We start from the raw sequence: 115343 nt of genomic DNA, 5'->3' as shown, positions 1-115343 counted from the left end.
TCCGGAGCTGGCGAATGCTTCAACGCTGAAACCTGAAGTGGTGTCCGGTCTGGATATCATGATCGTGCGCGAGCTGACTGGCGACGTGTATTTCGGCCAGCCACGCGGGATCACGACTTTGCCCAACGGTGAGCGTGAGGGCATCAATACCATGCGCTATACCGAATCCGAGATTCGCCGCATCGGCCATGTCGCTTTCGGCATCGCGATGAAGCGCAACAAAAAGGTCTGCTCGGTGGACAAGGCCAACGTGCTGGAAACCACCGAACTGTGGCGCCAAGTGATGACCGAGCTTTCCAGGGATTACCCGGAGGTCACATTGAGCCATATGTACGTGGATAACGCCGCGATGCAACTGGTGCGTGCGCCCAAGCAGTTCGACGTCGTGGTCACAGGCAACATCTTCGGCGACATCCTGTCGGACGAAGCATCGATGCTGACGGGCTCCATCGGTATGCTGCCTTCGGCATCACTGGATTCGAACAACAAAGGACTGTACGAACCCAGCCACGGTTCCGCGCCGGATATCGCGGGCAAGGATCTGGCCAATCCGCTGGCGACCATCCTGTCGGTGGCGATGATGTTGCGTTACACCTTCGGCGACGAAGAGAATGCACAGCGCATCGAAGGCGCTGTGCGCAAGGTATTGCAGCAAGGGCTGCGCACCGGCGACATCCATGAGGACGGCATGCAGAGGGTGGGCTGTGCGGCGATGGGCGATGCGGTGGTCGCAGCCCTTTAGGAATTCAAGATGCGGAGAACGAAAAGATGAGCAATCAATACGATGTGTGTATCCTTGGTGCGACCGGTGCAGTGGGCGAAGCGATGCTGTCGATACTGGAACAACGCAAGTTTCCGGTGCGCAATATCTATCCGTTGGCCTCCAGCCGTTCGGCCGGTTCCACCGTGCAATTCAACGGCAAAGAGATCACCGTCATCAATGTGGATGACTTCGATTTTTCCAAGGCGCAGATCGGCCTGTTCTCGGCAGGCGGCAGCGTATCCGAAAAATATGCGCCGATCGCGGCAGCGGCAGGGTGCGTGGTGATCGACAATACCGCGCACTTCCGTTACGACCGTGACATTCCGCTGGTGGTGCCGGAAGTGAATCCGCATGCGATCGCGCAATACAGGAATCGCGGCATCATCGCCAATCCGAATTGCTCAACCATCCAGATGCTGGTGGCGCTGAAACCGATCAAGGATGCCGTAGGCATCGCGCGCATCAATGTGGCAACCTATCAGGCGGTGTCCGGCACCGGCAAGGAGGCGATCGACGAACTGGCCGACCAGACCCGTGCGTTGTTCAACCAGCAGGACGTGAAGGTGGAGGTGTATCCGAAGCGCATCGCGTTCAACGTGCTGCCGCATATCGACGTGTTCCTGGAGAACGGCTATACCAAGGAAGAAATGAAGATGGTATGGGAGACGCAGAAGATCATGGAAGACGATTCCATCCTGGTCAATCCGACCGCAGTACGCGTCCCGGTGTTCTATGGCCATTCAGAGGCAGTACATATCGAGACTCGCAAGAAGATCACTGCGGATGAGGCGAGAGCCCTGCTGGAGAAAGCGCCCGGCATAGTGGTGATGGATCGGCGTGAACCGGGCGGTTATCCGACGCCGATCGAGGCGGCCGGTAACGACGCGACCTATGTGGGCCGGATTCGAGAGGACGTTTCGCATCCGCTGGGCTTGAATCTGTGGGTGGTAAGCGATAATGTGCGCAAGGGCGCGGCATTGAATAGCGTGCAAATCGCAGAAATCCTGATCGAAAAACACCTCAATTAGGATTCAGTTTGAATATTGATTATTAGCTTGTGCTGATAACTCTATGATGTTATTTTATTTGTCCAGTAAATAAAGTGAGGGTGATAGCGTGCGAACATCACTGGTGAAACGATTGATTATTCGGCTGAGCCGTCCAGAAACCCCAACCCGATCACTGGCTATATTGAAGCTGCTGGGGGGCGTAGCTGCCTTGACGTTGTCTACATACGTTTCTGCAGTGGGTATGGGCGGCATCAATGTGGTTTCCTCATTGGGGCAACCGCTCAAAGCCGATATCGAGCTGGTGGCAGTGAACAGAGCCGAGAAGGTCAGCTTGGTTGCGCGCCTTGCTTCCCCGGATGCCTATAAGAGGGTGGGGTTGCAATATCCCTATGGCAACAAATTCCAATTCCAGATCGAGAATCGCGCGAACGGAGAGTCGTCCCTCAAGGTGACCAGCGCACAACCGATCAACGATCCCTTTGTGAGCATGCTGGTCGAACTGACATGGTCATCCGGAAAACTGTTGCGCGAATACACTTTCCTGCTCGATCCCCCGGGTTATGTCGCCGAACAACCGGCGCCAGTCGAAGTTCAGGCAGTCGCACCGGTCGTTGTCGAACCCGAGCCGGTAGTTGAGCAGACTGCCGTGACTGCGCCTGCGATGGTCGAAAGCAAACCCGTTGAGCGTGTCGAAGAAGCGAGGACAACTGCCGCCCCAATAGAGCAGGCACCTGCCCCATCGACGGCAAGGAATGTCGTTACCGGTAACATCACCGTCAGACGCGGGGATACGTTGACCGGGATCGCGTTGCAGAACAAACCTGCCGATGTGTCTCTGGAGCGCATGCTGGTCGCGCTGTATCGCGCCAATGCCGATCAGTTCGATGGAGATAACATGAACCGCATCAGGGCCGGCAAGATATTACGCTTGCCCGATCAGGACGAACTGATGAGCGTTGCGCAAACCGATGCGGCAAAAGAGATACGCGCTCAGGCTGCGGATTGGAACGCTTACCGGCAAAGACTGGCCAGCGCAGCGGAAGTTGGCAGCCAGACCGAGGAAACCCAGCAAGCCGTCAGCGGCAAGATCACCAGTTCGGTGGAAGACAAGGCACCGGTCGCCGGAGAATCCGCCAAGGAGGTGCTGAGACTCTCCAAAGGTGAGGCACCCGGAGACGAGGTCGCTGCAGCCGGCAAGGCCATGACGGCAGCGGACAAGAAGAATGCCGCACAGGAAGAGGCGATCGCCAGAGGCAAGGCTGCCGAGGAAGAGCGAACCCGTGCAGCGCTGCTGGAAAGCAACCTCAAGGAAATGGAGCGACTGGCTGAATTGAAGACGGAAGCGGCAGCGTTGGCGCAATCTGCAGAAATCGCAGTATCTGGTGTTGTTGCAAGTGATGCAGCTTCGGCCGTAGCCGCAGCCAGCGAAGTCCAGCCTGCGCCGGTTGCCAAACCCAAGCCCAAGGTAAAAGTGGTGGAGGCTCCTCCTCCTCCTTCCATGTTAGATCAGATTCTGGAAGAGCCGCTCTATCTGGCCGGCGGTGCCATCGCCCTGCTTGGCCTGGGGGGGGCGGGTTTCATGTTGACCCGCCGCAGGAAAGAGGAATCTGCGGCTACGGCTACAACCGGGCATCAGATAGTTGAAGAAGGCAATGATGCCGATGTGGGCACGATAACCGGTCGGATTGCCGCACCGGTCGTGCCTTCTCCGGATACGGGAGACTTTACCGCGACAGGCGGCGAGCATCATGCCGAAGCGGCACATCAGACGGAAGATGTCGATCCGCTCAGCGAAGCCGATCTGTTCCTGAACTTCGGGCGTGACGCGCAGGCGGAAGAGATTCTGAAAGAGGCCTTGCAGAACAACCCGAACAATCACCAGATACATCTCAAGTTGTTGGGTATCTATGCCAACCGCAAGGATGCGAACGCATTTGCGGCCATCGCACGCCAGTTGCAGGATTCCGGCGATGATGAGGCGTGGCAGCAGGCGGCCGCGATGGGAAGCAGGCTGGAACCGAACAATCCGATGTACGGTGGCGCTGGGGATATCGAGGATACAGGCAGCGCGACCACTCAAACGGCTGCGATGGATGTGACGCCCGATTTCCTTCTGGACGATACTGCCGCATCGCAGGAGTCAGCGGCACCGGATGTGGACTTCGATCTGGGTGGTGCAGGATCGTCGACTGCGGATGTTTCAAGCACAGAAGAAACAGTGGTGTTCGGATCGGGTGATCTCGCTGCGGCAGCACAGGAGCCGGATTTCGATATAACTTCAGGCAGCCCTTCCTCGGCATCTACTGAAGAAACAGTGGTGTTCGGATCGGACGATCTGTCTGCTGCGCAGGGCATGGATTTCGACATTACTTCGACCACTTCTTCGACACCCGTGGAGAGTGAGCCGGCGGAAGCCGAAGCGCTCAATCTGGACGAGTTGATCTTCGACGTGACATCGACCAAACCACCGGCCGCGGCAGAAGAGCCTGAAGCAGCCAAGCCTGCGGCAGCGTCGGCGGATGACGGCGGTATGGAATTCATACTGGATTTCCCGACTGAGAAAAACGAGCCTGAAGCGCCTGCTGCGGCACCTTCTGCATCTGCCGGTTTCGGGGGGATCAGCCTGAATCTGGATGATGACGATCATGCAGGAGCTGATGCACTGGAAAGCACGATCCTGCTGGATCGCTCGGATCAGGGAACGCCCGCTTCCGGCGGCAGGGACGAGCACTGGCAGGAAGTCGCTACGAAGCTCGATCTGGCCAAGGCCTATCAGGAGATGGGTGACGCTTCCGGTGCGCGCGAGATACTCGATGAGGTGATGCGCGAAGGCGACGAGGAGCAGCGTGCGAGCGCACAATCCATGCTCGACCAACTCGGTTAGTCATGTGCATGACCTTGACGGCAGCTCAGTGTTGGGCTGCCGTTTTCTTTTGGAGCGACCTTTGGCATTTCACCCCGCCGCACAAATACTGACCTGGTGTCTGCTGGTAGCGGCCTTGCAGGTGCTGGCGCTCGATACCCTGTTGCTGGTGGCCGGCGCCATCCTGCTGTGCGCCTTGGTGCTTTCCGGGCATAAACTGGTGCAACTGGTGCGCCGCACCCGCTGGATACTGCTGTCGTTGCTGCTGATCTATGCATACAGCACGCCCGGTAGCGCGTTGCTGGAAGAGTTGGGTGCGTTCAGCCCGAGCGTGGAAGGGCTGGCCGACGGTGTTGTGCAGTTGGCCAGACTGCTGGCCGCGCTGGCCGGGCTGGCGATATTGCTGGACAGGTTGCACAGGCATAAATTGATCGCCGGGTTGTACACCCTGTTTGCGCCATTGTGCTGGATGGGCATGTCGCGCGAGCGGCTGGCGGTGCGCCTGGCGTTGACGCTGCACTATGCCGAGGTTGCGATGTTGCGCGCGCAAACCTGGCAGCAGACCTTGCACAGTCTGTCCGAGTCGCATGACGAAGCAGTCAGGGAGCTGGAATTGCCGATATATCGCTTCACACTTGCTGATGGGTTGTTGTTGGGTATCGCGTTGCTGGTTCTGGGTCTGGCGGTGTCATGAGGATCGCGATCGGGCTCGAGTACGATGGCCGTCCGTATTTCGGCTGGCAAAGCCAGCCGGACGGGCGAACGGTGCAGGATACTCTGCAACTCGCGCTGGGTCGGATCGCCGACGAAGCGATTTCCGTTATTGCGGCAGGGCGTACCGATACGGGCGTGCATGCCTTGGAGCAGGTGGTGCATTTCGATACGCATGCCGAGCGCCCTCTGTCCGCATGGGTGCGCGGCGTGAATGCCTTACTGCCGGACAGCATCGCGGTACGCTGGGCGCATGCAGTGCCCGATGAATTCCATGCACGTTTTTCCGCACACGGACGCAGCTACCGCTATCTGTTGCTCAATCGCGCGGTGCGTCCGGCGATACAGGCCGGCAAAGCGGGATGGTTCCATGCGCCGCTGGATGTGGCTGCGATGCAGGCTGCTACACGCCACCTGCTGGGTGAGCACGATTTCAGCGCCTTCCGCGCGGCCGAATGTCAGGCCAGATCTCCGCTCAAGACCCTGCGCCGGCTGGATATTTCCAGGCAGGGTGACCTGCTGGTGTTCGATCTGGATGCGAATGCCTTCCTGCACCACATGGTACGCAACATCGTCGGTTGCCTGGTGTATGTCGGCAAGGGCAAGCATCCGCCGGAATGGCTGGCGCAAGTGCTGGCTGGCCGCGAGCGCAGTCTGGCCGCGCCGACCTTTGCGCCGGATGGCTTATACTTGCGCCGGATCGAGTACGAAGCAAAGTGGGGATTGCCGCAAATGGAACAGGACGGGGTATCGGGAGAGTCGTCGTGACGCGCATCAAGATTTGCGGTATCACGCGTGTGGAGGATGTTCGGGCCGTTGCCGACTCTGGGGCGGATGCCATCGGACTGGTGTTCTACTCGCGCAGTCCGCGCCATGTCGATATCGCACAAGCCGCGCAACTGGCTGCCGTGTTGCCGCCGTTCGTTTCGGCCGTCGGGCTGTTCGTCGATGCCGAGCCTGCGTTCGTGCGCGAGGTGACGGCGAACGTTCCGCTGGATATCCTGCAATTCCACGGCGACGAGAGCCCGGAATACTGCGCGCAATTTTCCAGGCCCTATCTCAAGGCGATCCGCGTCAAAGCCGGGGTGGATTTGCTACAATGCGCGTCCGATTTCCGGGCCGCCAGAGGCTTGTTGCTGGACGCGCATGTGGAGGGTATTCCGGGTGGAACCGGCGCGACTTTCGACTGGACCCTGATCCCGCGGCGATTGTCGTTGCCGGTGATCCTTTCGGGTGGTCTGGATGCGGAAAATGTCGCCGATGCGATCAGGCGGGTGCGTCCTTATGCGGTGGATGTGTCCAGCGGCGTAGAGGCGGGCAAAGGCATCAATACCCTAAAGGGCATAAAGGATGCGGTGAAGATCGCCGCGTTCATCAACGAGGTCAAACAGATTGACGTACAACTTTCCTGATCCATCCGGCCACTTCGGCCAATACGGCGGCATCTACATGGCCGAGACGCTGATTCCCGCTGTAGAGGAATTGCGCGAACAATACCTGCGCTTCCGCGACGATCCCGAATTCAAGGCCGAGTTCGCTTACGAACTGAAGCATTACGTGGGACGTCCCAGCCCCATTTATCACGCCAAACGCCTATCGGACGATCTTGGTGGCGCGCAGATCTACCTCAAGCGCGAAGACCTGAACCACACCGGCGCGCACAAGATCAATAACGCCATCGGTCAAGCCCTGCTTGCCAAGCGCATGGGCAAGAAACGCGTGATCGCCGAAACCGGCGCGGGCATGCACGGCGTGGCGACTGCCACCGTGGCGGCGCGCTTCGGAATGGAGTGCATCGTGTATATGGGTGCTGAAGACATCCAGCGCCAGGCACCGAACGTGTTCCGCATGAAGCTGCTGGGGGCGAAGGTCGTCCCGGTGGAGAGCGGCTCGAGGACGCTCAAGGATGCCTGCAACGAAGCGATCCGCGACTGGGTCACCAATGTCGAGAGTACGTTCTACATCTTCGGTACGGCGGCGGGCCCGCATCCTTATCCGATGATGGTGCGCGACTTCCAGTGCGTGATCGGCAACGAGGCCAGGATGCAGATGCCGGAAATGATCGGGCGCCAGCCGGATGCGGTGATCGCCTGCGTCGGCGGAGGATCCAACGCCATCGGCCTGTTTTATCCCTACATCGAGGAACAGGACGTGAAGATCATCGGGGTGGAAGCGGGTGGCTACGGCATCGCCTCGGGCCATCATGCCGCGCCGCTGACCGCGAACAGCAAAGTCGGCGTGCTGCACGGCAACAAGGTCTACCTGATACAGGACGAGAACGGCCAGATCGTCGAGACACATTCCATTTCCGCCGGGCTGGATTATCCCGGCGTCGGTCCCGAACATTGCCTGCTGAAAGACACCGGGCGCGCGCAATATGTGGCGATCAACGACGACGAGGCCATCGCTGCTTTCGATGCGCTGTGCCGTTTCGAGGGTATCATCCCCGCGCTGGAATCCAGCCATGCCTTGGCGCATGCGATGAAGATCGCGCCGGCAATGGGCAAGGACAAAGTACTGCTGGTCAATCTGTCGGGTCGCGGCGACAAGGACATGAATACCGTGGCCAAGTTGAAAGGCATCACGCTATGAGCCGCATAAACTCATTTTTCGGGCGAACTGCTGTGTCGCGTGCTCGTTCATTTCTCGCCTGCCAGACTTGGTATGTCTCGTCATTCGCTGCGCGGCACCTTGCATTTCATCCCGCAAAAGTGAGTTTCTGTGGGGGGCAGTCATGAGTCGTATTGAGACAGTATTTGAAAAACTCAGGCAACAGCAACGCAAGGCGCTGATCCCTTTCATCACTGCGGGCGATCCGTCACGGGCGCTGACCGTGCCGCTGATGCATGCACTGGTGGAGGCGGGTGCGGATGTGCTGGAACTGGGCGTACCGTTCTCCGACCCGATGGCGGATGGCCCGACCATTCAGCGCGCATCCGAGCGCGCGCTCAAGAACGGCATGTCGCTGCGCGGAGTGCTGGACATGGTGGCGGAATTCCGCAAGCAGGATATGAACACGCCGGTGGTGCTGATGGGTTACGGCAATCCCATCGAGGCGATGGGCTGGGAAGCGTTCGCCCAGCGCTGTGCAGAAGCCGGTGTGGACGGTGCGCTGACCGTAGACTTTCCGCCTGAAGAGAGCCACGAGGCATTCGAGCATCTTCAGGCGCATGGCATCGCGCCCATCTTCCTGCTGGCACCGACCACCAACGAGGCGCGTATCGAACAGGTCGCCAAACTGGCGCGGGGTTATGTGTATTACGTCTCGCTCAAGGGAGTGACCGGTGCAGGTAATCTGGATCTGACTGCCATCGCTGAAAAGCTGCCGCAACTGCGCAAGCACATCAAGCTGCCCATCGGTGTCGGTTTCGGCATCCGTGATGCCGAAACCGCCCTGGCTGTCGCAAAGCTGTGCGACGGGGTGGTGGTTGGCAGCCGCATCGTGCAGGAAATCGAGAACTCCAGCGAACAGGATGTCGTTGCCAATGTGGGCAAGCTGGTCAAAGAATTGAGACAGGCCGTCAACAAGGCCTAAGGAGGAAATGCCATGAGCTGGTTCCAGAAATTACTGCCGCCCAAGATCAAGCGCCGCGAAGGCGATATCAAAAAGAACGTTCCGGAGGGGTTGTGGAGCAAGTGCCCATCCTGTCAGGCGGTGCTGTACCACTCCGATCTGGAAAAGAACCAGAGCGTCTGCCCCAAGTGCAATCACCATCACCGCATCACTGCGCGCGTTCGTTTGGATGCGTTGCTGGACAGCGAAGGGCGTTTCGAGATCGGCGCGGAAGTGTTGCCGATCGACACGTTGAAATTCAAGGACCAGAAAAAGTATTCCGAACGGCTGGTCGTGGCCAAAAAGAACACCGGCGAGGACGATGCGCTGATCGTGATGCAGGGAAGCATCCATGCCGTTCCGGTGGTTGTCGCGGTATTCGAGTTCAGTTTCATGGGCGGCTCGATGGGCTCGGTGGTGGGCGAGCGTTTCGTGCGCGGCGTACAGGTCGCGCTGGAGCAAAAGTGCCCGTTCATCTGCTTCGCCGCAAGCGGCGGCGCGCGCATGCAGGAAGGTCTGCTGTCGCTGATGCAGATGGCCAAGACCTGCGCCGCGCTGACGCAATTGAGCGAAGAAAAGCTGCCGTTCATCTCGGTGCTGACCGACCCGACCATGGGCGGCGTGTCCGCCAGTTTCGCCTTCATGGGCGACGTAGTGATCGCCGAACCCGGTGCGCTGATCGGCTTTGCCGGCGCGCGCGTGATCCAGCAGACCGTGCGCGAGACGCTGCCGGAAGGTTTCCAGCGCGCCGAGTTCCTGCTCGAACATGGCGCGGTGGACATGATCATCGACCGCCGCGAGATGAAGAACCAGCTCGCGACGCTGATCACCATGCTGACCAAACAGCCGGCGGTCGCGGAGATCGAGGCCGCCTGAACGGGATGTTCTACTACGCGCTAAAAGTCGGCGTTGCCGCAATCGTCATCGTGGCGATCACCGAGATCGCCAAGCGTAGTATCGGCTTTGCCGCGTTGATTGCCGCATTGCCGTTGACTTCGTTGCTGGCGTTCGTGTGGCTGCATTTTGAGGGCGCGGGGTCTGCGCGTATCGCCGAACTTTCTGGCCAGATATTCTGGCTGGTGCTGCCTTCGCTGGTGCTGTTCCTGTTGTTGCCGCTGCTAATCAAACAGGGGTTCGGTTTCTGGTTCAGCCTGACCGTCTCAATCTCGGCTACTGTGGTGTGTTTCTTCGCGCTGATACCTCTGCTGCGCAAATTCGGCGTGCAACTGTAATCGCTGCACTAACCAACGGGCATTGCACCGGATGTGTAGGTTTTCGGCGCAATGCGCTTCGCTTATTGACGCCTTACAAAATAATATGCCCGATACCCTGGCCGACTGGCTTACTTACCTCGAATCCCTGCACCCCAAAACCATCGCGCTCGGCCTCGATCGCGTCGCGCAAGTCAAACAACGGCTGAACCTCAATCCTGGTTTTCCCATCATCATCGTCGGTGGTACCAACGGCAAAGGCTCGGTATGCGCGATGCTGGAATCCATCCTGCATGCTGCGGGCTACAAGGTCGGCTGCTACACCTCACCGCATCTGCTGCACTACAACGAGCGGGTGCGCATCGCCAAGCAGCAGGCGAGCGATGCGGAGTTGTGTGCGTCGTTCGAGCAGATCGAACGGGTGCGCGGCGATATTGCGTTAACCTATTTTGAATTCGGCACACTGGCGGCGGTGCAGTGCTTCATCGGACACAAGGTGGATGTGGCGATACTGGAGGTTGGGCTGGGCGGCAGGCTGGATGCGGTGAATGTGTTCGACGCGGATGTCGCGGTGGTGACCAGCGTGGACATCGACCATACCGATTATCTTGGCGAGTCGCGCGAACAGATCGCTTTAGAGAAGGCGGGTATCTTCCGTTCGGGTCGCGTGGCGATCTGCACCGACAGCGATGTGCCGCAAGCATTGCTGCGGCACGCGCAGGAGATCGGTGCGGAGTTGTGGCGCATCGGCAGCGAGTTTGGCTTTACGATGCACCAGGGGCAGTGGGACTACCGCAGCAAAGCAGGTTCGCGTAGCGCGTTGCCTGTTCCCGCGTTGCGCGGGGCGTTCCAGTTACACAATGCGAGTGCGGTACTGGCGGCGCTGGATGCGCTCAAGGGCAGGTTTCCGGTGAGCATGGAAGCGGTGCGGCGCGGCCTGGTGGATGTGCAACTGGCCGGGCGCTTCCAGTTCGTGCCGGGCAGGCCGCAATTGATCCTGGATGTGGCGCACAATCCGCATGCGGCACGTTCGCTGGCGCAGAACCTCGCCGGTCTGCCGCCGGCGAGGACTTTTGCGGTGTTCGCGATGCTCCGTGACAAGGATATGGCCGGGGTGGCGCGTGCGCTGGATGAGCAGGTCGATGTGTGGCTGGTTGCCGGGCTGGATGTACCGCGTGGCTCGACCGCACCGGAACTGGCACAAGTGTTGCGTGAAACGGGTGTACGCGGCGAAATACTGGCCTTGGAGGATGTCGCCGGAGCATTGCGGCATGCCTATAATGCGGCAGGCGAAAATGATAGAATCGCAGCCTTCGGATCGTTCTATACGGTGACCGAGACGATGCAGGCGCGGGGGCTGTCCGTCGCTTGACGGGAATTCAATACGGGCGGGATCACGGAATGGCGAAACAGCAGACGGAAGAAGAACTGAACCTCAGGCGCAAGGCACGCCGCCGGTTGATCGGCGCGGTCGCGCTGACGCTGGCGGTGGTGGTGATCCTGCCGATGGTGCTGGATAGCGAACCCAGGCCGGCCGGGCAGGATATCGATCTGCGCATTCCTGATCCGGACAAGGTCGGGGAATTCATTCCGGGCGAGATCGTTTCCGAAGTCGCCAATATTCCGCAACCGGCAGCTTCAGCCGTCGTTTCGCCGCCTGTTGCCATGTCTGCGGTTGTCGCTCAGGTCGAACCGGACCAGAAACCGCAGGATCAGGCGGCGAACAAATCTGACGCCACGGCTGCCGACAGTTATGCTGTACAGATCGGAGCCTATTCTAATGCCGGGACCGCGAAACAGGAATTGGAACAACTGAAGAAATGGGGTTTCAAGGCTTATACCGAGAAAGCGGGCAGCGTAGTGCGTGTGCGCGTCGGGCCGTATACGGATCGAGAAAAAGTGGAGAAGGTGCGCCAGTTGCTGGAGAAGCATGGGCTGCACCCCAGCATCGTCAGTATCAAATGACCGGGTTCGATTTTGCGCTGATCGCGATATTGCTGGTTTCGTCATTGCTAGGTTTGTGGCGAGGTCTGGTGTACGAGGTGTTGTCGCTGGCCGGTTGGCCGGTCGCGTTCCTGCTGAGCAGGCTGTTTGCCGCCGACGTGGCGCCGCTGGTGCCGGCATCTCGGGAGACGATGCGTATCATGCTGGCCTATGCGGCGGTGTTTGTTTCCGCGCTGGTCGTATGGGGTGTGCTGGTATGGTTGCTTTCCAAGCTGGTGAAGGCGGTCGGGCTGGGGTGGCTGGATGGTGCGCTGGGTGGGTTGTTCGGGGTGGCGCGCGGTGCGCTGGCGATCCTTGCGCTGGTATGGCTGGCCGGTTTGACGCATATTCCCGAGCAGCCGTTCTGGCGCGATGCGAAAACGAGCGGGGTGGTGGAAGATGCCGCCCTGATGACCAAGGCGTGGTTGCCGGATAACTTCGCGCAGCGCATCCGTTACGGGACTCGCAATTAATTTCTGTGTGGCATTTTTTGGGAAAAGATCATGTGTGGCATTCTCGGAGTGGTTTCTCAAACGCCGGCCAATCAGTTGCTGTATGACGGTTTGCAGGTATTACAGCATCGCGGCCAGGATGCTGCCGGTATTGCGACGCTGGACGGACATACTTTCCATCTGCACAAGGATAACGGGCTGGTGCGTGATGTGTTCCGCACCCGCAACATGCGCGCATTGGCTGGAAACGCGGGCATCGCGCACGTGCGTTACCCGACGGCCGGTTCAGCAGTGGACCATAACGAGGCCCAGCCGTTCTACGTGAATTCCCCGTTCGGCATCATGCTCGGACATAACGGCAACCTGACCAATGCTGATGAACTGAAGAAACAGTTGTTCATCGAGGATCGCCGCCACGTCAACACCAATTCAGATTCCGAAGTGCTACTGAACGTGCTGGCGCACCAGTTGCAATCACAGTCCAAGGGGATGCGTCTGGATGTCCAGACCATCTTCGCGGCGGTATCGAATGTGTATCAACGCTGTCGCGGCGCTTATGCGGTGGTGGCGATGATCGCCGGATACGGGCTGCTGGCATTCCGCGATATTTACGGCATCCGCCCGCTGGTGGTGGGGGTGAACGAGACCGCGCTGGGACCGGAATATCTGGTTGCGTCCGAAAGCGTGGCGCTGGATACGCTGGGTTTCGAGTTCCTGCGTGACGTGGCGCCGGGCGAGGCGATATTCATCGATTTCGACGGCAAGATGCACAGCCAGGTATGCAGCGACAAGGCCCGGCTGAATTCCTGCATCTTCGAGTATGTCTATTTTGCGCGTCCCGATTCGGTGATCGATGGCGTCTCGGTGTATGAGACGCGCCTGTATATGGGCGAGTATCTTGCCGACAAACTGAAACGCCAGTGGCCCGACGTGCAGATCGATGTCGTCATCCCGATCCCGGATTCCAGCCGCCCCAGTGCGCTGCAACTGGCGAACCGGCTCGGCATCCCGTTCCGCGAAGGCTTCGTGAAGAACCGTTACATCGGGCGCACTTTCATCATGCCGGGACAGGCGATGCGCAAGAAGTCGGTGCGCCAGAAACTGAACGCCATCGGCGTCGAGTTCAAGGGCAAGAACGTACTGCTGGTGGACGATTCCATCGTACGTGGTACCACCAGCCGAGAGATCGTTCAGATGGCTCGCGATGCCGGTGCGCTGAAAGTGTATTTCGCTTCCGCCGCGCCGCCGGTGCGTTTCCCGAATGTATATGGCATCGACATGCCGAGCCGTACCGAACTGATCGCTACCGGTCACAGCGATGCGGAGATCTGTTTCGAGATCGGCGCGGATGGCCTGATCTATCAGGATCTGGCTGACCTCAAGGCGTCGGTGAGCAAGGCCAACCCTGCCATCACCGATTTCGACGCTTCCTGTTTCGACGGTAACTACGTCACGGGTGATATCACGCCTCAATATCTGGACGATGTCGAGGTGCGGCGCGGCGGCGATAAGGCCAACAAGCCCCCGGAGGAAGACCAGATGGCGCTGAATCTGTCGGTACGCGTGCCTGCGTAGATTGACGCGCCGTGGGCGGGGTGGTACTTTCAGCTTGCGCCGATTTGAGGAACAGCTTGCGGGCGCGTTATAAATACAGCTAAAGCGGGGGAGAACCCGGTTTGGCGTCAAGCTTTCCGGGTTTTTTGTTTTTGCAGGGGGCATCATGTCGGAAAATAATTCCTATCAGCCAGAGACACTGGCGGTACGCGCGGGAACCGAGCGCAGCCAGTTCCATGAGCACAGCGAAGCGCTGTTCCTCACATCCAGCTTCGTGTTCGACAATGCGGAGCAGGCCGCGAAACGTTTCATCGGCGAGGAGCCGGGCAATATCTATTCGCGCTTCACCAATCCCACCGTCACCATGTTCGAGGAGCGCCTTGCCGCGCTGGAAGGCGCTGAGCAATGTGTGGCGACATCCTCGGGCATGTCCGCCATCCTGGCGACCTGCATGGGCCTGCTCAAGGCGGGTGACCATGTGATCGCTTCGCAGAGCATCTTCGGTTCGACGGTGAACCTGTTCAGCAACGTACTGAAAAAGTTCGGTGTGGAGACGACCTTCGTTTCCGCTACCGATGTCGCGGCATGGGCTGGCGCGGTGCGTCCCGACACCAAACTGTTCTTCCTGGAAACGCCATCCAATCCGCTGACCGAAATCTCCGATATCGCCGGCATCGCTGCCGTGGCGAAAGGTTGTGGCGCCCTGCTGGTGGTGGACAACTGTTTCTGCACACCGATCCTGCAACGCCCGTTCGAGATGGGTGCGGACATCGTGATCCATTCGGCGACCAAGTATCTGGACGGGCAGGGCAGGGTACTCGGCGGCGCGGTACTGGGTAGCAGGAAACTGATGGAGCCGGTGTACGGCTTCCTGCGTACCACCGGCCCGACCATGAGCGCATTCAATGCGTGGGTGTTCCTCAAGGGACTGGAAACGCTCAAGTTGCGCATGGAGGCGCACTCGGCTTCCGCGCTGCAACTGGCGCAATGGCTGGAACAGCAGCCGAAAGTGTCGCGCGTGTTCTATCCCGGATTGCCCTCGCATCCGCAACACGAGTTGGCGATGAAGCAGCAGAAAACCGGTGGCGGCATCGTGGCGTTCGAGGTGAAGGGCGGCAAGGAAGCGGCTTGGCGCGTGATCGATAACACCAGGATGCTTTCCATCACGGCGAACCTTGGCGACACGCGTACCACCATCACGCATCCGGCGACCACCACGCATGCGCGCATCTCGCCCGAGGCGCGTGCCGCAGCCGGCATCAGCGATAGTCTGATTCGCATCGCGGTAGGCCTGGAGGCGGTTGTCGACATCCAGAATGACCTGGCGCGCGGGCTGTAAGAATTGACAGTTCGGGCGCAGCGGGAATCTATTAAGATTCCTCACCTCGCTCCTGCAGGGTATCTTCGCCGTAATGGATCTATCGGGTGAAAATGGACATTCTCGCCGCACAAGTTGGAGAGCTGCTTAAATCACACGGCCTGATGCTGGCGACAGCAGAGTCTTGCACCGGGGGCGGCGTGGCGCAGGCGGTCACCGAGGTGGCGGGCAGTTCGGCATGGTTCGAGCGCGGCTTCGTCACCTATTCGAATCCGTCCAAACAGCAGATGCTGGGCGTGGAGGAGGAGACGCTCATCCGGAATGGTGCGGTCAGCGAGCCGGTGGTGCGCGAGATGGTGGCGGGCGTGCTGGCCAACAGTCCGGCGCAGGTGGCGCTGGCGGTCAGCGGCATCGCCGGGCCTGACGGTGGCACGGTGGACAAGCCGGTCGGAACGGTATGGTTCGCGTGGGGTGTCAGGGACGGCCAGACCTGTGCGCAGCGGTACCAGCTTGCCGGTAACCGCGCCGAGGTGCGTGAGCAGGCAGTAGAGATAGCCTTGCAGGGAGTGATGGACTTGTTGGTTCGATTGACAGAAGCCGCTTAGGGATAGCGAAAAGAACGAACGTTCTATACAAGCGCGAGTTGTTATGCAACAATCCCGCACCAATTTTGAAAGGGGTATCGCAATGGATGAGAACAAGAGCAAGGCGCTCGCAGCAGCGTTGAGCCAGATCGAAAAACAGTTCGGCAAGGGTTCGATCATGCGCCTGGGCGAGAGCGATGTGGCCAAGGATATCCAGGTGGTATCCACCGGCTCGCTCGGTCTGGATATCGCGCTGGGCGTCGGCGGTTTGCCACGCGGACGGGTGGTGGAGATATACGGGCCGGAGTCTTCCGGCAAGACCACGCTGACCCTGCAGGTCATCGCCGAGATGCAGAAGCTGGGCGGCACGGCGGCGTTCATCGATGCGGAACATGCGCTTGACCCGCAGTACGCGCAAAAGCTGGGTGTGAAAGTGGAAGACCTGCTGATCTCGCAGCCGGACAACGGCGAACAGGCGCTGGAGATCGCCGACATGCTGGTGCGCTCCGCATCGGTGGACGTGGTGGTGATCGACTCGGTCGCCGCGCTGACGCCCAAGGCCGAGATCGAGGGCGAGATGGGCGACGCGCAGATGGGGTTGCATGCGCGTCTGATGTCGCAGGCGCTGCGCAAGCTGACGGCCAACATCAAGCGTTCCAACACGCTGGTGATCTTCATCAACCAGATCCGCATGAAGATCGGCGTGATGTTCGGCAACCCGGAAACCACCACCGGCGGCAATGCGCTCAAGTTCTATGCTTCGGTGCGACTGGATATCCGCCGCATCGGCGCGATCAAGAAGGGCGACGAAGTGGTCGGCAACGAGACGCGCGTGAAAGTGGTGAAGAACAAGGTCGCGCCGCCGTTCCGCGAGGCGTTCTTCGACATCCTGTACGGCGAGGGCATCTCGCGCGAAGGCGAGATCATCGATCTTGGCGTGCAGCACAAGCTGGTCGAAAAATCCGGCGCCTGGTACAGCTATCAGGGCAACAAGATCGGACAGGGCAAGGACAACGTGCGCGAATATTTGCGCAGCAATCCGGAGATTGCTCGCGAGATCGAAAATCGCGTCCGCGAGGCGGTCGGTGTTGCCGCAATGGTTGCGCCGAACAAGGAATGAGGGTGCGTGCGGATGTCGGCGTGACGGCACTCGGCGGAAGTGGGGAAAAAACCTGAACCCGGTCTGAGAACGCGGGCGCTGAAACTTCTGGCGCGCCGCGAATACAGCCGCGCCGAACTGCGCGACAGGCTGTCGCATGCGCAAACTGATGAGGACTCAGGTCCGCCGTCTCCGGAACAAGTCGATGCGTTGCTGGACGACCTTGTCGAGCGCGGCTGGCTGTCGGATGCGCGTGCCGCGGCGCAACTGGTGCATGCCAGACGCGACCGCTTCGGCACCCGGCGCATCGCGCATGAGTTGCGCCAGAAGGGCATCGCCGAGAACCTGATCGCCGATACGTTGCCGGAACTGAAGGAATCCGAACTGGAGGCGGCGCAAGAGGTTTGGCAGAAGAAGTTCGGCGTCGCGCCGCATGAAGCAAAAGAAAAAGCCCGGCAGGTGCGTTTCCTGCAATCGCGCGGTTTTTCCATGGATGTGATCTTCAGGGTGATACGCGGCGCAGGGGATGCCGGGGACGAATAGCGCCTTGTCGCCATGTGAGCGGCGACGTGCCGCATGGTATGATGCGCGCCTTGTTTATAAAGCGTATTTGATACTCAGGGTGCATCGATGAAAAGCAGTGAGATCCGCCAGAAGTTCCTCGATTATTTTGCCTCCAAAGGCCACGCCGTGGTCGCCTCCAGTTCGCTGGTTCCGCACGAAGACCCGACGCTGTTGTTCACCAATGCCGGGATGAACCAGTTCAAGGATGTGTTCCTCGGTTTCGACAAGCGCCCCTATACCCGCGCCGCGTCGTCGCAGAAATGCGTGCGCGCCGGCGGCAAGCACAACGATCTCGAGAACGTCGGCTACACCGCGCGCCACCACACTTTCTTCGAGATGCTGGGCAACTTCAGTTTCGGCGACTACTTCAAGCAGGATGCGATCAAGTACGCTTGGGAACTGCTGACCGATGTATTCAAGCTGCCCAAGGACAAGCTCTACGTCACCGTGTATGCCGAGGACGATGAAGCCTACGACATCTGGACCAAGGAGATCGGTCTGGAGGCTTCCCGTGTGATCCGCATCGGCGACAACAAGGGCGCGCGTTACGCATCCGACAATTTCTGGATGATGGGCGACACCGGCCCCTGCGGTCCCTGCACCGAGATCTTCTACGACCACGGTGCGCACATCCCCGGCGGGCTGCCCGGCACGCCCGAGGAAGACGGCGACCGCTACATCGAGATATGGAACAACGTGTTCATGCAGTTCAACCGTGACGAGCAGGGCGTGATGCATCCGTTGCCCAAGCCGTCGGTGGATACCGGCATGGGGCTGGAGCGCATCTCGGCGGTGCTGCAACACGTCCATTCCAATTACGAGATCGATCTGTTCCAGGCGCTGATCAAGGCGGCGGCGCGCGAAACGCACTGCGCCGACCTGGATTCGCCATCGCTCAAGGTGCTGGCCGACCACATTCGCGCTTGCTCGTTCCTGATCGCCGACGGCGTGATCCCCGGCAACGAAGGTCGCGGCTATGTGCTGCGCCGCATCATCCGCCGCGCGATCCGTCACGGCTACAAGCTGGGTGCGCGCGAAGCATTCTTCTGCAACATGGTGTCCGACCTGGTCGAACAGATGGGCGCAGCCTATCCAGAACTGGCCGCCGAACAGGTGCGGGTGAAAGGCATACTCAAGCAGGAAGAAGAGCGCTTCTTTGCGACCATCGAACACGGCATGGCCATCCTCGAAGCGGATCTGGCCGAGATGGACAAAGCGGATGTGACGGTATTCAACGGCGAGACCGCGTTCAAGCTGCACGATACGTTCGGCTTTCCGCTTGATCTTACAGCCGACATCTGCCGCGAGCGCAATGTTTCTGTGGATGTCGCGGGCTTTAACGCTGCGATGGCGCACCAGAAGGAACAGGCTCGCGCGGCCGGAAAATTCAAGATGGCGGCCAACCTTGAATACTCCGGCCCCGCGACCACCTTCCACGGCTATGAAATGCTGGAACACAAGGGCAACGTGCTGGCCTTGTACAAGGACGGCGTGGAAGTGAACGAGCTGAATGAGGGCGAAATGGGCGTGGTGGTGCTGGATGACACCCCGTTCTACGCCGAGTCCGGCGGACAGGTGGGCGACCGCGGCGAACTGCGCAGCGTGCACGGCATCTTCGCGGTCGAGGACACGCAGAAGATCCAGGCGACCGTGTTCGGCCACCACGGCGTGGTGAAGACCGGAAAACTCACCGTGGGCAATGGCGTCAATGCGCGTGTGGATATGCAGGCGCGCGCGCGCACCGAGCGCAACCATTCTGTGACGCACCTGATGCACAAGGCTTTGCGCGAAGTGCTGGGCCCGCATGTGCAGCAGAAGGGTTCGCAAGTCGATCCGGACAAAACGCGTTTTGACTTCGTGCAGAACCAGCCGATGACGGATGCGGAGATACGTCGCGTGGAATCCATCGTCAACGCCGAGATCCTCGCCAACAGTGCGACCGATGCCAGCGTGATGGGCATTGAGGACGCGCAGAAGACCGGCGCGATGATGCTGTTCGGCGAGAAGTACGGCGACGAAGTGCGCGTGCTGTCCATCGGCAGCTCCAAGGAGCTGTGCGGCGGTACGCACGTCAAGCGTACCGGTGATATCGGCCTGTTCAAGATCGTGGCCGAGAGCGGCGTGGCGGCAGGCGTGCGCCGCGTCGAAGCGGTGACCGGTGAAGGCGCACTTGCGCTGGTGCAGCAGCAGGAAGACCAGTTGCAACAAGTGGCCGATGCGGTGAAGTCGCAGCCGCAGGAAGCCGCCGCGCGCGTCGCCCAGATCATGGACAATGTGAAGGTACTGGAAAAAGAATTGGCCGCGCTGAAATCGAAACTCGCTTCCGCGCAGGGCGATGAACTGGCGGTGCAGGCACAGGACTTCAACGGCGTGAAAGTGCTGGCCGCGAAGCTGGAGGGCGCCGATGTCGCCACGCTGCGCGAGACCATGGACAAGCTGAAGGACAAGCTCAAATCAGCCGCCATCGTGCTGGCTGCGGTGAACGACGGCAAGGTCAGTCTGATCGCTGGCGTGACCCAGGATGCGACCGCGAAGGTGAAGGCGGGTGAGTTGGTGAACTTTGTCGCGCAACAGGTTGGCGGCAAAGGCGGGGGCAGGCCAGACATGGCGATGGCGGGAGGCACGCAACCGGAACATCTGGCTGCGGCACTGGATTCCGTTCCGGACTGGGTGAAAGCAAAACTGTAGTACGTTGAGTCCGGTCGTGCGGTCGCGTACCAGAATGGGAGGTGGTGCAAGTGAAGGGGAATCAGCACACCATATTGCTGGTCGAGGACGATCCGGTCGAGGTCGAGCGGGTTCGCCGCGCTTGCGATTTGTGCGAACTGCATCCGCATTTGGCGGTAGTGGACGACAGCACGGAAGCGCTGGAATGGCTGTCGCGCGCGTCCGGGACGGGCGCTCTCATGCCCGGGTTGATCCTGCTGGATCTGAAGTTGCCCAAGCTCAATGGTCTTGCCGTGTTGCGTCGCCTGCGCATGGACGAACATACGTGGGATTTGCCCATTGTCGTCTACTCCGGGGAACACGAGCCTTACGACGTGGTGCTTAGCTATCAGATCGGGGCGAACAGCTTCGTCTATAAACCCGCGGATACCGACCAGTTCAACGAAATGTTCCATGAACTGATCGCGTACTGGATGCGGCCGCGCCAGCGCAAGCTGTCTTTCATCGAACGCTAACTGTTGCGACATGTGACCACGGTCCGGAATGCATGCCGGTTCGCGTCAGTTCGTGGAGAGCAATACCTTCGTCGTTATCCTTGAACGTGCCGCGATCGCGTCGATCGAGGCACGCAACCTGACCCTTCCCGTTTCATCGGTCGGTTCCCGGGGAGCATGATGCTGCAACACCGCTTCAGAGAATGTGCATATCGCTTCCAAACGGTCGTCCGCATCGCAGTCTGTGCGAGGTAGTTCGATCGCCTGGAAATACAGTACTCCGCCGCGAACGGCGGCAGCCAGCAGATAAACTTCATTGTTGCGCACGATGACATCCGGATCGCTGATCTCCAAATAGAGCGTGGTGGTATCACCGGACGAATGATCAGATTCTGCGAAATGCCCTGCAATATCCTCAAGGAAGGTTTGCGCAACTGCGAGCTGCGGCGCAAGCGTGAGGTGACACTGGCCGTCGCGCTGGACGATGAGCGGAGCGAGTGCTTTCGCCGATCCTCCGCGTATTGCCAGCACGACCAGCGCGACGAGTGCGATCAGGATGAATAATTCGAACATGGCGAGACACCAAAAAAATCAGGGGGCGAAGCCCCCTGGTCAGATCGTTTCAAACTTAACCGTGTCGCGCGGCATGGCCGCGCAGGTTGTTGCTCTCTATCCATTTCTTGATGCGGTTGGCATCGCCGATGCGGGTACGCTTGCCCCATGAATCGAGCAGCACGATGATCACCGGACGCTGATTGATCGTCGCCTCCATCACCAGACAGCGCCCAGCTTCACTGATGTATCCGGTCTTGCTCACGCCGATATCCCACGAGGCGTTCCTTACCAGCGGGTTGGTATTGCTGAAGCGAAGCTGGCGTCCCGCCCAGCCGTCCACCGAGTGCGATGCGGAAGTGGTGTATTTCTGTATCAGATCGTATTGTTTCGCCCTGGAAACCATCCTGACCAGATCGTGCGCCGTGGAAACGTTATCGCTGTTCAAACCGGTCGAGTCGAGGAAGCGCGTGTCGGACATTCCCAATTCGCGTGCCTTGGCATTCATCGCTGCGATTGCCGCACTCGTCCCGCCGGGATAGGTACGCGCCAGCGCCGCTGCCGCCCGGTTCTCGGAAGCCATCAAGGCCAGTTTGAGCAGTTCGCTACGGGTGAACTGCATGCCGATGCGCAGGCGCGAACGCGTTCCCTTGAGCGTGTCCATGTCGGCCACATCGATGCGGATTTCTTCGTTCAGCGGCAATTTCGCATCCAGCACCACCATGGCGGTCATCAGTTTGGTGATCGAGGCGATGGGCGCGACAGAATCGGAGTTCTTGCTGTACAGCGTGCGTCCGCTCTGCTCGTCATAGATCAGCGCGATACTGGAACTCAATTTTGGTGCAGAGCCCAGCCTGAACATCGGGCTGGATAATTCATGATCCGACCTTATCGTGCTGAGGCTGGCATCGTACTCGCCCGCGTGGGCGACCAATGCATGACCCATCAGCATGAACAGCAACAGTTTTTTCTTCATTGGAAATTTCCCTCCCCCTGCTTTCCGACGTCGCAAAGCATACCCCAAAATCACGGAAAATCAATAGGCAGGGTGCATTTGCTCCTCTTGTTTCTGAAGGTTCCACATTTGCGCGTACATGCCGTTCTGTGTCAGCAGATCGTGATGCGTACCGCGCTCGACGATATGGCCCTTGTCCATCACCAGTATCTGGTCGGCATCGACCACAGTGGACAAGCGGTGTGCGATGACCAGGGTGGTGCGATCCTGCGCGATCATGCGCAGCTCGGCCTGGATCGCCTTTTCCGATTTGGAATCCAGCGCCGAAGTGGCTTCGTCGAAGATCAGGATCGCCGGATTCTTCAGGATGGCGCGCGCGATCGCCACGCGTTGCTTCTCGCCGCCGGACAGTTTCAGGCCGCGTTCGCCCACCGTCGAGTCATAGCCCTGCGGCAGTGATTCGATGAAAGTGTGAATGTGTGCGGCCTGCGCGGCGGCGATGACTTCATCGCGTGTCGCGACGGGGCGGCCATAGGCGATGTTGTAATAGATCGTATCGTTGAACAGCACGGTGTCCTGCGGCACGATACCGATCGCGGCGCGCAGGCTGCTCTGCGTCACTTCGCGGATATCCTGACCGTTGACGAGGATACGGCCCTGCTGCACATCGTAGAAGCGGAACAGCAGGCGTGACAGCGTGGACTTGCCGGCACCGCTCGCACCCACCACGGCAATCTTGTGTCCGGCAGGGATCGTGAAACTCACATCGAACAGTATCTGCCGGTCCGGTGCATAGCCGAAGCTGACCTGTTCGAACGATACCGATGCATCGCCGACCTGCAGGGCCGAGGCTTCCGGCGTGTCCGCGATCTCGCGATGCTCGTGCAGCAGGCGGAACATCTTTTCCATGTCGGCCAGCGCGTGGCGTATCTCGCGGTACACGAAACCGAGGAAATGCAGCGGCATGTAGAGCTGGATCATGAACACGTTCACCAGAACCAGATCGCCCAGCGTCATGGTGCCATTGACCACTTCGTCCGCGGCCAGCAGCATCAGCGCGGTGATGCCGATCGCGACGATCAGGCTCTGGCCCGCGTTCAGCAGCGCCAGCGAAGTGGTGTTGCGCACGGCCGCGACTTCCCAGTGCTGCATGTTGTCGTCGTAGCGGCGTGCTTCATAGCCCTCGTTGCCGAAATACTTGACCGTCTCGTAGTTCAGCAGGCTGTCGATGGCGCGGGTGTTCGCCTTGGAATCCAGATCGTTCATGGAGCGGCGAACCACCATGCGCCACTCGGTGACAAGCAGGGTGAAGGCGATATAGATCAGCAGCGTGACGAAAGTGATCACCGCGAACCACACGTTGTATTTGCTGAACAGGATCGCGGCCACCAGACCGATCTCCAGCAGCGTGGGCAGGATGTTGAACAGCATGAAGTTCAACAGGAAGCCGATGCCGCGCGTGCCGCGTTCGATGTCGCGCGACACGCCGCCGGTCTGCCGGTCGAGGTGGAAGCGCAGGCTCAGGCTGTGCAGATGCTCGAACACCTGCAACGCCACGCGGCGGATGGCGCGTTGGGTCACCTTGGCGAACACCGCGTCGCGCAATTCGCCGAACAGCGTGCTGAACAGGCGCAGCACGCCATAGCCGACGATCAGGAACACCGGTATCACCAGCACTGCATGGGACTTGTCCAGCGCGTCGATGATCTCTTTCAGGACCAGCGGAACCGCCACGTTGGCGAGCTTGGCGCACACCAGCAGGCTCATCGCCAGGATCACGCGCCCCCTGAATTCCAACAGGTAAGGCAGCAGCGAACGGATGGCCTTCCAGTCGCCGCGCGTGGTGGCGTCGGGCGATGGATTCGAAGAAGGTCGCATGTTAAGCAGTTAAATGAAGACCGGGTCGCGATTATAACTGGGCGCTATCCCGATCATCAGGCCAAACACATATTCCGGGGGCCAAGCAGGGATTGCCTGCTTGGCGCTATGTGAACAGGTCATTCAGGCAGTGCCGGGCGACCATAGAAATAGCCTTGCACATAGTCCACGCCGATTTCGACCAATATCTCGGCTGTCGCTTCATCTTCGACGAATTCCGCAACGGTCTTGATGCCGAACCGGTGCGCCATGTCGTTGATCTGCTCCACGATGATGCGGTCGCGCTCGTCATCGGCCATTTTCTGGACAAAGCTGCCTTCGATCTTCACGTAATCGACGGTCAGATATTTCAGGTACAGGAATGACGAGAAGCCGCTGCCGAAATCGTCCAGCGCAACGGAGATATTGCGGGCACGCAGGTCTTCGATCACAGACCGGACCTGGTTCAGGTGCGGCAAGGCTTCGCGCTCGGTGATCTCCAGCACCATGCTTTCACAGGGAACGCCGGCACTTCTCGCCAACTCGGGAATGCCGCGTATCCACTCAAGGTCGCTGAAACTGCGCGGGAACAGGTTGAAAAAGAGTTTCACCTGCGGATGTGCCGCCGCGACCTTGGCATAATGGGCCAATCCCTTGCGGAACACGATCCGGTCGAGTTCCTTTGCCATGCCCAATTCTTCCGCAACATCGACAAAGTGATCGGCCGGGATGATCTGGTTGCCATCGACGATCCGCATCAGGACCTCGAATGCGAATACTTCCCCAGTCTGCACGTTGATGATGGGTTGCATGAATGCCTCGATACGATCTTCGTTCATGGCGTTGCGCAAAAAGTCGCCTTGCTTGAAGATCGCCATCATGCTGCGATCCTCATTTGTTTCGGCGGTCATCACCTGGTTCTTGCCGTGTTTCTTGGCTTTGTACAGCACCACATCCATGGCCGAGTAAAGCGCTTCCTCCGTCGTGCCATCCTCGGGAAAGCTGACCATGCTGAAACTTGCCGTGCTGCGTATCTTGCCGACCGGCAGATCGAATTCCTTGTCTGCGAGCGTCTGGTGCAACTTGTGGGTGACCTGCAAACCACTTTTCGCCAGGGTTTCCGGGAGGATGATGGCGAATTCGTCGCCCCCCATTCTGGCAAGCACGTCGCCCCGCCGGAGCTGTTCGGACAACATTGCAGCCAGTTCCTTGAGAACCATGTCTCCGACCGGGTGGCCGAAAGTGTCGTTGATGTACTTGAAGTTATCCAGATCGACCATGATCACCGAGAATCCGCGCTGGTGACGCGTTGACATGATGATTTCATGCTGCAGGAACTCCTGGAACTTGCGTCGGTTGAACAAGCCGGTCAGCGGGTCGCGTACCGACAGTTCTTCCAGTCTGACGTTGTAATCGCGTATCGTCTTGAGCAGTCGATTGAAGTACTTGGCAAGCTGCTTCAGTTCAAGCAGCCGCATCGAGCCGTCGAAGCGATGGGTCAAATCCATGTCCATCGTCATCCGGCGCATGACACCCGCCAATGTGGCGATCGGCATGGCCACGAAATAATTCAGTTGCAGATACAGGATGAAAAAGACCAGCCCCATGATCAACAGCGTATATCCGACCAGACTGTTGATCACATCACTGAACGACACCTTCAGGGTTTCAATCGGGTAGAGGATGTCAATTACGCCATGTACCGCGCCGACGCTTGACTGGGTATGGCATGCCAAACACTCCTGCTTGGCTGTCAGCGGGTAGAGATAACGGATATTGTCATCGTCGGGAAACAGCAGCGCATCCTGTCCGCTGCTTAGCGCTTGTGACAGCGCGGGGTCTTTCCCGATGATGTCGGCCTCGCCGGCTATGCCGCCAAATTGCCGGGTGACGATCTCGCCGCGGTAGACCTTGATCCTGATATCGGGAAAACTTTCGTTGAGCCGCTTGATGGTGTCGGCGATCTCCTGCTTGTCCCAGCCTTTGCGCATCCCGGCATACAAGCTTTGGAACACCAGTTTGGAAGTCTGCCGCGCATCATCGTGTGCCAACTGGTGCACGGCATGATCGCGCACGATGCTGGACAGGAAGAATATCAGGGTGAACCCGAGCGCCAGGGATAGCGCTGAAACCAGAACCAGTAACTTCCCCAACGTCAGTTGGGGGTTGGCGTTTCTGAGTGCCTTTCTGAAAGGCCTTGCTGGACTTGAGATTCCCTGTTTCGGATCGCTCATGGCGCAAATGATCTTGTTGAGTGGCGATGTTAATTTGGGCCGCGATGATGCCATATCGCACAGCGTTATTCAATGCGATATCTGCCGTGTTCGGAAGGTTGTGCCTGTGCCGAAAATCGACAGTTCCGGGAGCATTGGACATCCCTGCGGATGGCGGTCACGAATCGCTAGACGAGCCGCTTGCCGTAGCCCAGCACGCCCATCGCCATGCGCACCGACGCATAGCTGAACCGCACCAGCAGACGCGCGCCCCAGCCGAGCGTGCGCCATTCCGCCGGGTCGATGCGCGAAGCATCCTGCGCGATGGCATCGAACAGGCTGGCGCGCAACTCTGCGGCAAAACCCGCATCCTGCACCATCAGGTTGGCCTCGCGCGCAAGCAACAGGCTGAACGGGTCGATGTTGGACGAGCCTACCGTGGCCCATGCGCCGTCCACCACGGCAACCTTGGCATGCAGGTAACTGGCCTGGTATTCGTATATTTCGATACCCGCCGCCAGCAACTGGTCATAGAGCGCGTGCGTCGCGTAATGCTGCAGGCGGTATTCCACCTTGCCCTGCAACAGCAGCACCACGCGCACGCCGCGCTGCGCGGCCTGCACCAGCGCACGGCGGAAGATGCGACCGGGCAGGAAATAGGCGTTCGCGATCACCACCTCGCGTTGCGCGCCGGCAAGAGCCTTGAGGTACGCGCGTTCGATATCGCGGCGATGGCGCAGGTTGTCGCGCAACAGCAACACCACGCTGGCGGAGGTGGCGTGCCATGAGGTGCCCACGGCAAGCATGCGCTCCAGTTTTTTCATCCGCTTGCGCAGGTTCGCCCACGATACTGCGCTCCACAGGCGGCGCATGACCACATGGATCTCCCCGGCTGTTGTGCCCTGGATGCGTACCGCATAATCCAGACGCGGCATGGCGAAATCGCCGTCCGCCGGAATGTCGTCGATGATATTGATGCCGCCGATATAGGCGACCTCGCCATCCATCACCGCCATCTTGCGGTGCAGCCGGCGTAGCCGGTTGCGTCGCAAGGTGAAGGTGAATCTTTTCCGCCTGAACCACTGCACCTCGACGCCGGCGGTGCGCAGATCGTCCACCCGGTCCTGCGGCAATTCCGCCGAACCGAAACCGTCCAGCAGCAGTCGCACCGACACGCCGCGCGACGCGGCGCGCTGAAGTGCGTTGGCGACCATGCGTCCGGTATCGTCCGCCGCGAAGATATAGGTCTCCAGATAGATCGAATGCTGTGCCGCATCGATATCGGCGCATAGTTCGGGAAAATACTCCGTGCCGTTCTGCAACAGCGTGAGCCGGTTCCCGTCGATCTGGTGCAGTCCTTTCATTCCGTAGTCGCCTTGTGACGTTTCAATCGGGCCGACAACGCGGCATGATCCGACAAACGCTGCCATGCGCCGCCGACATGCACTTCGCTATGCTGCACGGAGAAGCCGCGCACGTAGATCCGGTCCAGCCGGAACACCGGCATCCGGGCCGGAAAACTGCGCGCAGGCCCGCCGCTGTGCAGATGGAACGCATCGTGCACATTCAGCGCGACGGACAGCGTATGGCCCATCTGGTTGCGCCAGTCATTGAAGTCGCCCGCGATGACCAGCGGCGCGTCGGCGGGGATCTCGTTGTTGACATATTCGATCAGCATGCCGGTCTGCTCCCGCCTGCCGCTGGCGAACAAACCGAAATGCACGCACAGGCAATGGACCGGCTGCTGCCCCGCAACATCGACCTCGCAATGCAACAGCCCGCGGCTCTCGAAGCGGTGCGCCGAAACATCCCTGTTGTGCGATCTCAGGATCGGGAAGCGGCTCAGGATCGCATTGCCGTGATGTCCCGCCTCATACACCGCATTCTTGCCGTAGGCGTGGTGCGGCCAGGCCTGCTCCGCGATGAACTCGTGTTGCGCCCCGTCCGGGTAATCGTGGTAGCGCGCGGCATGGCCGGTGTGTTCGCCCTGCACCTCCTGCAGGAACACGATGTCCGCACCCAGTTCGCGCAACCGGTCGCGCAACTCGTGCACCACCACGCGGCGGTTGAAATGCGAGAAGCCCTTGTGGATATTGTAGGTGGCGATGGTGAGTGTCGGCATGGTGCGACATTCTACCCAATCGGCAGGGCGGGATGATGCGCCAATCGATGTCGGGCCGGCGCCTGCCCCGACACGAGGCGGAAGTTCAGGCCGAGCGTCCCGACCGTCTTCTCCCCGGCCTGAGCTGACCATTGAGTGAACGCGTCAGATAGTCAGTTTCTGACCCCTTGGGCGCATCTGCTGATGCGTCACATCATGCTGCCGAAGGATCGATCCTCTGTGTGCGGCGGCAACGGCAGGCCGGCGATTCGACTGGCCTGACCGACCGGCCCGCCGGGGAATAATTCGTAAAGATGACCGCGCCCGAACGACTCGCAGAATTTCTCCTCAAGATCGTGCAGCACTGCTCGTGCCGAATCCGCATTGCCATGTTCACGGAATCGTTCACGCAGGAAATAGATGACTTCCCAGTGTTCCTCGGTCAGTTCGATCCCTTCAAGCGAAGCTTCGCGATTCGCATGCAGAGGCGACCATGAATCGAGATCGACCATGTTCCCTTCCGGGTCGTGTTCGTAACGTTTGGGATTGTTGATGGCATTGTTGATGTCTAGCATAATTGAACCCTCCTGCTGACGCGCGCGGACTGGACGCCCACCGTCAGTCCATCTTCAAACTCCCGAGTAAAAATATCAACTATGTGCGTTGCAGGGGGATCAGAGACTGAGGCTGGTATTCGGCCATAGCTGCCATTATCATGGGGTTCTCAGAACGTCCGTTTCTGGATACTTAGTTGCCATCTATATACGCGTTGGGTTCTGTCCCACATTATTGATCTTGTCCATAACTGCGTTATTGGAAAATCTCCGCTCAATAAGTCAACTTGGAAATAAACTCTGATCCCCCTTTGATTCAAAATGTGTCAGTCGCAATACTAATAAATGTCCAGCCCAATGGGACTCTACAATAACGATTTAAGTTAGGTTAATCGATGGAAGAATTTCAATTAACGACCAAGCATCCCATTCCCACCGGAGAGATTGTTACCATTGCAATTGACGAGGACAATATGTCATTAATTGCATTTACAGCAGATGGAAAAAAGATTGGGAATATCGATTTAGAGGAACGTGGTGATTGCTATTACATAAAATGGATGTGCCTAGATCAACTTGACCCTAAATACACGCATAAAGGTATCGGGAGGGCAGCATTATCCTTCTTTAAAGAGGTATATATGTGCTCCATTACTGCAGCAGAATATGATGGTGCTCGGAGAGATGATGGGAGCCACCTCACGGGAAATGCGCCGGGTTTTATTGCAAAAATGCGCGATGAAGGCATAGTGTCCTATAACTATGAGCCAGAAATATAAATCAGTTAACAAATCACTCTGCTGAACTCCGGCGCTGTCGCACCTTCATCTGTGAGCTCGACTGTTCGTGAATGTCTGCAATAGTCCGCTTATTTGAACTAACTCAGACTGGGAGATAACGGTAGCTATGCCGAGTAGGGAGCGGCAAGGTGGAGAGAACGCACCACGGATTGACGTTTGTTTGCGGCTCCCTAACTATGTAGACTTCTCGCTCTGGCCTGACACACCAGATGGGCCGTTTAACAATTTCCGCTCCACTTCATCTAAGAAGTCATTGCATTTCTTAAAGCACGCTTCCACTTCGTCCCAATACTCATCCGTAAGATGCAGTTTTTTGTTGTGCCCAGTATAGTATTCAAGAACGCAACCGTTCTTGCTGTCGTGAACTAATTTTCCATGTGCGAATGCGTTTCGCCACTCCATAATTTCCTTTAGGTACTTCGGAATGACTGGCTTATTTTTTTTTGACAGCAATTCGCCTTCATTGATCACCTTTATAACCAACTCCTTTTTGGCGCTAAAAGACAGAACCGTCGATTTCAAGATTTCCCGGTCAAACATCCGCCTTTGGTCATTAAATCTGATGGATGGACCGAGAAAATAGTTGAGCAGTACAGACTCCAGCTTCTGCTCAATTTGTAAACCTCCCCACTAGTGTCCGGTTAAAAACGATTCCATGACTCTGAAATCCTTATTTGATGCCGCATCCGGAGATTTTTATAGTGTCTCCGACTTGAACGGCGAACCAGCCTTGGTGCAGTCTGGCAGCTTTCCTGCTGCTGGAGACTGCGATGTACGTTGGCAAGCCCTTGTTCGCCCAAGTCATGGACTTCCTGCCATGGAAGACCTTTCATCGCATCGTGGCTCGGCATGGCGGCGATCATCGCGTCAGGACATTGTCCTGTGCCGAACACTTCCGTATTCTGGCCTTCGCTCAACTCACCTATCGCGAGAGTTTGCGCGACATCGAGGCCTGCCTCTCGGCACAGGCTGCCAAGCTCTACCACATGGGCATCAGAAGCACGGTATCCCGTTCGACACTGGCCGATGCCAACGAACTGCGCGACTGGCGCATCTACGCCGAATTCGCTCACCGTTTGATTGCTCAAGCCAGAACGCTTTACGCCAGCGAAGACTTGGGCTTGGATTTGACCAACACAGTGTACGCACTGGATTCGACCACCATCGATCTGTGCCTGTCGGTATTTCCATGGGCGCATTTCAGAACGACCAAGGCAGCGGTGAAGATGCATACGCTGCTGGACTTGCGCGGCAGCATTCCCAGCTTCATCCACGTCTCCGATGGCAAGATGCACGACGCCCGCATCCTCGACTTGTTGATCCCGGAGCCGGGTGCTATCTATGTCATGGATCGGGGCTACGTCGATTTCGTGCGTTTGCATCGGCTGCATCTGGCCGGGGCGTTCTTCGTCACCCGCGCCAAGTCGAATCTCGACGCGCACCGGATGTATTCTGCCAAAACCGACCGCAGCCTCGGCATCATCTGCGATCAGACGATTGCGCTCGACGGGTTTTATACCCGACAGGATTACCCGGAGCCGTTGCGCCGCATCCGCTTCAAAGACCCGGAAACCAACAAGACGCTGGTGTTTCTCACCAACAACTTCACGTTGCCGGCGGCAACGATCTGCGCGCTCTACAAGAGCCGCTGGCAGGTGGAGTTGTTCTTCAAATGGGTCAAGCAGCATCTTCGTATCCAACGTTTCTATGGCACGTCCGAGAATGCGGTGAAGGCGCAAATCTGGATCGCCGTCTCGGTCTACGTCCTCGTCGCCATCATCAAAAAGCGCCTCAATCTGGACGCTTCGCTCTACACTTTGCTACAGATTCTATCGGTCACGCTGTTCGAGAAAATGCCCATCCAGCAAGCCTTGCAGGGCATCGGTGGGCAGCCAGAAAACACCGATTTCAACAACCAACTGAATCTATTCGATTCTTAACCGGACACTAGTGAAACCTCCCCTAAAATCGGTCCATGCATGAATAGAGTTCTTCGGGCAAACTAACCGCCCAGGAGGACGAAGATGCGCAAGAGCAGATTTAGCGAGACCCAAATTATCGGGATATTGAAATCGGTAGAGGCAGGTCGACTGGTCAAGGATGTCTGTCGTGAGCATGGCATCAGCGACGCAACCTACTACCAGTGGAAGTCGAAGTACGGCGGCATGGACGCCTCCGACATCAAGCGACTGCGAGAGCTGGAAGACGAGAACCGCAAACTCAAGCTGATGGTGGCGGATCTGAGTTTGGAGAACCATGCCATCAAGGAAGTCTTCGGTTTAAAGCGTTAAGCCCCGACGAGAAACGGGAGGCAGCAGGACAGTTGCAGCAACATGGCTTGAGTCAGCGCGGCGCCTGCAAGGCGCTGGGGTTATCGAGGTCGGTCTATGCCTATCGCCCCGATCACAGCGCAGACAATGAAATCATTGCTGTCCTGCAAGAACTGGCAGAACGTTTCCCGGAGCGGGGCTTCGGCAAGTATTTCAAAGTGATCCGGCGGCGTGGTCTGATCTGGAATCACAAACGGGTGTATCGCGTTTACTGCGCGTTGAATCTGAATCGGCGCAGGATAGGCAAGAAGCGACTGCCACCGCGTATGCCGGCACCGCTGGCTGTGCCGGGGCGGATGAACAAGAGTTGGTCGATGGACTTTATGAGCGATGCGCTGTGGTGCGGCAGACGGTTTCGCACCTTCAACGTGGTGGACGACTTCAATCGCGAGATACTGGCCATCGAGATTGATCTGAATCTACCCGCAGCACGGGTGATCCGAGTGTTGGAGCGGATTGTGGCCTGGCGCGGCTATCCGGACAAGCTGCGTATGGATAACGGTCCGGAATTCATTGCGACTGCACTGGCGGATTGGGCACAGCAGCGCAATGTAGAACTGGAGTTCATCGAACCTGGGCGACCAATGCAGAACGGATTCATCGAACGATTCAACCGCAGTTACCGGGAAGGTGTGCTGGACATGTATGTCTTCAGGACACTGGAAGAAGTCCGTGAACGAACAGAGGTATGGAAGAACGACTACAACGAAGAATTACCGCACGATGCACTTGGCAATCTGACACCCGTCGAGTACAGAGTGTTGCACCACCCCGAAACCTCTAGTTATGGGTGGCACTGATTTGGGGAGGTTTACAAATTGAGGTTGTTGCATAGAGAATTGCGCCGCCATTCTTTTTTGCTGTGGCGAGCTCAGACCAGACTCTCTCATTTAAAACCATTGAGCCAAGAGTGCGCCCCTGATGGTCACCATTTCCAGCCAAGCCGCTTTTGAGCGCTGTAACATCAAGTGGCATTGAGAACGTCTGTGTAGTTGGTAAGTTTATTTCTCTCATTTCGCCCGCGCTAAATGTAGTTCCAGTAAGAGTATCCAGATATTCTCGTCGGTCATGTCCTGCGAGTAGAAGTTTCGCATAGTTCCTGTGAAACGCTCACCTTCAACGTCAAACATCTCCGATGTTGCGCACCAATATCTGATACTTCTGCACGTTGCACCATTGTTCGTACCGGCGCAGCCTTATACAAACTTCTGCTACCTGTACTATCATGCACAAATGGGCCTCAATGCTTATGAATTCGATGATTAATCAATTGATTCCCAATAGTCTTCGCACGCTCACTATGTAAATATTGCGGACCTATAGGTTCGTCAAATAACTGCTGGTTTCATAAGCTACGATCAGGAGGCACAACTTGGATACTGACGAATACAAAGCACGATTTTCTGAACCCCAGCCACCGCGTTCAAAGGACGAACCAAAGGAGGCTGACACACGAGCTGGTAGAGCGCTAGCCTACGCACTGGACATCAGGAAGTTCGAGATCGAGTTGTATTGGAAGCGGGGAACCTACTTCTGGGCCTTCATCGCGGCTGCATTTGCAGGGTATGCCTTAACCTACAAGGCAACCGCCCCCGACCCTTGGCTTTCTATGCTCTTCTCAGCACTTGGCCTAGTATTTTCCTTCGCTTGGTATTTGGTAAATCGAGGTAGCAAGTTTTGGCAGAGCAATTGGGAACGGCATGTTGATCTCCTGGAAGACATGACTCTTGGCCCGTTATACAAGGTAGTGGCAGTTACTGCGGATAATACAGCCGGAAATCCTCTTACTTCCCCTGCCCAGTTCTCCGTTAGCAAGCTCAACCAAGTTCTGAGTGTTTTCGTTGTGGTCGTTTGGCTTCTTCTCTTCGCAAGGTCGCTACTTCCTATTTCATGCGACTTGCCCCTAGATTCATACAAGCTTGCGGTCTTTTTTGTGGTTACAGTTTTTCTTGTGCTTCTCTACTCGCTTGGCAGGTCATCAAACCAGTTCACAACATCAGGTTTGCATGAACGCCCGCAAGAAAAATGAAACCTAGGAGGGCTGTCGAGAGCAACTGCGAATAAGCGCACAGCCCATCGCTTTGAACATTATGAGCTAAACAGGTGAACGGCAATGTTTGAGAATCTCATCAAGCAACTTCAGGGATTGAATGGTCGGTCAATCGCGATTCCAATTCAAACTGACGAAAATGGCTACATCGATAAGCAGTGCCCCTCAAAGCAATGCGAATTCCTTTTCAAGGTGAACGAGGAAGACTGGTCTAACCTATTTGGGGATGAAGCTGTTTGGTGCCCAATGTGCCGACATGAGGCACCTGCCGATCAGTGGTTCACAATCGAGCAAGCGGAGCATTCCAAGTCGGAAGCCCTGACTGTCGTAAAGGGCGAAATCAACAATGCACTTCTGTCCAGCGCTCAGAAGTTTAATCGCAGGCAATCTCGCAACGGCTTTATTTCCATGTCTATGGAGGCAAAGGGGGGTATGCAACGAACGTACACTCTGCCAGCAAAGGCAGCCGAAGTAATGCAGTTGGAAATACGGTGTGACAACTGCTTGGCTCGCTTTGCAGTGATCGGTAGCGCCTACTTTTGCCCAGCATGTGGAGCCAACTCAGTGGTTCGTACGTATCAAGATTCCTTGAGGAAAATTAGGGCAAAGCATTACAGCGAGGAAATCGTACAGATGGCACTCGCCGATGCAGTGGGAAAAGATGAAGCGGAATTAACTTCTCGGTCCTTACGGGAAACTTGTCTATCCGACGGAGTCACCGCGTTCCAAAAGTACTGTGAAGGGCTATATGAGCCATTTGGGAAGGCGCCTTTCAATGTTTTTCAGAGGATAGAGGAAGGAAGTGAGCTCTGGCGCACGGCAGTGGGTAAGGGCTTTGAATCCTGGCTGACAGCACAAGAGTTAAGTAGCCTCAAGGTTCTGTATCAGAAACGTCACATCCTTGCGCACAACGACGGAATTATCGATCAGCGCTATATCGAGAAATCTGGTGATTCCACATACAAGGTCAAACAGCGCCTCGTGGTATCCAAAGGTGACATTGAAATTCTCCTATCCTTACTTGAGAAATTGGGAAGCGGTCTATGTAAAGCGTGTGGCCGCGCATAACAATGCTTTCAATGGGGCGCTCTGCAAGCAGCGGAGCACCCCTACAGCTTGTGGCCAGTAGAAGACATTTGCACCTGCCCGCACTATTATGCACATGCGAACAGACAAATTTTTCTTCGGCTGATGTGTGGCCTATCCACATATGCGAGAGATGGCGTTCCTGAAGTGTTGTTAGTATGATCAGGTTGATTTGAGTTCGTGAGGAGCACGGATGTCTGAAGAAAAATTGGCACCATCGGAGTTCATGCGCCGCCTGCGCCCGGAACTCTACTCAGATACCAGCGATTGCACGACATACCTGCTTGACGCAACGACGCTTGAGTACTGCCTCGACACCATCACTGCACGTAACCAGACTCACGACTTCGAGATCTTTTGCCGCAAGCTGTGCGAGCGCACAATTTGCCCAAACCTGAAACCAGCCACCGGGCCGGAAGGGGGCGGGGACAGCAAAGCCGATACCGAAACTATTCAGGTTGCTGACGAAATCGCAACTCTCTCCTATGTGGGAGAACCGAATGCCGGCAAGGAGCGCTGGGCATTCGCCTTCAGCGCTAAGAAAACGTGGGCAGAGAAAGCACGCAACGACGTTGCAGGCATCGTGGAGACGCAACGCGACTATCAGAAAATCTATTGCGTTACAGCGCAGTTCGCCCGTGCGAAGGATCGCGCCCGGGTCGAGGACGAGCTCACCAAGAAATATGGCGTGACCGTCACTATTCTCGACCGAAGTTGGATCGTTGAGCAGGTTGTCGGCGGTGATCGCATGGACCTTGCGTTTAACTACCTCGGGGTTGGGCAAGAGATTGCCGACTCGCGCCGACTGGGGCCGTCGGACTATTCTCGAACCCAGCAACTCGAAGATATCGAGAATGGGATCGGCAACCCGGATGCATTTGCCGGGATAGAAATGCAGCGCGTGACGGAAGCTCTGGTTGCCGCCAAGCTTTCGCGCAATTTGGAGCGTCCGCGAACCGAAACGGATGGGCGGTTTGCACGCGCAGTTCGCCTTGCCGAGCGAGATGGCACTTCCCGTCAGAAGTTCGAAGCAAACTACGAATGGATCTGGACTGCCTTCTGGTGGTTTGACGATGTCGCACATTTGAACGACAGCTACGACGTATTCGAGAAGCTCGTTATCGACACGGAACACGCCAAGAATCTTGAGCTTCTGTGTAATCTGGCTCAACTGCTGTTCAACTCGGTTGTCCATCAGCATCTGACTGCCGATGAGTCCAAGCTGGAGGAGCGAATCGCTCGATTGAGCGACAGACTGAAGTCTATGGTGGCGGACGGTGAGCGTCCAAATAATGCTCTGGAAGCTCGAACCTCGCTGCTTGTTATCGAAGTCAATCAAGCGGCGCTCAAGAAAGACTCTCAACAGCTCAACTTGCTCTGGCCGCAGTTTTCCGAGGTGGTCAAGCAGGCGAAGGGGCTTGGCGAATTTGCTGCCGAGCGCTTGACCCAGATGATTGAGGTGTTTGGCAACATCGCGGGAAAGGATCCCAGCTATACCCAGCTCGTCGACGACGTGGCGGGGTTTGTGTCGGAGCGCATCGGCGAAGCTCAGGGGGCGCTCGTGCTCCTTAAGCGCGCTCAGCAGCTCGATTTCGAAGACAACTTTGAAATGATCAGGTTGCTGGGCAAGGCCGCGCGACAACTCACCAAGAAGGAGTATGCAAACTCGCTGATAGAAGCGCTGCAACTTCTCTCGCTTGCCTATCGTAGTGCCGGGTTGCTATGGGCCGCACGCGCAAGTTGTATTTTTGCAATGGCTTCGATGTTCATCGAAGCTGAAGATGACAGTGATCTTCCGGCCTCAATTGTGCCCACGGTCATGATGCTTGCCTGGATCGCTGTCGAACTTGGACATCTGCCAGACGCCTTGGAAGCCATTCGGCTGGTTCGAGGTTGTGCGGCAGGTCTCCCGCTTGACGACGCCTCCAAAGAACGTGTCAATGATCGCCTCACGGAGTTCGATCTCATCCTTGGAAGCCAGATTCTGAATTTCACATCAGCAGAGCTTCAAGAAGTCGTCAAACTACCAGATGTTCTTGAACTGCTCGGCTTGCTGCAGAGCCGCAGCTCTCTTCTTTACGCACTCGGCCATGAGTCGATGCTCCGTGAGGAGGGATCAATACCGGAAGAAGAAACACCAGAGGGCGTGGCCGATCTGTTCACCTTGCTGGCTAGCCAACCCGCGTCCAACAACCTGAATGGTCATATCATCTTTAACGAGGCGCCGCCGCAGTGCTTTGTATCGAGAGTACAAGGTGTTCGGGTGGCCGTTCATCACCAGTGTTCTGATGCCTCAATCCTTGCCGCCGAGGTGGTGATTGGCTCAATCGAAGCGCTTTTTGCGACGGCGATTGATCTCGGTGCAGCGGCACATACCGAGAACTTCACCATTACGCTTCAAGAAAGCTCAGAGGTTCTAGTTCCCGACTTCACTATCGATGCCGACGAGATGACTGCCGCTGTTCGCTGGCCTGCTGGCTTGATTCCCGCCACATACGGTCAGCAGGATGACGTCCAGAAGATGCTGATCGGTTTGGCTGCTGGGATCTTTGCCGCCACGTGCTTTGTGAAGGATCTGCAACAGATAGTCGATCATCTTTTTAAGAATGAGGCAGTGCTCGACCGGATTGGGATGGTTGTGATTGTCGGAAACAGCCGTCAGCGAATCTTCAAGCAAAGCCTGTCGAGACTCAGCGATTGGACACAGATGGCGACATCGGCGTTCACTCTTGAACCGTCGCGCCCCGTCATCAGCCGACGTGCGCTGAATCCCGCAGAAGATGAAGAAAGTCATTCCGTTACAGACGGCCGAAGTACTCCACAACCGCCGAACGATCATCGTGATCTCGGTGTTCGCTCGGTCATTGACGTGCATCTTTGGAACCGAGCCGGTTGGACTGGGACGGCTTTTGTCAATTGGGGGCCATCCTATCCGCCGGCGGTCGCTCTCATGTTTACGAATGAAGATGCTGCTAGGAAGATTTTCGCGCGTTGGCGCGAACGCGTAGGGCAGGTCGACAGGCAGGACGAGATATACGTGGCGATCGTGCGAGGCATTTCCATTGATCATCCAGCCCACTACCGAGTCCTGATTACCTCGCGCCATCCTCCAGAAGACGAGATCACAAGAGGCAAGACAGTCATGATAGCTTCGCGAATGCAAACAATGCACGCGGAGTCAGATGTCAATCTGAGTCAGTTCCTCCGTATCTATGGCCAGTCACGCGCTTATCTTCTTCTTCCGGCGATCTTGTCGGGAGGGGCCCCGGAGTTTCTTCCAGAACTCGCGATTCTGAAGCGGGAGTTGAGTGTAAAGACAGCTTCCGAAGTGAACGAGCATGACCCTGAGGTGATGGCGCTTGGTCCGAAACACAATTGCGATAGAGAGGGCAGTATGAAAGATAACGCCGCGAGTGAGAAAGCATAGATGTCCTGTTTTCCTCAACCCTACGAGAAGAAACATGTCATTTGACTATCTAACGACATTCCCCATCCCGGGTCATGTCATGCCGCCAAGGCTTCGTGCCTTGCTGGAACCTGTTGGCTTGTCACCAAGCCAATTTGTGGAAGTGGCCTCCATGCAGGAAGCCGATCCACATGGAGAACAAGCCGAGCATCTGCATTTGCTGATGGCCGTAGTTTCCGGACTGAATGATGACCCCATCGAAGTTCTATCTGAAGCAGGAGATGGCGTAGTTGAGCACTCCGTTCCTGTTGGCGACAAGCGCGGCTGTTCGGCTGATTTTTCCCCATCGATATCCGGTCATGACTACATAGTCGCGGCGTGGGGTGATGGCTCGTTCTACACTTTTAATCTGGCCGAGAAGGTCTGGATGAGCCTTGGACTGACTCCCCGCTGCGTCGGCAACGATCAGCAACGTCTGGTCTACGATGACTTGGGACTTCCAGAGTTCGGAGTAGCCGAGGGCGAGGTGTCGAGCGACTACCATTGGAACTTGAAGAGAACCGTCAGTTGGCGCATGTCGAATGAGTACCTCCGTCGCTACCTTTGGTTACGTGGTGCCCGAGGTGTGCGAGTCTTCTACTACTCAGCCCAGCTACCTGATCTCCCGGAAGTCCGCGCTATTATGGGAGGAAAGTCTCATGTTGACCTCAAGCCTTCCGAGGGGGTTGCCTGGTATGAACTGGACATTCGCGAGCACAAGGGCGGGCTCCTGCTCCAACTCTGGGCTTCGGTCGAGGCGGTGATGCCAGAACTCTGTCCAGAGCAGACTGCTGAGGGCATTCTGTGGCCCGGTGACGCTCAGCCCATGACCCACGCGCGTGCGAATGCCCTGATGGGACATGATCCGGTCTATCTCGACGATCGGTTTCTCCAGAAGTACGAACAGAGTACTTTCTACGACTCGACGCCAGTTCATGCTGGGAGGCAGTGGTACTGTAGTCCGTCATACCGAGGGCAGTGGAGTTTCACTGAATGTCGGCGGGTCGGAAGAAATCTGATCCAAGTGCCGATGCGTGAGTTGTACAAGCCGAAGCCAGATCGCGAGATTGTGCATGCCCGATCATTCGCGGTTGATCCGGACGAATTGGCGCATGTGGACCTGAATGAAGAGCATGTGGCTGCCAAGGTGCAGCGGCTGCTTGATGTGCTTCTACGATTGGGCGACAGCCTTTCCGCACTCGGCGCAACCGTGGGGCAGAACAAATCGGCAGCGGAACTGACCGGCTTTGATCGCGCAGAGGTGGCAGGCAATGGTTGGTTGGCCTATCCGGCACTCAGTCGGTTGGCCCAGGTTGCTCCATTGGACATGACACAACAGATGTTTCTGGCTCGCTGCAAGAGCTTGCACGAGGTGTGGCAACGCGTTCCAAACGGCCACCTCAAATCATTGTTGGAGCGTGCCGGGTGTCCGAGGGGGGCTATCAAGGACCTTGGAAGTCTCAAGTTGCTGCAGGCACTTCTGAACGTCATCGAAAGGCTGAATGCTCATCTGGAGGCAAGCGATGCCTTTGCCTCAGGCAAAGAGCCTGAGGGCTGGAACGACCGCAATGAAGCCATGGCCCCCTTGTTCCTGAACAACGATCTCAGAATTGCCGATGCGCACGAGACAGTAGAGCAGTGTCTGACGACCCTGCAGCGCCTTGGTTTTGACACAGCGAACGTTAACGCAGGCTATGGACGGGCACTCGATTTCGTCATGGATGGCGTCATCAACGCCTTGGGAACAGTGGCAACCGCAATCGATAGTCTTTTGAGCCGTAGTCAAACGGCCCAAAGTCCCTCAGCATAGGTAAAGTCCGTGCCGGTTGTATGGTGCACTAATTGTGGGCTTTGAGTTGGGTAGCGGACGTTTGAGTCAGAATTTTAGGTGTCAGCTATGGCCGAGCAAGAGACCGGCGGGTCATCGGCCAAAGCCGCCCTTAGGAGCAATACATGGCACTTCCGCTATAGACACGATAACGGACGTTTGCGAAGTAGTTCAGGACTCTTCGTAGAAGAGCCAAGTGAAAACTCCTCTCAATGTGTCCATCTCAATAACCGTGCCGCTACTTCATCTTTCGGCAGACGACACCTTTTGTGTGCGGATATCCTACTAAGACCCTCATAGAGCAGTGTGAAACTGAACTTTCCACTTAACTCCATCTGATCCAAAATCCAAAGCATGCCGTAGACTTCAGCGTTACGCGCTTTTGCTTCACTCCTCAATTTCTGGTCGCCCGTTACCAGCACATGATCCTGCCGAAGAGCACAACTTAAAGCAAAGCAATCCGGTAACGACAATGCAGGACGATGCTCCATGATCGCTTGAGCCAGTGCAACCTCATCGGGCGTAAGCGAAACCACACCTAAACCAAGTGTGCGCAAATAGGGACCGTTCTCCCCTTCAAGTTCATTCCGGTAAAGCAAGTCCGGCACAACCATTATTAGTCCGAATGAAAATGCAGGCTCCAGAAGACCGCCTCGCTCAAGTTCTATCAAAACAGATGTGTCGGAAACCAGAATGGCCAAGACTTCATACTCCTTGGGCCATTAATAAATGATCCAGCTTTCGCACACTGATCTGGAGTAATTCAGCAGCCTTAGATTCAGAAATTGCACCTTCAGCAACCGCTCTTAAACAGAGCCTTTCCATTCGCTGTGGCACTTCTGATGGAAATTTGTTTGGCTCACTCGTCGAAGAAGTATTCCACCCCATGGCTTTGATCTGCTCAAAAAGACGGCCATATGCTGCTTTCGTTAAAACTCCTAGCTGACCGCAACGTACGACCAAGGCCGCAATACTTACTTTGAAAATCTTCTTCAACTCAGCTAACTCACCAAGTGAAATTGAAGTGCGATTTGTTCCAAGCAGGCGGAACATCATTTCTTTAGCCATTAAGAATGCCCCTGCAAAACGATTTGCAGCCTTCTCCTCATCCAGTCCACTCATTTCGGTAAATCGCAAAACTAGATGTGCCAGCTCATGCGCTAGCGTAAAACGCTGGCGCTCTCCATTATGTTTTTGATTTACGACTACAACAGGAACATTGTCTTGTCGCTTTCTTTTCACAAAAGCTTTAGACCCTGAAACCTCTTCCGGTAAATCAAGGGCTACTACTTTTATACCCTTTTCCTCTAGCAACTCTGCCATATGAGGAATTGGATCAGATCCAAGATTCCATATCTCACGAAGCATTTCCGCTGCCTTTTCGACATCATCAAGACAACTAATTGTGAACTCATCCCTTAATGGAGAGCTCCATTTTTCATCTGCACTCGGAAACAACTCCTCCAATTCGAGATAACGCTCAACTTTGTCCAACACAACTGCCTGAACTGCACGCTCTTCTTTTGCTCCAGCATGTGGCTCCTTTCTGAAGTCGACACCTTCGAGCTCAATTTCGCGAGTACTAAGTAGATACTCTGGTGTTACATTCAGCACCTTGGCTAAGGCGAGCAATATCGTTGAGCTTGGCATCATCTCATCGCGCTCGTATTTTCCAATGGCTTGCGCTGAGACTTGGTTTTGAATTGCCGCTTCCAAGCCCCTTAAGGAAAGTCCCAAAGCATCTCTTGCTTGCTTTAGTCTCTTACCAATCATCGTGTCCTCCTCACTTATTGGTTTACATTGCGGTTTACATATTGACACAATACATCTCGTTCTGTAAACTTCTTTCTGTCAATAATGAATCGGCCTGCGGCTTAAATGCGACAGGCTTTGAACTGAAATGACGCTTGAAATACAGATTGTTACAACAACAAGAAACTAACGGAAGGAGAGAATTATGAAATACAAATAAAAACAGCCGAATACATAAATGCACTCGGCTGCGGGTGATCGAAAGTTACTGCCAATCGATCGGTGTGGAAACCACATTGTCCGTAACACATACCCCGCTGTCAAGGTGCTTTCTCGCGCTGGCAAATGCCGACGCTGTACATCTATTTGATATTGAAAGGTATGTATGACTACGAAAACTAAAGAAGGCCATAAGGCCGATCACAGCACCATCGCGGTTCGTGTACGTTATATCGGCGCACAAAAGCCCTTTGTCGATTCCCATGCGAATCTCGATGAAACTCTGGCCACGTTGAAGCAGCGTGTGCTGAGCTTCTTTAATTTGGTTGAGGGATCAGTCGAAAACGGTACAAAGGTGTATGTCTTTTCACACGACGGTGTTGAATTGACGAACCTGTCTCAAACGCTCGGACAGTTAGCGACTGAAGGCCACGAGATCAAGCTCGACTTGTTAGAGCAGTTCGAACAGGGCTGAAACATGGCTACTGACTTCGAACTTGCCCTCTTCAGTGAGGAATTGCTTGGAGTTCGTAGCTTGCCTGAAGCTAGCCGCTGGAAGCTCGAGCAGGACGTAACTGCCCCGCTCGGGCTTTTTGCGGTGATGCACCCAAAAAGCAAGCCTACTGAACTATATAAAGCACATTTACGTTGGGCAGACTTATTTGCCCCACCCTCATTGAAATTCGTCGACCTGAATAGTGGTGCCGAAAATGTTGCTTCGGCCTGGCCTCAATGTTTTGGCTTTCGTCCTAGCAGTTTTGACGCATGCCTGCCTTGGACTGCTGAAGGACATCGGCTTCATCCAGAATGGGCGAATTCATCAAAGAATTCGTTCCCAAAAGTAGATGCGCCGGTACAGTTTGCACTACTCAATCTGCAAATTTCGCTCGATAAAACTTATTCTGGAAGGGGGCGGTAATGAACGAATGCCATTGGCTATTACCTGAAGATTTGCTGCAAAAATCTATTGATGTCATGCGCCCACACGGTGCAATAGGCAATGAAGGACTCGCACTTTGGCTGGGCAAAGCAACCGGAGCTGAAATTCAAGTCACGCACATTATCGAAGTTACAGGGCCTGGGTTCAGCACTTCGCCTCTTCATATGAGGCTGTCGATGCGCGCCATGTCCAAACTGACTGATCTATCAGAGCAGCTTGATCGGTATCTCGTCGGGCAAATTCACTCTCACCCGAGAACTTTCACTGATTTATCTCAGCTCGATGTAAATCAAGGGATTCGCGTTCCCAATTACCTGTCTGTAGTTTGCCCCCATTATGCTCAGCGCCCAGGCACGACTCTTGGCGAGTGTGGAATTCATGTGTTTGAAGGGCGTGAATACATAAAAATGAATCGGGTAGCTGCTGAGCGACGAATCAAAGTTACGGCTAGCCGAGCCACCAAACTAATTTGTGAGGTTCCGGCATGAACATCGACTATAACAAAGCATCCAGCAGATACTTGGGGGTAGCTAAATCATTGGTAGGGGAGTCGATAAATGCAGAGCAAGTCTTTGCTAAATCCGTTGTATTAATGGGGAGCGTGACGCACTGAAAACCCAAAATGGCCTTTGGTGTTTTATGGATTCCTTAAGGCTGTTGGTACGCGTCGTCGGAAAGCTGACTATTTGCATTCCACCTGGCTTTGCCGAGTTGGAAACCGAGGCAAGAAAATGCTGCTCAGACACATATTTGCGAGGCCAGCCGCAATTTGTTATTTCTGATTCAGCCTCACCCTTTCAGCATGCTGATGCCATCCTTAATATTGGTATCCATGTTAATTCTTCGCTTCCATGGACTACGATTTCTTCAAACGGTTGGGTCGCACGAATCTCGTCTGGGTCGAAACAGTTACCCTCGGATATGGGACAGCCCAATCCCATCGCAGCTTTATTTGCTGCCTCGTTGGGGGTTACTGAAGTTTTCAAACGCATATACGGAGTGCCCGCAAGCGTAGCGCCATTACTAGAAAAGGCCGAACTATCTTTATTCGAAAACTCCACTGAGTTCGATTCTCTTGGCCCCTTGCTTCCAAACATTATTACTGCGCCCAACACATTGCTGGTTGGAGCTGGAGCAATTGGCAATGGCATTGCACTCTTGATGTCGCAATTACCAGTTGCGGGTCGATTGCACATCGTCGACAAACAGGATTATCAAGATGAGAACCATGGCACCTCTGTATTGCTGGAGAAGGCCGGCTGGATAGGAAACTCGAAAGCTGAACAATTGGCACAATGGCTTATGCAAAATAGCGCATTGCAGGCAACCGGGGACAAGGCACTCATCAACGAGGCACTTGGTTCAGAATTAATAAAGTCTATGGCCATAGACTTGGTATTGAACGGTCTGGACGATGTTCAAGCGCGTCACGATTCTCAACTTGCCTGGCCTTCGATCATAGTGGATGGAGGAATAAATGAAACGGGGGCCGCAGTAATTCAGCATCGGTTGGACGATCACGGATTGGCATGCCTGATTTGCTCCTTCAAATTGCAGAAGCAAGATATTCGCGAGACACAACGTCAACTAACTGGTTTGCATTCATCTGCCTTGTCTGACCAAGGGCGCCTATTAACTGAGCAAGACATCATTGAAGCTGATCCAGGCAAACAAGAATGGCTGAGAGAAATGCTCAAGAGTAAACGTACAATTTGCTCCGTAGTCTCTGAAGCGGGCCTTCGCCGACTAGGGGTAAATGCCGAAGATGGTTTTAGACCTTCTGCACCCTTTGTTGCCACTGCCGCCGCTGCTATGGTTATCGCGGAAGCTCTCAAGGCATTGCTTTACCCTGAAAAGCGGTACTCTCAGCGATTCACAATTGGAAACTTGTTCTTGGGCCCCCAATCTTTGGCAAACTCAAGCAGGTATGCAGAGCCGTCTTGTTCTTGCGTAAAACATCGCAGCTTAATCGACTCGGGCTTTCCCGAAAAAAAAAAAAATTAAAAAGTAATCCTCATTGATTCATTGTTTGGTGCGCCCCGAAATTCGTAGGCGGATATTGCTTCCGATTTGAGGCGGCAATTATGCGCGTTACGTTTACGTCTGCTTTTCAAAAAGCGGACGTGTTAGGGGGAGACGGCTAAGGGCAGCAATGGCCGAGCAGCAGACCATCGCCACAAGTTCTCGTGTATCCGCTTGAGGGGCCAGGCGGATGCTTTCCATATTCCCGATGCCGCACATGACCGGGGCGGTCTGTTGTGCAAAGCCGGCCGTGTTTGATGGGGTGTGCCGGTCTGAATGATCCTGTGTCGTCCGGCCTGTGACAGCCTGCGGTTTTTTCGCCGATACCCGTATAATCCCCAGCGTTTTGTGTTGACCGTTCGGAGTGGGTATGGGCATTGGGCCGGTGATGCTGGATGTGCTGGGGAAGCAACTGACGCCTGAGGACGAGGCGCGCTTGCGCCATCCGCTGGTCGGCGGGGTGATCCTGTTCGCGCGCAATTACGAGTCGCCCGGACAACTTGCCGAACTGACCGCTGCGATACGCGCACTGCGCACGCCGCCGCTGCTGATCGCGGTGGATCACGAGGGCGGGCGGGTGCAGCGCTTCCGCGAAGGTTTCACGCGCATCCCGGCGATGCGCGAACTGGGCAGGATATGGGACGGCCATCCGCAGCGCGCGCGCCATCTGGCGCAGCAGGTCGGTTATGTGCTGGCCGCCGAGTTGCGCGCCTGCGGCGTGGATTTCAGCTTCACGCCGGTGCTGGACGTGGATTACGGGCAGAGCAGCGTGATCGGCGACCGCGCCTTCCACAGCGACCCGCAGGCGATCGCCGAGCTGGCGCACAACCTGTTGCTGGGGTTGCGGCAGGGCGGCATGCATACGGTGGGCAAGCATTTCCCCGGCCATGGTTACGTGTGTGCCGATTCCCATCTGGACATCCCGGTGGACGAGCGTTCGTTCGTCGATATCGAGCTGTTCGACCTGATCCCGTTCCGCCAGATGGTGGACTACGGCCTGACCGCAGTGATGCCGGCGCATGTCATCTATCCGAAGGTGGACAGCCGCCCGGCAGGGTTCTCGCCGGTCTGGCTGAAGCAGATCCTGCGCGGACAACTGGGCTTCGAAGGCGTCATTTTCAGCGACGACCTGAGCATGGAAGGCGCGACCGTCGCGGGCGGCATCGTGCAGCGCGCCGAGGCCGCGCTGGATGCAGGCTGCGACATGGTGCTGGTGTGCAACAAGCCGGAATCGGCGGACGAGCTGCTGCAGGGATTGCGCCGGGAGATGTCCGCCACCAGCAAGGCGCGGCTCGCGCAGATGCGCGGCAAGGCCCATCCGGATTCCCTGGCGCGGCTGCACGAGCATCATCATTTCCTCAAGGCGCTGGACGAGGTCGTTGCCATCGGCATGAGCAACCCGGAATTGCCGTTGGCGTGATCGGGCGTCTGGTCTTTTGCCGCATCGCTTGAGATAATCGGCGCGCGGGTTTTTCGCGCCCTGTGCGCGCTTTTTCGGTATCCGGAATTATGAGTGAACTACAGACAGCCCTACTTGCCATTGGTGTCGGCGTGATCGTCGCGGTATATCTTTTCGGCTGGTGGCAGCAGCGCCAATACGGCCGCAAATACGGCGCGGCGTTCAGGAGCGGACATGCGGATGCGCTATACCGGGAAGCGGGCGATGCCAAGCAGGACGAGATGTCGCAGCCGTCTGCCCTGGCCGATGCCATCGAGGCGGCAGACATCGAGGAAGACGGGACGATCGAGGTGCTGCGCGTCACCGAGGCGGTTGCCGCCGCCACGCTCGACGAATCGTGCGCCCTGCTGGACGTGCGCAGCGATTTCATCGTTGAACTGCATTTGTCCGAACCCAGTCCGCCTGCCGTGCTGGACGGCCTGTGGCAGCGCAAGTTCGATTTCGGCAAGCCGGTGCAGGTATGCGGACTGAACCTGAATTCGCAACAATGGGAACGCGCGATTGCCGAAAGCCAGAGCCTGTACACGCGCTTCCGCGTCGCGCTGCAACTGGTCGACCGCGGCGGCGCGATCAGCCCGGCGAAGCTGGCCGACTTCCGCGACCTGTTGCTGGGCATCGCCAAGCAGATCAAGGCGGATACCACCGTTCCCGAACTCAATGAAACGCACGGGCGCGCGGTCGAGCTGGACGCGTTCTGCGCCGAGGTGGACCAGATGGTCGGGGTCAACCTGGTGCCGCCCGGCGAGCGCCAGTTGTCCGGCGCAAGGATCGCGCAGGCAGCCGCCTTGCAAGACATGACTCTGGAAGCGGACGGCGCGTTCCATCTGCTGAACGCGCAGGGCCATACCCGGTTCACCCTGAGCAACCGGGATACCCGTCCGTTCCAGCATCACACGCTGGAAACGCTGAACACGGCGGGCATCACGCTGTTGCTGGACGTGCCGCGCGTGGAAACGCCTGCCGTGCAATTCGACCAGATGGTGGGCATCGCGAGGGATCTGGCCAGGGAAATGCAGCTCAACCTGGTGGATGATCATCAAGTGGTGCTGAGCGATACCGGACTGGAACGGATACGCGAACAGATCGCCGAGGTCGAAGCGAAGATGTGCGAGAACGGCATCGTGCCCGGTAGCGCGCAGGCGCGCAGATTGTTCTCCTGATGGATGTCCGGCAACGTGTCGCACATCTGTGCGCCGAGATCGAGCGGCATGACCATGCCTATTACGTGCTGGATGCGCCGACCATTCCCGATGCGGAATACGACAAGCTGTTCCGCGAACTGCAAGCCCTCGAAATTCAACACCCCGAACTGCTGACAGCCGATTCGCCCACGCAGCGCGTGGGCGGCAAGGTACTGGACGGCTTTGTGCCGGTGCGCCATGCCGTGCCCATGCTGTCCATCCGCACCGAGACCGACACGGAAGCCAGCGGCGCTTTCAATTTCGATACGCGCGTACGCAATGCTCTAGGCTTGGTGCAGAATAATTCGCCAGAAGCGGATCGGCACCTTCCCTCATTCAGGGGGAAGGCCGGGGTGGGGGGGGAGCAACAAGATAGCCCAGCTTCTACCCCCTCCCTAACCCTCCCCCTGCAAGGGGGAGGGGATGTTTTGCATGACAGGTTGATTGAGGGTGATGCAGGTAAGATCGAATACGCCTGCGAGCTCAAGTTCGACGGCCTGGCCATCAACCTGCGCTACGAGCAAGGCGTGCTGGTGCAAGCCGCCACGCGCGGCGACGGCGAGACCGGCGAGGACGTCACGCAGAACATCCGCACCATCCATTGCATCCCGCTGCGTCTGAAGGATTGTTCCGCAGAGGTGCTGGAAGTGCGCGGCGAGGTGTACATGTCGCGCAAGGACTTCAACCGCTACAACGAAAAGCAGCGCGAGCAGGGTTTGCCCACGCTGGTCAATCCACGCAACGGCGCGGCGGGCACCATCCGCCAGCTCGATCCAAAGTTATCCGCGCAGCGCCCGTTGTCGTTCTTTGCCTACGGACTGGGCGAGGTGCGGGGCTGGACATTGCCCGATACGCACAGCGGCATCCTCGATGCGCTGCAAACATTCGGCCTGCCGGTGTGCGATGAACGTGCAGTGGTGCAAGGCGCGCAGGCACTGGCCGATTTTCATCAGCGCGTTGCGGCAAAGCGCGATGCGCTGCCGTTCGACATCGACGGTGTGGTGTACAAGGTCAACAGTCTTGCGCTGCAAAAGCAGCTGGGCTTCGTTTCGCGCGAACCGCGCTGGGCGGTGGCGCACAAATATCCGGCGGAAGAACAGCTCACCGTGCTGCGTGACATCGAGATACAAGTCGGTCGTACCGGAAAATTGACGCCGGTCGCCAAGCTGGAGCCGGTGTTCGTCGGCGGCACCACCGTTTCCAACGCGACGCTGCACAACGAAGGTGAGATACGCCGCAAAGACGTGCATATCGGCGACACCGTGATCGTGCGCCGTGCGGGTGATGTGATCCCGGAAGTGGTCGGTGTTGTACTTGAACGACGTCCGGCCGACGCAAGATCTTTTGTGATGCCGACCACCTGTCCGGTGTGCGGCAGCCATGCGGTGCGCGAAGAAGGCGAGGCCGATGCACGCTGCAGTGGCGGCCTGTTCTGCGCCGCGCAACGCAAGCAGGCCATCCTGCATTTTGCCAGCCGCCGCATGATGGACATCGAAGGCCTGGGCGACAAATTGGTGGATCAGTTGGTGGACGAGCACATCATCCGTTCCCTGCCCGACCTTTACCGTCTGGATGTGGCGACGCTGGCGAATCTGGATCGCATGGCCGAGAAGAGCGCGCAGAACATCGTCGCGGCGCTGGAGCAGAGCAAGCGCACCACGCTCAACCGCTTCCTGTACGCGCTGGGCATCCGCCATGTAGGCGAGACCACGGCAAAAGACCTGGCGCGCTATTTCGGCAAGCTGGATGCCATCATGCAGGCCGGCGTAGAGCAATTGTTGCAAGTGCCGGACGTGGGGCCGGTGGTGGCGCAGAGCATCGCGGATTTCTTTGCCGAAGCGCACAACCGTGAAGTGGTGCAGCAGTTGCGTGAGCTGGGTGTGCACTGGGAGGAGAACGAGGGTACCGCGCATCTGGTGCTGCCGCTCACCGGAAAGACCTTCGTACTCACCGGCACCCTGCCCACCATGAGCCGCGACGAGGCCAAAGCGAAGCTGGAAGCACTGGGGGCGAAGGTGGCGGGCAGCGTGTCGAAGAAGACCGATTGTGTGGTGGCCGGTGCCGAAGCGGGCAGCAAGCTGGAAAAGGCGCAGGCATTGGATGTACTGGTGTGGGACGAGGCTGCACTGCTGGCGCTGCTGGCAAACCATGGCGAAGGATTCCCGTCATGATGACCGATCAGCGCGCAAGAGAGATATTGGCCGCAGCCGAATTGCTGCACGATGCCGACGCGGTGCAGCACGCCTTGCAACGCGTGGCGCAAGAGATCAACACTGCATTGGCTGGCCAGCATCCGCTGGTGCTGTCAGTGATGGGCGGTGCCGTGGTGTTCAGCGGGCAGTTGTTGCCGTTGCTGGATTTCCCGCTGGATTTCGATTATCTGCATGTGTCTCGCTACGGCAGCGGCAAGCAGGGCGGCGAGTTGCACTGGAAGGTCGCGCCGCGCGAGAATGTGCGCGGCAAGGTCGTACTGGTACTGGACGATATCCTCGATGAAGGCGAAACCATGCAGGCGATCCGGCAGCGCGTGCTGGAACTGGGGGCGACCGCATTCTACTGCGCGGTGTTCGCGGACAAGCGACACGACAGGGAGAAGCCGATCCGTGCGGATTTCGTCGGGATGGAGGTGCCGGACCGTTTCGTGTTCGGCTATGGTATGGATATCAGGGGGGCATGGCGCAACCTGCCCGCCATTTACGCAATGAAAGCTCAGGAAGCAGGAAGTGGGAAGTAGGAAGTGCGGGTGGCTTGCCCACTCGCCACTTGCAACTCCCTGCTCACCATAAGCGGTAAAGAAAGGAAAATTTTATGTTGGCAATCATCGGCGGTCGCGGCCTGACCCAATTGGCGAATCTCGAGATCACCCACCGGCAGGTGATGCGCACGCCGTATGGCGAACCTTCCGGTGCCTTCCTGTTCGGCACGCTCAACGGGCACGAGATGATCTTCCTGGCGCGCCACGGCTACGGTTATACGATCCCGTCGCACCTGGTCAATTACCGCGCCAACCTGTGGGCGCTGCGCGAACAGGGCGTGACGGACGTCATTGCGGTCGCTTCGGTGGGCTGCATCCGCGCCGACCTGAAACCGGGCACGATCGTGCTGCCCGACCAGATCATCGACTACACCCATGGCCGTGACGCCACCTTCTTCGATGCGCGCGATACGCGCTACAGCAATGCCAACTTTGCCCATCCGTACGATCAGGAATTGCGCGAACGCATCCTGAAAAGCGCGCGGATCGCACAGCAGCCCTGCCTGGACGGCGGGGTGTATGCCGCGATACAGGGACCGCGCCTGGACAGCATCGCCGAGGTCAACCGCTACGAACGCGACGGCGCGCACATGATCGGCATGACCGGGATGCCGGAGACCGTGCTGGCGATGGAGTTGCAGTTGAGATATGCCTGCATCGCGGTGGTCACCAACTATGCGGCGGGACGCGGCGACAGCCACGACGGCATCGACATGGAGAGCCTCAACAACACCGCGGGCGCGGCGGTGGAACGGGTGCGCAGCATACTCGAGTGCGTGGTCAATTGCGGCGAAGAAGACGGCAATGGCGGTTAGGCCGGTGCTGCGCATGGGCGATGCGCGCCTGCTGCGGCGCGCCGATCCGGTGAGCCACTTCGACAGCGCGCTGGACGACCTGTTGCGCGACATGCGCGACACCATGCAGGCCATGGACGGGGTCGGGCTGGCCGCGCCGCAGATCGGCGTCAGCCTGCGCGTGGTGATTTTTTCGGTGCAGCAGAACCCGCGCTATCCCGAAGCGGAAAGCGTGCCGGAAACGGTGCTGGTCAATCCGCTCATCACGCCGCTGGACAACGGCATCGAGGAGGACTGGGAAGGCTGCCTGAGCGTGCCGGGGTTGCGCGGTCTGGTGCCGCGCCTCAGCCATATCCGTTATCAGGGTTACGACCAGTTCGGCGCGCTGGTCGACCGCACGGTGACCGGTTTCCACGCGCGCGTGGTGCAGCACGAATGCGACCATCTGGACGGCATCCTGTATCCGATGCGCATCCGCGACATGACGAAATTCGGCTACACGGAAGAGCTGTTCCCGGGCCGCGAATTGCAGGACGAGTGACCATTATCCAGACCACAAGGAGACGAAGATGAACAGAAGGGAATTATTGCTGGGCGGCATGGCGCTGGCGGGTGCGGCAGTCGTGGGGCGCGCGCAGGCCGCCGGACATGCGCACGAACATCACCACGGGGCTCCCGCGAATGCGTCGCTTGCGGCAGCGACATCGGATTGCGTGCAGAAGGGCGAGGTCTGCCTGAGCCATTGTCTGGAATTGCTGGGAAAGGGCGACAGGGACATGGCGGCCTGCGCGCAGAGCGTGAACCAGATGCTGGCGGTGTGCGGCGCATTGCAGCAGCTTGCCAACCAGAATTCGAAACAGACCGCGCGACTGGCGGCCATCGCGATGGACGTGTGCAAACAGTGCGAGGAAGAGTGCAAAAAACACGCCGACAAGCACGAACAGTGCAAGGCTTGCGGGGAAAGCTGTGCGGCATGCTACAAGGAATGCAAGAAGGTCGCCGCCTGACCGGCGGCAGTCGCGAGGCGGACCGGAACGGGCCGGCATCGGTGCGCCCCGGTTCTTTTTGAACCCGGGCAACTTTTCATTGTCCGACCGTTCGCGATCCGCGGGATGGCTGTCCATGGCTCCGCGATCTTCATCCCATTAACCTGCTGCCGATGGCCAATATGCTGGATCAATCCCTCAAACGCTACGCCTACCTATCCATTGCGGCCGCCCTGGCCACCATCCTGCTCAAGGGTGCGGCCTGGTGGATGACCGGTTCGGTCGGTCTGCTGTCGGATGCGCTGGAATCTTTCGTCAATCTTGCCGGCGCGCTGATGGCGCTGGCGATGCTGTCGCTGGCGATGGAGCCGGCGGACGAAGACCATGCGCACGGCCATGGCAAGGCGGAATATTTTTCCAGCGCCTTCGAGGGCTTCCTGATCCTTGTTGCTGCAGCCAGCATCGGCTATGCGGCTATCGATCGGCTGCTCCATCCGCAGGAGATCGAGTCGGTCGGCATCGGCCTGGGCGTGTCGGTGGTGGCCTCGATCATCAATCTCCTTACCGCTCGAACCCTGATGGCGGTAGGGCGCAAGCACCAATCCATCACTCTCGAAGCGGACGCGCACCATCTGCTCACCGACGTGTGGACCTCGGCCGGCGTGATCTGCGGCGTCGCGCTGGTGTGGCTGACCGGCTGGCTGTGGCTGGATCCGGTCATCGCGCTGCTGGTGGCGTTGAACATCGTCTGGACCGGCTGGCAATTGCTGCACCGCTCGGCATCTGGCTTGATGGACGTCTCCATTCCGCAAGAGCAGCTCAAGGCGGTCGAGGCCGTGCTGGATAGCTATCGAGGGCAAGGGCTGGATTTCCATGCCTTGCGCACGCGCCAGGCCGGCATGCGCGCCTTCGTCACGCTGCACGTGATGGTTCCCGGCGCATGGTCGGTGCAGCAGGGCCATGACTGGCTGGAGCGGATCGAGGCCGATATCCGGGGCGTACTGCCCAGGGGGCACGTGACGACCCATCTGGAGCCGATCGAAGATCCTGTATCGCTGTCGGACCAGACGCTGGACCGCAAGAGTTGAGCGGGAGGGTGGCATGGCGGCGAATTCACCGAAAGCGGGTTTCATTGCATTCATCGTTCAAAGGAGATCAAACATGAAATGGCTGGTGGCATTAACACTGCTTGCCGTCGCATCGTCCGCGCAGGCCGATGGCGGCAGGCTGACGGTTCCCGATAACGCAAAATGGAAAGAGGAATGCGGCAGTTGCCACATCGCCTTCCCGCCGAAATTGCTGACAGCGGACGGCTGGCAGAAAATGATGTCCGGACTGGACAAGCACTTCGGCACGAATGCGGAACTGGATGCCGGGGACAACAGGGAAATACTCGATTTCCTGAAACGCCATGCCGGCAGCGGAAGCCGCCATGCCGCGCCCAGTCTGCGCATCAGCGATACGCCGTGGTTCAGGCGCGAACACCGCGAGGTGTCCGCGCAGGCGTGGCGTGATCCAGCGGTGAAGAGCCCGGCGAATTGCGCAGCCTGTCATGTGAATGCGGAACGCGGCGACTGGTCTGAGCGCGGCATCCGCATGCCGAAAGGGTTGCGCGCCGAGGGCGGTGACGACGATGACGATTGAAACTATGCCTTGAACCGTGGCACCCGGGCGGTTACTTCATGCTCGGGTGTACCATTGCCGCCGGGATCACCCAGCGGTCGAAATCTTCCTCCGTGACGTAACCCAGCGCCAGCGCGGCTTCCTTCAAGGTGCTGCCGTCGTGGTGCGCGCGCTTGGCGATCCCGGCGGCACGGTCGTAGCCGATGTGCGGCGTCAATGCGGTCACCAGCATCAGCGAGCGCTCCATCTGCTCCCCGATGCGCGCGTGGTTGGCCTCGATGCCGCGCGCGCAGTGCTCCTCGAAACTCGCCATGCCATCCGCCAGCAGCCGCACGCTCTGCAGGAAGTTGTGCGCGATCATCGGGCGGAACACGTTCAGCTCGAAGTTGCCCGACGCGCCTCCGATGTTGATCGCGACGTCATTGCCGAACACCTGGCAACACAGCATGGTCAGCGCCTCGCACTGGGTCGGATTGACCTTGCCCGGCATGATCGAACTGCCCGGCTCGTTCTCCGGGATGCTGATCTCGCCCAGCCCGGAACGCGGGCCGGAGGCCAGCCAGCGCACGTCGTTGGCGATCTTCATCAGCGCGGCGGCCAGCGTCTTGAGCGCGCCGTGCACCGCGACCAGTTCGTCGTTCGCGGCCAGCGCGGCGAACTTGTTGGCAGCACTCCTGAACGGCAGGCCGCTGCCGCGCGCCAGTTCGGCGGCGACGCGGTCGCCGAATTGCGCATGGGTGTTCAGGCCGGTGCCGACCGCCGTGCCGCCGACCGCCAGTTGGTGCAACGGCCCCAGCACGGCGAGGATCGCCGCTTCCGCATGATGCAACTGCGCGACATAGCCGGAGAATTCCTGTCCCAGCGTCAGCGGGGTGGCATCCTGCAAGTGGGTGCGGCCGATCTTGACGATGCCGTTGAACGCGACCGATTTCTTTTCCAGCGTTGCGCGCAACGCATGCAGCGACGGCAACAGCCGGCGCACGACCGCGGTGACCGCCGCGACATGCATCGCGGTGGGGAAGATGTCGTTGGACGACTGGCCGAGATTCACCTCGTCGTTGGGATGCACCTTGCGCGCCGTGCCGCGCTCGCCACCGAGCAGTTCGGATGCGCGGTTCGCCAGCACTTCGTTCATGTTCATGTTGCTTTGCGTGCCCGAGCCGGTCTGCCATACCGACAGCGCGAACTCCTGCGCATGCTGGCCGGCCAGCACTTCGTCAGCCGCCTGCATGATGGCGGTGACTTTTGCCTCGTCCAATAGTCCCAGATCGCGGTTGACCAGCGCGCAGGCGCGTTTTACTTCGGCCAGCGCGATGACGACCTCGTCCGGCATCTTTTCCGTAGAGATGTGGAAATAGTGCAGCGAGCGCTGCGTCTGGGCGCCCCACAGCCGTTCGGCGGGGACTTCGATCTCGCCGAATGAATCGCGTTCGGTTCTGCTGGTCATGGTATTTCTCCTGTGGATTCAGTGTGACACCAGTTCCTTCAGCACGAACGGCAGGATGCCGCCGTTGCGGTAATAGTCCACCTCGATCGGTGTATCGATGCGCAGCAGCAGGGTGACGCTTTGTGTGCTGCCGTCCTTGCGGGTGACGGTGAGCGTGACGTCCTGTTGCGGCTTGATGTCGCCGGACAGACCGGACAGGGCGAAGGTCTCGTCACCGGTCAGGTTCAGGCTGGCCATGCTGTCGCTGCCTTTGAACTGCAAAGGCAACACGCCCATGCCCACCAGGTTGCTGCGGTGGATGCGCTCGTAGCTCTTGGCGATCACGGCTTTCACACCCAGCAGTTGTGTGCCTTTGGCTGCCCAGTCGCGGGAAGAGCCCGTGCCGTATTCTTCACCGGCGAAGATCACGGTCGGTGTGCCGTCGGCGATGTGCTTCATCGCGGCGTCGTAGATGGCCATCTGTTCGCCGTTGTACAGCGTGTAGCCACCTTCGGTGCGGCTGCCGTCCGCATTCGGCGGCAGCATCAGGTTCTTTACGCGCACGTTGGCGAAGGTGCCGCGCATCATCACCTCGTGGTTGCCGCGACGCGAGCCGTAGCTGTTGAAGTCCTTCACCGCCACCCCCTTGCCTTGCAGGTACTGGCCAGCGGGCGTGGTGGGCTTGAAGCTGCCTGCCGGGCTGATGTGGTCGGTGGTGACGGAATCGCCGAACAGGGCCAATGCTTTCGCGCCCTTGATGTCGTGGAGGGTTTGAGCCTCGCGCAGCGAGCCGTTTGCCCCCTCGCCCGCTTGCGGGAGAGGGTTGGGGAGAGGGTAGTTATCGAAGAACGGCGGACGCGCGATGTAGGTGGAATCGTCCCACTGGTACAGGTCGCCGGTGGGCGCCTGGATGGCGTTCCACAGCGGCAGGTCGCGGGTCAGGTCGCTATACAACTTCTGGTACACCGCCGGATCGGAAGCGAATTTCATCACGGTCTGCACTTCGGCGCTGTTGGGCCAGATGTCTTTCAGATATACCGGCTGACCATCTTTGCCTGTACCCAGCGGCTCGCTATCCAGATCGATGTTCATCTTGCCTGCGATCGCGTAGGCGACCACCAGCGGCGGCGAGGCGAGGAAGTTGGCCTTCAGGTTGGGGTGGATGCGCGCCTCGAAGTTGCGGTTGCCGGACAGCACGGCAGCACAGATCAAATTGTTGTCGGTGATGGTCTTGTCGATGTCTTCGCGCAGCGGGCCGGCATTGCCGATACAAGTGGTGCAACCGTAGGCGGCCAGACCGAAGCCCAGTGTGGTCAACGGTTCCAGCAGACCGGCATTGGTCAGATATTCGGTCACCACGCGCGAACCGGGTGCCAGCGTGGTCTTGATGTGCGGTGCGACAGTCAGGCCTTTGGCAACGGCTTTTTTCGCCAGCAGGCCGGCAGCCAGCAGCACGCCGGGGTTGGAGGTGTTGGTGCAGCTCGTGATCGCGGCGATCAGCACGTCGCCGTTGCCGATCTCCAAACCATCCTTGCCGGTCGCGTAGCGCTTGCTCAGCTTGTCGGCGGGCTGGTTGAAGCCGTTCTCGGCGATGGGCTTGCTGAACAGGGTGTTGAAGGTGTCTTTCATCGCGGGCAGGGTGATGCGGTCTTGCGGGCGCTTGGGGCCGGCCAGCGAGGGAGCTATGCTGGCGAGGTCGAGTTCCACCACGCTGCTGTAGTCGATGCTGCCCGCGGCGGGAATACCGAACAGACCTTGCGCCTTGAAGTAGGACTCGAAAGCATCCACCTCATCGGCGGTGCGGCCGGTGTTCTTCATGAACTGCACGGTCACATCATCGACCGGGAAGAAGCCCATGGTCGCGCCGTATTCGGGTGCCATATTCGCAATCGTGGCACGGTCAGGCAGGGTGAGGGCGGAGGTGCCTTCGCCGAAGAACTCGACGAACTTGCCGACCACCTTGTGCTTGCGCATCAGTTCGGTGACGGTCAAAACTAAATCCGTAGCGGTCACGCCTTCGCGCAGCTTGCCCTTCAGGTTCACGCCGACCACGTCCGGCGTCAGGAAGTACACCGGCTGGCCCAGCATGCCGGCTTCCGCCTCGATGCCGCCCACGCCCCAGCCGACCACGCCGATACCGTTGATCATGGTGGTGTGGCTGTCCGTGCCGACCAGTGTGTCGGGATAGGTCACGCCATCTTTTTGCAGTACGCCGCGCGCCAGATATTCCAGGTTCACTTGATGCACGATGCCGATGCCGGGTGGCACGACTTTGAAAGTGTCGAACGCCTGCATGCCCCATTTCATGAAGCGGTAGCGCTCGGTGTTGCGCTCGAATTCCATCTCCATATTGATCTTGAGCGCGTTCGGGTTGTTGTAGCTGTCGATCTGCACCGAGTGGTCGACGACGAGGTTAACAGGTACCAGCGGCTCGATGACTTTCGGGTCCTTGCCCTGTTTGGCGGCGGCGTCGCGCATGGCGGCGAGGTCGGCCAGCAGCGGTACGCCGGTGAAGTCTTGCAGCACGATGCGGGCGACGACGAAGGGGATCTCTTCGGTGCGCGGCGCATTCGGCTTCCAGTTCGCCAGTTCTTTCACATGCTGTTCGGTCACCTTCTTGCCGTCGCAGTTGCGCAGGACAGACTCCAGCACGATGCGGATGGAGACCGGCAGGCGCGAGATGTTGCCGACCCCGGCTTTTTCCAGCGCGGGCAGGGAATACAGCGTGGCTTGTTTGCCGCTGGCAAGGTTGAACGATAGGCGGCTGTTGAACAGGTTGTGCGACATGGGGGGGCTCCGGATAACGAACGATATTTAGGGCGTAATTATAACCAGACGAGGTGTCGCCGTCGGGGCTTTGCAGAAGTGTTGTCCGGACAGCGATGGAATCGCCACATTCGGGCGGCTCTTTGGACTTATTTTTCATACGGTTTTGGGGTAGCATGCGACATGTTTTTCCGCACAATGGTTTCATGACTATCACCTGGGATATTCCGCTGATTTTCCTGTCCGTGCTGATCGCGATGGTCGGCTCGTTCACGGCGCTGACCCACGCGCAACGCATGCGCCAGAGCAGCGGCCGTCAGGTATGGTCATGGATGCTGGCCGGAAGCGTCACGCTGGGCATGGCGATCTGGTCGATGCATTTCATCGGCATGCTGGCGTTCCACTTGCCGATCCCGATCGGCTACGACCTGCCACTGACCGTCTTGTCCGCGTTGCCGGCGATCGCCGCCGCGCTGCTCGGTTTCTATGTGCTGCAAGCCCATGTCATCAGCAGACAACGCATCGCGATCAGCGGCCTGCTGATGGGCATCGGCATCAGCGTCATGCACTACACCGGCATGGCGGCCCTGAAGATGTTCCCGCCGATCCGTTACGATCCGTTCATCTTCACCCTGTCCATCGTGATCGCGGTCTGCGCGGCCTGGGGGGCGCTGCTGATGATGTATCAGGGCGAACGGGTCAGGCTGTCCGCCGTGCCGCGCTTCATGCTGGGCGGCGCGATCATGGGCGTGGCGATCTCCGGCATGCATTACACCGCGATGCTCGGCGTGGACATCCAGCCCGGCAGCCTGTGCATGGCCGACACGCTGACGCGCATCGAACCCCACATCCTCGCCATGATGGTCTCGGTCATCTCGTTGCTCTGGTTCGGCGGAGGCATCCTCGCGACCTTGTTCGACCAGCGCATGGCGCATCAGCATGCCGGCATGCTGGAACAGTTGAGGACGGCGCATGCCGATCTGGAGCAGACCTCCGGGCAAAAGGCGATGGAGATGACGCAGTCGTTGCGGGAGAGCGAGGAGCGTATGCGACTGCTGCTGGAATCGGTCGCCGAAGGCATCTACGGCGTGGATACCGACGGGCGCTGCACGTTCATCAATCCATCCGCATTGCGGATGCTCGGCTATGAACACGCATCCGAATTCATCGGTCAGTCGGTGCACCGGATGATCCATCACACCCGCGCGGACGGCAAGCCCTGTCCCGTCGAAGAGTGCGGCATGTTCCATGCCTTGCGCGCGAACACCGAGGTGAGCGGCGACGACGAGACGTTCTGGCGCAAGGACGGCAGTCCGTTCTCCGTGGAATACTGGTCGCACCCGATGCGCCGCGACGGCGTGCTGAGCGGTGCGGTGGTCACCTTCTTCGACATCACCGAACGCAAGCGGATGGAGCAGCAGCTTGCGCAGAGCGAGCTGGAGTTGCGCGCCATCGTCGAGGCCGAGCCGGAATGCGTGAAGCTGCTGGCCGCCGACGGGACGGTGCTGAAGATGAATCCGGCGGGGTTGGCGATGCTCGAGGCGGATACGCCGGAGCAGATCGTCGGGCAGAAGGCGCAGGGGCTGCTGGCGCCCGGTTCGCATGACGATTTCGTGGCGCTGATGCAGCGCGTGTTCGCCGGAGAGTCCGCGCAGTTGCAGTTCGAGGTCATCGGGCTGAAAGGCACACACCGCTGGCTGGAAACCAACGCGGTGCCGATGCGCGACATAAACGGCAGGATCTACGCGACGCTGGGGGTGACGCGCGACATCACCGAGCGCAAACGGTCGGAAGAGGTCATACGCAACAGCGAAAGCAAGCTGCGCATGCTGATGGACAATGCCGCGGACGCGGTGTTCGTCGCGGATGCCGAGACGGAACACTGGGCTTACACGAATGACCGTGCCGCCGCGATGCTGGGCTACAGCCGCGAGGAATTGGCCGGGATGGGAATGTACGATCTCGTTCCGCCGGACTTTCGCGAGACGTACCGGCAGAGTTTCCGCGAGGCTGCATCGCAGGGCGCGGGCAAGGTCTGGAATTACGAGATCAGGCTGATACGGAAAGACGGCAGCCGGGTGCCGATCGAGCTGAACATGGTGAAACTGCCGGACGGGAATCTCTACGGTTCCTGCCGCGACATCACCGAGCGCAAGCGCATCGAGCAGGAATTGCGGGTCGCGGCCACCGCTTTCGAGGCGCAGGAAGGCATGCTCATCACCGATGCGAATGCCGTCATCCTGCGCGTCAACCGGACCTTTTCCAGGCTGACCGGCTACAGCAACGAGGAGGTGATGGGGAAAAAACCATCCGTACTCAAATCGGGGCGGCAGGACAAGGAGTTCTACCGTGCCATGTGGGACTCTCTGCAGCGCAATCGTTACTGGGAAGGCGAGGTCTGGAACCGGCGCAAGAACGGCGAGATATATCCCGAGTGGCTGGTCGTCAGCGGCGTCACCACCCCGTCGGGGAAGGTCACCCATTATGTGGGTTCGTTCACCGATATCACCGAGCGCAAGGTGGCGGAAGCGGAGATCCATCGCATGGCGTTCTTCGATCCGCTGACCGGTCTGCCGAACCGCCGCCTGTTGCTCGACCGCCTCGAGCACGCGCAAGCGTCCGGTGCGCGCAGCGGCATCTACGGGGCAATCATGTTCCTCGACCTCGACAACTTCAAGACGCTCAACGATACCCAGGGGCACGATGTCGGCGACCAGCTGCTGGGCGAAGTGGCGCGGCGCCTGACCGCCTGCGTGCGTGCGGGCGATACCGTGGCGCGACTGGGTGGGGACGAGTTCGTGGTGATCCTGGAGGAATTGAGCGATGCGGAGCCGGAGGCCGCCTCGCTGGCCGAAGCGGTCGCGGAGAAGATATTGACGCTGTTCGGCCAACCGTATTTGCTCGGCGACTACGAGTACCGCTGTACGTCGAGCATCGGCGTCACCCTGTTCAACGATGGCTCCGAGAGCGCCGACGAACTGCTCAAGCGTGCCGACGTGGCCATGTACCAGGCCAAGGAAGCCGGGCGCAACGCCATCCGCTTCTTCGATCCCGCGATGCAGCAGGCGGTCATGGCGCGTGCCTCGCTGGAGACCGAGCTGCGGCGTGCCGTGGAAGAAGGACAGATGCGGTTGCACTATCAGGCGCAGGTGAATCCGGAGCGCAGGATCATCGGCGCCGAGGTGTTGCTGTCCTGGCAGCATCCCGTGCGCGGGTTGGTTCCGACGGAACAGTTCATCGGCATCGCCGAAGAGACCGGATTGATCCAGCCTATCGGGCAATGGGTGCTGGAGAGCGCGTGCAGGCAACTCAAGCGCTGGGAGAACGATCCATTGACCCGCGATCTGAAGCTTGCCGTCAACGTCAGCGCCCGGCAATTCAGGCGGACGGATTTCGTGGACCTGGTGCGGGAGGCGCTGGACAACAGTGGCGCCAATCCCCTGTACCTGAAGCTGGAGCTGACCGAGAGCCTGCTGCTCGACGATCTGGACGATGTGGTGGAGAAGATCAGCACCCTGAAGGAGATCGGGATCGGTTTCGCGCTGGACGATTTCGGCACCGGCTATTCCTCGCTGCAATATCTCAAGCGACTGCCGCTGGACCAGATCAAGATCGACCAGTCGTTCGTGCGCGACATCATCGGCGACCATGGCGACAGGGTGATGGTGCTGACCATGGTGGACATGGGCATGAACTTCGAGGTGGACGTGATCGCTGAAGGGGTCGAGACCGAGGCGCAGTTCAACTTGCTGAAGCGCTATGGCTGCGGCAGTTTCCAGGGATACCTGTTCGGCAGGCCGCTCCCTGTCGATGAATTCGAGGACGCCTTGCGCGGGCAGGCGAGATGACAGTCCGCCTGCATCGTGGTCTTGCTTCCGCGTTCCTGCTGATCGCGTGCCTTGCCTGCGCCGGATGGGCGGGGGCGGCGGAACGCGAGGTGCGCATCGGCGTGCTGTCGTCCGGTACGCTTGCCCAGACCCGGCAGCAATGGCAGCCGACCGCCGATTACCTGGGCCGTGCCGTGCCGGGCCATCGTTTCATCATCGTGCCGATGTTCTTCCCGGAGCTGGATGCGGCGGTCGATGCCGGCAAGCTGGAGTTCGTGCTGACCAGTCCCGAGCATTATGTCCGCTTTCACGCCGATCATGGCATGGACGCGCTGGCCACGCTGATGCCTTATGCGGGGGAGCACCCGGTCAACCGCTTCGGCGGGGTGATCTTCACCCGCGCCGACAGCAAAATCCGGGAACTGGCCGAACTACGCGGCAAGAAGGTATCGGCGGTCGGCGAGAACTCATTCGGCGGCCAGTTCGTCCAGCGCTGGACGTTGATCCAGTGGGGGGTCGGCATCCACGAGTTCGCCGGGATGCGTTATACCGGGGTCCCGCACGATCGGGTGGTGTCCGAGGTGCTGTCGGGCAGGGCGGATGCCGGGTTCGTGCGCACCGGCATCCTCGAGCGCATGGCACGCGAGGGCGCCATCCGGCTGGATCAGCTCAGGGTGCTGAACCGGCAGCCCGAAGAGACGTTCCCGCAACTGCTTTCCACCGACCTGTATCCGGAATGGCCGTTCGCCGCGCTGGCCAAGGTGCCTTTCAGCCTGAGCAAGGAAGTGAAACAGGCGCTGTTGGCCATCGGCGAGCAGGACGAGGCGGCACGCAGAGGCGGCTATTACGGTTTTACGCCGCCCGGCGATTATGCGCCGGTCGAGGCGGTGATGATGCGCCTGCATCTGCATCCCGGGCACGGCGGGGATTTCGACTGGCTCGATGTCTACGAAAAATACACCGTATCCATCCTGGGCGGTTTGGCCGCCTTGTTGGCGGCGGTTCTTCTTGCCGTCTTCTACCTGTGGAACACCAACCGCAATTTGCGCCGCCTGTACGGGGAGCGCGACCATCTGGCGCTGGAACTGATCACCGCCAATGCCTTGCTGGAAGAAAAGGTCAGCCGACGCACCAGTCAGTTGCAGGACTCCCGGGAAGAACTGCAACGCCTGCTCGATTCGATGGCGGAAGGCACTTTCGGCGTGGACGGGCAGTGTAATTTCAGCTTCGTCAACGCGGCCTTCCTGCGCATGCTGGGTTTTGCGGACGCCGCCGAGGTGCTCGGCAAACCGGTCCACGGGCTGATCCACCATTCCCGTGCGGATGGCAGCCCATGTCCGGAGGGCGAATGCCAGTTGACCCAGGCGCTCCGGAACGGGCGGGAACTGCATTGCGATGAGGAGGTGTTCTGGCGCAAGGACGGCAGCTGCATCCCGGTGGAATATTGGGGGCATCCCGTCATCAAGGGGGGCGTCGCGATCGGCGCGGTCGTGACCTTCATGGATATCACCGAGCGCAAAAAAGCGGAGCAGGAGATCTATGCTCTTGCTTTCCACGATGCGCTCACGCAACTGCCCAACCGCCGGCTGTTGATCGACCGTCTCGGCAAGGCGATGGCAGCCTCCGTGCGCAACCGGAACCACGGCGCGCTGATGTTCCTCGATCTGGATTACTTCAAGAAGCTCAATGACGTGCATGGCCATGATTTTGGCGATCTGCTGCTGGTCGAAGTGGCGCGGCGCATCACCGGATGCCTGCGCGAGCAGGACAGCGCGGCGCGTTTCGGCGGTGACGAGTTCGTCATCCTGCTCGACGATCTCAGTGTGTACCCTGCCGAAGCGGCACACCAGGCAGGGATCGTGGCGGAAAAGGTGCGCGCCACCCTTGCGCGGCCTTATGTCCTGTCGCGTGATGCGGAATCCGCCGACGGCGAAACAATCGAGCATTTCTGTTCTTCCAGCATCGGCGTCACCGTGTTCTGCGGCAACGAGGAAGGTGAAGACGAGTTGCTCAAACGAACCGATCTGGCGATGTATCAGGCGAAGAATGCAGGGCGCAACGCCATCCGTTTCTTCGATCCGGCGATGCAGGCGGCCATCGAGGAGCGCGCGACGCTTGAGGCGGACCTGAGGCGGGCGCTGGAGCAGCAGCAGTTCAGGCTGCATTACCAGATACAGGTGGATTGTTCGCGCCAACCCCAGGGGGCGGAGGTGTTGCTGCGCTGGGAACACCCGCAGCGCGGGCTGCTGATGCCGGCCGACTTTGTCCCGCTGGCCGAGGAGAACGGCATGATCGTGCAGATCGGGCAATGGGTGCTGGATGCCGCCTGCGCGCAGCTCAGGGCCTGGCATGCCGATCCGCGGCTGCGCGACCTGCAGCTGGCGGTCAACGTGAGTCCCCGGCAGTTCCACCAGCCGGATTTCGTCTGGCAGGTGCAGGAGACCCTGGAACGCCATGGCGTCAACCCGCTGCTGCTCAAGCTGGAACTGACCGAGAGCATGGTGCTGGAGAACGTCGAGGACAACATCGCCAAGATGGTTGCCCTGAAGGAAGTGGGCGTGAGATTCTCGCTGGACGATTTCGGCACGGGCTATTCCTCGCTGTCCTACCTGAAGCGGCTGCCGCTGGACCAGATCAAGATCGACCAGTCGTTCGTGCGCGACATCGCCAGCGACCAGGGCGACAAGGTGATGGTGCTGACCATGGTGGACATGGGGATGAACTTCGAGGTGGACGTGATCGCGGAAGGGGTCGAGACCGAGGAGCAGTTCAACCTGCTGAAGCGCTATGGCTGCAGCAGCTTCCAGGGATACCTGTTCAATGCGGCGCTGCCGGTCGTGATGTTCGAAGCATCGGTACTCGACGCGATGCATGAGTCCGGCTGCGCCGGTTCGTGTTGAGCACGGTACGCTACAATGCACGTCTTTCTGGCAGGCTGTGAATTCGTTCGTGTAATCATCGGTCTCGGCACAATGTGGATGGACAGGGGCGCGCAAAATTGAATGACAGGAACTTGACGTGTTATCTGGCAGATATGGATGGCCCGGCTATCGAGGCCGTGCTGGCCGGGTGGCGGGCGATACACCCGGGAATGGGGGTGTGCGCGCTGTTGCCGGAAACCGAAAAGGATAGCGTCGCCATGCTGCAGGAAGTGTGCGCAAGGCAGCAGGTGCCGCTGGTCGGCGGGATATTCCCGGAACTGGTCATGGACGGCACGTTCCGCCGGCGTGGCGTGTGGCTGCTGTGTTTCGCCGAGATGCCGTATGCCGAGTTGCTGGAAAACCTGCCGGCAGATCCCGCGGGCAGTGAGCGGACGGCCAGGGAGATCGCCGCCCGGTTGCGCGCGCGACTCAACCATGAACGGAACATCACGCTGTTCATGCTGTTCGACGCGATGGTGCCCAATATTGGCACGCTGCTCGATTACCTGTACCTGCAACTGGCCAACCGGGTGAACTATGCCGGCGCCAATGCCGGCAGCGAGACGTTCCAGCCCATGCCCTGTCTGTTCGATAACCAGCGTGTCGTCGGTAACGGCATGTTGCTGATGCTGTTGCACAATCACCGCGGCGCGATCCTGGAACACGGTTATCGTGCGCCGGACCGGAACGTCTATGCCACCGCCACCGAGGGCAACCGGATCGCCCAGATCGACTGGCGCCCGGCGTTCGATGTGTACCGGGAACTGGTGCACAACCGCTATGGCGTAGAGATCACGCCCGAGAACTTCTACGAATATGCGGTGCATTTCCCGTTCGGCATCGTCCGCGCGAACCATCATGTGGTCGTGCGCATCCCGGTCATGCTGGCCGGGGATGGATCGCTGTTCTGCGTCGGCGAGGTGCCGGCCAATTCCGTGCTGACGCTGCTCGAGTCTCCTGCCGTCGATTCGGAGGAAACCATGCGCGTGTTGACCGAAGGACTGTTTTCGCTGAACGGCGGTCCGGTGGGCGCCGAGCTGTTGCTGTTCTATTGCGCCGGACGTCGCATGCATCTGGGGGTGGATGCCGCCACGACCGAATTGCGCGAATTCACGAGACGTACCGGCGCGCGAAGCACAGCGGGCGCATTGTCGCTCGGCGAGATCGGCGGGTCGACGGTGCACGGATACCCGCTGTTCCACAACGCCACGCTGGTGGCGACGGTCTGGTACTGAGGTGACCTTTGGCGCGCGACGAGATCCTGCCGGTCCTGTATGACTTCGCCGTCACCATAGGCAGCGAGACCAGTCTTGGGCCGCTGCTGACGCGCACCCTGCAACGCCTGCTTTTCTATACGTCTTTTCCCGCAGGGTTCGTTTCTCTGGATGTGCCGCCGTGCGACGGGACGGGCGGCGAGGTGCCGGTGACCATCGATGCGGCAGTGGGCGATTATGAACTGATCGAGTTGGTGGGCAAGCGGATCCCTTTGCGCCAGGACTTGCTTTGCGGTACCGGAGTGAGGGAAACGGAAAAGCCGGAATTGCTGGCATCCCTTGCGAACCTGCATTCGGACTACCGGGCATATTTCCGGCTGCCGATCGAGAAACTCGGCGTGATCGTGCTGCTCGCCCCCAAGATTCCCGCAAGCGCACTGCCGCTGACGGAAATGTTCATGCCGATGATGTCGTTGCTGGGCAAAGCGGTCATGCTGTGCCGTGCCAACGACGAGCGCACCAACGGTTTGCTCGCCGAGCGCAATCTGCTGGCCGGGGTGTTCGAGCTGAGTTCTTCCGGTGTCATGCTTACCGATGCCGAGGCCAACTTGCTGGAAGTCAACAAGGCGTTCACGCGCATCACCGGCTATTCGGCCGACGAGGTGCGCGGGAAAAATCCGCGCATCCTGCAGTCCGGTCGGCATGACGATTCCTTTTATCGGGACATATGGGCGAATCTTGCCGCCCACCAGAAATGGACCGGAGAGATATGGAACCGCCGCAAGGACGGGGAGGTATATCCCCAGTGGCTGAGCATCGATGTGGTATGCGACAGGTCCGGCAAGCCGGTCAACTATATCGGGATATTTGTGGATATCAGCGACCGCAAGGAAGCCGAGGCGCAGATCCATCAACTGGCGTTCTATGATTCGCTGACCGGTCTGCCGAACCGCCGCCTGTTGCTGGAACGCATGCGACAGTCGCTTTCCGTCAGCGCGCGCAATGGCAAACACGGCGCCGTGCTGTTCCTCGATCTCGATAACTTCAAGACGCTCAACGATACCCGGGGGCATGCGGTCGGCGACCTGCTGCTTGCCGAGGTGGCCGCGCGTCTGTGTATGTGCGTGCGCGACGGGGATACGGTGGCGCGTCTGGGCGGCGATGAATTCGTGGTCGTGATCGAGTCGCTCAGTACCGATGCCGACGAGGCCGCCACGCAGGCGGAACTGGTCGCGGAAAAGATTCATGCCAGCCTGATCCGGCCGGCGCAATTGAACGAGGATGTTTACGAAACGACCCCAAGTATCGGTATCGTGCTGTTCCTGGGGCACCAGGAAGACATCGACGGCCTGCTCAAACGTGCCGACACGGCGATGTACCAGGCGAAGAATGCAGGGCGCAACGCCATCCGTTTCTTCGATCCGGCGATGCAGGCGGCCATCGAGGAGCGCGCGACGCTTGAGGCGGACCTGAAGCGGGCGCTGGAGCAGCAGCAGTTCAGGCTGCATTACCAGATACAGGTGGATTGTTCGCGCCAACCCCAGGGGGCGGAGGTGTTGCTGCGCTGGGAACATCCGCAGCGCGGGCTGCTGATGCCGGCCGACTTTGTCCCGCTGGCCGAGGAGAACGGCATGATCGTGCAGATCGGGCAATGGGTGCTGGATGCCGCCTGCGCGCAGCTCAGGGCCTGGCATGCCGATCCGCGGCTGCGTGACCTGCAGCTGGCGGTCAACGTGAGTCCCCGGCAGTTCCACCAGCCGGATTTCGTCTGGCAGGTGCAGGAGACCCTGGAACGCCATGGCGTCAACCCGCTGCTGCTCAAGCTGGAACTGACCGAGAGCATGGTGCTGGAGAACGTCGAGGACAACATCGCCAAGATGGTTGCCCTGAAGGAAGTGGGGGTGAGATTCTCGCTGGACGATTTCGGCACGGGCTATTCCTCGCTGTCCTACCTGAAGCGGCTGCCGCTGGACCAGATCAAGATCGACCAGTCGTTCGTGCGCGACATCGCCAGCGACCAGGGCGACAAGGTGATGGTGCTGATCATCGTGGATATGGGGATGAACTTCGAGGTGGACGTGATCGCGGAAGGGGTCGAGACCGAGGAGCAGTTCAACCTGCTGATGCGCTATGGCTGCTGCAGTTTCCAGGGATACCTGTTCGGCGAGCCGGTCCCGTTGCGTGATTTCGAGGCGTGCCTCGATGACGGGTCGCCAGTTGCCAAAACCGGCCCCGTTCTTTGATGCTTGGCAACAGGCTACAAGACAAAAAATAAGGATGCGCTGATCAAGTCGTCATTCCCGCGCAAAGGGGTAAGCAGGCAAGCCGCGTAGCGGCGGCTCGCAAAGCGGGAATCCAGCTTGTTGATTTAACTGGGTTCCCGCTTTCGCGGGAACGACAAAACCATACTTGTTCAGCGCATCCATAACAATAACTGTGAATTTAGGGGTGAGGGAATGTCCGCGTACAACATAAATCTGCATGAAACCGTCTATTCCCTGTCGGATGCGCTCGATCTGGTGGGTGTCACCCATATCCATCACGGCAAGCGCGTCGCATATATGGCTGCGGAATGCGGTAAATATCTGGGATGGAGCGGCGCGCGTCTGGACGACCTGTTCCAGGCGGCGATCCTGCATGACAGCGGCGTTTCCAGAACGGCGGTGCACAGCAAGCTGGCACAGTTCGAATGGGAGAAGGAGGGAGATCACTGCAAGGTGGGCGCGGCCCTGCTGGGCACCAGCAAGCTGCTGTGCCACCTTTCGCCCATCGTGAGGCATCACCATACCCACTGGTCCGACCTGAAGGACATGGATCTGCCGGAGGAGGTCAAGCTCAGCGCCAACTGCATCTATCTGGTGGATCGCGTGGATGTCCTGTCGCTGAAATACATACTGGAGGGAACCGACATCCTGCTGGGCAAGGACGAGGTCCGCGAGAAGATTCTGGGCAAGCGCGGGGACTGGTTCTGTCCGGAACTGGTCGATGCCTTCATGGCCATTTCCGATTCCGAAGCGTTCTGGTTCTCGCTGGAGGCAGAACAGGTGAGCGGCTATGTTTCGACCTGGCTGTCGGAAACCGTGCAGCAGGGGATGGCGTTCGAGGAGTTGCGCAGTCTGGTGTATATCTTTTCCAGCATCGTCGATGCCAAGAGTCCGTACACCAAGGAACATTCGGAGGGGGTCGCCAATCTTGCGCGGCATATCGGCAATCTGTTCGCCTTGCCAGAAGATACCTGCGACATGCTGGAACTGGCCGGGTTATTGCACGATATCGGCAAGCTCAGGGTGCCGGACGAGTTGCTGGAAAAGACCGGCCAGCTCACCGATGCGGAGAGCATCGTCATGCGCCGGCACAGCTTCGATACCTATGCCATCCTGAGGAACATCAAGGGGCTGGAGCGGATCGCCCTGTGGGCGGCGCAGCACCACGAGCGGGTGGACGGCACCGGCTATCCCTATCATTCGAGAGAGGGCGGCATCTCGCTGGAGGCACGCATCGTCGCGGTGGCGGACGTGTTCCAGGCGCTGGCCCAGGAACGTCCTTATCGCGGCCCGCTGGAACCCGGGGTCATCCTGCCGATTCTCAAGGAGCAGGTGGCGATCGGCAAACTGGACGCGCAGGTCGTTTCGATGGTTGAGGCGAACTTGCAGGAGTGCTGGCGCGTTGCGGTCAATGCGGACCAGAAGCCGGCCTGAAGACGGCGATCACCGACAGACACCCTCAGCCGCGCGTGTTGGATTGCGGCGGGAAGGAAGCCAGTTCGACGAGCGGTGCGGGTTGCCATCCGGGTTTGCGGTGCTCGGCGACCACGTTGGTGAAGATGCCGCCGCGCACGTAGAACCTTGCGGTGAGCCGCATGAAGCGCGGTTGGGTGGCGGCCACCAGGTCGTCGAGGATGCGGTTGGTCACGTCCTCGTGGAAATGTCCCTCGTTGCGGAACGACCAGATGTACAGCTTGAGGCTCTTCAGTTCCACGCACTGTTCGTCGGCGATGTAGTCCAGCGTCAGCGACGCAAAATCGGGTTGTCCGGTCTTGGGGCACAGGCAGGTGAACTCCGGGATCTCCATGTGGATATGGTAGTCGCGTGCCGGTTGGGGATTGGGGAAGGTTTCCAGTGTCTTGTTCGGTGCCGTGGTCATTTGGATGCCCTGATGAGTTCGGTTAGAATGGCGCGCATTATATCGTCGCGGTATCCAAATTGCGCCTCCGTCAGATCAAATTAGCCGGTTTCAAGTCCTTCGTTGATCCCACGCTCATCCCGTTGCCGGGACAGATCGTCGGCGTGGTCGGGCCGAACGGCTGCGGCAAGTCGAACGTGATCGACGCGCTGCGCTGGGTGCTGGGCGAATCCAAGGCCTCGGCATTGCGCGGCGAGACCATGCAGGACGTGATCTTCAACGGTTCCGGCAAGCGCAAGCCGGTATCGCGCGCCAGCGTCGAACTGATCTTCGATAACTCGCTGGGCAAGGTCGCCGGACAGTGGTCGAGCTACGCGGAGATCTCCATCAAGCGCGTGCTGCAGCGCGACGGCGATTCCACCTACCACATCAACAACCAGCACGTGCGCCGCAAGGATATCACCGATATCTTCCTCGGCACCGGGGTCGGCGCGCGCGCCTATGCCATCATCGAGCAGGGCATGATCTCGCGCATCATCGAGGCCAAACCGGAAGAATTGCGCGTGTTCCTCGAGGAGGCGGCCGGCGTATCCAAATACCGCGACCGGCGCCGCGAGACCGAATTGCGGCTGGGCGACACGCGCGGCAACCTGTTGCGTGTCAACGACATCCTGCAGGAGCTGGAAAAACAACTGGTACACCTGACCGAGCAGGCTGAGGTCGCGAAACAGTACCGTGCGCTGGAGGCGCAGCGCGACACCACGCAACGCCTGTTCTGGATGGTGAAGAAGCAGGAGGCCGAGGCGCAGCGGGCGCGCTTTGCGCAGAATACCGAGAAGACGCGCATCGAACTGGAAGCCGAGACCGCGCGCCTGCGCGACATCGAGAGCCGGCTGGAAGGGGCGCGCAGCGGGCACTACCAGCTTTCCGACGCATTGCATGTCCGGCAGGGGGAGTTGTATACCGCGAATGCCGAGATCGCGCGCCTGGAGCAACACATCAAGCATGTCGCCGACCAGCGCCAGCGGTTGACCCAGCAGATCGCCAATACCGAGAAACAGATCGAGCACCAGCAGCACCAGCGTCAGGGCGTGCATTCCTTACTCGAGCACTGGCATCGCCAGCAGGACGGTGCGGCGGTCAAGGTCGCGGAAGCCGAGCGGTATGCGCAAACCGAGGACAGCAATCTGCCGCAGGCGGAAGAGGTCGCACGCAATGCTCAGGAAGGCTATAACGCGCTGTTGCGCGAGCAACTGCAATTGCAGCAGCAATTGCAACTGGCCGAGACCCAGCATGCCAACCTGCAACGCAACATCCAGCTGATGGAGTCGCGCCGGTCACGCCTGTTGCTGGAGAAGGACAACCTGCCGCGCCCCGATACCGGCGCGCTGCAGCAGGCGCAACAGCAGGCCGGCGAACTCGAGGCCGAACATGCCGCGCAGGTGCGCAAGCTGGCGAATTTGCAGGAGCAGTTGCCGCAGGCCGACAACGAACGGCGCAACCAGCTTGCTTCCGTGCAACAGCAGGAGCGCGTGCTGGCGCAGACCGAGGCGCGTCTGCATGCCTTGCGGCAGTTGCAGCGCCAGATCGACAGCGACAAGGATCTCAATGAGTGGCTGCAACGCCACCAACTGGACGGATTGCCGCGCCTGTGGCAATCGATCCGCATCGAGAGCGGCTGGGAGGATGCGCTGGAAGCGGTGCTGCGCGAGCGTCTGAACGCGATCGCGATGCCGTCGCTCGACGATGCTGCGGCATGGAGCGCGGCACCCTCGGGGAAACTGGCGCTGTTCGCGTCATCCGGTGATCCGGTCGATGCCCGAGAGGCCGCACCCTTGACGCCGTTACTGAATTACGTGGAATGCCGGGATGCAAGCGTGTTGCCGGCGATGCACGACTGGCTGGCGCATGTGTATGCCGTCCCGGACATCGCGCAAGGCTATGCGCAGCGCGCGCAGTTGCCGGCGGGTGGCTGGTTCGTCACGCCGCAAGGTCATCTGGTCGGCGCGCACAGCGTGTTGTTCCATGCGCCGGACAGCCAGTTGCATGGCGTGCTGGCGCGGCAACGCGAGATCGAGCGGCTGGAGGCTGAGGCGGCCGAGCAGGGCCGCAACGCGGAATATTCCAGGGAGCAGCTTGCCCAGGCAGAGCAGCATTACCAGGACATCGAGGCGCAGATCGCGCCGTTACGCAGTTCCGGCAACGAGTTGCAACAGCGCTTGCACGACCTGCAGATGCGGATACTCAAGCTGAACCAGGCGCACGAGCGCAGCGCGGAGCGCGTCATGCAGATCGATAACGAGATGCGGGAGGTGGCCGAACTGCTGGGCAGCGAACAGCGCCAGCAATACGGCATTGACGAGCAGATGGCGGTGTTGCGTGAGCGGTTCGCGGCGTTCCATGTGCAGGTGGACGAGGCGCAGCGCCATGCGGAACATCAGGACAGCCTGCTGCGCGAGCAGCGCGGACGCGCCCAGCATGCGCAGCATGCCTTGCAGGAAGCCCGTTTTTTTGCCAAGACCTGCACCGAGAAGATCGCCGACCTGCAGCACAACACCGGGCAGATCAACGATGCGCTGGCGCAGTTCGAGCAGAACCTGACGCAGTTGCGCGCCGACCTGTCCGGCAGCGAGGATGGAACCGCGCAGCAGCAATTGCAGGATGCGTTGCAGGCACGCCAGGCCTGCGAACAGGCACTCGCGGAGGCGCGCAACGTGCTGGAGAATGCCACGGTCGGCCTGCAGCAACTGGAACAGGAAAGGCTGGCCTGTGAGCACAGGCTGAACCCGCTGCGTGACAGGCTCAATGAATTGACGCTCAAGGAACAGGAAGCGCGGCTGCATTTCGAGCAATGGGCCGAGCAGTTGCAGGGCGTGGACGAGCAGGCGCTATTGCCACTGCTGGAATCCGGCAGCCGCAAACCGAACAGCCTGCAGGCCGACCTGGATCGTCTGGATGGCGAGATCGAAGCACTGGGGGCTGTGAATCTCGCCGCGCTGGAGGAATTGCAGGCCGCGACCGAGCGCAAGGCCTATCTGGATGCGCAGGCCGCTGATCTGAACGAGGCGATGGCGACGCTGGAGGAGGCGATCCGGCGCATCGACAGGGAATCGCGCGAACTGCTGATGGATACCTACAACCAGGTCAATCGCCATCTGGGCGAGATGTTCCCGGTGCTGTTCGGTGGCGGGGAGGCGCGTCTGGTGCTGACCGGGGAGGAGATCCTCGATAGCGGGGTGCAGGTGATGGCGCAGCCGCCCGGCAAGAAGAACAGCTCGATCCATCTGTTGTCCGGCGGAGAGAAGGCGCTGACGGCGATCGCGCTGGTGTTTTCGCTGTTCCAGCTCAATCCGGCGCCGTTCTGCATGCTCGACGAGGTGGACGCGCCGCTGGACGATGCCAACACCGAACGGCTCTGCACGCTGATCAGGCGGATGGCGCAGAACACCCAGTTCGTGTTCATCAGCCACAACAAGATCACCATGGAACTGGCCGAGCAGCTGATCGGCGTGACCATGCAGGAGAAGGGTGTGTCGAACGTCGTGTCGGTGGATATCGAAGAGGCGCTACGCATCCGCGACGAACAGGTCGTCGCGTAGCTTTACTTGCAGAAAGTGCCGATGTCCTGCTGTTCCTTGGCGATACGCTGCCTCAGTTCGGCGTCTTCCACGAAGCGGCGCTCGCCATTGGCGTCGTATTCGACCAGCCTGCCGCCCGCCTGTAACGACGCAAGGTTACTCCGCGCGATCTCGCAGTTCTTTCTGTTGACTTCCGCGACTTCCTGTTCCTGTGCGGCACGCTCGGCGGTTTCCTTTCCGGCTTGTTGGGCTTTCTTCAGTTCCGCTTCCCGTTCCACATAGGTCTTTTGCGCGGCAGGCGCATCCCTGGATGCGTCGCCGTCCACAGCGGGTGTGGAGGGGGAAGCGGAGGTGCGCAAGGTGGTCGTTTTTACGTTGAGCGGTGGCTGATCGGAGTAGTGTACCTTGCCGTTCTCGTCCACCCACTTGCTGAGTGCGGCATGGGCGCTTAGGCTGAAAAAAGCCAGGAAAATAGCCAGCAGAAATGTTTTCATGCTACCTCCGTAGTTTGCTTTGGTCAGTTTCCATACAGGATAAGGATACTAAAAAAATATTTCCGAATCTATGCACAAGTCTAGCACACGAAGGTATCATAATCGGGACATAATAAAAGATCTGTCTCTAGGGTCATAATGGGGAGGTTAAGTGGGGTATTCGCTATGACAAACGGAAAGTCCGACGCGGGCAAACATCGAGCCGCCGAGTATTGCGATGTCAGCAAGAACGCCGAGCTGGTGTTGAGACTGTTCAATCAGTATTACAAGGCGCACAGTCATTCCGGGAAGCTGTACGATGATTTTCCGGATTTCTTTCTGCTCAAGCCGGAGGTTCTGGTGGGCAAGGACATCGCTTCGCGTCCCTCGGAAAAGCTGCTGCTGGACGATGCGATCCAGCGCGCCAGCAAACGCAAGGGATTCATCGGCGTGTCCAAGATGCGCAATCCCAAGCTGGGCTATTACTGGCTGGAACTATCGGTGCTGCCGTTCATGCTTGGCGACCCGGTCACCAAGGACAACAAGGGCGAGTTCTTCTACATCCTCACCAAGTTCATCGAGTACACCCGGCAGAACCCGAAGATTTACGGTGACCTGACGGCGGAGATCGAGACCGACAAGGATGTCGCGCTGATGTTCGACCAGATCAGCAAGATGGCCGAGCGGTTCCAGACGTCGCTCAAGCTGTATCCCGAACAGATGCTGGTCGCGTACGATCCCAAGTGGCCGATCACTGAAGTCAAGAAGTTGCTGCATTCCCTCAAGGAAAACGACCAGGACTGGTGCGAGGTGTTCTTCGAGTACCTGATCTACGTGATGGGCAAGAAGTCTAAGGGCTGAGTTTCAGCAGAACCAGCACCGCACCGTTCCCGCCGTCCCTCGGCATGGCATCGCAATAGGCCAGCACCTGCGGGTGCTGGGTGAGCCAGTGGCGGGTGCGCCTTTTCAGCACCGCTTCTCCGTCCCGGCTGTTCAATCCCTTGCCGTGTACCACCAGCACGCAGCGCGCCCCGCGCTGCAGCGCCTCGTGCAGGAAATCCTGCAACAACCTGCGTGCCGTATCGCTGTCGGCACCGTGCAGGTCCAGCCGGTCGCGGACCGGCCAGAAACCGCGCCGCAACTTGCGCAGCGTCATGCGCGACAATCCGTTGGACAGGTATGCGTCGGGCGCGTTTTCGGCGCCGTGGTCGGACAGGATGTCGGGAACCGTGTCGGGCGCAGGCGCGCGAGAAAACAACGGCTGGCGCGGAATTTGTTGCGGGAGGATGCGATCCTGTTGCGGCAACGGTTTCACATCACCGACGGCCGCGCGGAACAGGGCGGACTCGTCGGTGTCGTTCTCTTTGCCGGGTATATTCAAATCTTTCCGAGCGACGCGAGATACTTGTCCGCATCCAGCGCCGCCATGCAGCCGGTCGCCGCGCTGGTGCAGGCCTGGCGATAGATCTGGTCCTGCACGTCGCCCGCAGCGAACACGCCGGAGATGCTGGTCATGGTCGCATTGCCCTTGTTGCCGCCCCTGGTGATGAGGTAGCCGTTGTCCATCTCCAGTTGTCCGGCGAAGATGTCGGTGTTCGGCTTGTGGCCGATGGCGATGAACACACCCGACAATGCGATGTCCTTCTTCTCGCCGCTCTTCACGTTCTTGACGCGCATGCCGGTGACGCCGCTGGCGTCGCCCAGCACCTCGTCCAGCACGCTGTCCAGTTGCAGGGTGATCTTGCCCTCTGCCACTTTTTCCATCAAGTGATCCACCATGATGCGTTCGGCGCGGAAAGTGTCGCGCCTGTGTACCAGTGTGACATGTCTGGCGATGTTGGCGAGATACATCGCTTCTTCGACGGCGGTGTTGCCGCCGCCGATCACCGCGACATCCTGGTTGCGGTAGAAGAAGCCGTCGCAGGTCGCGCAGCCGGAAACGCCGCGTCCCATGAAGGCTTCCTCGGAGGGCAGCCCGAGATACTGCGCCGATGCACCGGTGCAGATGATCAGCGCGTCGCAGGTGTAGCTGCCCGCGTCGCCGACCAGCTGGAACGGCTTCTGTTGCAGTTTGGCGGTATGGATATGGTCGAAGATGATCTGCGTGTTGAAGCGCTCGGCATGTTGCTGGAAGCGCTGCATCAGTTCCGGGCCCTGCACGCCGTTCGGGTCTGCCGGCCAGTTGTCCACCTCGGTGGTGGTCATCAGCTGGCCGCCCTGGGACAGGCCGGTGATCAGCACCGGGTTGAGGTTGGCGCGCGCGGCGTACACGGCAGCGGTATAACCGGCGGGTCCGGAACCGAGAATGATGAGGCGGTGGTGTTGCGTGGTTTGTTCCATGATGCGACTTTCATTTCTGGTTGATATGGATGGGCGAAATTTAGCAGTGGCAGGGCGCCCTGTCGAGTAAAATGCGCCCATGATCAGATTTGCATTACTACTGCTGTTGTTCTGTCCTTTCGCCGTGCAGGCAGCCGAACTTCCCGGTATCACGCAGTTCATCGACGACATGGTCGAGCGGCACCAGTTCAGGCGCAACGAACTGGAGAAGGTCTTTGCGCGCGCGACCCACCGCCCGGCGATCATCGAGGCGATCTCGCGTCCCGCCACCGCCAGACCGTGGCCGGAATACCGTGCCGCGTTCGTGAACAGGCGGCGCATCGAGTCCGGCCTGGCGTTCTGGGAGAAATATCGCCAGACCCTGCGCCGAGCCGAGAAAAAATATGGCGTGCCGCAGGAGATCATCGTCGCCGTGATCGGCGTGGAGACCATTTACGGCAGGAATAAGGGTAATTTCCTGGTGCTGGATGCGCTGACCACGCTGGCCTTCGATTATCCGCGCCGAGCAGATTTCTTTCGCGGCGAACTGGAGCAGTATCTGCTGCTGGCGCGTGAACAGCAGTTAGACCTGCTCGCGGTGCGTGGTTCCTATGCGGGCGCGATCGGCATCCCCCAGTTCATGCCGGGCAGTTACCGGAGATATGCGGTGGACTTCAACGGCAACCGCAAGATCGACCTGCTGCGCGAAGACCGGGATGCGATCGGCAGCGTGGCGAGCTATCTGCAGGGCTACGGCTGGCTGAGGAACGAGCCGGTTGCGGTACGCGCCGAGGTGGGCGGCGAATTTGCCGGGGGGGAGGATACTGCGTCACGCGCACTTTCGGCATGGCGGGCGACCGGGGTCGGGGCAGATATGGCCGACGATCCCGACTTGCCTGCGCGCCTTGTCACATATACGGTGGGCGACGGCAGGGAGTACTGGCTGGCGTTCAACAATTTCGAGGTCATCACGCGCTACAACAACAGTGATTATTACGCGATGTCGGTGTTCCAGCTGGCAGAGGAACTGAAAGCCGCGCGCCGCGCTAGTTCGCGGAAATGACCCGCCGTGCGCCGTCGTAACGGGCGCGCCAGTACCGGCTGTCCATATCGGTGACGGTGATGGATTTTCCGCTGCTCGGCGAATGCACGAAACGGTTCTCGCCGACATAGATGCCGACATGCGAATACGCCTTGCGGCGGGTATTGAAGAACACCAGATCACCGGGGCGCAACTCGCTCTTGTCCAGCCTCCTTCCCGTTCTGCCCATCTCCGCGCTGGTGCGCGGCAGCTTCGTCCCGGTCGTGTTCAGGTACACATACTGAACGAAACCGCTGCAATCGAACCCGTCCCCGCGCGAATCGCCGCCATAACGGTAAGGCGTGTCGGCCAGGCTCATCGCATACAGGGCGACTTCGTTCATGCGCGCATCCGGTACCCGCTCGGGAGTGCGAACGGGGGTGGCGCAGGCGCTGACCAGCAGGACGAGGATGAGGGGGATGATGAGTTGCATGCCGCCGAATTTACGGTAAAGTGGATACGCCTGTAAAGGAGGAATCCGATGAAAAGCCTTCTCGTGTGCCTGGTCCTGCTGCTGTCGTCCGCACCCTCGTGGGCGGAACTGGAAGTCATCGCGCTCAAGCATCGCAGCGCCGAAGAACTGCTGCCCGTCATCCGGCCCTTGCTGGACAAGGACGCTGTCGCCAGCGGTATGAACTACCAGCTCATCCTGCGCACCTCGCCGCAAAACCTGGAACAGATACATGAACTGCTGCAACATATCGACGTTGCGCCGCGCCGCCTGAAGATCACCGTGCTGCAGGATGTGGACAGCGACACCGTCACGCGCCTGACCGAAGTTTCCGGCAGTGTCGGAGTGGGCCGCGAGGCGCGCGTCAGCGTGCCGGGAAGCGGCGGTACGGGCGGCCTGACAGTGGAGGCCGGTCGCGGTGAGGACCGGTTGAAGGCGCGCATCGAGCGCGCCGACAGTGTGACGAGCGACCACAAGACCCAGCAACTTCAGGTGCTGGAAGGCAGCCGCGCCTTCGTGCGCACCGGGCAATCCGTGCCGATACCGCAGCGTCATGTGATCCTGTATCCCGGTGCGACGCAGGTGATCGATACCACGCAATATCAGGAAGTCGGCAGCGGTTTTTATGTGCTGCCGCGCGTCAACGGCGACCGTGTAACCCTGGAGATCAGCACGCAGAACGACGCGCCCGGACCCGACCAGGGTGGCTACCCGACCACGCGCATCCAGCGCGCCGATACCACGGTGGCGGGGCGTCTCGGCGAATGGCTGGCAGTGGGCGGTGTCGACCGGCAGCAGGCCGGGCAGTCGGGCGGAATCGGCACGCGTGGCGACAGCGCGGGCAGCGAACGGCGCAAGGTGCTGCTCAAGGTGGAAGAGGCCGACTAGGCGTCTGCAAAGGAAACGCCGCGCCGTTCCGCCATGTTCCTGCCGAGGCGTTCCAGTTGTTGCGGGTCGAGCAGGCGAGCGGCCAGCGGCAATAGTTCCCCGTTCTCCAGCGCGATGTGTTTGGCATACAGCCCGGCGAAATGCGTCGCGGATTCTTCGTCGAGCCGGTCGGCCCGGTCTTCCGCAATGTCGGTCAGGAGAGGGCGCAGGCGTTGCCATGCGGCATCCATCTGCTGATGCTCGGCCAGCAGGCGCGCGATCAACGCCGGGGTGGACGGATCGCTGGTGGCGAGCAGCAGGGGGAGCAGGTCGCGTTCCTCGTCCTGATGATGATGCCGCCCGGCGGTGTCGAAATAACGCAGGATGGCGCGTGCTGCCTGGCTTGCCTGCGCATCGTTGCCATTCAGCCGGAGATGCGCCGCCAGCCTGAGCAGGGTGTCGCACTGGGCTTGTATCCTGTCGTGACAGGCATGCAGCATTTCCAGCGGTTCGTCGAATCCCGGGGCATCGGTGCCGCCAATCAGTGTACTCACGGATAGTCTTTCACAAGGTAAGCAACGGGTCGTGCGTGACCGCCGCAGCGACGATGTACAGGAAAACGGCTTGTGCCGAAAGCCATGACGCCATGCGCAGCCGGGGTGTACCGGCGAACCTGAATGCGGCCATGCCGAGTCCGATATAGAGCAGCAGGGCGGCAATCTTGGCAGCCAGCCAAGGCGAATTGAACGGGGTATAGCCGAGTTGCCATGCGAGGACGATGGCACTGGCGAGCAGTACCGTGTCGACGCTGTGCGGCGCGATCCTGACCCAGCGCTGGCGCATGATCGGCGAGCCGCGCATCAGCCAGACGCCGCGCAGGAAGAACAACGTGAAGCTGATGATGACGCAGGCGACATGCAGTGACTTGAGTATGAACATCCTGTTTTACCTACTTGATCCTTGAATCGAAGCGCGATTGGGCATGTTCATGCGCAGCTGCATAGATGCTGTTCAGGTCTTCGATATTGATGTCTATCATGCTGTCCATCCGGCCCAGCGCCCATTCCAGGTCTTCTTGTTCCGGGATGATGGTCGTTTCCGGCAACGGGGGGGGCGGTTTGGCTGACATGGCCGGGTAGCGGCGCTGCGGCAGGGAATTGTTGATGATCAGGGCCAACAGCAGGAAGATGCCGGCATTGGCGGCCACGATCAGCGCGACCCAGTGCCAGCCCATCTGCTGGAACTGGGGCGCACCCAGCACCAGTGTCAGCGCGGTCGCCGCGCCGGGCGGGTGCAGGCAGTTCAGCAAATACATCAGGAAGATGGCGGAGCCGACGGCGACGCCGGCGGCGGTCACCGGGTCGGCGACCAGATGGATGGCCGTCCAGCCGGCAAGCGCCGAGACGAAGTGGCCGCCGATCAGGTTCCATGGCTGCGCGAGCGGGCTGTGCGGAACCGCGAACAGCAGCACTGCGGAAGCCGCCATCGAGCCGAGCAACAGCAGCGGATATTCGGGCTGCGGCAGGTGGTAGAGCGCCCATGCCAGCAGGAAGATCGCGAGTCCTCCGGCGAATCCGCTGCGCGCCTTTTCGGCAAAACTGGCCGGCAGAGAATTCGGTCGGAATGATTTGATGGTGTTTTTGATGTCCATGGTCACCGTTTTTTAGCGGAGGGCATCAATAGATCGGCCAAAGAGCATCTATTCAATGAGTCAAGAAACGCAAGTTGCGCGTCAAAGAATACGCTTCTTAACCGGCATTGCGGCATCAGCGGGCAGACATCATTCGTTGCATCCTCTTTCATGCAGATCACCAGCGCGAGATGGTTTTCCATCAGCCGGACAACTTCACCTATCGCAATGTCTTTCGCATCAAGTGCCAAACGGATGCCCCCGTTCCTGCCGCGCTCACTGACGAGCAGATTCGACGAGACCAGGGTCATGACCACCTTCATCAGATGAGTCTTGGAGATATCGAACGCTTCGGAAACCTCATTGATGGTGGCCGGCGCGTCCTTTTGACCGAGATAGATCAGGGTGCGCAAGGCAATGTCGGTGGACAGGTTGAGTTGCATGGCGGGTGTTCGTTTTATATGGGGGTCCGATTATAGGAGCAAGACCGGGATGATGTCCCGTTACAGGTTATATTACATTCATTACTGTTGAATGTTTATGAAAAATGGAATACATTGACGGCGAATGAATCAATTAACCCTGTCGTTCGTAGGGAATGAAATGATAGAGCCAGCCAGCCTTGCAAATTTTTTCACCATCTTTTTCACATCTGCGATGGTGATCATGTGCGGTGCCTTGTATGCCTTGTTGTTCGCCTATTCGCGCATCAGGAAATCCTCGAAATTGATGCCTTTGGCATATGCCTCCTACGCCGGATTGTTCGCATCCGTGCTGTTCCTGGCCGATGCGGCCAATCTGTTCAATCACCCGGTTTGGCAGGCGGTCGTCGTATTCATGCTGGTCGGTTATCTGCTCGCGCCGCATGCGATCTGGCATTTGTGCGTGGGTACGCATGCGAACGCGCATGAGATTCCTGCTGCTTCCGAGAATTCATCAACTTAAATAGAAGAGGAGAAAGCCATGGCTGCAAACCAGTGGTGGGCATCTGAATCATTCTGGCGCAAGACGGCCATCTGGGTCACCGGTGGGTCATTCGTCGCATTGATATTTTTAACGATGGACACGATCCCGCAAATATCGAGCGGCTCAAAACGTGTTCCGGCGTATTCGGTCATCAATCATCGCATCGAATACAAGTTCGACGAGACGCGTCACGTGCAGGTGCCAGTCATCGGAGCGAAAGAGCCTTTGTTCGGTAAAGAGTTGACCGAAGAAGAAGCTGAAGCCCTGGTCAAACTGGGTAAGTTGACCACGCAGTCGAAGAACTGCATGAACTGCCATACCTTGCTGGGCAACGGTGCTTACTACGCGCCCGATCTCACCAAATCATGGCTGGATCAGTATTGGGGTACCAAAGAAGTGCGCGAGGAGCAGATGCTCGCTTTCATCAAAGATCCTTCCGACAAGGTACACAACAGCATGGGACGTCGCATGCCCAAGTTGGAGATCACCGATGAGGAAGCGCGTGGCGTGGTGGCTTTCCTGAAGTGGATGTCCAGCATCGACACCAACGGCTTCCCCTATAACTTCAAATCCATCGAACAGGAGAATTGATCATGGCGACGCTAGGAATGTTGGATAGTGCCAACCTGAACGGTGGGCAGAAGCTGGCGGTGAAATATTTCACTGTGGCGATCGTGTTGTTCGGCGCACAAGTATTGTTTGGTCTGCTCTCTGGACTGCAATACCTGTACCCAGACTTTTTATATGGTGTGTTGGATTTCAGCGTCAACCGTATGGTGCATATCAATGCGCTGGTGGTGTGGTTGCTGTATGGATTCTTAGGCTCGGTGTATTGGTTGCTGGAAGAAGAATCGCAACATGAGGTAGTAGGGCTCAAGCTGGGCAACCTGATCTATTGGGTACTCACAGCGGCAGTCACCGTGGTGGTGCTGGTGTATCTGCTGGTGCAGATCGGCCCCGGCAAGGAATCTTCCATCTGGCTCATCAACGAAGGGCGTGAATACATCGAAGCGCCGCGCTGGGCCGACATCGGTATCGTGGTCAGCGTTCTGGTGGTGTTCTACAACGTGGCAGCGACTTTTTCCAAAGGCCGTTACACCGGTATCGCGGGTGTGTTGGTGCTGGATATGCTGGCTTTATTCGGCATCTATCTGGCCGGTATGTTCTACACCACCAACATCTCCATCGACCAATACTGGTGGTGGTGGGTGATCCATCTGTGGGTAGAAGCGACTTGGGAGGTGATGGTCGCCTGCATCATGGCTTACGGTCTGATGAAGGTGTTGGGCGTGAGCCGCAAGATCGTCGAGACATGGCTGTACATCGAAGTCGCATTGATGTTCGGTTCCGGCATCTTGGGCTTGGGTCACCACTACTTCTGGATTGGCACACCTGAATACTGGTTCAGCATCGGTGGTTTCTTCTCTGCGCTCGAACCGATCCCGTTGGTGGCGATGGTGGTGCATGCTGTGTTCGATGCAGGTGCGCGTCATGTCAAGAACAACAACCATCCCGCCATGGCCTGGTTGATCGCCCACGCTTTCGGTAACTTCTTCGGTGCGGGTGTGTGGGGCTTCATGCACACCTTGCCGCAGATCAATCTCTACACCCACGGCACACAATGGTCGGCATCGCACGGTCACCTCGCATTCTTTGGTGCCTACGCCACCATCATCATCGCCATGTTCTACCTCGGTGTGCAGCGTTGGAGAGGGGGCGTCTGGATGTCCGGTGATCTGCCCGGTAATGGCTGGAAGTGGAAATGGTCACTGGGTCTGCTCAACCTCGGCATGATCGGCATGACGGTTGCGATGTTGATCTCCGGCTACGTCCAGTCTCAGATCGAGCGCGCTATCGAAGGCTCTTCGTGGACGGGATATTTCGCGGCACAGATACATCCCTGGTTCGTACAAGGTATGTGGTGGCGCGAGGCGTTCGGCGTGATGTTCCTCGTCGGCTTCATCTTGCTGGTGTGGGACTTGCTGACCATCGGCAAGGGTGAGAGTCGCCCGATGCAGGTGGTGGTGTCGCACGACTGATCCATGAAGTATCTGAGTCACGTTGGTGACTCAGATACCAAAGAGATTCATCACTACTCTAGGAGAAAAGAAATGAACAACGTATTCAAGCAATCGCTGTCGCTGCTGGGATTGCTTGCGGCGATGCCTTTCGCCGCACAGAGTGCGCTTGCGGCAGAGCGGGTGGCGGCAGAGGTCGGCGCCCATCATGCGGGTGCTTCGCCGGTCGGACAGGTGCTGATGCACAAGAACGCCAATCCGGATGCGCCGAAGATGACGGTCGCCGAATTCGATCAGGCACGTCAGCTCTATTTCGAGCGCTGCGCAGGTTGCCATGGTGTGCTGCGCAAGGGTGCCACCGGCAAGCCGCTGACCCCGGGTACCACTCTGGGTCAGGGCACCGAATACCTCAAGGCCTTCATCGGCTACGGTTCGCCGGGCGGCATGCCAAATTTCCTGACTTCCGGCGACTTCAATGAGGCCGAGGTGGATCTGATGGCGCGTTACCTGCAACAGGAGCCGCCGGTGCCGCCGGAGTGGGGCATGAAGGACATGATGGAGAGCTGGAAGCTGGCAATCAAACCGGCCGACCGTCCCAAGAAGAAGTTGAACAAGATCAATCTGAAGAACGTGTTCTCGGTGACCTTGCGTGATGCAGGGGAGGTCGCGCTGATCGACGGCGATACCAAGCAGATCTGGGGCATCGTCAAGACCGGCTATGCGGTGCACATCTCCCGTGTCTCCGCATCGGGTCGCTATGTATACGTGATCGGTCGCGATGGTCGCGTTGATCTGATCGATATGTGGTACGAGGAGCCGACCATCGTGGCGACCCTCAAGGTTGGCATCGAGGCGCGTTCGGTGGATACCTCCAAGTTCAAGGGCTACGAGGACAAATATGCGATTGCCGGTTCCTACTGGCCGCCGCAGTATGTGATTACCGAAGGGGATACGCTCAAGCCGCTGAAGATCGTCTCCTCGCGTGGTATGACGGTGGATGGCGAATACCATCCGGAGCCGCGTGTCGCCTCCATCGTGGCTTCGCCGCACAAGCCGGAGTGGGTGGTCAACCTGAAGGAGACCGGCATGATCCAGCTGGTGGATTATTCCGACCTGAAGAACCTGAAGACCACGACCATCGAGTCAGCCAAGTTCCTGCATGACGGCGGCTGGGATTCGACCAAACGCTACTTCTTGGTGGCAGCCAATGCTTCGAACAAGGTGGCGGTAGTGGATACCAAGCTAGGCAAGCTGGCTGCACTGGTCGAGACGGCTGCCAAGCCGCACCCCGGTCGCGGTGCCAACTTCGTGCACCCGAAATACGGTCCGGTCTGGGCGACCTCGCACCTCGGGGCGGACGTGATCTCGCTGATCGGCACCGATCCTGTCAAGCACAAGAAACACGCATGGAAAGTGGTGCAGGAGCTGAAGAATCATGGCGGCGGTTCGCTGTTCGTGAAGACGCATCCTAAATCTACACATCTGTATGCGGATGCTCCGTTGCACCCCGATGCGGCAACTGCCGAGTCGGTGACGGTGTACGACATCAAGAATCTGGACAAGCCGCCGGTCATTATCAATGTGGCCAAGATGGCGGGACTGCCCGAATCGCAGACGGCAAAGCGTGCGGTCCATGCCGAATTCAACGCGACAGGTGATGAGGTCTGGTACTCGATCTGGGCGGGCAAGACCGAGCCTTCCGCGATCGTGGTGCTGGATGACAAGACCCTGAAAATGAAGGCGGTGATCAAGGACCCGAAGCTGATCACCCCGACCGGCAAGTTCAACATTTTGAACACGCAGGACGACATCTATTAAGCATGGGATGATTCGACGAGGGGCGGGGGCATCCCCGCCTTTCTTTTTTGCGATGGGGGTGGAAGTGGTCTGGAATGGAAGTGTCCGGAGCTGGTCGGCAATATGTTTGGTACTGTGTTGGGCCGTTCCGGCAGGTGCTCAGGATATGCTGGGCGAGGTGGTGGTGACGGCGACGCGCAGTGAAATCGGCGCACAGCAGGCGCCGACAGGTGTGACGGTGGTCACGGCATCGGACATCCAGACGAAGAACACCACGCGACTGGGCGACGCGCTGCAGCAGGTGCCCAGCTTGTACGTGCGTGGAGGTGCTCTGGGACAGTCGCAGGGCACACAGGGGACGAGCAGCATGTCGTTGCGCGGCATCGACCAGTCGCGCACGCTGGTGTTGCTGGACGGCCAGCCCTTACAGGATGCCAGCTCGGGCAAGGTGAACTGGCGCATACCGTTTATAGAGGACATCCAGCGCATCGAGATCGTGCCGGGAGCCTTTTCCTCGCTGTATGGCAGCAACGCAATCGGCGGTGTGGTCAACATCATCAGCAAGCGACCGGATCGACGCGAGTTCACGACCAAGATAAAAAAAGGCTGGGGTGACGCCGGCGGCGAGGATGTCAGCGTGTATTTCCGTGGCAGGATGGAGAACGGGGTCGGGCTCGTCGCCGGGCTGGGGTATCAGAATCGCGACAGCTATGTGAACGATTTCGCGGTCAAGAGGCCGGTTGCTGGGGTGCCGGGCACACCTGTCACCGGAGCAAAACCGATCACGACCCGAGATGGTTTGCCTGCCTATCTGGTCGGTGACCTTGGCAGAACACCTTGGCGCTCGATCAACGCGACAACGAAGCTTTACTATGATTTGAACGCAGGCGACAAAATATACGCCGGAATCAACTATCAGGAAACCAGCCAACGGGCTACGGGATTCAATACCTATCTCAGGGATGCCGCGACCGGCGCACCCGTCAGTAGCGGAACACTCAATGTCAACGGTCAGCGTGTTGTACTGACGAATTACGATTTCACACTCTTCTCGTTCCTGCCTTTGCGCGAAACGACGACGCAATTCCTGCTCGGTTATGACGGCGTGATAGGTGACGACTATTTGTTGAAAATAGATATGGCAAAGATCACACGCGGCTACCAGTTCACCATGGCTAGTCCGACTGCCAATTGGGATAACGGTACGGGTACTTTGTCGGACACGCCGAACGATGCGATCGACGGCTCGGTGCAGTTGAGTTTTCCTGTCGGAGAGCGGCACTTTCTGGTTACCGGCATCGCACTGCATCAGGACAAGGTAAACCAGCAGATCCTCGAACTTTCAAACTGGCGTGACCCGGGTTCAACAAGGGCCGTGAACAGTGGTTACAACGGTCAATCAACGACAGTCTCGATCTTTGCCCAAGATGAAATCAATGTGACGGATGCGTTCACGTTGTATCTGGGTGGAAGGTGGGATGACTGGAAGACTCAGGGTGACAACTTCAGCAATATCGCCCCGCTCGGAACAACGATCCATGCTTCGCGCACAGTCTCTGCAATCAGTCCCAAAATATCTGCAGTGTACAAACCGTTTGATACAGTGACATTGCGAACTTCTTTTGGGAAATCGTTTCGCGCGCCGACCAATCAGGATCTATACACATCCTCAACCAGTAGAGGGCGTACGACGACCGGCGACCCGGATCTCAAACCCGAACAAGGTACGACATGGGAACTGGGAGGGGAATGGAGAAATGGCGAAGGCAGCAAATTCACTGCTACCTATTACGAAACACAGTTAAGCGATCTGATTTATTTGCAGCAAGTCTCCGCGACAAAGTCGCTGCGCATCAATGCCGGCAAAGCCAAAGTAAAGGGGCTCGAACTGGCTGTTGCCACCAGATTGACAGGCAGGCTTGAACTGGAAGCCAATTACGCATACATCGATTCGAGGATGCTCGATAATCTGGCTGACCCTTTGAGTGTGGGCAAACGGCTCACTGATGTACCCAAGAACATCGCCGGAGTTTCGTTGACGGCGCGACAGGGAGCATGGACGGGTGTTCTGAGCGCGCGCCATTACAGTCATATATTCTGGACGGCGCAGAACACCGATATCGTCGAAGGCGTGCCGGGTAGTTATGACGCGCATACCATGGTGAACGCGAACATCGGCTATGAGTTTTCAAGGGGTGTCAAAGGGAGGCTGGATATCAACAATCTGTTTAACACCAAGGCCTATTCCTATTTCCTGTTGCCCGGAAGGAATCTGACTGTCGAAATGTCGTTTGCATTATAAGTTCATGGCGCCGGACGAGTTAACCATAAAGTGAGCACCCGACGAGAAAGATATGCTGCTACCCGATACGAATATCGCCAGCATGAGGCAGCATAGAGCATGGAGTTCCGGCCAAGGATGAAACTGTCGTCTCATCCGGTCTGGCTGGTGGGCTTTCGTCCATTCTTTGCATTGGCGCTTATATCCGGATCTATCATGCCGATTCTATGGGTGATGTTTTTTTCGGGTGCGATGCACGCCCCCAAGACTACTTTCTCGACGGCGCAGTGGCATGCACATGAGATGTTCTTCGGGTTTGGCTGGGCGGTTCTTGGTGGTTTCTTGCTGACGGCAACCAAAAACTGGGTTCGGGTGCGTGGCTATCACGGTTATTCGCTGATGTTTCTTGCGGCCGCATGGCTGTTCGAACGGATCGGCATGTGGTTCGAAGGCGATTGGCCGCCATTCCTGTTCAAGATATCGAACAATCTGTTTCTGGGGGCCATCGTCGCGATGCTGTTGTGGACGCTGATCCGAAATCGCAGGAATGACGTTTACCGCGACAACTTCCTGTTCCTGGTGATTCTCCCGGTTTTCATGTTAAGCAAGAACCTGATGCTCAGTGCTGCGCACTATGATATTGGCTGGAGTATGGCGGTAGGGTTGTTTCGAATGGCTTTCTTGGTGATGCTGGAGAGAACGATATTCCATTTCATGAAAGGAGTATTCCAGGTCGAGATTCTTAACCATGCGACGCTGAACCAGGCGATCAAGATACTCGGTCTGCTGCTTGTGTTCGAAAGTCTGATGCCGTTGCAGATAGCGGGAAGCGTCGAATTGCTGCTTGCGCTGCTGCTGGCCGGGCGTTTTCTTTACTGGAAGCCCCAATTGGCGATGCAGAGGCTCGATATCGGCATCATGTACTTGGGTTACCTCGCACTTGTTGCACAGCTGCTTATCGAATTGACCAGGCAGTTCGTTCACGCGGAATGGACTGTATCCATGTCCGTTCATATCTTCACCTTCGGCGTGATGGGACTGATTATTCCTGCCATGATGATCAGGATAGCCAAGGGGCATACAGGCAGAAAGGTGTATTTCGACATCATCGACAAACTGGCCCTGCGGGTCATGATGATGGCATTCGTGTTCCGTATTGTTGCCCCGCGATTTTACCCTGATGAGTATATATTGTGGATTGACCTTGCGGCATCATGCTGGTTCGCTTGTTTTGCAATACTCTCCTGGCGGTACATCCCCTTTTTGATGCAGCCACGGGTCGATGGTAAAGAGCACTGACTGGAATGAGCTAATTGGGTTTCCAGCGTTTCAGCAACAGCGCGTTGCTCACTACCGACACCGAACTCATCGCCATCGCGGCGCCGGCGATCACCGGATTGAGCAGGCCGGCGGCGGCGAGCGGAATGCCCAGCACGTTATAGGCGAAGGCGAAGAACAGGTTCTGGCGGATCTTGCGCAAGGTCGCATGCGACAGCGAGACCGCATCCGCCACGCTCGCCAGGTCGTTGCGCATCAGCGTGATGTCTGCCGTCTCGATGGCGATGTCGCTGCCACTGCGCATTGCGAAGCCGACGTCCGCTTCCGCCAGCGCGGGCGCGTCGTTGATGCCGTCGCCGACCATGCCGACCAGCCGTCCGCCGGACTTGAACGATCGCACCACGGCGGCCTTGTCCTGTGGCAACACCTCGGCGCGGAATTCCGTGATGCCTGCCTGTGCGGCGATGGCTTGAGCCGTGGCCTGGTTGTCGCCGCTCAGCATCACCACGCGGATGTCCATTGCGGCGAGCCTGGCTACCGCTTCCTGGCTGCTGGCGCGCAGTCGGTCAGCCAGGGCGAGGTAGCCGAGCAGGATTCCGTTTCTGGCGACCGCGATCACACTTTTGCCTTGTCGATTCCATTCCAGCACGCGTTGCTCGTCGATGACGACTCCTTTGCTCACGGCGAAAGCGGGCGAACCGAGCAGGTAATGTTTGCCGTCGAGCTTGGCCTGCAACCCCCGGCCGGACGATTCGTCGATGTGTGCGGCTGCGGCCGGCGTGATGTGCAGGGCCTTCGCATGGTCCAGCAGCGCGCGCGACAGCGGATGGGTGGAGCCTTGCGCCAGCATCGCCGCGATTTCCAGCAATCCCTCCGGTCCGATGCCCGCCGAGGGAAGGGTGTCGGTGACGCTCGGCTTGCCTTCGGTCAGCGTACCGGTCTTGTCCACCACCAGTACCGCGAGTTTGTGCGCGCGTTCCAGTGCCGCTGCATCCTTGACCAGAATGCCGGATTGTGCGGCGCGTCCGGTCGAGACGACCAGCGCGGTCGGCGTGGCCAGCCCCAGCGCACACGGACAGGAGATGACCAGCACCGCGACGGCGTTGATCAGGGCGGTGGTAAAGCCGCCGCCCGTCGCCCACCAGGCGAGGAAGGTCAGCAGCGCGATGGCCACCACCACCGGCACGAACACGGCGGAGATCCGGTCGGCGAGTTTCTGGATCGCGGCTTTCGAGCCTTGCGCCTGTTCAACCAGCCGGATGATGGCGGCGAGCTGGGTGCGCGAGCCGACCGCCAGCGCACGGCATTTGAGCAGGCCACGCTGGTTGAGCGTAGCGGCATACACCTTGTCGCCGGGTTGTTTGTCCTGCGGCAGGTTTTCTCCGGTGAGCATGGCTTCGTCCAGGCTGGACAGGCCTTCCAGTACGCTGCCGTCGACCGGCACGCTTTCGCCGGGGCGCACCAGGAACACATCGCCCACCTGCATCTGATCGACGGCCAGTTCCTGCATGACGCCGTCGCGTTCGACATGCGCGGTCTTCGGTTGCAGGTTGATCAGCGCTTCCAGCGCGCTGGAAGCCTTGGCCTTGGCGCGCGCCTCCAGCAGCTTGCCGAGCAGCACCAGGGTGATCAGCGTGGCGCTGGCCTCGAAATACAGCGGCTGATCCAGGTCGAACAGCAATACCGCACAACTGAACAGATAAGCGGCACTGGTACCGAGTGCGACCAGCACGTCCATGTTCGCGCCGCCGCCACGCAGGCTGCTCCAGGCGCCGGTATAGAAACGCCGGCCGATCCAGAGCTGCACCGGCGTGGCGAGCGCGAATTGCAGCCAGCCCGGCAGCATCGCATGGATGCCTGAGAACATCAGCAACATCTCCGCCAGCAGCGGCAGGGTGAGCAAGACGGAGATGCCGAATTGCATCCGCTGGCGGCGATAAGCGGCGGCACGTTCCGCCTTCTCGGCGGCGAAATCGCGCAATGGATGTGCCGAAAAACCGGTGGTGCCGACGGCTGCGATCAACCCTTCGATATCGGTCTGTTGCGGGTCGAAATCGATGCTGGCTTTTTCGGTGGCGATATTGACCGAGGCCGACACGCCGGGAAGCTGGTTCAGCGCTTTCTCCAGACGCGCCGAACAGGATGCGCAGTGCATCCCGGTGATTTGCAGTTCGGTGTGATCGGTTCTTGTGTCCATCTCACGCCGAATGTAGCACGATTTACAGCGGGCGTTTTATGCTTACCGCCCCGCGAATCTGGCCGGCGCTGTATCCGGTCGCCTGGTCGTGCGGATAGTTCTCGGACAGGCGCGCTTTCACGTTGTCGGAGATCTGCTCCGGCGTGCCGTGGCAGGCGACACAGCTGGGTTGCAGCGCGATGGCTTTCATGTAGCGGAAGTATTTTCCGTTAGGCTCCTTGACGATCTCGGCGGCCTCCATCATGTCGGTATCCTCGCCCTTGGCAACGCGTACCTCGAATCGTTTCAGCATCTTCTGTTCCCATGCGTCGGGGGTGCCCAGCATGGGATTGCGCACCTTGAGCGAAACGCGTGAAAGCTTCCAGCCCTGCTGGCGGGAGATGTCGCCGGCCAGTTTCGGGGCGATGTCCTTGCACACGCCGATGGCGGACTCCGGGCCGCCTTCCATCACGGCTTTTTTGTTTTCGGCCATCAGTTGCTGAGCGAACGGTTTGACCACGGCGCGACTTTCCTCGATGTAACCGGCGAGGTCGGCCGCTTGAACTCCCGCAGACGAGAGGGCGAGCAGGGTTGTGAGGGCGAGCGGTTTTTTCATGCTGATTCTCCTTGTGCTAAAAACGCCCGACAGACAACAGGGTCTATCGGGCGGAACCGGAGGGAGGCGTCCGGTTATTTTTTCATCGGGCAGGTGCTCATGCCGAACAGGGTATAGGCCGGGCAGAACCCAAAGATGCCGGTCAGCAAGGGTACGACACCGATCCATGTCCATGGGGTGTACATGCCGGCCACTGCCATGCCGACCAGAGCCAGACCTGCGACGATGCGTGCGATGCGGTCGATACCGCCTACGTTGAGTTTCATGCTGTCCTCCTTTTGTGGTTGAAACGCGGGTTGATGAATCTGTTTATATCACTTGGCAGCCTGCAACTGCCAGGAATCGTGGCAGGCCACGCAACTCGACAGCGTGTCGGTCAGCATGCCCATGATCTCCGGGGCAGGTTTGCCTGCCTCGGCGGCAGTGGCAAGGTCGTCCATGCTGTGATGTACGCTCATGCCCAGTTGCTTGAAAGGCAGCGGCAATTTTGCCAGCAGTGTCGGATTGACGTCTGCGGCTGCGGCCATGCCGGCCGAACGCGCCGCGGCAGCGACCTGTTTCATGTCGTTGCTGTTGATGCCTTGCAGGATGCCGTGGGTTGCGCCGAGCAGGCCGCGCATTTCGGTCAGCACCAGGTCGCGTTCGCTGGCCTGCAGCACGATGGCGGTGCGGTTGTCGGTGCCTTCGGCGGTATTGCCGCGCACGAAGAACCAGGCAAAGGTGGCGATGGTGGCGAACCAGAGGAGGATGGCGGTTAAGGCAAGTTTGCTGAGTTTCATGAATGAGGTTCGTGCCCAGATAATGTGAATAGGGGCGGATGGTAGAGGGGAGTCGGTGTGCTGTCTGTGAGAAAGGTCACACAGAGGTCAAAGCGCGGAGAATTTGCGCAGGGCGGGGATGTCGACGAGTTCTATTTGCTCACGCCCCAGCCTGATCCATCCCTGTTCGGCGAAGTTCTTCAGCAAGCGGCTGACAATCTCCCTCACGCTGCCGAGTTCGTCGGCGAGCGCCTGGTGGGTGGCGCGAATGGGCGAGGGTTTGGCGACCAGCAGGGCGGCGAGGCGCTGGTCGAGTTTCTGGAAGGCGACGGCCGAAACCAGTTGCATCAGGTCGGTCAGGCGTTCGGAGAACAGGCTGAAGATGTAATCCCTGAATGGTTCATGCCGGGCGATCAGGGTCTTGAACATGGTCGGCGACAACACCAGCATGTCCACATCCTGATCGACCAGGCCGCGTGCGTGGTATGGGGCATGTCCGAGCAGGCAGCTGCTGGTCAAGATGCAGCTTTCGCCCGGGCCGACGCGGTACAGCTGGAGTTCGCGCCCGTTCGGCGAACTCTTGGTCACGCGGACAGATCCTGAGAGCAGCAGCGGGAACCCTTGGCAGGGCTGGTTCTCGTCGAACACGATCGTGCCGGCCGGTAGCTGCACCACATTCGCTTCGGCCAGCAGTGTTCCGAGTTCCCCGACAGGCAGTTCGCGCAGCATCGGGTAGTGCTGTAGCAGTCGAGCGCGCAGGTCGTCAGGCATGGACAACACAGTCATACCGAGCGGAGCGGTTTCTCATTCCGGTCGCATCTGCGGGAACAGGATCACATCGCGGATGCTGGCACTATCCGTCAGCAGCATCACCAGACGATCGATGCCGATGCCTTCCCCGGCGGTCGGCGGCAGGCCATATTCCAGCGCGCGCACGTAATCGTTGTCCTTGAACATCGCTTCTTCGTCGCCGGCATCCTTGGCCGCAACCTGCGCGTCGAAACGCGCCGCCTGGTCTTCAGCGTCGTTCAGCTCGGAGAAGCCGTTGGCGATCTCGCGCCCGACGATGAACAGTTCGAAGCGCTCGGTGATGTCGGGACGGGTGTCGCTGCTGCGCGCCAGCGGCGAGACCTCGATCGGGTAATCGACGATGAAGGTGGGCTCGAACAGGTGGGCTTCGGCCAGTTCCTCGAACAGCGAGAGCTGCAATCCGCCGATGCCGTCCTCGGGCTTGTACTTGGCCTTCAGGTCTTCCAGTTCGTTGATCACGAAATCGCGGTCGCCCAGTTGCGCGTCGGTGAACTGCGGATGATATTTCTGGATCGCCTGCACCATGGTCAGTCGGTGGAACGGTTTGCCAAGGTCAAGTTCCTTGCCCTGGTAAGTGATGAGCGTGGCGCCCAGCACTTTTTGCGTCACCTCGCGGAACAGGCGCTCGGTGAAATCCATCAGGTATTGGTAATCTCGGTACGCCTCGTAGAATTCCAGCATCGTGAATTCCGGGTTGTGGCGCGTGGACAGGCCCTCGTTGCGGAAGTTGCGGTTGACCTCGAATACCTTCTCGAAACCGCCGACCACCAGACGCTTCAGGTACAACTCCGGCGCGATGCGCAGATACATCTTCATGTCCAGCGCGTTGTGGTGCGTCTCGAACGGCTTGGCCGCCGCGCCGCCCGGGATGGAGTGCATCATCGGCGTCTCCACTTCCATGTAACCGTGGTTCACGAAGAAATCGCGGATCGCCTGGATGATGCGGGTGCGCGTCACGAACACCTTGCGCGCATCCTCGTTGGTGATCAGGTCGAGATAGCGCTGGCGGTATTTCTGCTCCTGGTCGGTCAGGCCGTGGAATTTTTCCGGAAGCGGGCGCAGCGACTTGGTCAGCAGGCGGATTTGCGAGACGCGCACCGACAGTTCTCCGGTCTTGGTCTTGAACAGCACGCCCTGCGCGCCGAGGATGTCGCCGAGATCGTAATGTTTGAACGCGTCGTGCGCTTCCTCGCCGGTATCGTTATTGCTGACGAACAACTGGATGCGCCCGCCCATGTCCTGGACGGTGGCGAAGCTGGCCTTGCCCATCACGCGCTTCAGCATCATGCGCCCGGCCACTGCAACGCGGACCTGTGCGGCCTCCAGTTCGTCGTGCGTCTTGCCGCCGAACTCGGCATGCAGGTCCCCGGCGAGGTGCGTGCGGTCGAAGTCGTTCGGGAAGGCGACGCCTTGTGCGCGGATCGCATTCAGTTTGGCGCGGCGTTCCGCGATGATCTGGTTCTCGTCTTGGGCTGGGATGATGGGTTCGTTGCTCATGATGTTCTGTATGACTGAAGGTTAATTTTGGCGGCGTGAAATATAGCACAGGGACGGGGTTTTCAGGGCTACAGATACCCTTCTTGCTCGCCCTTTTCGCCATGTTCCAGCATCCATTCCAGCAATTCGGATAGCGGGGCGGGGAGTGTGGGTTCCTGGCTCAGGGTGGCGAGTTGCAGCTTGTCACCCTCGGTCAGAGGCTTGCGCACGCGCAGGGCAGAGAGGTCGTTGGCGGACATCCGCCACGGTTGCCAGTCTAGTTTGCGTTCGCGCCACAGTTCAGCAGCCTTGAGAGCGATGGCGATGCCTGCCGGGTCCGGGTCGCAGGCCAGTTGGGCTGGTGCGGGAGCCAGATCAAGCAGATGGCCGACAGCCGCGCGCCACCAAGTCGGCGGGAAGCCGGGCAGCCAGATAACACCCGCGTCCAGTTCGCGTTGTTTGGCGACGCGCTCAAAGCTGGTGCGGTTCTCTACCAGTTGCCAGCGGTTGATCGTTCCTGATGTTTTCGTTACAGCCTGCATGGTTTCAGGCGTGATCGCGGCAAAGTCCGGGTTGGCAGCGAGATCGATTTGCCCATGCGGCAGGTAAAGCAGCAGTGGTGTGGCGAGCAGCAGCAACGGCGTGTGACCTTCGATGCCAAATTCGGCCAGATCGAGCACCGATTCCAGCCAGTCCCACATACTATTGCTGACCGATTTGGTGTCGCCGCGCGAAAACAGCGCGAAGTCGCGGCGAGTGCCGTTGCGTTGCGCTTCCTGCCAGCGCTGCAAGGCAGCGATTAAATCAGCGCGTGCCAAAGCGCGATGTAAGGGGAGTTCATCCAGTGCAAGTAATGCGGGAGCCAGATTGTTGTCGCAGTGGCTCGCCAACGTTTCGCGTAGTTCTTGCCAGCGAAGTGCATTCTGCTCTTTGTCGCTGATTCCGAGCGCGGCGCGCAGTTGCGGCAAGTTGCGCAGTTCCATTGAGCGCGGCCACCAGTCGCCATGCTCGCGTTCTTCGATGATGATAGCCCAGCCTTGGCGTAGCAGCCATTCACGCAGTGCATCGGCGAGCGGCAGGTTGGCTGTGCCAGAGTCTTTCAGCAGTGTTTCCCAACGGCTTTTGCCGCCGCGTCTCACCCAGCGGGTTAACAGTTCACGCCAATCGGAGGGGATTAGTTCGAGTTCGCTGGCAGGCTTAGTGCGAAATCGCCGGCGGCGCTTGCACAGTGCGCGCTCATCAAGCAGTTCGATCCGGATCGAATCAAGCGTGCTCATGTTGTTCGCGCACCAACACACCAATACGCGGAGCCCACGCATCGTTTGGCCGTTTCTTGAACGTCACCAACGTGAGCATGGACGGGTCATACACGCTGACGTTGTGTGTGACCGGGGTGGTGAGCAGGTATTGCGCGCGGGTGGCTTTGAGGAAAGAGGCGACGCGCTCGATGTTGACAATATCGAGGTGGGCGAACGGTTCGTCGATGAATACGAAGCCGCCGGGGCGCGATTCTTCCATCATCAGGCCGACCAGCAGGATCAGCGATTTCATCACTTGCTGTCCGCCGGAAGCATCGCCGTCGTTCATACCCATGAAGCCCTTCTCGTCGAAGTCGAAGCGCACTGCCAGCCCGGCTTGCGATAGCGTGACATCGTCGCCGTTGGCCAATGACACGGGTTCGTATTCGACTTTGATGCCGGCCATTTCGCCCAGCACCTTGAGATTTTTCACATAGCGGGCGATGGTGTAACGCAGCACGGCGATGTATTGCTCGCGTGCCGCATCGGTCTGGCTGCGCGCCATTTCGTTGTCGCGGCGGCGCGTGGCCAAATCGCTTTCCTGATGCGCGTAGTCATCGCGAATTTTGTCGCGTAACACGATCACGCTGGCATCGGTTTCCCACGATTCATCGGCAAAGCGGGCTTCGATTTCGTGGATGCGTCTTTCGATGTTGGTGCTGTCGCGCCACTGTTCGGCGATTAGCTGATTGGCTGTCGCATCGCGCCAAGTTGCGGGCATTTGCCGGCGATTATGCCGCAAGCGTTGTAAACGTTTAGCTTGTTCTTCGCGCGCGGGGCGGTTTTCTTTTTCGGCGATTTCTTTGTCCAGTCTTTGCATGAACTGGCGGATATTCCCCAGTGTGCTGTTTGCCGCAACCACCGCATCATCTGCTTGTTCGCGATCTTGCTGTGCTTGAAATACGCCGTTGTCGCGGCGTTTGATGACCAGCACGTCATAGTGTTGGCGTGCCTCGGCAAACTCGGCGGCGCGCGCAGCCAGTCGCGCGCTGGCATCTTCTCCGGCGAGTTGCGCTTTAAGATTGTTCAGGCGCGCAGACAAGTCATCGCGTTGCTGGCGCAATGGCGCGAGGATTTTTTCCAGATCGGCGCGTTGCTGGCGCAGCGATTCCAGCCGCGCCTTGCCGAAGCGCGCCTGTTCCGGTGCGGCAAAACGTCCGCCGCGCCGCTCGCGCAAATAACCCTGGCGCGTGATCCAGTCTTCGCCGCGCGGCAGTTTCGCGCCCGCGTTGGCATCTTCCACGCGGCGGATGCGTTCCAGCAGCCGCAACAACCATTCCGGCACCGGCTGCGCAAAGCGCACCACTTCCAGCAACGAACCTTGCGGTGCGAGGCCGGGCTTGCTGCGTTCCGGCACGATGAAATGGCGGTAGCGCAATTTTTCGCCGAGCGCCATCGCCGCTTCCGCATCTTTTTCTTTCGCCAGCAACACGATGTGTGCGAACGGCGCCAGCACGGCCTCCACGGCGGCTTGCCAAGACGGATCGACGATCTCCACCAGATCGGTGAGCAAATCGTGGGCGATGCCCGCGCCGCTTAACGCTTGACGGAACGCGGCGACATCGGCGGGATCGCTGCGCCGTCCGGCGGCGAGGTTTTCCAGCATCTCGTCCAGTTGGCGCTGCTGCTGTTCCAGTTCGGCGATGCGCAAGCGCAGACGGTCGCGCTCGTTTTCCAGATGCTCCAGTTCGCGCGCATCGGCGGCTTGGCCGCCCGCGCTTTCAACTTGCTGCAACAGCCGGTCATGCTGTTTGACGAGGGCTTCCCAGTTGCCCAGTTCGCGGTTGAGTTCGTTCAGCGCGCGCTGTTGCACTTGCTCGTTTTCGTGCGCGGCCTGCTTGCGCAACTGCGCCGCTTGCAGGGCTTGCTGCTGCACTTGCAGTTCCAGCGTCAGCGCGTGGCGCTCGGCGCGCTTGCCGCGCCAGTCGCGGCGTAAGCCCTGCAATGTGCGCCCCGCGTTCTCGGCTTCTTTTTGCAGCAGATGGTGTTCCAGGCGCGGGCGCGTTTCCGACACCAGCACGGTGCGCTCTTCGTTTAGGCGCTGCCATTCGAGATAACGATTTACGTTCAGTTCGTGTGTTTTGAGGCTATAACCAAGCGCTTCCAAATTTCGCTGCACTGCATCCAGTTCGCGCGAGGTGTACTCCTGATGGTGGCGCGCTTCCTGATAGCGCTCCAGCACTTCCTTGTCGCCAAACACCTGAAACACCAGCTCAAGCAATTCTTTGGGCGAAAGCTCGCACAGCTTGTCGGTTTGCCCCTGTTCCAGCGACAACACGCGCGCGATAGCGGGCGACAATCCGGCGCTGTGCAGCAGGCGCTGATAATCGCGCACGCCGAATTCCTGTCCCTGTTGCTCGATGTCTTCCAGCGATACTTCGCCTTCCGCCACCCAATATTTGCGCACCCAGTCGCCACCTTTCTTGTCGATGCGACAAGCCAGCGTGATGCGGTCTTGCTGGTAGGGCAGACCGAACGGGCGGCGGCTTGAGCCGGGCGGGCGCTGGTTATCCACCACGCCGCGCAGCCAGCAGAAGTCTTCGCCGTTGCGCCGCACATAACGTTTGTAATCGCGCTTCTTCGAGCATTCCAGCGCCAGCAGCGTGCGCAGCGCATCGAGTAGCGTGGTCTTGCCCGAGCCGTTGGGGCCGACGATGGTGATGATGGAAGCATCCAGCGGCAATTTGAAGCGCTGCCAGTAGTCCCAATGTACGGTTTCCAGTTCGAGCAGGCGAAACATCAGTTGACCTCCGGGGTAACTTCGGCCAGCACGCCACGTTTTTTCAGCAAGTCGGCCAGCGCGCCGTTGAGGATGCGCGGAGCCATTTCGGCGTAGTCGAAGGCGAGGTCGAGCAATGGGCCTTCGTGGATGACTTTGTTTTTGCGTTCAATAAAACCGAGGCGAGAAAGTGGAGCAAGGGCAAATTTTTCGAGGCGCGTTTTCCCACCCAGCAACTTGCCATAGTCTTCCAGCAGAATATTTTCGGCGATGCCGCGCGAGGCTTCGTGCGCAAGCGGCGTGAGTTTTACGGTCTCAAACAGCTCGCTTTGCGACTCCTGTTGCGCCGCCTCGCCCGCCAGCTGGCGCTCGCGCTTGGGCAGGATGATGAGCGCCCACAGAATCACCAGCAGCGCCACCGCGTCTTTGGGCAGGCCGATGTTGCTGGCTTGCCAGGTGTCGTGCTGCTCGAATACTGCGCTCTCGATATCGCGGGTGAGAGCGATGCCGACATGGGCGGCAAACGGTTGCGACAGTAGGCGCATGCCGCAGGTGGCAAGGCGCTGATCCACTTCATCGCGGAAGCTGCTGTCGATCAGCAAGCGGCGTACCTCTGCATCTTCACGCGGCAAGTAGCGCATCGCCAGTAAGCGCGCAATCAGCCGCGCGGCAGGGTCGTGATTCATTTTGAGTTCTCCTGTAAAGGAATAAGTTCGCCCGCGCTCATGGAGGCGACTTCGTTGCGATGCACGGGGTGCAATTCGTTACTGCTGTTATCCCAATACACAGTTAATGGCAGCGTTGCCAACGGCGCGAGTTCCGGATCGACGTTTTGTTCGCCAATAAATGCCAGCAATGACATGCGATAGGAAGCCGCGCTGAAATTGTCTCCAACCACGGCATCGGTGACAGACATTGCTTGAGGTAAGGCGGAAAGTAGGCGGATAAGCGCAGCCAGTTGCGGCGGCGGTTCGTGTGGGATGTCTTGGGTGTGTTCGATGGCAGCGGGCGGGGGCAGTGTGGAGACACGCCGCGTGGGTTGTTCGCGTTCGATGAAATCTTCGGTGTTATCCACCATCACATCGGGTAGTACAAAGGTCGCTTCAGGAACGACTGCGAGTTGTTGATCAGACAGAACGACTAGTTCATCTATCGTGCGTTCTTTGAGCCATATAGCCAATTCGGAGGAGGTGAGCCCGCCTTGCGATAAATGCACTTGCTGTCGCGCAATGGCGGCAAGCTCCCTTTGGAATACAGATGACATGCGCATGATGCGCGATTGGCGTGAGCCGATTTCCTGTGCCAGCCGCCAACTGGCATCATCAGCAAGTCCAGATTCACCGAGGTTCTTCAGCACTTCGTTGCCTTTCTCCATCCACTTCCATACTGATTGGAGTTGGCTTTGTGCGGCACGCAAACGAAACTCAGAGCCGGAGGCGACTGCTTGGGCAAACGAATCTTCCAGTTCGGTGAGGCGTGCCAGCAGGTGTGACAGTGCTTCGGGCGATAGTTTTCCGACGGCGGAACCAGCAGCGACTTGGGCGGCATAAAATCCCAATTCGCTATCAGCCTCGGCGCTGAACGAAAGAAGGTTGGATAGTGCCGCCAACACCATGCGACCAGCGGTGGATAAGCGATAAACGCGGCGTTCTACATCCCACAGCAGTAGTTCGTGTTCGCGCAAACGGCTGAGTACAGTATTGAGTTTTGCTGAAGCGAAAAACGCGAAGTGCGTTTCCAGTTCACGCGGAGACCAGTCCGGCGCATCAGCACGAAGGCCAATCTCGCGCAATATAACTAGGCGCACCAGCACTTCTTCATCACCACCGCGAAACAGCGCGATCATCGCGCCAATCAGTGGCTTGGCTTTGTTCAGTGGGAAAAATTGCTCTACGTCATTCGGGACGATGCCGGGTGCGAAAAATTCAGCTAGCGAATTTTCGTCATGCTCGGACATTGTTAAACGCCTTGCTTCAGGCTGGCTTCGATGAAGGCATCGAGGTCGCCGTCGAGCACTTTTTGCGTGGCGGAGATCTCGACGTTGGTGCGCAGATCCTTGATGCGCGAGTTGTCGAGCACATAGGATCGTATCTGGTGGCCCCAGCCCACATCGGTCTTGGAGGCTTCCAGCTTGTCCGCTTCGGATTGGCGCTTGCGCAGTTCCAGTTCGTACAGGCGCGATTTCAGCATGGCCATCGCTTCGGCCTTGTTGCGATGCTGCGAACGGTCGCTCTGGCATTGCACGACGATGCCGGTCGGCGCGTGGGTGATGCGGATCGCTGAGTCGGTCTTGTTGATGTGCTGGCCACCCGCGCCGCTGGCGCGGAAGGTGTCGATGCGCAGGTCGGCCGGGTTGATGTCCACCTCGATGGAGTCGTCCACTTCGGGCGAGACGAACAGGCTGGCAAAGGAGGTGTGTCGTCCGCCGGAAGAATCGAACGGCGATTTGCGCACCAGGCGATGCACGCCGGTCTCGGTGCGCAGGTGTCCATAGGCATATTCGCCTTCGACCTTGAGCGAAGCGCTGCGGATGCCCGCGACATCGCCGTCGGTCTGTTCCAGTACTTCGACCTTGAAGCCCTTGCGTTCGCAGTATTTCAGGTATTGGCGCAGTAGCATGGAAGCCCAGTCACAGGCTTCGGTACCGCCTGCGCCGGCCTGGATGTCGATGAAGCAGTTGTTCGGGTCTGCCGGGTTGGAGAACATGCGGCGGAATTCCATTTCCGCAACGCGTTTTTCGATGTCCCGGACATCGTCCGCGATGCCGTTCAGGCTGTCCTCGTCGTTCTCAGCCTGGGCCATCTCGAACAGTTCCGAGGCGTCAGTGATGTCCTGCCGAATCTTCGTCAGGCCGAGCACAACGGTTTCCAGCGACTTGCGCTCACGTCCCAGATCCTGGGCGCGTTTGGCGTCCTGCCAGATGGCCGGGTCTTCGGCGAGTTCGCAGACTTCGGTCAGGCGTTCCTGCTTGGTATCGAAGTCAAAGATACCTCCGCAATTCTGCGCTGCGCGAGGCGAGATCCTGCAGCTGGTTGGACAAGGCGTTGAGTTGTTCGGCTTCCATGATTTTGTCGTGTGCTGAAAAGGGCGCGATTATAACGCAAACAGTCCGGCCAGCACCCCGAGGGCGATGGCGCCGAATCCGATGGCGACATGTCTTGCGAGAACCCAGCCGCCGATGAAGACCACCATGCCGAACTTGAAGGCGAGATTGGAAAGAAAAGCGATGGCGATGGCTGTTACCGCCTGCTGCTGGCTTAACTGGCCGAGATTCAGCAGGCGCAGACTGGATAACGTGATCGCGTCCACATCGGTCAGTCCGGAGACCAGTGCCACGACATACAACCCCTGATTGCCCGCGAAATCCTCCATCCATGCCGCCGCCAGCAACACCGCCACATACATCAGGCCGAAGCCGATGGCGGTGTGCAGTTCGGCGGGATTGGAAGTCTCGGGGAAGTGAGGCTCGGGGGCATTGCTCATCCTGCGCCAGTTATACAGTGCGACGAACAGGCCCGACAGCAGTCCGCCCAGCAGTACCGGCAACAGGTCGGGCAATGCGGCGTAGGCGACCACGGAACTGACAATTATCAGGCGCAGTAATACCACCATGCTGGCGATCACGATGACCGAGGCGGCCACTTCCAGCATGGCAGGGGCGCTCTTGCCGCGCCTCGCATAGCTCAATGTGGTTGCGGTGCTCGACACCAGGCCGCCGAGAAAGCCCAGCAACAGCGTGCCATAGCGCGTGCCCACCATTTGCAGTGCGGCGTAACCGGTGAGGCTGAGCCCGGAGATCAGCACCACCATCAGCCATGCCTGGTAGGGATTGACGGCATCGTACGGCCCGTAATTCTGGTCCGGCAGGATCGGCAGCACGATGAAGGTCAGTACCGCGAATTGCAGTATGGCGACCAGATCGCGGCGCGTCAGCCGTTGCGATATGCCGTGCAGTTCGGGTTTGAAATAGAGCAGGGCGGTGATGCCGATCGCCAGCATCACGGCGAGTCTGGCCAGGTCGTACCAGATCATGATGCCCAGCCCGTAACTGAGCAGCAGTGCGATGACCGTGGTGGTGCCGGGGTCGGATTCGTCCCCGGGATGATTGAGGTAGGCGGCGACGATCATGCCCGCCACCGCGACCAGTCCGACCACCAGCAGCCAGGGCGAGCCGAGTTTGTCGGAGAGCAGCGCCAGCAGCGTGCCCAGCACGGCGACCAGCGCGAAGGTGCGCAGACCGGCCTTGGCCGACGGGTTGCGTTCGCGCTCCAGCCCGATCAGCAAGCCTAGGGCCAGGCTGGTGAGAAACTGCGGCAAGGCTTCGATGCCGTTCCCTTGCAGAAAATCGAGTTCCATCGCTTCACCCTTTCGTGTGCTGCCACTGCCGAACGATGAGTTGCAGATCCTGCGTGCCATTGTATTCATTGACGCCCAGGCTGTACACGAGATGCACGCGCTCCGGCAGCGGTTCGCTTTGACCGAACAGTATCGCGTCCATGGATCTCCCCTGTATTCCCAGACGCAACTTGAGATGTTTTTCGCCGACCACGCGCTGGCCCTGCACGATGAAGTCGTCATTGAACTGCGGCGCGGGGAAGCCCTGTCCCCACACCTGGTCTTCGAGCAGGCGCGCCGTTTCCAGCGTCATGTCCGCATGTTCCAGCGAGCCGTCCGTTTCGATGCGCTGAGTCAGGTCGTCGGTGTCGAGCAGTTCGCTGGCGACCTGTTCGAAGGATGAGGCGAACCGGTCGAAATCGGCCTCGGCGATGCTCAGGCCGGCGGCTGCGGCGTGACCACCGAATTTCCTGATCAGCGCAGGATGCCGTTTGCTGACCAGATCCAGCGCATCACGCAGGTGCAATCCGGAGATGGAACGTCCCGAACCTTTCAGTTCACCGTCATTGGCGCGCGCGAAGGCGATGGTCGGGCGATGGAACTTGTCCTTGAGGCGCGAAGCGAGGATGCCGATCACGCCCTGATGCCAGTTTTCGTCGAACAGCGCGAGACTGAAACTTTCGCTTGGCTCGACCGACTCGAGCGCCGCCAGCGCCGCTTCCTGCATGTCGGTCTCGATGGTGCGTCGCTCGCGGTTGAGGGCGTCCAGCCGGGTCGCGATCCGCATCGCGGTTGCGGCATCGTCGGACAGCAGGCATTCGATGCCAAGACTCATGTCGTCCAGTCGCCCGGCTGCGTTCAGGCGCGGGCCGACGGCAAAGCCCAGGTCCTGGCTGGATGTGTGGGCTGGGTCTTTCCTTGCCACTTGCAACAGCGCTTTGATGCCGGCGCAGGCGCGTCCGGCACGGATGCGCTGCAGGCCCTGCTGCACCAGGATGCGATTGTTCTGGCCTAGTTTGACCACGTCGGCAACCGTGCCCAGGGCCACGAGATCGAGTAGTTCGGCAAGCCTGGGTTCGGGACAATCGGTGAATGTGCCGCGTGCGCGCAGTTCCGCGCGCAACGCCAGCAGCACATAGAACATCACGCCCACGCCCGCCAAGTGCTTGTCTGGAAAGGCGCATCCGCGCTGATTGGGATTGACGATGCTCGCGGCATCCGGCAAGGCATCGGCGGGCAAATGATGGTCGGTGACCAGCACGCGCATCCCGAGCTGGTTGGCTTCCGCCACGCCTTCGATGCTGGCGATGCCGTTATCCACCGTCAACAGGATGTCCGGCTCACTTCGGGCGGCCAGTCGCACGATCTCCGGCGTCAGCCCGTACCCGTATTCAAAACGGTTCGGCACGAGGAAGTCGATGTGCGCGCCAAAGGCACGCAACCCGCGTACGGCCACTGCGCAGGCGGTCGCGCCGTCCGCGTCATAGTCGGCGATGACCAGTATGCTGTCTTGTGCAGCGATGGCGTCGGCCAGATGGCGCGCCATTTCATGGATGTTTTTCAGGTTGTCGAACGGCAGCAGTCCGGCGAGCGAAGTTTCAAGTTGCCGGTTGTCGGTGATGCCCCGCGCCGCGAAGATCTTTGCCAAGGCAGAGGGGTGACCGCTGTCGAGCAAATGCCGCAGGGCCAGTTCGGGTATGTTGCGCGGTACGATCTCAGGCATGGAAACAATCGGTTCGAGCGTTATTTCATATGAGCCGAGTTTAGCACTCCGGGGGCGCGAGAACCTCTTCGAGGCAACCAGCGTCCGGATATATCGCCACCTCGTTTTTTTTGGTCAATTACGATAGAATCGCGCCCACTTTTTAGCAAGGTACGAAAAATCGTGGCATTGATCGTTCAAAAGTACGGCGGTACATCGGTCGGCAACCCCGATCGCATCAAAAATGTGGCTCGGCGCGTTGCGAAATTCAAGGCACAGGGACATCAGGTCGTGGTGGTGGTTTCCGCGATGAGCGGCGAAACCAACCGCCTGATCCATCTTGCCCATGAGATCCAGAAACATCCCGACCCGCGCGAACTCGACGTGGTCGTTTCCACCGGCGAACAGGTCACCATCGGCCTGCTGGCGATGGCGCTCAAGAGCCTTGGCGTCAAAGCCAAGAGCTATACCGGCGGGCAGGTCAGCATTGTGACCGACAGCGCTTTCAACAAGGCGCGCATTGTCAGCATCGACGAACAGAACATTCGCGCGGATCTGGAAAACGATCATGTCGTGGTGGTGGCGGGCTTCCAGGGGGTGGACGAAGACGGCAATATCACCACGCTGGGACGCGGCGGTTCGGATACGACCGGCGTCGCTGTTGCCGCCGCGCTGAATGCCGATGAATGCCAGATCTATACCGATGTGGACGGGGTATATACCACCGATCCCCGCTTGGTGCCGGAAGCGCGCCGCCTGAAGAGCATCACTTTCGAGGAAATGCTCGAGATGGCCAGTCTGGGTTCCAAGGTATTACAGATACGCTCGGTGGAGTTTGCCGGGAAATACAAGGTCAAACTGCGCGTGCTGTCCAGCTTTGAAGAAGAGGGCGACGGCACCCTGATTACTTTTGAGGATGACGACAAAATGGAACAAGCTATCATTTCCGGAATCGCGTTCAACCGCGACGAAGCCAAGATCACCGTCGTCGGCGTGCCCGACAGGCCGGGTATCGCATACCAGATCCTGGGCCCGGTCTCCGATGCCAACATCGATGTGGACATGATCATCCAGAACGTCGGCGTGGACGGCACGACCGACTTTTCCTTCACCGTGCATCGCAACGAATTCGTCAGGGCGATGGACATCCTGAAGAGCAAGGTGCAAGGGCACATCGGCGCACGCGAAGTGATCGGCGACAATAAGGCCGCCAAGGTTTCGGTGGTAGGCGTGGGAATGCGCTCGCATGTCGGCATTGCCAGCAAGATGTTCCGCACCTTGTCGGAAGAGGGTATCAACATCCAGATGATCTCCACATCCGAAATCAAGATATCGGTCGTCATCGACGAGAAATATCTGGAGCTGGCTGTTCGTGTCCTGCACAAAGCGTTCGACCTGGATCAGGAAGACGCATAAACCGTTTGACCGCCTAGCCTCAAGTCAGTATCATTCGCGGCCTTCGGAGAGGTGGCCGAGAGGTCGAAGGCACGCCCCTGCTAAGGGCGCATACGAGCTTAAACTTGTATCGAGGGTTCGAATCCCTCCCTCTCCGCCACAACAAAGTTTCAAAAAAACGCGCCCGTAGCTCAGCTGGATAGAGTACTTGGCTACGAACCAAGGGGTCAGGAGTTCGAATCTCTTCGGGCGCGCCATATTTTGTAATCAATGGGTTAGCGCAAACTGTATCAACCCATTTTTCTTTCCACTTGACCTTTTTGGGACTTTCATTCCCAGCCTTCCTGTCGATCATGCTAGGCTGCGATTCATCCGACTGCGTTTATCAGCGATGCAGTTTGACGCATCCACAAGCTCATCAAGCTGTCCGACTGAACAATGAGCCCATGCTTTGGCGCGCTGCCGCAGGATCTCGGCAAAAGTATGTTTCAGGTCATGAACCCTTACATGCTGAAGATTGACTCGCCGCCTTGCGTGCTGCCAGCCCGAGTTGTTCATGGTTTCAATCGGCTTTCCTCGATATGTGAAGACGTAGACGGGGTGCTTTCCGCGTTGTCCTGCAACTACCGACTTAGCTACCCGATTAAGCACCACCAGTCGCTCGTCACCATTCTTGACGTATGCATCGGGGATGATGAATACACTCGTGTCCAGCTCTTCTACTTTTACCTCCCAGTCCCAGCGCAGACTACAGACCTCTCCATCACGGCAGCCCGTATTAACCTTAAACAGGGCCATCGGCTGAAGGTGGGCGGGCAATTCGGTGAACAACGCGGTTTGCTCTTCCCAAGACAGCGGATAGGGCTTGTGTGCATCGGTCACTTTCAGCAGCTTGATCTTTGGGGCAACGGGTAGCCAAGTTAGATTGTTGTCATCCAGCCACTCTGATGCTGCCATATTCAGCAGATGCCGGATGACTGCTAACGATGCGTTAATCGTCTTGGTTTTTACGCCGTCCCTTTTTCTCGCACTGATGAATTGCTGAAGCGTACCCATATGCACTGAGTCCAACGAAAGCCTACCAATAAAAGGGTCAACCAGTTTCAAATGGTGGGCATCCGTTGCGATACTGCGCTTATGGCTATTTTCGTTCAGGTATCGGGTCGCCGCCGCGCGAAAACTCCGCTTTGGACGAATACCAAAAACCCGAGCTTGCCTTGCTTCGTCTAGCCTCTTTGTGAGGAACTCTTCCGCTTTGGCGAGCTCACTTTCGCCAGTGCTCTCGCAAATTCGGAGTCCTCGATACTGCTTGTCGATGTGCCAGACCCCGTTACGCAGGTAGAGTCCAGCGGCTCTTTTTCGTCCCATGTCAAAATTCCTTTCTTTCGACCGGGGCGACCGTTGCAGCGCATATATTGCTCCGCCCAGGCATCCAGTTCAAGTCGGTCGAAGGCAATCCCTTGCACCCCTATGGGTACTTCCGTCAGATACGGCCTGACTTCGGCACTGAATCGATTGCGATCCATGCCTAGATAGTCCGGCGCATCACGAAATCTGATGAAGCGGGGGAGTAGGATCATTGCCATGATAAAAAATGCTGAATGACCATCACCACAGTCACATCGTCACGAGAAGTGATAGGGGTGATGGACTTATCAGTCGCTATTAGTCGTTCATGAGGGTGATGCGAAGCTTTGCACCGGCACGACTATGTCCCAAGTGCTCGATTTGAATCCCGCGTTGACGCAGCCCCGGCCTGATCCGTGCAAGCTGCCCAGACAAGCCCCGTGCCGATTTCGGCCAAGCCGACTTATCTTGACCACATACACCTTCAAGCTGGGATTTCAGTGTAAGTACCGTGCCTTCCCAAGCCTTGTTCTTCTGTTGCGCCATGAAAACCTGTAATGCATTGGCGACCCCATAAGTTTCCAGACTACGATCTACCCCTTCGCGTACAGATGCTTCATATAGCTCGGTGAAATATCCGGGAGGGTGATCTAGCGCCATACAAACGGCCTCGCCCAACAGTTGGAAGTCGGCCATGCGAAACTTCTGGTCGAGGTTAACCGTAGGGAGATGGCGAAGCGCTGCGGAGAACAAGTCCAGCAATCCCCCGAAAATGGCCGGATAACTGTCTTGCCATTCCGCCGCGAGCGACTGCTCGTCCCGACGCTGTGCTGCCGGTATGCTCGGACACTCGATACTGATGACGCGCTCGATCAGATCGGGGCGTGTCGCTACAGGGCTGATGCCGTTCAGCATGACGGGCCGCTTTGTCTCCATAACGAACTCGTCGCCATTGGAGTACAGCTGCCGCGACGCGAATCCGCCCCCCGTCGCCAACGTGCAAAGTGCATCCTGCTGGTCTGAGGTCAGACTGGAGAGATTCTCGAAGCTCACCACCCAGCTATTGTTGGCCGCTATGTAAATGTCTTCGGTCATCTTCGGCTTGCCGCGTAGCGCTACCATGTTGGGATCGGTCAGGTCGCGCAGACAGCGCTGGGTTGAACTTTTGGCACTTCCTTGCTCGCCGCACAGTTCCAGAATGGAGAACGGAGTGTCCGGGCGGAAACTATCGATCAACCAAGTGAGTGCCAAGGGGTAAAGGAGCTCCGGAACATTGGCGTACTGCCACAGTTCGTCGATCCTGCCAGAGACGGGCGTGGGGAGCGGACGCATGTTGCGAGTGCGAGTGAACAGGACGGGCGGGGCGCTAACCACTGACCAACCGTCGGCATTAAGACGAATTGCCTGCCACGAGTCATCGCACAGATCAATGTAGTAGTCATCTCCATGCTTGGCGCAGCGCATATGCACAGTGAATTCCTCGCCTTCAAAGTTGCCGATGGAGGAGAGCGTCGCGATGGCGCTCGTCAACAGTGTGTCACCCACCCCCGAGCCCCTCGATTTATAGAAAGCAGCACGCAGCCACTCGGCATATCCATACGAACCGATGTACCAAGTCTGGCGGATTCCCTTGACTGTGACAATAGCGACCCCTTTGCCATCTTTGGCGTGGCCGAGCCTAGACGATTCGCGAGCGAGGGCAATGAGTTGGGCGAGATTGCTGTCATCGCGATTTTCCCGTCCCGCCGCTGTAAGCTCTTCGAGCCTGCCTTTGTGACCTTTAGCGCGGTTGATCAAGCGGGCATATGCAACAGGGTCATTCTGACGAACGAGCTTCAGTGCGGCGATCACATGTTCCTGATACAGCGCGTCAGGGTTTGCTTGAAGCTGCCCCAGCGCAGCCGTCACAATGGCTTCTGGATTGGCGGTTTCTTCAGCCGCCTGACGTACTGCGTTACTGGTTTCAATATTATTAGGCATGGTGGTTCTCCTTGGTCAGGGATTGCAGATACGACAGGAAGAGCTTCAAATCAGAGACGCGGCGGTGCGCGCAGTGACCGTGATGGCACTTAAAGCCTCCACGAGAGTCGTTGTCTTCACTAGGCTCAAAATAGGCCGTGCCGCTGGGCTCTTCGTCGGTATGTTCATGCACCCAAGGACAAACGATGCGGTGCATCCCTGCAACACTGAGTTCGGGCTCCAGATACAGGCCCGCATCTACCAATTGCGCGACGAGGGCATCACCGCCGATGGGGGCAGCGGATGGCATACGCCGGTTAGTACGGCGCGTAGGCGGAGGTGCGGCAGTGAGATCGACGCCATAGGCGGCAGCGATCTCCTCGATGCTGTAGCGCGTCGCGGGGTCCCAGACAGCAACGGTCTGAACGAACGGAGCGCCCAGTTTCTCGACATACTTACCCTTGCCATTGACGCCAACAGGCAGACGACCGTAGCGCGTCACACCTTTCATACCAGGATCACTGGCGTCGGCAGTCAGCCCCGCTGCAATCATGCCGTCAATGAGCCGCTCGGCTTTGCCCCGGTCGGGTTCTGGTGTGACCAAGAAGTACCAAGCCTGATAGTTACCCGGACTGGTCTCTACTAAAGCACTCGGAAGTAGCGCGAGGCGTTCAAATCCGACTTTGGTGCCCACGTCATCGATCATGACCATGAACATGCGTCCGAAATTTGCCTTTCGACGATGGAACCTGCCGTCTGTGCCACGCTTGAAACTGCTTACGGCGATATAGTTGTTGTGGTTGGGTCGAATGAATCCAGGCAGGCCAGGCGGTGCTCCCTTTCCACCCCACATCCAAGGTTGAACATCGTAAGGATCACCGGGGAAACCTGCGACCCAAAACTGTTCGTCTAGATCAAGTCCTGCAAAGCCGTACATCAGAAAATCGCTATTGGTGATAGCAATGTCTGTCTTGTTGCTTGATAACGTATTCATAAATCTGTACCTAAGCCCATGTTTATGCGAAATGCGATGGCACGCGCTGGGCAGTCACGGTCATCCTGAACAGATGCAAAGAGTTTTGCAGTTCACGGAGAGATTTTTCCTGAGCGTACTGAGCGAAAAAATAGGGCAAGACAGCCTTGATGCAGGCTCTGATAAAGCTGCGCTTGTATTGAAAACAGTGACTTAAGAATTTTGGCTGTGCGAATGAAAAACTAGGGCAGGGGTGTTATCTGTTTGATTCTGTGGGAAGCGGAGGGAGAGAAAGCTGAGCGATAATATTTTCGCTCAGCTATTTTTTCTATCAGAGATGATGCGTCGAACAGTGTCAGGGTTCTTGTTGTATTTTTTTGCAATGGTGGCAGAAAGTTGTACATCCGACTTTTTCGGATTATTTTTCTTTAGCTCGATATAGTCCGAGTACAAAGCCGAATGCTTCTCGGCTGTTGCGCGTTTTCTTTTTTCGCGCGCGGATAAGGCAGACTTGGACGCAGGCATGACCGAGCAGGCTTTGATTTCTGCTTCGTAGGGATGCAGGGCAGGGTTCCAATTCAAGCCCATATCGTGGAGTGAGACAGACTCAAGCCCCACAGTAAAATCTATCCAATTTAAAAATGCCGCAGCCAATTCATCAGAGTAGACAAACCAACCGCTTGGTATATTTTTAAAGCGCTCTTTTTCGATGCCTAATGTCCTCACTGCTGTCAGTAAAGCTTTGGTGGCAGTAAGGCTGCACTTTCGAATTTTGTTACCGCTAAACTCGTGGCAATCCAGCAGAGAAATATTGACATCATCAGATAGCTGGTAGGCATTGGTGGTCATTTCAATGACCTGGATAACTGTGAGGCCAGTCACTAAAACGGCAAAGCGCAGCGGCACCAGTTGTCGCGGTAGGCCTTCCGATTCATCGTCAAAGTGGAGCTGAGGAATTGGCATGGCTGCGTATCATCAGCTGATATGGCCAGCTATATTCATGTCATCAAGGAATTCTGAAGCAGGCTCGACGCTAGTCACCAGCAAATGATCTCTCGCTCGCGTGCAGGCTACATAAAGCAGATGTCGCTCAGTGTCATATACCTCTTGCAGATCAGCATCATCGCCGACCGTTTCGATGCGTTCCTGCAAAGGGATGACCTCATCATCGCAGGCCATCACCACGACGGCACGAAACTCTAATCCTTTGGCGAGGTGCATGGTGCTGATCGAGACATGACCGCTGAGGGTCTCGACGTGTTCATCGAGTATCTTGAAGGCCAAACCTGCCGCCTTTACTGCTGCCTGCGCCCGTTCCAGTTGCGCTTCGGAGCGGACGAATACACCAAACTCGTGCGGTAGCACACCCGACTTGGCCAGCTCCGCAATCCAGTTGCCGACGGCCTTGATTTCCTCGCCTTCGTCCTTGAATGTGTAAATTACTGGCGGCGGGCCGTTGAATACTGAAACGGTGTCGCTGCGATCCTCGGAGTTGCCATCCACGTCGCTGACTACCGGGCCGAGCAGGCGATCAGCCTGCGTGCGGATTTGGTGCGAAGTGCGGTAATTGACGCGCAAGGTGCGCGACCGCCCACGAATATCCACGCCGATGCCCTTCCATGAGAATGGCTGCTGGAAGATGCGTTGCCCGAGATCACCTGCGAAAAAGAGTGCATTGGGCCGACCGCCACCCAAGGCGGCAAAGAAGCGAAGATGGGCGACGCCTACGTCCTGCGCCTCGTCCACGACGGCGAAGTCGAACACCACATTCTTGTTGGCGGAAAGGGCTGCGGCCAGTGCTGTGAATAGCTGCGCGTGCGTAATTAGCTTGCGCTCCTGCAATCCGGCGCGCACGCGCTCGAAGATCGACCATAAGACCGCGCGCTGTGCTTCCGGCAACCGGGTCTTTCTGCCGAGGCGCGCAACATCACGATACGCATCCCAGTTCTCCAATTGCCAGGCATCCACCACCTGCTCCCATTCTGTTAGCAGGAAATGCAGGCCAAATTTGTGACCACCCACGGCACTGGCAGACCTCTTCAGCAACTCGCGGATAATATCGCGGCTGACAATCGTCGCCTGCCCGATGTGCGACTTGTAGAGCCGCAGGCCGATGGCATCGAGCGAATGAACATCTATGCGTTCTGCAAGGCGCGGCTCATTGCCCAACAGCCGCTTCAGCTTGGTATTCAGTGCGCTCGCCAGCGTGTCGGAAAAGGTTGTCAACAGGACACGGGCTTCGGAATGTGTGCGCGCCAGATAAGCAGCACGGTGCAAAGCAACAATCGTCTTGCCCGTACCGGCTGAACCGGAGACGCGCGCCGGGCCGGTGTAATCGCGCTCCACCCATTGCCGCTGTTCGGGGTGCAGGAAGACCGTCCACTTTTCCCAGGGAAAATCGAGCGCGCGCTGCAACTCCTCCACATTGGTCATCACGCGGAAGCGGCGCTGTGCATCGGGATGATCGAATGGATTCACCGTTGCTGCAACAGGCTTGGACACGCGAGGCTTGCCACCCGTCGCCAGTTCCAGCAGTGCCTCTGCCGCCTCGGCAGGCAGGTGGTCGCACAAGGCCAGCAGCGTGTCCTCGGTCGCGTTCTTCACGTCGTCCAGCCACTCGGCAGGTACGCCGTAACCGAGCAGTTCATCATCGGTTCTGCCAAGGAATAGCGGTTTCAGTGCGGGTGCAGGCTTCGGCGCGAGAGCAATTTCAGTCTGCACATAGACCGGCACCACGATTTCCTGCACCGTCTCGCGTATCTCGACCAACTGCGCCGCGCCGGTTTGCGGGTGCGTTTCCAGTTTGCGCCGTTCCGCCCAGTCATACGCCTTGTCGTGGTGATCCACATAGCACAGCAACAAACTGGCATCGGTCTTGTGGACGATCATACGAATGTCACTGCTCACCCGCACTGACCAGAAATTCTTGTCCCGCGCCTTGTCCAGCTTATGAAAACTCATGCCCGGATTGGCCGGGTTCAATTGCAGATCGAATGCCGTTGTTTTGGCAGCTTTCTGCTCATCGCCAGAAAGTTTGGCGAGGCTGTCGGTGAATGTGTCGGCGATGAGGAAGTTCATCAGTCCGCCTCCAGCATCACGTCGATGCGGGTGGAGCCGTCTTCGCTTTGGTAGATCAGGAATTGTTGGGGTTCGGTCATCATGGCACTTTGTCAACGATGCAGAAATTCATGTTGCATCCATATCTCATAGTGTACCTAGCACTGCGATTTGTTGGACAGATACATCACTAATCCCAAGGCGCAGTCGTCGAGCCCGTGCCTTGAAGGCACGTTCTCCACCTTCGAGGATGTCGCAGACACGCCTGCGAATAAGGGGGTTTTCCAGTCCGCCAGACTCATACGTGATTTGCGGTAACTCGCCCGGTCTGTGATGTCCTGCCGTCGCAACAATCACTTGGTCTGCATCAGTGTTTACCACGAGATTCGCGTTATGCGTCACGATGATTATTTGTCGGCGATTCTTGGCTGAACGAAATCGAGCAACCAGTTCGTCATAAATCGACTGCGGGTCTAAATTTTCTTCTGGCTGATCAATTATCAGTGGGCGGTCATCCTCTTCGTCAATTGCAAGATATAGAAGTAACAGAACTATTCCACGCGTACCTGGAGATAGTCGCTCAATGTCCACACTGTCATACTGGATGCCATACGAAACCTCAATGTGACTAGTATTGTGCAGCCACTTCGACACCCCTGAAATCCATTCGCGATTGTTCACGTCATCAGGCTTGTGTGCTTTGAGTGCAGCCTCATTTTCTTTAACGAATTCCTGCATGGCGGCGGAAACATCTTCTGGATTACCACTTTGCCAAGGGATTAGTAGCGTCGCCTTCGCAGCATCAAGCAACGCCCCACGCCCCTTAAATGGGCCGTTGCGTCGCAGGTCTAAAAGCGCCTCACCTTCTACTGCCCACCTATCAACGTTAACCTGTCGTCTCACTGCAAAGCCCAATTTCCCGAGTGAACCGGAAGTGTCGCTAAGATTCCTTGCAAGCGGTGCGTATAGAAGGCCAAGCTGTTTTTCAAGATTGACAATAGCATTGAAGACACCGGCATATGCTTCGCGTCTTCGTAGGATCAATACCTGAATACGTTCCTCTGCGGTTTTAGACTTCTCAATCTGAGCATTGAGTTTTTCAAGTACTTTGGCTGCTTTTGCAATCTTGTCATTCAACACAGCGAAGCGCTTCGTGTTCTGTGCATCAATACCGATGAGCTTGCCGAGCCGTGCGAGTTCTTGCTGGAGCAACACCACAGTTATCTCTGTGAGATTCGCATTATCTGCAATTAGCGGCTCGTTGGGGTCTGTATCCACTATAGGGTCTGTTGCGGCAGGCAACGTCCCAGAAATTTGTTTTGATTCGGAGGCGGCGCTATTAATGTGTTCTTGTAGCATTAGGTCTACATCGCCCGTAA

General features: G+C 58.6%; 96 protein-coding genes, 2 tRNA genes and 1 riboswitch (2 of these 99 cut by a window edge). Of the genes, 58 read left to right on the top strand and 40 right to left on the bottom strand.

Annotated features, from left to right (window positions below):
* The 20 genes from leuB to IPM27_02800 all read left to right on the top strand — a co-directional run.
* Positions 1–742 carry the 3' portion of a 3-isopropylmalate dehydrogenase gene (leuB, locus tag IPM27_02895; protein ID MBK9160507.1) on the top strand. 323 nt of this gene lie to the left of the window's left edge, so 742 of the gene's 1065 nt are visible here — the last part of the coding sequence; its start codon lies beyond the left edge, outside the window; it ends in the stop codon at positions 740–742.
* 26 nt (positions 743–768) lie between these two features.
* Complete coding sequence (locus tag IPM27_02890; protein ID MBK9160506.1) at positions 769–1791, top strand: aspartate-semialdehyde dehydrogenase; 1023 nt, start codon at positions 769–771, stop codon at positions 1789–1791.
* An 877-nt stretch (positions 1792–2668) separates the two neighbouring features.
* Positions 2669–4657 carry a hypothetical protein gene (locus tag IPM27_02885; protein ID MBK9160505.1) on the top strand — a complete coding sequence of 663 codons (1989 nt, stop codon included), beginning with the start codon at positions 2669–2671 and terminating at the stop codon, positions 4655–4657.
* 61 nt (positions 4658–4718) lie between these two features.
* The gene (locus IPM27_02880) at positions 4719–5330 is read left to right on the top strand and encodes a hypothetical protein (protein MBK9160504.1); all 612 of its coding nucleotides are present in this window, start codon (positions 4719–4721) and stop codon (positions 5328–5330) included.
* Entirely contained in the window at positions 5327–6115 is a 789-nt protein-coding gene (gene truA, locus IPM27_02875) for a tRNA pseudouridine(38-40) synthase TruA (GenBank protein ID MBK9160503.1), read from the top strand. Before IPM27_02880 ends, truA begins: the two co-directional genes overlap by 4 nt.
* A complete protein-coding gene (locus IPM27_02870) occupies positions 6112–6759 on the top strand; it encodes a phosphoribosylanthranilate isomerase (protein ID MBK9160502.1) in 648 nt (215 codons plus the stop codon). Before truA ends, IPM27_02870 begins: the two co-directional genes overlap by 4 nt.
* Positions 6740–7939: a tryptophan synthase subunit beta gene (trpB, locus tag IPM27_02865; protein ID MBK9160501.1), complete on the top strand. Its 1200-nt coding sequence runs from the start codon at positions 6740–6742 to the stop codon at positions 7937–7939. Before IPM27_02870 ends, trpB begins: the two co-directional genes overlap by 20 nt.
* 142 nt (positions 7940–8081) lie before the next feature.
* A complete protein-coding gene (locus IPM27_02860) occupies positions 8082–8882 on the top strand; it encodes a tryptophan synthase subunit alpha (GenBank protein MBK9160500.1) in 801 nt (266 codons plus the stop codon).
* A gap of 12 nt (positions 8883–8894) precedes the next feature.
* Positions 8895–9776 carry an acetyl-CoA carboxylase carboxyltransferase subunit beta gene (locus IPM27_02855; GenBank protein MBK9160499.1) on the top strand — a complete coding sequence of 294 codons (882 nt, stop codon included), beginning with the start codon at positions 8895–8897 and terminating at the stop codon, positions 9774–9776.
* Between the two features lie 5 nt (positions 9777–9781).
* Positions 9782–10132, top strand: a complete 351-nt coding sequence (locus IPM27_02850) for a DUF3147 family protein (protein MBK9160498.1) — start codon at positions 9782–9784, stop codon at positions 10130–10132.
* A gap of 85 nt (positions 10133–10217) precedes the next feature.
* Positions 10218–11483, top strand: a complete 1266-nt coding sequence (folC, locus tag IPM27_02845) for a bifunctional tetrahydrofolate synthase/dihydrofolate synthase (protein ID MBK9160497.1) — start codon at positions 10218–10220, stop codon at positions 11481–11483.
* Positions 11484–11512: 29 nt separating this feature from the next.
* Positions 11513–12076: an SPOR domain-containing protein gene (locus IPM27_02840; GenBank protein ID MBK9160496.1), complete on the top strand. Its 564-nt coding sequence runs from the start codon at positions 11513–11515 to the stop codon at positions 12074–12076.
* Positions 12073–12567, top strand: a complete 495-nt coding sequence (locus tag IPM27_02835; protein MBK9160495.1) for a CvpA family protein — start codon at positions 12073–12075, stop codon at positions 12565–12567. Before IPM27_02840 ends, IPM27_02835 begins: the two co-directional genes overlap by 4 nt.
* Before the next feature lie 30 nt (positions 12568–12597).
* Positions 12598–14121, top strand: a complete 1524-nt coding sequence (gene purF / locus IPM27_02830; GenBank protein MBK9160494.1) for an amidophosphoribosyltransferase — start codon at positions 12598–12600, stop codon at positions 14119–14121.
* 26 nt (positions 14122–14147) lie between these two features.
* A riboswitch (SAM riboswitch) is annotated at positions 14148–14225 on the top strand.
* Positions 14226–14266: 41 nt separating this feature from the next.
* Complete coding sequence (locus IPM27_02825; protein ID MBK9160493.1) at positions 14267–15439, top strand: O-succinylhomoserine sulfhydrylase; 1173 nt, start codon at positions 14267–14269, stop codon at positions 15437–15439.
* 92 nt (positions 15440–15531) lie between these two features.
* Positions 15532–16023 carry a nicotinamide-nucleotide amidase gene (gene pncC, locus IPM27_02820; protein MBK9160492.1) on the top strand — a complete coding sequence of 164 codons (492 nt, stop codon included), beginning with the start codon at positions 15532–15534 and terminating at the stop codon, positions 16021–16023.
* A gap of 82 nt (positions 16024–16105) precedes the next feature.
* Positions 16106–17122 (top strand): recombinase RecA, encoded by a 1017-nt coding sequence (gene recA, locus IPM27_02815; protein MBK9160491.1) that lies wholly within the window; start codon positions 16106–16108, stop codon positions 17120–17122.
* Positions 17123–17161: 39 nt separating this feature from the next.
* Positions 17162–17644: a recombination regulator RecX gene (gene recX, locus IPM27_02810; protein ID MBK9160490.1), complete on the top strand. Its 483-nt coding sequence runs from the start codon at positions 17162–17164 to the stop codon at positions 17642–17644.
* Positions 17645–17731: 87 nt separating this feature from the next.
* Entirely contained in the window at positions 17732–20353 is a 2622-nt protein-coding gene (gene alaS, locus IPM27_02805) for an alanine--tRNA ligase (GenBank protein ID MBK9160489.1), read from the top strand.
* Between the two features lie 50 nt (positions 20354–20403).
* The gene (locus tag IPM27_02800) at positions 20404–20847 is read left to right on the top strand and encodes a response regulator (GenBank protein ID MBK9160488.1); all 444 of its coding nucleotides are present in this window, start codon (positions 20404–20406) and stop codon (positions 20845–20847) included.
* Between the two features lie 45 nt (positions 20848–20892).
* Here the strand turns inward: IPM27_02800 and IPM27_02795 are convergent, their stop codons facing one another.
* The 7 genes from IPM27_02795 to IPM27_02765 form a co-directional block, all read right to left on the bottom strand.
* Positions 20893–21399 carry a hypothetical protein gene (locus IPM27_02795; GenBank protein MBK9160487.1) on the bottom strand — a complete coding sequence of 169 codons (507 nt, stop codon included), beginning with the start codon at positions 21397–21399 and terminating at the stop codon, positions 20893–20895.
* Between the two features lie 55 nt (positions 21400–21454).
* Positions 21455–22354 (bottom strand): D-alanyl-D-alanine endopeptidase, encoded by a 900-nt coding sequence (gene pbpG, locus IPM27_02790; GenBank protein ID MBK9160486.1) that lies wholly within the window; start codon positions 22352–22354, stop codon positions 21455–21457.
* 60 nt (positions 22355–22414) lie between these two features.
* Positions 22415–24211 carry an ABC transporter ATP-binding protein/permease gene (locus IPM27_02785; protein MBK9160485.1) on the bottom strand — a complete coding sequence of 599 codons (1797 nt, stop codon included), beginning with the start codon at positions 24209–24211 and terminating at the stop codon, positions 22415–22417.
* Between the two features lie 119 nt (positions 24212–24330).
* A complete protein-coding gene (locus IPM27_02780) occupies positions 24331–26424 on the bottom strand; it encodes a bifunctional diguanylate cyclase/phosphodiesterase (GenBank protein ID MBK9160484.1) in 2094 nt (697 codons plus the stop codon).
* A 167-nt stretch (positions 26425–26591) separates the two neighbouring features.
* Positions 26592–27767, bottom strand: a complete 1176-nt coding sequence (gene clsB, locus IPM27_02775) for a cardiolipin synthase ClsB (protein ID MBK9160483.1) — start codon at positions 27765–27767, stop codon at positions 26592–26594.
* Complete coding sequence (locus tag IPM27_02770; GenBank protein MBK9160482.1) at positions 27764–28525, bottom strand: endonuclease/exonuclease/phosphatase family protein; 762 nt, start codon at positions 28523–28525, stop codon at positions 27764–27766. The genes clsB and IPM27_02770 overlap by 4 nt, the downstream gene beginning before the upstream one ends.
* A 188-nt stretch (positions 28526–28713) precedes the next feature.
* The gene (locus IPM27_02765) at positions 28714–29079 is read right to left on the bottom strand and encodes a TusE/DsrC/DsvC family sulfur relay protein (GenBank protein ID MBK9160481.1); all 366 of its coding nucleotides are present in this window, start codon (positions 29077–29079) and stop codon (positions 28714–28716) included.
* Between the two features lie 374 nt (positions 29080–29453).
* On the opposite strand from IPM27_02765, the gene IPM27_02760 reads away from it, so the two are divergent.
* Positions 29454–29837 carry a hypothetical protein gene (locus tag IPM27_02760; GenBank protein ID MBK9160480.1) on the top strand — a complete coding sequence of 128 codons (384 nt, stop codon included), beginning with the start codon at positions 29454–29456 and terminating at the stop codon, positions 29835–29837.
* Positions 29838–30032: 195 nt separating this feature from the next.
* Here the strand turns inward: IPM27_02760 and IPM27_02755 are convergent, their stop codons facing one another.
* Positions 30033–30398, bottom strand: coding sequence for a hypothetical protein (locus IPM27_02755; protein ID MBK9160479.1), 366 nt, complete (start codon positions 30396–30398; stop codon positions 30033–30035).
* Between the two features lie 230 nt (positions 30399–30628).
* On the opposite strand from IPM27_02755, the gene IPM27_02750 reads away from it, so the two are divergent.
* The 6 genes from IPM27_02750 to IPM27_02725 all read left to right on the top strand — a co-directional run bounded on the left by IPM27_02750 (position 30629) and on the right by IPM27_02725 (position 40579).
* Positions 30629–31798, top strand: a complete 1170-nt coding sequence (locus IPM27_02750; protein MBK9160478.1) for an IS4 family transposase — start codon at positions 30629–30631, stop codon at positions 31796–31798.
* Between the two features lie 84 nt (positions 31799–31882).
* A protein-coding gene (locus tag IPM27_02745) for an IS3 family transposase (GenBank protein ID MBK9160477.1) occupies positions 31883–32988 on the top strand; the annotation gives its coding sequence in 2 pieces (ribosomal slippage) (positions 31883–32138 and positions 32138–32988; 1107 coding nt in all).
* Positions 32989–33560: 572 nt separating this feature from the next.
* Positions 33561–34217 (top strand): hypothetical protein, encoded by a 657-nt coding sequence (locus IPM27_02740; protein MBK9160476.1) that lies wholly within the window; start codon positions 33561–33563, stop codon positions 34215–34217.
* Positions 34218–34301: 84 nt separating this feature from the next.
* Positions 34302–35306 carry a hypothetical protein gene (locus tag IPM27_02735; GenBank protein ID MBK9160475.1) on the top strand — a complete coding sequence of 335 codons (1005 nt, stop codon included), beginning with the start codon at positions 34302–34304 and terminating at the stop codon, positions 35304–35306.
* Positions 35307–35550: 244 nt separating this feature from the next.
* Positions 35551–38751 carry a tetratricopeptide repeat protein gene (locus IPM27_02730; GenBank protein MBK9160474.1) on the top strand — a complete coding sequence of 1067 codons (3201 nt, stop codon included), beginning with the start codon at positions 35551–35553 and terminating at the stop codon, positions 38749–38751.
* Between the two features lie 34 nt (positions 38752–38785).
* Positions 38786–40579 (top strand): hypothetical protein, encoded by a 1794-nt coding sequence (locus IPM27_02725; GenBank protein MBK9160473.1) that lies wholly within the window; start codon positions 38786–38788, stop codon positions 40577–40579.
* Between the two features lie 227 nt (positions 40580–40806).
* On the opposite strand, the gene IPM27_02720 is transcribed toward IPM27_02725, so the two are convergent.
* Both IPM27_02720 and IPM27_02715 read right to left on the bottom strand, forming a co-directional pair.
* Entirely contained in the window at positions 40807–41298 is a 492-nt protein-coding gene (locus IPM27_02720; GenBank protein MBK9160472.1) for a hypothetical protein, read from the bottom strand.
* Positions 41299–41302: 4 nt separating this feature from the next.
* Positions 41303–42370, bottom strand: coding sequence for an ImmA/IrrE family metallo-endopeptidase (locus IPM27_02715; protein ID MBK9160471.1), 1068 nt, complete (start codon positions 42368–42370; stop codon positions 41303–41305).
* Between the two features lie 364 nt (positions 42371–42734).
* Here IPM27_02715 and IPM27_02710 point away from each other — a divergent pair, with 364 nt between their 5' ends.
* The 13 genes from IPM27_02710 to IPM27_02650 all read left to right on the top strand — a co-directional run bounded on the left by IPM27_02710 (position 42735) and on the right by IPM27_02650 (position 54349).
* A complete protein-coding gene (locus IPM27_02710) occupies positions 42735–43043 on the top strand; it encodes a hypothetical protein (protein MBK9160470.1) in 309 nt (102 codons plus the stop codon).
* A gap of 3 nt (positions 43044–43046) precedes the next feature.
* A complete protein-coding gene (locus IPM27_02705; GenBank protein ID MBK9160469.1) occupies positions 43047–43487 on the top strand; it encodes a hypothetical protein in 441 nt (146 codons plus the stop codon).
* Positions 43487–43996 (top strand): hypothetical protein, encoded by a 510-nt coding sequence (locus IPM27_02700; protein ID MBK9160468.1) that lies wholly within the window; start codon positions 43487–43489, stop codon positions 43994–43996. Before IPM27_02705 ends, IPM27_02700 begins: the two co-directional genes overlap by 1 nt.
* Positions 43997–44165: 169 nt before the next feature.
* Positions 44166–45512 carry a ThiF family adenylyltransferase gene (locus IPM27_02695; protein MBK9160467.1) on the top strand — a complete coding sequence of 449 codons (1347 nt, stop codon included), beginning with the start codon at positions 44166–44168 and terminating at the stop codon, positions 45510–45512.
* 388 nt (positions 45513–45900) lie between these two features.
* On the top strand, positions 45901–46950 hold the full coding sequence (gene nagZ, locus IPM27_02690; GenBank protein ID MBK9160466.1) for a beta-N-acetylhexosaminidase: 1050 nt from the start codon (positions 45901–45903) through the stop codon (positions 46948–46950).
* 89 nt (positions 46951–47039) lie between these two features.
* Entirely contained in the window at positions 47040–48149 is a 1110-nt protein-coding gene (locus IPM27_02685; GenBank protein ID MBK9160465.1) for a hypothetical protein, read from the top strand.
* A 230-nt stretch (positions 48150–48379) separates the two neighbouring features.
* On the top strand, positions 48380–50341 hold the full coding sequence (gene ligA / locus IPM27_02680) for an NAD-dependent DNA ligase LigA (protein MBK9160464.1): 1962 nt from the start codon (positions 48380–48382) through the stop codon (positions 50339–50341).
* Positions 50338–50904, top strand: coding sequence for a hypoxanthine-guanine phosphoribosyltransferase (locus tag IPM27_02675; GenBank protein ID MBK9160463.1), 567 nt, complete (start codon positions 50338–50340; stop codon positions 50902–50904). The genes ligA and IPM27_02675 overlap by 4 nt, the downstream gene beginning before the upstream one ends.
* Positions 50905–50978: 74 nt before the next feature.
* Entirely contained in the window at positions 50979–51740 is a 762-nt protein-coding gene (locus tag IPM27_02670) for an S-methyl-5'-thioinosine phosphorylase (GenBank protein MBK9160462.1), read from the top strand.
* Entirely contained in the window at positions 51730–52260 is a 531-nt protein-coding gene (locus IPM27_02665) for a peptide deformylase (protein MBK9160461.1), read from the top strand. The genes IPM27_02670 and IPM27_02665 overlap by 11 nt, the downstream gene beginning before the upstream one ends.
* Before the next feature lie 28 nt (positions 52261–52288).
* Positions 52289–52726, top strand: coding sequence for a four-helix bundle copper-binding protein (locus IPM27_02660; GenBank protein ID MBK9160460.1), 438 nt, complete (start codon positions 52289–52291; stop codon positions 52724–52726).
* A gap of 161 nt (positions 52727–52887) precedes the next feature.
* Positions 52888–53793, top strand: coding sequence for a cation transporter (locus IPM27_02655; protein MBK9160459.1), 906 nt, complete (start codon positions 52888–52890; stop codon positions 53791–53793).
* Positions 53794–53866: 73 nt separating this feature from the next.
* Entirely contained in the window at positions 53867–54349 is a 483-nt protein-coding gene (locus tag IPM27_02650) for a diheme cytochrome c (GenBank protein ID MBK9160458.1), read from the top strand.
* A 31-nt stretch (positions 54350–54380) separates the two neighbouring features.
* Here IPM27_02650 and fumC read toward each other — a convergent pair whose 3' ends face one another.
* Positions 54381–55775, bottom strand: coding sequence for a class II fumarate hydratase (gene fumC / locus IPM27_02645; GenBank protein MBK9160457.1), 1395 nt, complete (start codon positions 55773–55775; stop codon positions 54381–54383).
* An 18-nt stretch (positions 55776–55793) separates the two neighbouring features.
* The gene (acnA, locus tag IPM27_02640; GenBank protein MBK9160456.1) at positions 55794–58541 is read right to left on the bottom strand and encodes an aconitate hydratase AcnA; all 2748 of its coding nucleotides are present in this window, start codon (positions 58539–58541) and stop codon (positions 55794–55796) included.
* A 185-nt stretch (positions 58542–58726) separates the two neighbouring features.
* Between acnA and IPM27_02635 the strand changes: the two genes are divergently transcribed.
* From IPM27_02635 to IPM27_02615, 5 genes are all read left to right on the top strand, one after another.
* Positions 58727–62368, top strand: a complete 3642-nt coding sequence (locus IPM27_02635; GenBank protein MBK9160455.1) for a PAS domain S-box protein — start codon at positions 58727–58729, stop codon at positions 62366–62368.
* Positions 62365–65247, top strand: a complete 2883-nt coding sequence (locus tag IPM27_02630; protein MBK9160454.1) for an EAL domain-containing protein — start codon at positions 62365–62367, stop codon at positions 65245–65247. Before IPM27_02635 ends, IPM27_02630 begins: the two co-directional genes overlap by 4 nt.
* Before the next feature lie 134 nt (positions 65248–65381).
* The gene (locus tag IPM27_02625; GenBank protein MBK9160453.1) at positions 65382–66503 is read left to right on the top strand and encodes an FIST C-terminal domain-containing protein; all 1122 of its coding nucleotides are present in this window, start codon (positions 65382–65384) and stop codon (positions 66501–66503) included.
* Between the two features lie 8 nt (positions 66504–66511).
* Entirely contained in the window at positions 66512–68725 is a 2214-nt protein-coding gene (locus tag IPM27_02620) for an EAL domain-containing protein (protein ID MBK9160452.1), read from the top strand.
* A 213-nt stretch (positions 68726–68938) separates the two neighbouring features.
* Positions 68939–70180, top strand: a complete 1242-nt coding sequence (locus tag IPM27_02615) for an HD domain-containing protein (GenBank protein MBK9160451.1) — start codon at positions 68939–68941, stop codon at positions 70178–70180.
* A 25-nt stretch (positions 70181–70205) separates the two neighbouring features.
* Here IPM27_02615 and queF read toward each other — a convergent pair whose 3' ends face one another.
* Positions 70206–70625: an NADPH-dependent 7-cyano-7-deazaguanine reductase QueF gene (gene queF / locus IPM27_02610; protein ID MBK9160450.1), complete on the bottom strand. Its 420-nt coding sequence runs from the start codon at positions 70623–70625 to the stop codon at positions 70206–70208.
* Positions 70626–70684: 59 nt separating this feature from the next.
* Here queF and smc point away from each other — a divergent pair, with 59 nt between their 5' ends.
* Positions 70685–74203 (top strand): chromosome segregation protein SMC, encoded by a 3519-nt coding sequence (smc, locus tag IPM27_02605; protein MBK9160449.1) that lies wholly within the window; start codon positions 70685–70687, stop codon positions 74201–74203.
* A gap of 2 nt (positions 74204–74205) precedes the next feature.
* Here smc and IPM27_02600 read toward each other — a convergent pair whose 3' ends face one another.
* A complete protein-coding gene (locus tag IPM27_02600) occupies positions 74206–74676 on the bottom strand; it encodes a DUF4124 domain-containing protein (protein ID MBK9160448.1) in 471 nt (156 codons plus the stop codon).
* 165 nt (positions 74677–74841) lie between these two features.
* Here IPM27_02600 and IPM27_02595 point away from each other — a divergent pair, with 165 nt between their 5' ends.
* Complete coding sequence (locus tag IPM27_02595; protein ID MBK9160447.1) at positions 74842–75516, top strand: hypothetical protein; 675 nt, start codon at positions 74842–74844, stop codon at positions 75514–75516.
* On the opposite strand, the gene IPM27_02590 is transcribed toward IPM27_02595, so the two are convergent.
* Both IPM27_02590 and trxB read right to left on the bottom strand, forming a co-directional pair.
* Positions 75506–76036, bottom strand: coding sequence for a Smr/MutS family protein (locus tag IPM27_02590; protein MBK9160446.1), 531 nt, complete (start codon positions 76034–76036; stop codon positions 75506–75508). The genes IPM27_02595 and IPM27_02590 overlap by 11 nt on opposite strands.
* A complete protein-coding gene (gene trxB, locus IPM27_02585) occupies positions 76033–76995 on the bottom strand; it encodes a thioredoxin-disulfide reductase (GenBank protein ID MBK9160445.1) in 963 nt (320 codons plus the stop codon). Before trxB ends, IPM27_02590 begins: the two co-directional genes overlap by 4 nt.
* A gap of 79 nt (positions 76996–77074) precedes the next feature.
* Here trxB and mltB point away from each other — a divergent pair, with 79 nt between their 5' ends.
* Positions 77075–78037, top strand: a complete 963-nt coding sequence (mltB, locus tag IPM27_02580) for a lytic murein transglycosylase B (GenBank protein MBK9160444.1) — start codon at positions 77075–77077, stop codon at positions 78035–78037.
* Here the strand turns inward: mltB and IPM27_02575 are convergent.
* Complete coding sequence (locus tag IPM27_02575; protein ID MBK9160443.1) at positions 78021–78488, bottom strand: C40 family peptidase; 468 nt, start codon at positions 78486–78488, stop codon at positions 78021–78023. The genes mltB and IPM27_02575 overlap by 17 nt on opposite strands.
* Positions 78489–78536: 48 nt before the next feature.
* Here IPM27_02575 and IPM27_02570 point away from each other — a divergent pair, with 48 nt between their 5' ends.
* Positions 78537–79394, top strand: coding sequence for a hypothetical protein (locus tag IPM27_02570; protein MBK9160442.1), 858 nt, complete (start codon positions 78537–78539; stop codon positions 79392–79394).
* On the opposite strand, the gene IPM27_02565 is transcribed toward IPM27_02570, so the two are convergent.
* The 4 genes from IPM27_02565 to IPM27_02550 all read right to left on the bottom strand — a co-directional run bounded on the left by IPM27_02565 (position 79391) and on the right by IPM27_02550 (position 81446).
* Entirely contained in the window at positions 79391–79873 is a 483-nt protein-coding gene (locus IPM27_02565; GenBank protein ID MBK9160441.1) for a hemerythrin domain-containing protein, read from the bottom strand. The genes IPM27_02570 and IPM27_02565 overlap by 4 nt on opposite strands.
* A 64-nt stretch (positions 79874–79937) precedes the next feature.
* Positions 79938–80312 (bottom strand): SirB2 family protein, encoded by a 375-nt coding sequence (locus IPM27_02560; protein MBK9160440.1) that lies wholly within the window; start codon positions 80310–80312, stop codon positions 79938–79940.
* 10 nt (positions 80313–80322) lie between these two features.
* On the bottom strand, positions 80323–81024 hold the full coding sequence (locus IPM27_02555) for an HPP family protein (protein MBK9160439.1): 702 nt from the start codon (positions 81022–81024) through the stop codon (positions 80323–80325).
* 2 nt (positions 81025–81026) lie between these two features.
* On the bottom strand, positions 81027–81446 hold the full coding sequence (locus IPM27_02550) for an Rrf2 family transcriptional regulator (GenBank protein MBK9160438.1): 420 nt from the start codon (positions 81444–81446) through the stop codon (positions 81027–81029).
* Between the two features lie 160 nt (positions 81447–81606).
* Between IPM27_02550 and IPM27_02545 the strand changes: the two genes are divergently transcribed.
* The 6 genes from IPM27_02545 to IPM27_02520 all read left to right on the top strand — a co-directional run bounded on the left by IPM27_02545 (position 81607) and on the right by IPM27_02520 (position 89364).
* Positions 81607–81948 (top strand): hypothetical protein, encoded by a 342-nt coding sequence (locus tag IPM27_02545; GenBank protein MBK9160437.1) that lies wholly within the window; start codon positions 81607–81609, stop codon positions 81946–81948.
* Between the two features lie 18 nt (positions 81949–81966).
* A complete protein-coding gene (locus tag IPM27_02540; protein ID MBK9160436.1) occupies positions 81967–82560 on the top strand; it encodes a cytochrome c in 594 nt (197 codons plus the stop codon).
* A 2-nt stretch (positions 82561–82562) separates the two neighbouring features.
* Positions 82563–84008, top strand: a complete 1446-nt coding sequence (locus IPM27_02535; protein ID MBK9160435.1) for a cbb3-type cytochrome c oxidase subunit I — start codon at positions 82563–82565, stop codon at positions 84006–84008.
* A gap of 123 nt (positions 84009–84131) precedes the next feature.
* Complete coding sequence (locus IPM27_02530) at positions 84132–85805, top strand: c-type cytochrome (protein MBK9160434.1); 1674 nt, start codon at positions 84132–84134, stop codon at positions 85803–85805.
* 145 nt (positions 85806–85950) lie between these two features.
* Entirely contained in the window at positions 85951–88086 is a 2136-nt protein-coding gene (locus IPM27_02525) for a TonB-dependent receptor (GenBank protein ID MBK9160433.1), read from the top strand.
* A 117-nt stretch (positions 88087–88203) separates the two neighbouring features.
* Positions 88204–89364: an NnrS family protein gene (locus IPM27_02520; protein ID MBK9160432.1), complete on the top strand. Its 1161-nt coding sequence runs from the start codon at positions 88204–88206 to the stop codon at positions 89362–89364.
* 10 nt (positions 89365–89374) lie between these two features.
* Here IPM27_02520 and cadA read toward each other — a convergent pair whose 3' ends face one another.
* The 13 genes from cadA to recJ form a co-directional block, all read right to left on the bottom strand.
* Positions 89375–91540, bottom strand: coding sequence for a cadmium-translocating P-type ATPase (gene cadA, locus IPM27_02515; GenBank protein MBK9160431.1), 2166 nt, complete (start codon positions 91538–91540; stop codon positions 89375–89377).
* Positions 91541–91562: 22 nt separating this feature from the next.
* A complete protein-coding gene (locus IPM27_02510; protein MBK9160430.1) occupies positions 91563–92135 on the bottom strand; it encodes a DUF3365 domain-containing protein in 573 nt (190 codons plus the stop codon).
* Between the two features lie 74 nt (positions 92136–92209).
* Positions 92210–92401 (bottom strand): DUF2892 domain-containing protein, encoded by a 192-nt coding sequence (locus IPM27_02505; protein MBK9160429.1) that lies wholly within the window; start codon positions 92399–92401, stop codon positions 92210–92212.
* A gap of 48 nt (positions 92402–92449) precedes the next feature.
* The gene (locus tag IPM27_02500) at positions 92450–92914 is read right to left on the bottom strand and encodes a hypothetical protein (GenBank protein MBK9160428.1); all 465 of its coding nucleotides are present in this window, start codon (positions 92912–92914) and stop codon (positions 92450–92452) included.
* Between the two features lie 87 nt (positions 92915–93001).
* Positions 93002–93679 carry a Crp/Fnr family transcriptional regulator gene (locus tag IPM27_02495; protein MBK9160427.1) on the bottom strand — a complete coding sequence of 226 codons (678 nt, stop codon included), beginning with the start codon at positions 93677–93679 and terminating at the stop codon, positions 93002–93004.
* An 18-nt stretch (positions 93680–93697) separates the two neighbouring features.
* Complete coding sequence (gene lysS / locus IPM27_02490) at positions 93698–95200, bottom strand: lysine--tRNA ligase (protein ID MBK9160426.1); 1503 nt, start codon at positions 95198–95200, stop codon at positions 93698–93700.
* 68 nt (positions 95201–95268) lie between these two features.
* Positions 95269–96456: a DUF2399 domain-containing protein gene (locus IPM27_02485; GenBank protein ID MBK9160425.1), complete on the bottom strand. Its 1188-nt coding sequence runs from the start codon at positions 96454–96456 to the stop codon at positions 95269–95271.
* A complete protein-coding gene (locus IPM27_02480) occupies positions 96443–99217 on the bottom strand; it encodes an AAA family ATPase (GenBank protein MBK9160424.1) in 2775 nt (924 codons plus the stop codon). The genes IPM27_02485 and IPM27_02480 overlap by 14 nt, the downstream gene beginning before the upstream one ends.
* Positions 99217–99882, bottom strand: a complete 666-nt coding sequence (locus IPM27_02475; GenBank protein MBK9160423.1) for a hypothetical protein — start codon at positions 99880–99882, stop codon at positions 99217–99219. Before IPM27_02475 ends, IPM27_02480 begins: the two co-directional genes overlap by 1 nt.
* Positions 99879–101153, bottom strand: a complete 1275-nt coding sequence (locus IPM27_02470) for a hypothetical protein (protein MBK9160422.1) — start codon at positions 101151–101153, stop codon at positions 99879–99881. The genes IPM27_02475 and IPM27_02470 overlap by 4 nt, the downstream gene beginning before the upstream one ends.
* 2 nt (positions 101154–101155) lie before the next feature.
* Positions 101156–102260, bottom strand: a protein-coding gene (gene prfB / locus IPM27_02465) for a peptide chain release factor 2 (protein ID MBK9160421.1) whose coding sequence is annotated in 2 segments (ribosomal slippage) — positions 101156–102178 and positions 102180–102260 — 1104 coding nt in all. Because the reading frame shifts where the segments join, the coding sequence is not laid out codon by codon here.
* A 29-nt stretch (positions 102261–102289) separates the two neighbouring features.
* Positions 102290–103552: an MgtC/SapB family protein gene (locus IPM27_02460; GenBank protein ID MBK9160420.1), complete on the bottom strand. Its 1263-nt coding sequence runs from the start codon at positions 103550–103552 to the stop codon at positions 102290–102292.
* A 4-nt stretch (positions 103553–103556) separates the two neighbouring features.
* Positions 103557–105254 carry a single-stranded-DNA-specific exonuclease RecJ gene (recJ, locus tag IPM27_02455; GenBank protein MBK9160419.1) on the bottom strand — a complete coding sequence of 566 codons (1698 nt, stop codon included), beginning with the start codon at positions 105252–105254 and terminating at the stop codon, positions 103557–103559.
* Positions 105255–105416: 162 nt separating this feature from the next.
* Here recJ and IPM27_02450 point away from each other — a divergent pair, with 162 nt between their 5' ends.
* The 3 genes from IPM27_02450 (at position 105417) to IPM27_02440 (ending at position 106885) form a co-directional block, all read left to right on the top strand.
* A complete protein-coding gene (locus IPM27_02450) occupies positions 105417–106649 on the top strand; it encodes an aspartate kinase (GenBank protein ID MBK9160418.1) in 1233 nt (410 codons plus the stop codon).
* A gap of 45 nt (positions 106650–106694) precedes the next feature.
* Positions 106695–106788: transfer RNA gene (locus IPM27_02445), tRNA-Ser, on the top strand.
* A 20-nt stretch (positions 106789–106808) separates the two neighbouring features.
* Positions 106809–106885: transfer RNA gene (locus IPM27_02440), tRNA-Arg, on the top strand.
* Positions 106886–106979: 94 nt separating this feature from the next.
* Here the strand turns inward: IPM27_02440 and IPM27_02435 are convergent.
* From IPM27_02435 to IPM27_02410, 6 genes are all read right to left on the bottom strand, one after another.
* Positions 106980–107996, bottom strand: a complete 1017-nt coding sequence (locus IPM27_02435) for a tyrosine-type recombinase/integrase (protein MBK9160417.1) — start codon at positions 107994–107996, stop codon at positions 106980–106982.
* 297 nt (positions 107997–108293) lie between these two features.
* Positions 108294–109955 carry a hypothetical protein gene (locus IPM27_02430; protein ID MBK9160416.1) on the bottom strand — a complete coding sequence of 554 codons (1662 nt, stop codon included), beginning with the start codon at positions 109953–109955 and terminating at the stop codon, positions 108294–108296.
* The gene (locus IPM27_02425; GenBank protein MBK9160415.1) at positions 109948–110928 is read right to left on the bottom strand and encodes a hypothetical protein; all 981 of its coding nucleotides are present in this window, start codon (positions 110926–110928) and stop codon (positions 109948–109950) included. Before IPM27_02425 ends, IPM27_02430 begins: the two co-directional genes overlap by 8 nt.
* Positions 110929–111222: 294 nt before the next feature.
* Positions 111223–111870: a hypothetical protein gene (locus tag IPM27_02420; GenBank protein MBK9160414.1), complete on the bottom strand. Its 648-nt coding sequence runs from the start codon at positions 111868–111870 to the stop codon at positions 111223–111225.
* A 12-nt stretch (positions 111871–111882) separates the two neighbouring features.
* Positions 111883–113985: a UvrD-helicase domain-containing protein gene (locus IPM27_02415; GenBank protein MBK9160413.1), complete on the bottom strand. Its 2103-nt coding sequence runs from the start codon at positions 113983–113985 to the stop codon at positions 111883–111885.
* 126 nt (positions 113986–114111) lie between these two features.
* Positions 114112–115343 carry the final stretch of an AAA family ATPase gene (locus tag IPM27_02410; GenBank protein ID MBK9160412.1) on the bottom strand. The gene runs 1795 nt beyond the window's last position, so only the last 1232 of its 3027 coding nucleotides appear in the window; its start codon lies off the right edge, out of view; it ends in the stop codon at positions 114112–114114.

The sequence above is a fragment of the Nitrosomonadales bacterium genome, assembly GCA_016716325.1.
Lineage (GTDB): Bacteria > Pseudomonadota > Gammaproteobacteria > Burkholderiales > Gallionellaceae > Gallionella.
This window is presented reverse-complemented; position numbering and strand designations above follow the sequence as displayed.

Bases quoted from the DNA above. Each gene is read 5' to 3' on its own strand.
- IPM27_02890 (MBK9160506.1), top strand. From the start codon at position 769: ATGAGCAATCAATACGATGTGTGTATCCTTGGTGCGACCGGTGCAGTG.
- IPM27_02885 (MBK9160505.1), top strand. From the start codon at position 2,669: ATGAACCGCATCAGGGCCGGCAAGATATTACGCTTGCCCGATCAGGAC.
- truA (MBK9160503.1), top strand. From the start codon at position 5,327: ATGAGGATCGCGATCGGGCTCGAGTACGATGGCCGTCCGTATTTCGGC.
- IPM27_02860 (MBK9160500.1), top strand. From the start codon at position 8,082: ATGAGTCGTATTGAGACAGTATTTGAAAAACTCAGGCAACAGCAACGC.
- IPM27_02855 (MBK9160499.1), top strand. From the start codon at position 8,895: ATGAGCTGGTTCCAGAAATTACTGCCGCCCAAGATCAAGCGCCGCGAA.
- IPM27_02850 (MBK9160498.1), top strand. From the start codon at position 9,782: ATGTTCTACTACGCGCTAAAAGTCGGCGTTGCCGCAATCGTCATCGTG.
- folC (MBK9160497.1), top strand. From the start codon at position 10,218: ATGCCCGATACCCTGGCCGACTGGCTTACTTACCTCGAATCCCTGCAC.
- IPM27_02840 (MBK9160496.1), top strand. From the start codon at position 11,513: ATGGCGAAACAGCAGACGGAAGAAGAACTGAACCTCAGGCGCAAGGCA.
- IPM27_02835 (MBK9160495.1), top strand. From the start codon at position 12,073: ATGACCGGGTTCGATTTTGCGCTGATCGCGATATTGCTGGTTTCGTCA.
- purF (MBK9160494.1), top strand. From the start codon at position 12,598: ATGTGTGGCATTCTCGGAGTGGTTTCTCAAACGCCGGCCAATCAGTTG.
- IPM27_02825 (MBK9160493.1), top strand. From the start codon at position 14,267: ATGTCGGAAAATAATTCCTATCAGCCAGAGACACTGGCGGTACGCGCG.
- pncC (MBK9160492.1), top strand. From the start codon at position 15,532: ATGGACATTCTCGCCGCACAAGTTGGAGAGCTGCTTAAATCACACGGC.
- recA (MBK9160491.1), top strand. From the start codon at position 16,106: ATGGATGAGAACAAGAGCAAGGCGCTCGCAGCAGCGTTGAGCCAGATC.
- alaS (MBK9160489.1), top strand. From the start codon at position 17,732: ATGAAAAGCAGTGAGATCCGCCAGAAGTTCCTCGATTATTTTGCCTCC.
- IPM27_02795 (MBK9160487.1), bottom strand. From the start codon at position 21,399: ATGTTCGAATTATTCATCCTGATCGCACTCGTCGCGCTGGTCGTGCTG.
- pbpG (MBK9160486.1), bottom strand. From the start codon at position 22,354: ATGAAGAAAAAACTGTTGCTGTTCATGCTGATGGGTCATGCATTGGTC.
- IPM27_02785 (MBK9160485.1), bottom strand. From the start codon at position 24,211: ATGCGACCTTCTTCGAATCCATCGCCCGACGCCACCACGCGCGGCGAC.
- IPM27_02780 (MBK9160484.1), bottom strand. From the start codon at position 26,424: ATGAGCGATCCGAAACAGGGAATCTCAAGTCCAGCAAGGCCTTTCAGA.
- clsB (MBK9160483.1), bottom strand. From the start codon at position 27,767: ATGAAAGGACTGCACCAGATCGACGGGAACCGGCTCACGCTGTTGCAG.
- IPM27_02770 (MBK9160482.1), bottom strand. From the start codon at position 28,525: ATGCCGACACTCACCATCGCCACCTACAATATCCACAAGGGCTTCTCG.
- IPM27_02765 (MBK9160481.1), bottom strand. From the start codon at position 29,079: ATGCTAGACATCAACAATGCCATCAACAATCCCAAACGTTACGAACAC.
- IPM27_02760 (MBK9160480.1), top strand. From the start codon at position 29,454: ATGGAAGAATTTCAATTAACGACCAAGCATCCCATTCCCACCGGAGAG.
- IPM27_02755 (MBK9160479.1), bottom strand. From the start codon at position 30,398: ATGTTTGACCGGGAAATCTTGAAATCGACGGTTCTGTCTTTTAGCGCC.
- IPM27_02750 (MBK9160478.1), top strand. From the start codon at position 30,629: ATGTACGTTGGCAAGCCCTTGTTCGCCCAAGTCATGGACTTCCTGCCA.
- IPM27_02735 (MBK9160475.1), top strand. From the start codon at position 34,302: ATGTTTGAGAATCTCATCAAGCAACTTCAGGGATTGAATGGTCGGTCA.
- IPM27_02730 (MBK9160474.1), top strand. From the start codon at position 35,551: ATGCGCCGCCTGCGCCCGGAACTCTACTCAGATACCAGCGATTGCACG.
- IPM27_02725 (MBK9160473.1), top strand. From the start codon at position 38,786: ATGTCATTTGACTATCTAACGACATTCCCCATCCCGGGTCATGTCATG.
- IPM27_02715 (MBK9160471.1), bottom strand. From the start codon at position 42,370: ATGATTGGTAAGAGACTAAAGCAAGCAAGAGATGCTTTGGGACTTTCC.
- IPM27_02710 (MBK9160470.1), top strand. From the start codon at position 42,735: ATGACTACGAAAACTAAAGAAGGCCATAAGGCCGATCACAGCACCATC.
- IPM27_02705 (MBK9160469.1), top strand. From the start codon at position 43,047: ATGGCTACTGACTTCGAACTTGCCCTCTTCAGTGAGGAATTGCTTGGA.
- IPM27_02700 (MBK9160468.1), top strand. From the start codon at position 43,487: ATGAACGAATGCCATTGGCTATTACCTGAAGATTTGCTGCAAAAATCT.
- nagZ (MBK9160466.1), top strand. From the start codon at position 45,901: ATGGGCATTGGGCCGGTGATGCTGGATGTGCTGGGGAAGCAACTGACG.
- IPM27_02685 (MBK9160465.1), top strand. From the start codon at position 47,040: ATGAGTGAACTACAGACAGCCCTACTTGCCATTGGTGTCGGCGTGATC.
- ligA (MBK9160464.1), top strand. From the start codon at position 48,380: ATGCTGTCCATCCGCACCGAGACCGACACGGAAGCCAGCGGCGCTTTC.
- IPM27_02675 (MBK9160463.1), top strand. From the start codon at position 50,338: ATGATGACCGATCAGCGCGCAAGAGAGATATTGGCCGCAGCCGAATTG.
- IPM27_02670 (MBK9160462.1), top strand. From the start codon at position 50,979: ATGTTGGCAATCATCGGCGGTCGCGGCCTGACCCAATTGGCGAATCTC.
- IPM27_02665 (MBK9160461.1), top strand. From the start codon at position 51,730: ATGGCGGTTAGGCCGGTGCTGCGCATGGGCGATGCGCGCCTGCTGCGG.
- IPM27_02660 (MBK9160460.1), top strand. From the start codon at position 52,289: ATGAACAGAAGGGAATTATTGCTGGGCGGCATGGCGCTGGCGGGTGCG.
- IPM27_02655 (MBK9160459.1), top strand. From the start codon at position 52,888: ATGCTGGATCAATCCCTCAAACGCTACGCCTACCTATCCATTGCGGCC.
- IPM27_02650 (MBK9160458.1), top strand. From the start codon at position 53,867: ATGAAATGGCTGGTGGCATTAACACTGCTTGCCGTCGCATCGTCCGCG.
- fumC (MBK9160457.1), bottom strand. From the start codon at position 55,775: ATGACCAGCAGAACCGAACGCGATTCATTCGGCGAGATCGAAGTCCCC.
- acnA (MBK9160456.1), bottom strand. From the start codon at position 58,541: ATGTCGCACAACCTGTTCAACAGCCGCCTATCGTTCAACCTTGCCAGC.
- IPM27_02635 (MBK9160455.1), top strand. From the start codon at position 58,727: ATGACTATCACCTGGGATATTCCGCTGATTTTCCTGTCCGTGCTGATC.
- IPM27_02630 (MBK9160454.1), top strand. From the start codon at position 62,365: ATGACAGTCCGCCTGCATCGTGGTCTTGCTTCCGCGTTCCTGCTGATC.
- IPM27_02625 (MBK9160453.1), top strand. From the start codon at position 65,382: ATGGATGGCCCGGCTATCGAGGCCGTGCTGGCCGGGTGGCGGGCGATA.
- IPM27_02615 (MBK9160451.1), top strand. From the start codon at position 68,939: ATGTCCGCGTACAACATAAATCTGCATGAAACCGTCTATTCCCTGTCG.
- queF (MBK9160450.1), bottom strand. From the start codon at position 70,625: ATGACCACGGCACCGAACAAGACACTGGAAACCTTCCCCAATCCCCAA.
- IPM27_02600 (MBK9160448.1), bottom strand. From the start codon at position 74,676: ATGAAAACATTTCTGCTGGCTATTTTCCTGGCTTTTTTCAGCCTAAGC.
- IPM27_02595 (MBK9160447.1), top strand. From the start codon at position 74,842: ATGACAAACGGAAAGTCCGACGCGGGCAAACATCGAGCCGCCGAGTAT.
- trxB (MBK9160445.1), bottom strand. From the start codon at position 76,995: ATGGAACAAACCACGCAACACCACCGCCTCATCATTCTCGGTTCCGGA.
- mltB (MBK9160444.1), top strand. From the start codon at position 77,075: ATGATCAGATTTGCATTACTACTGCTGTTGTTCTGTCCTTTCGCCGTG.
- IPM27_02575 (MBK9160443.1), bottom strand. From the start codon at position 78,488: ATGCAACTCATCATCCCCCTCATCCTCGTCCTGCTGGTCAGCGCCTGC.
- IPM27_02570 (MBK9160442.1), top strand. From the start codon at position 78,537: ATGAAAAGCCTTCTCGTGTGCCTGGTCCTGCTGCTGTCGTCCGCACCC.
- IPM27_02565 (MBK9160441.1), bottom strand. From the start codon at position 79,873: ATGCTGCATGCCTGTCACGACAGGATACAAGCCCAGTGCGACACCCTG.
- IPM27_02560 (MBK9160440.1), bottom strand. From the start codon at position 80,312: ATGTTCATACTCAAGTCACTGCATGTCGCCTGCGTCATCATCAGCTTC.
- IPM27_02555 (MBK9160439.1), bottom strand. From the start codon at position 81,024: ATGGACATCAAAAACACCATCAAATCATTCCGACCGAATTCTCTGCCG.
- IPM27_02550 (MBK9160438.1), bottom strand. From the start codon at position 81,446: ATGCAACTCAACCTGTCCACCGACATTGCCTTGCGCACCCTGATCTAT.
- IPM27_02545 (MBK9160437.1), top strand. From the start codon at position 81,607: ATGATAGAGCCAGCCAGCCTTGCAAATTTTTTCACCATCTTTTTCACA.
- IPM27_02540 (MBK9160436.1), top strand. From the start codon at position 81,967: ATGGCTGCAAACCAGTGGTGGGCATCTGAATCATTCTGGCGCAAGACG.
- IPM27_02535 (MBK9160435.1), top strand. From the start codon at position 82,563: ATGGCGACGCTAGGAATGTTGGATAGTGCCAACCTGAACGGTGGGCAG.
- IPM27_02530 (MBK9160434.1), top strand. From the start codon at position 84,132: ATGCCTTTCGCCGCACAGAGTGCGCTTGCGGCAGAGCGGGTGGCGGCA.
- IPM27_02525 (MBK9160433.1), top strand. From the start codon at position 85,951: ATGCTGGGCGAGGTGGTGGTGACGGCGACGCGCAGTGAAATCGGCGCA.
- IPM27_02520 (MBK9160432.1), top strand. From the start codon at position 88,204: ATGAAACTGTCGTCTCATCCGGTCTGGCTGGTGGGCTTTCGTCCATTC.
- cadA (MBK9160431.1), bottom strand. From the start codon at position 91,540: ATGGACACAAGAACCGATCACACCGAACTGCAAATCACCGGGATGCAC.
- IPM27_02510 (MBK9160430.1), bottom strand. From the start codon at position 92,135: ATGAAAAAACCGCTCGCCCTCACAACCCTGCTCGCCCTCTCGTCTGCG.
- IPM27_02505 (MBK9160429.1), bottom strand. From the start codon at position 92,401: ATGAAACTCAACGTAGGCGGTATCGACCGCATCGCACGCATCGTCGCA.
- IPM27_02500 (MBK9160428.1), bottom strand. From the start codon at position 92,914: ATGAAACTCAGCAAACTTGCCTTAACCGCCATCCTCCTCTGGTTCGCC.
- IPM27_02495 (MBK9160427.1), bottom strand. From the start codon at position 93,679: ATGACTGTGTTGTCCATGCCTGACGACCTGCGCGCTCGACTGCTACAG.
- lysS (MBK9160426.1), bottom strand. From the start codon at position 95,200: ATGAGCAACGAACCCATCATCCCAGCCCAAGACGAGAACCAGATCATC.
- IPM27_02485 (MBK9160425.1), bottom strand. From the start codon at position 96,456: ATGAGCACGCTTGATTCGATCCGGATCGAACTGCTTGATGAGCGCGCA.
- IPM27_02480 (MBK9160424.1), bottom strand. From the start codon at position 99,217: ATGTTTCGCCTGCTCGAACTGGAAACCGTACATTGGGACTACTGGCAG.
- IPM27_02475 (MBK9160423.1), bottom strand. From the start codon at position 99,882: ATGAATCACGACCCTGCCGCGCGGCTGATTGCGCGCTTACTGGCGATG.
- IPM27_02470 (MBK9160422.1), bottom strand. From the start codon at position 101,153: ATGTCCGAGCATGACGAAAATTCGCTAGCTGAATTTTTCGCACCCGGC.
- IPM27_02460 (MBK9160420.1), bottom strand. From the start codon at position 103,552: ATGGAACTCGATTTTCTGCAAGGGAACGGCATCGAAGCCTTGCCGCAG.
- recJ (MBK9160419.1), bottom strand. From the start codon at position 105,254: ATGCCTGAGATCGTACCGCGCAACATACCCGAACTGGCCCTGCGGCAT.
- IPM27_02435 (MBK9160417.1), bottom strand. From the start codon at position 107,996: ATGGGACGAAAAAGAGCCGCTGGACTCTACCTGCGTAACGGGGTCTGG.
- IPM27_02430 (MBK9160416.1), bottom strand. From the start codon at position 109,955: ATGCCTAATAATATTGAAACCAGTAACGCAGTACGTCAGGCGGCTGAA.
- IPM27_02425 (MBK9160415.1), bottom strand. From the start codon at position 110,928: ATGAATACGTTATCAAGCAACAAGACAGACATTGCTATCACCAATAGC.
- IPM27_02420 (MBK9160414.1), bottom strand. From the start codon at position 111,870: ATGCCAATTCCTCAGCTCCACTTTGACGATGAATCGGAAGGCCTACCG.
- IPM27_02415 (MBK9160413.1), bottom strand. From the start codon at position 113,985: ATGAACTTCCTCATCGCCGACACATTCACCGACAGCCTCGCCAAACTT.